This window comes from Actinomadura pelletieri DSM 43383 (assembly GCF_003634705.1).
In the GTDB taxonomy this organism is placed as follows: Bacteria; Actinomycetota; Actinomycetes; order Streptosporangiales; family Streptosporangiaceae; genus Spirillospora; species Spirillospora pelletieri.
Genome location: NZ_RBWU01000002.1, coordinates 851,289 through 966,631 on the forward strand (window position 1 = coordinate 851,289; position 115,343 = coordinate 966,631).

General features: G+C 70.5%; 97 protein-coding genes and 1 tRNA gene (2 of these 98 cut by a window edge). 54 read left to right on the plus strand and 44 right to left on the minus strand.

Translation table 11 applies throughout. The annotated features are described in order from the left end of the window. Nucleotides 1-761: the 5' portion of an aggregation-promoting factor C-terminal-like domain-containing protein gene (locus BZB76_RS10735; protein ID WP_121434116.1), read on the minus strand. 76 nt of this gene lie to the left of the window's left edge; the window shows 761 of its 837 coding nt (coding positions 1-761); the start codon lies at nucleotides 759-761; its stop codon lies off the left edge, out of view. A gap of 173 nt (nucleotides 762-934) precedes the next feature. On the opposite strand from BZB76_RS10735, the gene BZB76_RS10740 reads away from it, so the two are divergent. After that, nucleotides 935-1,426, plus strand: coding sequence for a MarR family winged helix-turn-helix transcriptional regulator (locus BZB76_RS10740; protein ID WP_246006870.1), 492 nt, complete (start codon nucleotides 935-937; stop codon nucleotides 1,424-1,426). Nucleotide 1,427: 1 nt separating this feature from the next. Here BZB76_RS10740 and rpsD read toward each other — a convergent pair whose 3' ends face one another. Next, nucleotides 1,428-2,033, minus strand: coding sequence for a 30S ribosomal protein S4 (gene rpsD / locus BZB76_RS10745; RefSeq protein ID WP_121434117.1), 606 nt, complete (start codon nucleotides 2,031-2,033; stop codon nucleotides 1,428-1,430). A gap of 72 nt (nucleotides 2,034-2,105) precedes the next feature. On the opposite strand from rpsD, the gene BZB76_RS10750 reads away from it, so the two are divergent. Beyond that, nucleotides 2,106-2,951 carry a DUF2470 domain-containing protein gene (locus BZB76_RS10750; RefSeq protein WP_121434118.1) on the plus strand — a complete coding sequence of 282 codons (846 nt, stop codon included), beginning with the start codon at nucleotides 2,106-2,108 and terminating at the stop codon, nucleotides 2,949-2,951. A gap of 323 nt (nucleotides 2,952-3,274) precedes the next feature. Beyond that, nucleotides 3,275-4,453: a trans-sulfuration enzyme family protein gene (locus tag BZB76_RS10755; RefSeq protein WP_121434119.1), complete on the plus strand. Its 1,179-nt coding sequence runs from the start codon at nucleotides 3,275-3,277 to the stop codon at nucleotides 4,451-4,453. Nucleotides 4,454-4,619: 166 nt separating this feature from the next. Here the strand turns inward: BZB76_RS10755 and BZB76_RS10760 are convergent, their stop codons facing one another. Next, a complete protein-coding gene (locus tag BZB76_RS10760) occupies nucleotides 4,620-5,771 on the minus strand; it encodes a DUF5925 domain-containing protein (RefSeq protein WP_121434120.1) in 1,152 nt (383 codons plus the stop codon). Between the two features lie 71 nt (nucleotides 5,772-5,842). Then, complete coding sequence (locus BZB76_RS10765; protein ID WP_121434121.1) at nucleotides 5,843-6,607, minus strand: lysophospholipid acyltransferase family protein; 765 nt, start codon at nucleotides 6,605-6,607, stop codon at nucleotides 5,843-5,845. A 156-nt stretch (nucleotides 6,608-6,763) separates the two neighbouring features. Here BZB76_RS10765 and BZB76_RS10770 point away from each other — a divergent pair, with 156 nt between their 5' ends. Next, nucleotides 6,764-7,624, plus strand: coding sequence for a hypothetical protein (locus tag BZB76_RS10770; RefSeq protein ID WP_121434122.1), 861 nt, complete (start codon nucleotides 6,764-6,766; stop codon nucleotides 7,622-7,624). 146 nt (nucleotides 7,625-7,770) lie between these two features. On the opposite strand, the gene BZB76_RS10775 is transcribed toward BZB76_RS10770, so the two are convergent. Continuing rightward, the gene (locus BZB76_RS10775) at nucleotides 7,771-8,448 is read right to left on the minus strand and encodes a uracil-DNA glycosylase (RefSeq protein ID WP_121434123.1); all 678 of its coding nucleotides are present in this window, start codon (nucleotides 8,446-8,448) and stop codon (nucleotides 7,771-7,773) included. A 253-nt stretch (nucleotides 8,449-8,701) separates the two neighbouring features. Here BZB76_RS10775 and BZB76_RS10780 point away from each other — a divergent pair, with 253 nt between their 5' ends. Then, on the plus strand, nucleotides 8,702-10,147 hold the full coding sequence (locus BZB76_RS10780) for a WS/DGAT/MGAT family O-acyltransferase (protein ID WP_121434124.1): 1,446 nt from the start codon (nucleotides 8,702-8,704) through the stop codon (nucleotides 10,145-10,147). Here BZB76_RS10780 and BZB76_RS10785 read toward each other — a convergent pair. From BZB76_RS10785 to BZB76_RS10810, 6 genes are all read right to left on the minus strand, one after another. Beyond that, entirely contained in the window at nucleotides 10,134-11,129 is a 996-nt protein-coding gene (locus BZB76_RS10785) for a transcriptional regulator (protein WP_121434125.1), read from the minus strand. The two genes, BZB76_RS10780 and BZB76_RS10785, sit on opposite strands and share 14 nt — an antisense overlap. Nucleotides 11,130-11,165: 36 nt before the next feature. After that, the gene (locus BZB76_RS10790; protein WP_121434126.1) at nucleotides 11,166-12,191 is read right to left on the minus strand and encodes a hypothetical protein; all 1,026 of its coding nucleotides are present in this window, start codon (nucleotides 12,189-12,191) and stop codon (nucleotides 11,166-11,168) included. A 91-nt stretch (nucleotides 12,192-12,282) separates the two neighbouring features. Next, on the minus strand, nucleotides 12,283-13,197 hold the full coding sequence (locus BZB76_RS10795) for a NucA/NucB deoxyribonuclease domain-containing protein (RefSeq protein WP_121434127.1): 915 nt from the start codon (nucleotides 13,195-13,197) through the stop codon (nucleotides 12,283-12,285). Nucleotides 13,198-13,514: 317 nt separating this feature from the next. Then, nucleotides 13,515-14,114, minus strand: a complete 600-nt coding sequence (locus BZB76_RS10800; RefSeq protein WP_121434128.1) for a YciI family protein — start codon at nucleotides 14,112-14,114, stop codon at nucleotides 13,515-13,517. A 25-nt stretch (nucleotides 14,115-14,139) separates the two neighbouring features. After that, nucleotides 14,140-14,976, minus strand: coding sequence for a dimethylargininase (gene ddaH / locus BZB76_RS10805; RefSeq protein WP_337959746.1), 837 nt, complete (start codon nucleotides 14,974-14,976; stop codon nucleotides 14,140-14,142). A gap of 137 nt (nucleotides 14,977-15,113) precedes the next feature. Next, complete coding sequence (locus tag BZB76_RS10810) at nucleotides 15,114-15,602, minus strand: ATP-binding protein (RefSeq protein ID WP_121434129.1); 489 nt, start codon at nucleotides 15,600-15,602, stop codon at nucleotides 15,114-15,116. A gap of 143 nt (nucleotides 15,603-15,745) precedes the next feature. Between BZB76_RS10810 and BZB76_RS10815 the strand changes: the two genes are divergently transcribed. The 5 genes from BZB76_RS10815 to BZB76_RS10835 all read left to right on the plus strand — a co-directional run bounded on the left by BZB76_RS10815 (nucleotide 15,746) and on the right by BZB76_RS10835 (nucleotide 20,350). Next, nucleotides 15,746-17,041, plus strand: a complete 1,296-nt coding sequence (locus BZB76_RS10815; protein ID WP_121434130.1) for an XRE family transcriptional regulator — start codon at nucleotides 15,746-15,748, stop codon at nucleotides 17,039-17,041. 154 nt (nucleotides 17,042-17,195) lie between these two features. Further along, entirely contained in the window at nucleotides 17,196-17,285 is a 90-nt protein-coding gene (locus tag BZB76_RS35815) for a hypothetical protein (protein WP_246006871.1), read from the plus strand. A gap of 37 nt (nucleotides 17,286-17,322) precedes the next feature. Beyond that, entirely contained in the window at nucleotides 17,323-18,315 is a 993-nt protein-coding gene (locus tag BZB76_RS10825) for an XRE family transcriptional regulator (protein ID WP_121434132.1), read from the plus strand. Between the two features lie 296 nt (nucleotides 18,316-18,611). Beyond that, nucleotides 18,612-19,916: an XRE family transcriptional regulator gene (locus BZB76_RS10830; RefSeq protein WP_121434133.1), complete on the plus strand. Its 1,305-nt coding sequence runs from the start codon at nucleotides 18,612-18,614 to the stop codon at nucleotides 19,914-19,916. 2 nt (nucleotides 19,917-19,918) lie between these two features. Then, nucleotides 19,919-20,350, plus strand: coding sequence for a hypothetical protein (locus BZB76_RS10835; RefSeq protein WP_147449402.1), 432 nt, complete (start codon nucleotides 19,919-19,921; stop codon nucleotides 20,348-20,350). 26 nt (nucleotides 20,351-20,376) lie between these two features. Here the strand turns inward: BZB76_RS10835 and BZB76_RS10840 are convergent, their stop codons facing one another. Then, on the minus strand, nucleotides 20,377-20,841 hold the full coding sequence (locus BZB76_RS10840) for a MarR family winged helix-turn-helix transcriptional regulator (protein ID WP_121434135.1): 465 nt from the start codon (nucleotides 20,839-20,841) through the stop codon (nucleotides 20,377-20,379). A 66-nt stretch (nucleotides 20,842-20,907) separates the two neighbouring features. On the opposite strand from BZB76_RS10840, the gene BZB76_RS10845 reads away from it, so the two are divergent. From BZB76_RS10845 to BZB76_RS10855, 3 genes are all read left to right on the plus strand, one after another. After that, nucleotides 20,908-21,294, plus strand: coding sequence for a tautomerase family protein (locus tag BZB76_RS10845; protein ID WP_121434136.1), 387 nt, complete (start codon nucleotides 20,908-20,910; stop codon nucleotides 21,292-21,294). Nucleotides 21,295-22,019: 725 nt separating this feature from the next. Further along, the gene (locus BZB76_RS10850; protein ID WP_121434137.1) at nucleotides 22,020-22,262 is read left to right on the plus strand and encodes an excisionase family DNA-binding protein; all 243 of its coding nucleotides are present in this window, start codon (nucleotides 22,020-22,022) and stop codon (nucleotides 22,260-22,262) included. Nucleotides 22,263-22,452: 190 nt separating this feature from the next. After that, nucleotides 22,453-23,205, plus strand: a complete 753-nt coding sequence (locus BZB76_RS10855; RefSeq protein WP_121434138.1) for a class I SAM-dependent methyltransferase — start codon at nucleotides 22,453-22,455, stop codon at nucleotides 23,203-23,205. On the opposite strand, the gene BZB76_RS36355 is transcribed toward BZB76_RS10855, so the two are convergent. After that, the gene (locus tag BZB76_RS36355; RefSeq protein WP_281273864.1) at nucleotides 23,189-24,670 is read right to left on the minus strand and encodes a PucR family transcriptional regulator; all 1,482 of its coding nucleotides are present in this window, start codon (nucleotides 24,668-24,670) and stop codon (nucleotides 23,189-23,191) included. The two genes, BZB76_RS10855 and BZB76_RS36355, sit on opposite strands and share 17 nt — an antisense overlap. A gap of 119 nt (nucleotides 24,671-24,789) precedes the next feature. Here BZB76_RS36355 and BZB76_RS10865 point away from each other — a divergent pair, with 119 nt between their 5' ends. The 3 genes from BZB76_RS10865 to BZB76_RS10875 all read left to right on the plus strand — a co-directional run bounded on the left by BZB76_RS10865 (nucleotide 24,790) and on the right by BZB76_RS10875 (nucleotide 27,775). Then, entirely contained in the window at nucleotides 24,790-26,043 is a 1,254-nt protein-coding gene (locus tag BZB76_RS10865) for an NAD(P)/FAD-dependent oxidoreductase (protein ID WP_121434632.1), read from the plus strand. 94 nt (nucleotides 26,044-26,137) lie between these two features. Continuing rightward, entirely contained in the window at nucleotides 26,138-27,109 is a 972-nt protein-coding gene (locus BZB76_RS10870; RefSeq protein WP_121434140.1) for a DUF2637 domain-containing protein, read from the plus strand. A 57-nt stretch (nucleotides 27,110-27,166) separates the two neighbouring features. Further along, nucleotides 27,167-27,775, plus strand: coding sequence for a hemerythrin domain-containing protein (locus BZB76_RS10875; RefSeq protein ID WP_121434141.1), 609 nt, complete (start codon nucleotides 27,167-27,169; stop codon nucleotides 27,773-27,775). A gap of 74 nt (nucleotides 27,776-27,849) precedes the next feature. Here the strand turns inward: BZB76_RS10875 and lpdA are convergent, their stop codons facing one another. Beyond that, entirely contained in the window at nucleotides 27,850-29,253 is a 1,404-nt protein-coding gene (lpdA, locus tag BZB76_RS10880) for a dihydrolipoyl dehydrogenase (protein WP_121434142.1), read from the minus strand. A gap of 302 nt (nucleotides 29,254-29,555) precedes the next feature. Between lpdA and BZB76_RS10885 the strand changes: the two genes are divergently transcribed. After that, nucleotides 29,556-30,230, plus strand: a complete 675-nt coding sequence (locus BZB76_RS10885) for a hypothetical protein (protein ID WP_121434143.1) — start codon at nucleotides 29,556-29,558, stop codon at nucleotides 30,228-30,230. A gap of 29 nt (nucleotides 30,231-30,259) precedes the next feature. Next, nucleotides 30,260-31,642: an MFS transporter gene (locus tag BZB76_RS10890; protein ID WP_246006872.1), complete on the plus strand. Its 1,383-nt coding sequence runs from the start codon at nucleotides 30,260-30,262 to the stop codon at nucleotides 31,640-31,642. A gap of 6 nt (nucleotides 31,643-31,648) precedes the next feature. Here BZB76_RS10890 and BZB76_RS10895 read toward each other — a convergent pair whose 3' ends face one another. Beyond that, nucleotides 31,649-32,053 carry a hypothetical protein gene (locus tag BZB76_RS10895; RefSeq protein ID WP_121434144.1) on the minus strand — a complete coding sequence of 135 codons (405 nt, stop codon included), beginning with the start codon at nucleotides 32,051-32,053 and terminating at the stop codon, nucleotides 31,649-31,651. A gap of 242 nt (nucleotides 32,054-32,295) precedes the next feature. Between BZB76_RS10895 and BZB76_RS10900 the strand changes: the two genes are divergently transcribed. Genes BZB76_RS10900 through BZB76_RS10910 form a run of 3 tightly spaced genes read left to right on the plus strand, consistent with a single transcriptional unit; the run spans nucleotide 32,296 to nucleotide 36,237 of the window. Beyond that, the gene (locus tag BZB76_RS10900) at nucleotides 32,296-33,723 is read left to right on the plus strand and encodes a family 2B encapsulin nanocompartment shell protein (protein ID WP_246006873.1); all 1,428 of its coding nucleotides are present in this window, start codon (nucleotides 32,296-32,298) and stop codon (nucleotides 33,721-33,723) included. Continuing rightward, nucleotides 33,720-35,108, plus strand: a complete 1,389-nt coding sequence (locus BZB76_RS10905) for a family 2B encapsulin nanocompartment shell protein (protein WP_246006874.1) — start codon at nucleotides 33,720-33,722, stop codon at nucleotides 35,106-35,108. Before BZB76_RS10900 ends, BZB76_RS10905 begins: the two co-directional genes overlap by 4 nt. A gap of 25 nt (nucleotides 35,109-35,133) precedes the next feature. Further along, nucleotides 35,134-36,237, plus strand: a complete 1,104-nt coding sequence (locus tag BZB76_RS10910; RefSeq protein WP_121434145.1) for a family 2 encapsulin nanocompartment cargo protein polyprenyl transferase — start codon at nucleotides 35,134-35,136, stop codon at nucleotides 36,235-36,237. Between the two features lie 517 nt (nucleotides 36,238-36,754). Here BZB76_RS10910 and BZB76_RS10915 read toward each other — a convergent pair. From BZB76_RS10915 to BZB76_RS10930, 4 genes are all read right to left on the minus strand, one after another. Next, a complete protein-coding gene (locus BZB76_RS10915) occupies nucleotides 36,755-37,756 on the minus strand; it encodes an SMP-30/gluconolactonase/LRE family protein (RefSeq protein WP_121434146.1) in 1,002 nt (333 codons plus the stop codon). A 539-nt stretch (nucleotides 37,757-38,295) separates the two neighbouring features. Then, on the minus strand, nucleotides 38,296-39,315 hold the full coding sequence (locus BZB76_RS10920) for an ABC transporter permease (RefSeq protein ID WP_121434147.1): 1,020 nt from the start codon (nucleotides 39,313-39,315) through the stop codon (nucleotides 38,296-38,298). Continuing rightward, nucleotides 39,312-40,862, minus strand: a complete 1,551-nt coding sequence (locus BZB76_RS10925) for a sugar ABC transporter ATP-binding protein (protein ID WP_121434636.1) — start codon at nucleotides 40,860-40,862, stop codon at nucleotides 39,312-39,314. Before BZB76_RS10925 ends, BZB76_RS10920 begins: the two co-directional genes overlap by 4 nt. Then, complete coding sequence (locus tag BZB76_RS10930; RefSeq protein ID WP_121434148.1) at nucleotides 40,859-41,998, minus strand: sugar ABC transporter substrate-binding protein; 1,140 nt, start codon at nucleotides 41,996-41,998, stop codon at nucleotides 40,859-40,861. Before BZB76_RS10930 ends, BZB76_RS10925 begins: the two co-directional genes overlap by 4 nt. 273 nt (nucleotides 41,999-42,271) lie before the next feature. On the opposite strand from BZB76_RS10930, the gene BZB76_RS10935 reads away from it, so the two are divergent. Further along, on the plus strand, nucleotides 42,272-43,117 hold the full coding sequence (locus BZB76_RS10935; RefSeq protein WP_121434637.1) for an IclR family transcriptional regulator domain-containing protein: 846 nt from the start codon (nucleotides 42,272-42,274) through the stop codon (nucleotides 43,115-43,117). Nucleotides 43,118-43,398: 281 nt separating this feature from the next. On the opposite strand, the gene BZB76_RS10940 is transcribed toward BZB76_RS10935, so the two are convergent. Beyond that, on the minus strand, nucleotides 43,399-44,289 hold the full coding sequence (locus tag BZB76_RS10940) for an LLM class flavin-dependent oxidoreductase (RefSeq protein WP_121434149.1): 891 nt from the start codon (nucleotides 44,287-44,289) through the stop codon (nucleotides 43,399-43,401). A gap of 101 nt (nucleotides 44,290-44,390) precedes the next feature. Here BZB76_RS10940 and BZB76_RS34705 point away from each other — a divergent pair, with 101 nt between their 5' ends. The 5 genes from BZB76_RS34705 to BZB76_RS10960 all read left to right on the plus strand — a co-directional run bounded on the left by BZB76_RS34705 (nucleotide 44,391) and on the right by BZB76_RS10960 (nucleotide 48,602). Next, on the plus strand, nucleotides 44,391-44,561 hold the full coding sequence (locus tag BZB76_RS34705) for a hypothetical protein (RefSeq protein WP_170180577.1): 171 nt from the start codon (nucleotides 44,391-44,393) through the stop codon (nucleotides 44,559-44,561). Nucleotides 44,562-44,572: 11 nt separating this feature from the next. Continuing rightward, nucleotides 44,573-45,571: a galactose-1-phosphate uridylyltransferase gene (gene galT, locus BZB76_RS10945; protein WP_121434150.1), complete on the plus strand. Its 999-nt coding sequence runs from the start codon at nucleotides 44,573-44,575 to the stop codon at nucleotides 45,569-45,571. Between the two features lie 67 nt (nucleotides 45,572-45,638). After that, a complete protein-coding gene (locus BZB76_RS34710) occupies nucleotides 45,639-46,544 on the plus strand; it encodes a hypothetical protein (RefSeq protein ID WP_170180578.1) in 906 nt (301 codons plus the stop codon). A 110-nt stretch (nucleotides 46,545-46,654) separates the two neighbouring features. Continuing rightward, the gene (locus BZB76_RS10955) at nucleotides 46,655-47,740 is read left to right on the plus strand and encodes a LacI family DNA-binding transcriptional regulator (RefSeq protein ID WP_121434151.1); all 1,086 of its coding nucleotides are present in this window, start codon (nucleotides 46,655-46,657) and stop codon (nucleotides 47,738-47,740) included. 334 nt (nucleotides 47,741-48,074) lie between these two features. Next, entirely contained in the window at nucleotides 48,075-48,602 is a 528-nt protein-coding gene (locus tag BZB76_RS10960) for an NADAR family protein (protein WP_121434152.1), read from the plus strand. Here the strand turns inward: BZB76_RS10960 and BZB76_RS10965 are convergent. Next, nucleotides 48,592-50,727, minus strand: a complete 2,136-nt coding sequence (locus BZB76_RS10965; RefSeq protein ID WP_121434153.1) for a terpene synthase family protein — start codon at nucleotides 50,725-50,727, stop codon at nucleotides 48,592-48,594. The genes BZB76_RS10960 and BZB76_RS10965 overlap by 11 nt on opposite strands. A 138-nt stretch (nucleotides 50,728-50,865) precedes the next feature. Between BZB76_RS10965 and BZB76_RS10970 the strand changes: the two genes are divergently transcribed. The 8 genes from BZB76_RS10970 to BZB76_RS11005 all read left to right on the plus strand — a co-directional run bounded on the left by BZB76_RS10970 (nucleotide 50,866) and on the right by BZB76_RS11005 (nucleotide 57,506). Next, the gene (locus BZB76_RS10970) at nucleotides 50,866-51,246 is read left to right on the plus strand and encodes a phage holin family protein (RefSeq protein WP_121434154.1); all 381 of its coding nucleotides are present in this window, start codon (nucleotides 50,866-50,868) and stop codon (nucleotides 51,244-51,246) included. 3 nt (nucleotides 51,247-51,249) lie between these two features. Next, nucleotides 51,250-52,143 carry a Cgl0159 family (beta/alpha)8-fold protein gene (locus tag BZB76_RS10975; RefSeq protein ID WP_121434155.1) on the plus strand — a complete coding sequence of 298 codons (894 nt, stop codon included), beginning with the start codon at nucleotides 51,250-51,252 and terminating at the stop codon, nucleotides 52,141-52,143. Between the two features lie 30 nt (nucleotides 52,144-52,173). Then, nucleotides 52,174-52,719, plus strand: coding sequence for a 2Fe-2S iron-sulfur cluster-binding protein (locus tag BZB76_RS10980; RefSeq protein WP_121434156.1), 546 nt, complete (start codon nucleotides 52,174-52,176; stop codon nucleotides 52,717-52,719). Further along, on the plus strand, nucleotides 52,716-53,693 hold the full coding sequence (locus tag BZB76_RS10985) for an FAD binding domain-containing protein (protein WP_121434157.1): 978 nt from the start codon (nucleotides 52,716-52,718) through the stop codon (nucleotides 53,691-53,693). Before BZB76_RS10980 ends, BZB76_RS10985 begins: the two co-directional genes overlap by 4 nt. After that, nucleotides 53,690-55,747, plus strand: a complete 2,058-nt coding sequence (locus BZB76_RS10990; protein WP_121434158.1) for a xanthine dehydrogenase family protein molybdopterin-binding subunit — start codon at nucleotides 53,690-53,692, stop codon at nucleotides 55,745-55,747. Before BZB76_RS10985 ends, BZB76_RS10990 begins: the two co-directional genes overlap by 4 nt. A gap of 103 nt (nucleotides 55,748-55,850) precedes the next feature. Continuing rightward, a complete protein-coding gene (locus tag BZB76_RS10995; protein WP_121434159.1) occupies nucleotides 55,851-56,279 on the plus strand; it encodes an STAS domain-containing protein in 429 nt (142 codons plus the stop codon). A gap of 146 nt (nucleotides 56,280-56,425) precedes the next feature. Next, a complete protein-coding gene (locus BZB76_RS11000) occupies nucleotides 56,426-57,250 on the plus strand; it encodes an acetate uptake transporter family protein (RefSeq protein ID WP_121434160.1) in 825 nt (274 codons plus the stop codon). 70 nt (nucleotides 57,251-57,320) lie between these two features. Continuing rightward, nucleotides 57,321-57,506, plus strand: a complete 186-nt coding sequence (locus BZB76_RS11005) for a hypothetical protein (protein WP_121434161.1) — start codon at nucleotides 57,321-57,323, stop codon at nucleotides 57,504-57,506. A gap of 363 nt (nucleotides 57,507-57,869) precedes the next feature. Here BZB76_RS11005 and BZB76_RS11010 read toward each other — a convergent pair whose 3' ends face one another. Next, nucleotides 57,870-58,463 (minus strand): flavin reductase family protein, encoded by a 594-nt coding sequence (locus BZB76_RS11010; protein WP_121434162.1) that lies wholly within the window; start codon nucleotides 58,461-58,463, stop codon nucleotides 57,870-57,872. 63 nt (nucleotides 58,464-58,526) lie between these two features. Further along, entirely contained in the window at nucleotides 58,527-59,156 is a 630-nt protein-coding gene (locus tag BZB76_RS11015) for a TetR/AcrR family transcriptional regulator (RefSeq protein WP_211342937.1), read from the minus strand. 101 nt (nucleotides 59,157-59,257) lie between these two features. Here BZB76_RS11015 and BZB76_RS11020 point away from each other — a divergent pair, with 101 nt between their 5' ends. Next, a complete protein-coding gene (locus tag BZB76_RS11020; protein WP_121434164.1) occupies nucleotides 59,258-61,483 on the plus strand; it encodes an MMPL family transporter in 2,226 nt (741 codons plus the stop codon). Here BZB76_RS11020 and BZB76_RS11025 read toward each other — a convergent pair. Continuing rightward, nucleotides 61,480-62,400 carry an NADP-dependent oxidoreductase gene (locus BZB76_RS11025; RefSeq protein ID WP_121434165.1) on the minus strand — a complete coding sequence of 307 codons (921 nt, stop codon included), beginning with the start codon at nucleotides 62,398-62,400 and terminating at the stop codon, nucleotides 61,480-61,482. The genes BZB76_RS11020 and BZB76_RS11025 overlap by 4 nt on opposite strands. A gap of 87 nt (nucleotides 62,401-62,487) precedes the next feature. Between BZB76_RS11025 and hsaA the strand changes: the two genes are divergently transcribed. Beyond that, nucleotides 62,488-63,654, plus strand: coding sequence for a 3-hydroxy-9,10-secoandrosta-1,3,5(10)-triene-9,17-dione monooxygenase oxygenase subunit (hsaA, locus tag BZB76_RS11030; protein ID WP_121434166.1), 1,167 nt, complete (start codon nucleotides 62,488-62,490; stop codon nucleotides 63,652-63,654). 17 nt (nucleotides 63,655-63,671) lie between these two features. Here the strand turns inward: hsaA and BZB76_RS11035 are convergent, their stop codons facing one another. Both BZB76_RS11035 and BZB76_RS11040 read right to left on the minus strand, forming a co-directional pair. Next, nucleotides 63,672-64,034 (minus strand): hypothetical protein, encoded by a 363-nt coding sequence (locus BZB76_RS11035; protein ID WP_121434638.1) that lies wholly within the window; start codon nucleotides 64,032-64,034, stop codon nucleotides 63,672-63,674. Beyond that, complete coding sequence (locus BZB76_RS11040) at nucleotides 64,031-72,607, minus strand: SpvB/TcaC N-terminal domain-containing protein (RefSeq protein ID WP_170180579.1); 8,577 nt, start codon at nucleotides 72,605-72,607, stop codon at nucleotides 64,031-64,033. The genes BZB76_RS11035 and BZB76_RS11040 overlap by 4 nt, the downstream gene beginning before the upstream one ends. Nucleotides 72,608-73,394: 787 nt before the next feature. On the opposite strand from BZB76_RS11040, the gene BZB76_RS11045 reads away from it, so the two are divergent. After that, nucleotides 73,395-74,012, plus strand: a complete 618-nt coding sequence (locus tag BZB76_RS11045; RefSeq protein ID WP_246006875.1) for a TetR/AcrR family transcriptional regulator — start codon at nucleotides 73,395-73,397, stop codon at nucleotides 74,010-74,012. Between the two features lie 18 nt (nucleotides 74,013-74,030). On the opposite strand, the gene BZB76_RS11050 is transcribed toward BZB76_RS11045, so the two are convergent. Beyond that, nucleotides 74,031-75,209 (minus strand): beta propeller repeat protein, encoded by a 1,179-nt coding sequence (locus tag BZB76_RS11050; protein ID WP_147449404.1) that lies wholly within the window; start codon nucleotides 75,207-75,209, stop codon nucleotides 74,031-74,033. A gap of 199 nt (nucleotides 75,210-75,408) precedes the next feature. On the opposite strand from BZB76_RS11050, the gene BZB76_RS11055 reads away from it, so the two are divergent. Both BZB76_RS11055 and BZB76_RS11060 read left to right on the plus strand, forming a co-directional pair. Next, nucleotides 75,409-76,041 carry a hypothetical protein gene (locus tag BZB76_RS11055; RefSeq protein ID WP_121434169.1) on the plus strand — a complete coding sequence of 211 codons (633 nt, stop codon included), beginning with the start codon at nucleotides 75,409-75,411 and terminating at the stop codon, nucleotides 76,039-76,041. Nucleotides 76,042-76,294: 253 nt separating this feature from the next. Further along, the gene (locus tag BZB76_RS11060; RefSeq protein ID WP_211342939.1) at nucleotides 76,295-76,951 is read left to right on the plus strand and encodes a DUF4360 domain-containing protein; all 657 of its coding nucleotides are present in this window, start codon (nucleotides 76,295-76,297) and stop codon (nucleotides 76,949-76,951) included. Nucleotides 76,952-76,984: 33 nt separating this feature from the next. On the opposite strand, the gene BZB76_RS11065 is transcribed toward BZB76_RS11060, so the two are convergent. Beyond that, on the minus strand, nucleotides 76,985-77,548 hold the full coding sequence (locus BZB76_RS11065) for a dihydrofolate reductase family protein (RefSeq protein WP_170180580.1): 564 nt from the start codon (nucleotides 77,546-77,548) through the stop codon (nucleotides 76,985-76,987). 109 nt (nucleotides 77,549-77,657) lie between these two features. Between BZB76_RS11065 and BZB76_RS11070 the strand changes: the two genes are divergently transcribed. Beyond that, nucleotides 77,658-78,260 (plus strand): TetR/AcrR family transcriptional regulator, encoded by a 603-nt coding sequence (locus tag BZB76_RS11070; RefSeq protein WP_121434640.1) that lies wholly within the window; start codon nucleotides 77,658-77,660, stop codon nucleotides 78,258-78,260. Nucleotides 78,261-78,275: 15 nt separating this feature from the next. Here the strand turns inward: BZB76_RS11070 and BZB76_RS11075 are convergent, their stop codons facing one another. Continuing rightward, nucleotides 78,276-79,919, minus strand: a complete 1,644-nt coding sequence (locus BZB76_RS11075; RefSeq protein ID WP_121434172.1) for an SEL1-like repeat protein — start codon at nucleotides 79,917-79,919, stop codon at nucleotides 78,276-78,278. 414 nt (nucleotides 79,920-80,333) lie between these two features. Continuing rightward, on the minus strand, nucleotides 80,334-83,720 hold the full coding sequence (locus tag BZB76_RS11080) for a DUF4132 domain-containing protein (RefSeq protein WP_121434173.1): 3,387 nt from the start codon (nucleotides 83,718-83,720) through the stop codon (nucleotides 80,334-80,336). Between the two features lie 418 nt (nucleotides 83,721-84,138). Between BZB76_RS11080 and BZB76_RS11085 the strand changes: the two genes are divergently transcribed. The 3 genes from BZB76_RS11085 (at nucleotide 84,139) to BZB76_RS11095 (ending at nucleotide 88,069) form a co-directional block, all read left to right on the plus strand. Further along, a complete protein-coding gene (locus BZB76_RS11085) occupies nucleotides 84,139-85,725 on the plus strand; it encodes a carboxylesterase/lipase family protein (RefSeq protein WP_246006876.1) in 1,587 nt (528 codons plus the stop codon). Between the two features lie 291 nt (nucleotides 85,726-86,016). Beyond that, nucleotides 86,017-86,454: a LytR/AlgR family response regulator transcription factor gene (locus tag BZB76_RS11090; protein WP_246006877.1), complete on the plus strand. Its 438-nt coding sequence runs from the start codon at nucleotides 86,017-86,019 to the stop codon at nucleotides 86,452-86,454. A 31-nt stretch (nucleotides 86,455-86,485) separates the two neighbouring features. Beyond that, complete coding sequence (locus BZB76_RS11095) at nucleotides 86,486-88,069, plus strand: outer membrane protein assembly factor BamB family protein (RefSeq protein ID WP_121434175.1); 1,584 nt, start codon at nucleotides 86,486-86,488, stop codon at nucleotides 88,067-88,069. 188 nt (nucleotides 88,070-88,257) lie between these two features. Here the strand turns inward: BZB76_RS11095 and BZB76_RS11100 are convergent, their stop codons facing one another. Together BZB76_RS11100 and BZB76_RS34715 are read right to left on the minus strand one after the other, a co-directional pair. Continuing rightward, a complete protein-coding gene (locus BZB76_RS11100) occupies nucleotides 88,258-89,559 on the minus strand; it encodes a phosphodiester glycosidase family protein (protein ID WP_211342940.1) in 1,302 nt (433 codons plus the stop codon). 92 nt (nucleotides 89,560-89,651) lie between these two features. Beyond that, nucleotides 89,652-90,122, minus strand: a complete 471-nt coding sequence (locus BZB76_RS34715; RefSeq protein ID WP_337959749.1) for a DUF5954 family protein — start codon at nucleotides 90,120-90,122, stop codon at nucleotides 89,652-89,654. A 269-nt stretch (nucleotides 90,123-90,391) separates the two neighbouring features. On the opposite strand from BZB76_RS34715, the gene pqqA reads away from it, so the two are divergent. From pqqA to pqqE, 5 genes are read left to right on the plus strand one after another with little or no spacing between them, the layout of a single operon-like run. After that, on the plus strand, nucleotides 90,392-90,514 hold the full coding sequence (gene pqqA / locus BZB76_RS34720) for a pyrroloquinoline quinone precursor peptide PqqA (RefSeq protein WP_170180582.1): 123 nt from the start codon (nucleotides 90,392-90,394) through the stop codon (nucleotides 90,512-90,514). 10 nt (nucleotides 90,515-90,524) lie between these two features. After that, the gene (gene pqqB, locus BZB76_RS11120) at nucleotides 90,525-91,424 is read left to right on the plus strand and encodes a pyrroloquinoline quinone biosynthesis protein PqqB (protein WP_121434179.1); all 900 of its coding nucleotides are present in this window, start codon (nucleotides 90,525-90,527) and stop codon (nucleotides 91,422-91,424) included. After that, on the plus strand, nucleotides 91,421-92,167 hold the full coding sequence (pqqC, locus tag BZB76_RS11125) for a pyrroloquinoline-quinone synthase PqqC (protein ID WP_121434180.1): 747 nt from the start codon (nucleotides 91,421-91,423) through the stop codon (nucleotides 92,165-92,167). Before pqqB ends, pqqC begins: the two co-directional genes overlap by 4 nt. Further along, complete coding sequence (gene pqqD / locus BZB76_RS11130) at nucleotides 92,157-92,423, plus strand: pyrroloquinoline quinone biosynthesis peptide chaperone PqqD (protein ID WP_121434181.1); 267 nt, start codon at nucleotides 92,157-92,159, stop codon at nucleotides 92,421-92,423. Before pqqC ends, pqqD begins: the two co-directional genes overlap by 11 nt. Continuing rightward, on the plus strand, nucleotides 92,420-93,547 hold the full coding sequence (gene pqqE, locus BZB76_RS11135; protein ID WP_121434182.1) for a pyrroloquinoline quinone biosynthesis protein PqqE: 1,128 nt from the start codon (nucleotides 92,420-92,422) through the stop codon (nucleotides 93,545-93,547). Before pqqD ends, pqqE begins: the two co-directional genes overlap by 4 nt. Nucleotides 93,548-93,723: 176 nt before the next feature. Here the strand turns inward: pqqE and BZB76_RS11145 are convergent, their stop codons facing one another. From BZB76_RS11145 to BZB76_RS11155, 3 genes are all read right to left on the minus strand, one after another. Continuing rightward, nucleotides 93,724-94,425 carry a spherulation-specific family 4 protein gene (locus BZB76_RS11145; protein WP_147449405.1) on the minus strand — a complete coding sequence of 234 codons (702 nt, stop codon included), beginning with the start codon at nucleotides 94,423-94,425 and terminating at the stop codon, nucleotides 93,724-93,726. Nucleotides 94,426-94,664: 239 nt separating this feature from the next. Next, entirely contained in the window at nucleotides 94,665-95,285 is a 621-nt protein-coding gene (locus tag BZB76_RS11150; RefSeq protein ID WP_170180583.1) for a LuxR C-terminal-related transcriptional regulator, read from the minus strand. A gap of 653 nt (nucleotides 95,286-95,938) precedes the next feature. Beyond that, nucleotides 95,939-96,011, minus strand: a tRNA-Leu gene (locus BZB76_RS11155). A gap of 430 nt (nucleotides 96,012-96,441) precedes the next feature. On the opposite strand from BZB76_RS11155, the gene BZB76_RS11160 reads away from it, so the two are divergent. After that, nucleotides 96,442-99,021: an AfsR/SARP family transcriptional regulator gene (locus BZB76_RS11160; protein WP_121434185.1), complete on the plus strand. Its 2,580-nt coding sequence runs from the start codon at nucleotides 96,442-96,444 to the stop codon at nucleotides 99,019-99,021. A 176-nt stretch (nucleotides 99,022-99,197) separates the two neighbouring features. On the opposite strand, the gene BZB76_RS11165 is transcribed toward BZB76_RS11160, so the two are convergent. Then, nucleotides 99,198-99,614, minus strand: coding sequence for a cold-shock protein (locus tag BZB76_RS11165; RefSeq protein WP_121434186.1), 417 nt, complete (start codon nucleotides 99,612-99,614; stop codon nucleotides 99,198-99,200). A 311-nt stretch (nucleotides 99,615-99,925) separates the two neighbouring features. On the opposite strand from BZB76_RS11165, the gene BZB76_RS11170 reads away from it, so the two are divergent. The 4 genes from BZB76_RS11170 to BZB76_RS11185 all read left to right on the plus strand — a co-directional run bounded on the left by BZB76_RS11170 (nucleotide 99,926) and on the right by BZB76_RS11185 (nucleotide 103,645). Then, nucleotides 99,926-100,519 (plus strand): lytic polysaccharide monooxygenase auxiliary activity family 9 protein, encoded by a 594-nt coding sequence (locus BZB76_RS11170; protein ID WP_121434187.1) that lies wholly within the window; start codon nucleotides 99,926-99,928, stop codon nucleotides 100,517-100,519. A gap of 229 nt (nucleotides 100,520-100,748) precedes the next feature. Further along, nucleotides 100,749-101,318, plus strand: a complete 570-nt coding sequence (locus BZB76_RS11175; protein ID WP_121434188.1) for a TerD family protein — start codon at nucleotides 100,749-100,751, stop codon at nucleotides 101,316-101,318. Nucleotides 101,319-101,325: 7 nt separating this feature from the next. Continuing rightward, complete coding sequence (locus BZB76_RS11180) at nucleotides 101,326-102,963, plus strand: TerD family protein (RefSeq protein ID WP_121434189.1); 1,638 nt, start codon at nucleotides 101,326-101,328, stop codon at nucleotides 102,961-102,963. Nucleotides 102,964-102,985: 22 nt separating this feature from the next. After that, complete coding sequence (locus tag BZB76_RS11185) at nucleotides 102,986-103,645, plus strand: maleylpyruvate isomerase N-terminal domain-containing protein (protein WP_121434643.1); 660 nt, start codon at nucleotides 102,986-102,988, stop codon at nucleotides 103,643-103,645. Nucleotides 103,646-103,710: 65 nt separating this feature from the next. Here the strand turns inward: BZB76_RS11185 and BZB76_RS11190 are convergent, their stop codons facing one another. From BZB76_RS11190 to BZB76_RS11225, 8 genes are all read right to left on the minus strand, one after another. Then, complete coding sequence (locus BZB76_RS11190; protein ID WP_121434190.1) at nucleotides 103,711-105,333, minus strand: carboxylesterase/lipase family protein; 1,623 nt, start codon at nucleotides 105,331-105,333, stop codon at nucleotides 103,711-103,713. 149 nt (nucleotides 105,334-105,482) lie between these two features. Further along, nucleotides 105,483-107,144: an amidohydrolase gene (locus BZB76_RS11195; protein WP_121434191.1), complete on the minus strand. Its 1,662-nt coding sequence runs from the start codon at nucleotides 107,142-107,144 to the stop codon at nucleotides 105,483-105,485. Between the two features lies 1 nt (nucleotide 107,145). Then, a complete protein-coding gene (locus BZB76_RS11200) occupies nucleotides 107,146-110,166 on the minus strand; it encodes an aminotransferase class III-fold pyridoxal phosphate-dependent enzyme (RefSeq protein ID WP_121434192.1) in 3,021 nt (1,006 codons plus the stop codon). Nucleotides 110,167-110,204: 38 nt separating this feature from the next. Next, the gene (locus BZB76_RS11205) at nucleotides 110,205-111,371 is read right to left on the minus strand and encodes an ABC transporter ATP-binding protein (protein WP_121434193.1); all 1,167 of its coding nucleotides are present in this window, start codon (nucleotides 111,369-111,371) and stop codon (nucleotides 110,205-110,207) included. Next, entirely contained in the window at nucleotides 111,368-112,234 is an 867-nt protein-coding gene (locus BZB76_RS11210) for an ABC transporter permease (protein WP_121434194.1), read from the minus strand. The genes BZB76_RS11205 and BZB76_RS11210 overlap by 4 nt, the downstream gene beginning before the upstream one ends. Next, nucleotides 112,227-113,084 (minus strand): ABC transporter permease, encoded by an 858-nt coding sequence (locus tag BZB76_RS11215; RefSeq protein ID WP_246006878.1) that lies wholly within the window; start codon nucleotides 113,082-113,084, stop codon nucleotides 112,227-112,229. The genes BZB76_RS11210 and BZB76_RS11215 overlap by 8 nt, the downstream gene beginning before the upstream one ends. 37 nt (nucleotides 113,085-113,121) lie before the next feature. After that, nucleotides 113,122-114,186 (minus strand): extracellular solute-binding protein, encoded by a 1,065-nt coding sequence (locus tag BZB76_RS11220; protein WP_170180584.1) that lies wholly within the window; start codon nucleotides 114,184-114,186, stop codon nucleotides 113,122-113,124. Nucleotides 114,187-114,235: 49 nt separating this feature from the next. Further along, nucleotides 114,236-115,343: the 3' portion of an aminotransferase family protein gene (locus BZB76_RS11225; RefSeq protein WP_121434197.1), read on the minus strand. Its footprint extends 233 nt past the window's final position; only the last 1,108 of its 1,341 coding nucleotides appear in the window; the start codon falls outside the window, past its right edge; it ends in the stop codon at nucleotides 114,236-114,238.

Here is a 115,343-nt window from a genome sequence, read left to right on the forward strand (position 1 = left end):
CCCCAGGCGATCTGCGTGGGGGAGCTGGTGCGCCAGTCGGCCCCGGCGCTCGCCATCTTCGTGCCGGGAAGGGCCTGCGGGATGCCGTAGGCGCCACTGGACGGGTTCTCGGCGCGCTCGTTCCAGCCGCTCTCGTGGTTCCACAGCGTCAGCAGCGAGCTCCAGCAGTTCCCCCACCCCTTGAGGGCGTTCATCTTCTTCCCGTATTCCTTGTTCTGCTTGGCGGACGGGTTGGACTTGGCGAGCCGCTCGCGTTCCTGCCGCTCCTTCAGCTCCGCGCGGGCCTTGGCCTCCTTCTCGGCCCGCTTCCGCAGCTCGTCCATCTCGCGCTTGTGCTTTTCGTAGGCGCGTTGCTTGGCGGCGGCGATCACGTCCGCCACGATCGGGTCCATGTCCGTCTTCGCCGTGAGCCTGGTGAGCATCTCGTTGGTCGACAGGTCACCCTCGGCCGCCTTCGGCGGCCTGGTGTCGCCCTCGTCGACGAAACGGCTGATGTCCACCAGCACGACCGCCGCGCCGATCGCGGCGATCGCCACGATCATGATGGTGACGTTGCTGGTCAGCAGGCGCCGCAGCCGCCGCTTCTTCGGCGGCCGGACGTCCGGCTCACCCAGGTCGAACGGGTCGTGCGCCTCGGGGGAGCGCCGCGGCGGGGGTACCTGCTTCGCGTCACGCCCGCGCCGCCCCGATCGGCCGCGTCCGGAACGGCCGTGTCGCGGGGTGGGGTTGGGACGTCTGCGCGTGCCGTGACTCTGTGGCATAGGAGAAGAGTGCCTTATCACCCGGGTGCCGTCCATGCATCGTCGACGCGTCGTCTACGAGCCGGTACGCAAGACCAGGAAAGGACGGTTCATCGGGTGCGGAAGGTACGCGGGGCATCGCGCGTTGTGCGGATGGACGGGACGCGGGACGAATGCGGGGCATCATGACAACCGTGACTGAGCAGGGCGAACGCCAGACCGACCGGACCGTGCCCGACGAGCTGGTCCACGAGTTCGGCGCGCTGCTCGGCGCGTCGTCGGCGCTGGAGCGGATCGCGGGCCGGGAACTGGAGCGCCGCTGCGGCATCCGGCACGCGGTCTTCGAGGTGCTGCTGCGGCTGTCGCGGGCCCGCGAACGCCCGCTCGCGATGGGCGATCTGGCCGGTGAGCTGATCCTGACCAGCGGCGGCATGACGCGGATCATCGACCGGATGGAGGGGGCGGGGCTCGTCCGCCGCGAACCGGCGCCCGGCGACCGCCGTCGCCAGCTGGTGGAGCTGACCGCGGCCGGACACGCGAAGCTGGAGGAGGCGTTGCGCGTCCACGCCGAGACCCTGCGCGAGCATTTCGCCGGGCCGCTGGCCGACGACCAGCGACGCGTTCTGGTGGACGCCCTGCGGACCCTGCACATCACGGCCCGCAAGGAGCTGGGCGCCCTCCACTGAACTACCGCGAGTAGTGCTCGACGACGAGCTGCTCGTCGCAGATGACGGGGATCTCCCGGCGCTCGGGAAGCCTGGTCAACTGGGCGGCGAGGGCGTCGTGGCGGACGTCGAGATAGGCCGGGACGGTCTCGGCGTGGCCACCCGCGGCCGCGATCTGGAAGGCGTCCATGGACCGGCTGCGGGCGGCGATGGTGATGACGTCGCCGGGACGCACCCGGAAGGACGGACGGTCGACGCGCCGCCCGTTCACCAGGACGTGCCGGTGCACGACGAACTGGCGCGCCTGGTAGATCGTGCGGGCGAACCCGGCGCGCAGGACGAGGGCGTCCAGACGGCGCTCGAGGTCGATGATGAGCGCCTCGCCGGTCTTCCCGCCCGCCCTGGCGGCCTTGGCGAACGCGTTGCGCAGCTGCGCCTCGCGGATGTTGTACTGCGCGCGGAGCCGCTGCTTCTCGCGCAGCCGCACCTTGTAGTCGGACTCCTGCTTGCGGGCCCGGCCGTGGACGCCCGGCGGGTAGGGGCGGGCCTCGAAGTACTTCACGGCCTTCGGCGTCAGCGGGATGCCGAGGGCCCGCGAGATCCGCACTTTGGGACGAGGGTTGTTCATCACGCTCCTTGGGAGTTAGGTTGACCTAAGTTAGGCAAGCCTAACCTATGCTTCTCGGTCAAGGAGGTCACGGTGCGGGGAACGGAGATCACGGTGGAGGGCCCCACGGCCGCGGAACGGGCGCGGACCCTCGCCTTCGGCATCGCGGACGGCGTCCTGGTCGCCCCGGGCGTCCCGTACGCGCCCGTCCCGGCGCACACGACCGACCGCGACGGCAGGCCGCTGCTCCTCGTCCAGACCGGGTCGCCGATCGCCACCGCGCTCCGCGCCGCCACCTCGGAGGCGGAGCCCGACATGCCCGCCACGCTGCGGATCTCCGATGTCGCGCCGGTCACGCTGGCCGACCGGGTCCGTGGCCGGGCCTGGCTGCACGGCTGGCTCAGCGAGATCCCGGACGAGGAGCTGCGGGCCGCCGCGATCCGCATCTCGCACGCTCACCCGCGTCCCGAGCTGCTCGACCTCGCCGAGGTCCGCGACGACTCCCCGGAGCGGAACGGTCGGCGGGAATGGACGATCCTCGCCCTGGAGGTCGCGCAGGTCGAGATCGACGACTCCTGGGGGAGCGCCACCCTCGAACCCGAGGAGTACGCGGCCGCCGCACCCGACCCGTTCGTCGCCGTCGAGTCCGGCATCCTCACGCACCTGGACGGCTGCCACCGCGACGAGCTGACGAAACTGCTGCCCGACGCGGTGCTGCCTGAGTGCGCGCTGCCTGACTCCGCGCTGCCCGAGTCAGCGCCGTCCGGCCTGGTCCGGCCGTTGGCGCTTGACCGGTACGGACTGTGGGTACGTTGCCGCGCACCGAAGTCGGAGACGCCCGGCTCGTTCGATCTGCGGCTGCCGTTCGCCGAGCCTGTCAGTGATCTCCACGGTCTGCGGCACGTGTACCGGCGCCTGTTCGCCCGAGCCACCCCGTAGCCGACCCGTAGTACGTGTTTTCACGGATCCCCGCGCGCACGCGCGTTTTGCCGGTGATCTCACGGATGGTGCGGGCCCGTCCCGGCGCGCGATGCTGGTGTCTCCGGCCGAGGGACGCCACCCGTCACTCGTCCGGGCGACCCGGTCGCCGGCTCACCCTCGCGGGGTGGGTGGGTCGGCGTTCGGGAACCGTACCGGGCAACAGGGCGGCGGCGCCCCGGCCGGGCCGGTGGTCCGGCGCCGCGATCGACAGGGGGCGTGGTCCGGGCCACTGGTCGCAATTGGCCGTTTCAACGCCGTGGTTCGCGCAGCAGGCTGGAGTCATGCGCCATCCACAGACCAGAGCCGTCCACCCGCCCGTGACCGAACCGGTCGGCAGCACCCCGATGGGCGTGCCGCTCTACCAGGGTCACCTCTTCTCCTTCGACGCCGCCGACGACCTCGCCGCCGCCTTCAACGGTCCGGTGGACACGTTCTTCTACGCCCGCATGGGCAACCCGACCGTCCGTTCGCTCGAACGGGCCGTCACCGAACTCGAAGGCGGGGCCGGGGCGCTCGCCACCGCCTCCGGGATGGGCGCCATCAGCACCGTCCTGATGGGGCTGCTGCGTTCCGGTGACCACGTCATCGCGCAGTCCGCCCTGTACGGCGGCACGTTCGCGCTGTTCCAGGATCTCGCCGAACGGTGGGGCGTGGACGTCACCTACATTCCCGGCGACGACCCGGCCGAGGTGCGGGACGCGCTCCGTCCCACCACCCGTCTCCTCTACCTGGAGACGGTCGCCAACCCCACCACGCACGTGACGGACCTGCCCGCGTTGACCGAGGCCGTTCGCGGGACGGACGTGCTGACCGTTGTCGACAACACCTTCTCCCCACTGCTCTGCACACCGATCGAGCACGGTGTCGACATCGTCGTCCACTCGACGACGAAGTACCTCAGCGGACACGGCGACGTCATCGGGGGCGTCGCCGTGTTCGCCGACGCGGACGTGCACAGGCGCGTCTGGAGCCACTCCGCCGAACTGGGCGCCGTCGCCGACCCGTTCGCCGCGTGGCTGACCGTGCGGGGTCTGGCCACGATGCCGCTGCGCGTGGCGCGGCAGAGCGAGTCCGCCCTGGACATCGCCCGCCGCCTCGCCGCGCACCCGTCCGTCACCCGCGTCCACTACCCCGGGCTGCCCGACCATCCGCAGCACGAGGTGGCGCGGCGCCTGCTGCCGGACGGGTGCGGCGGCGTCCTCGCGTTCGAGTTGACCGGCGGGCGGGACGCGGGCCGGACGTTCTCCGAGGCCCTGCGGCTCATCGCGCTCGGCCCGTCGCTCGGGAACGTCTCGACCCTCGTGATGCATCCGGCGAGCACGTCCCACCGCATGATGGACGCCGCGTCCCTCGCCGCCGCCGGGATCACCGAGGGAACGGTCCGCCTGTCGGTCGGGCTGGAACACCCGGACGACCTGTGGTCCGACATCGACCAGGCCCTCACCAAGGCGGCGGGCTAGCTGTACCGCCCATGGACGTCGGTGACGGCGACACGGGTGGATGATCTTACTATAGGAAGGACCTCCCGGCGTGGTGTGGAGCTACCACACAGCCACACCACGCCCCGGAGGTCCTTGTGCCCAACCGTAACGCGCCGCTGACCGAGCTGGGCGGGCTGGCGGCGGGCTAGAGGTAGAAGCCGGTCGCCGTGGCCGGGCCCGCCATGTCCTCGGGCCGTTCTTCGCCCCTGCGCAGGGCGGCCAGCTCGGCCAACGTCGCGCCGTCCGCGCCGATCTCGCCGGGCGCCGCGTCCGCGTCGTCCAGCCAGGACACCGCCTCCGTCCGGGTGAGCGGTCCCACCTCGATCTGCGCGAGGCAGCGGCCGGGACGCACCACCGCCGGGTGCAGCATGGCGAGGTCCTCGTTGGTGGTGATGGCGACCAGCACGTCCCGGCCCTGCCCGAGCATCCCGTCGGTGAGGTTCAGCAGCCGTGACAGGCCCTGGCCCGTCGACTGCTTGGCCTCACCGCGGATCAGTTCGTCGCAGTCCTCCAGGATCAGCAGCCGCCAGCGGCGGTTCTCGGCCTCGTCGTCGCCGACCGCGACCTCCATCAGGTAGCTGGGCGTGCCGAACAGCGCCTCCGGGTCGAGGACGCAGTCGGCCTGGCACCAGTCCTTCCAGGCGCGGGCGAGGGCGCGCAGCGCGGTCGTCTTCCCGGTACCGGGCGGGCCGTGCAGGAGCAGCAGCCGTCCCGACACGTCCTCGCCGGTGAGGCCCATCACCTTGTCGAGGGCCTCGGCGACCGGTGCGGTGTAGTTGCGCCGGATGTCGGTCCACGCGTCGGCGGCGATCGTGCGTTCGCTGCGGGTGGGCCCGTGCGTCCCCATGTGCCAGAAGCCCATCTCGACGCTGGTCTCGTCCGCCTTCGGCGGGTCGGTCGCGTCCTTCACCGACGTTTCGAGGACGCTCTCGGCCAGCTCGTCCGACACGGCGGACACGGCGACGTACGCGATGCCGTTCTTCCACCGGTTGGAGAGCAGCGTGTACCCGTCGCCCTCCGCGAGCACGGATTCCTTGTTCTTCTCGTGCGCGACCCGCACGACGCGGGCGTCGTCGGGGCGCAGGGGCGCTTCCGCCTTGACGTACTCCAGCCGCGTCGAACGTGACCACGGCTGCTCACCGGACGCGAACGGACGCAGCGACAGCACGTCCATCACGTCGGCGGGGGAGTTCCTGTCGCTGAGATTGAAGATCACGGGCAGTGTCGAGTCCGGCCCGGGGTCGGTGACGTTCCGCTGGGACTCTATGAGATGCAAAACCTCCTGCGACGTGGTCATACCGAGAATGATCAGCCCCGATGGTGACCGAAGTCCATCGAATTAGCCCGGGAACGCCCGTGTTCCGCCGGTCAGGAGCCGTTCTCGCGGGCGGCCCTGCGCGCCTCGGCCTCCTCCAGGTCGAGCTTCTCGGCCTCCTCGGGAGTGGGCGCCGAGCCGCCCAGGTAGGCGGGCTGCCACCATGTCTCGCCCGGCTTGGGCACGTCGGGATACTCGCGCTGCGCCTTCTCCAGCAGCGTCGACAACTGCGCGTGCAGGTCACGGGTGGCCTGGTCGTAGTCGTCGCCGCGCTTGGGGTACATGGGTTCGCCGACGAGGATCGTCACCGGCACGTTGCGTTGCAGGAGCCTGCGCTTGTGGCCCTTGGTCCACAGCCGCTGCGGCCCCCAGAGCGTGACCGGGATCAGCGGGACCTTGCCGCCCACCGCCATCCGCACCGCGCCGTTCTTGATCTCCTTCACGGTGAACGAGCGGCTGATGGTCGCCTCCGCGAACACCCCGACGATCTCCCCGGCCTTCAACGCCCGTAGCGACGCCGCGTACGAGGAAGCGCCCGCGTCCCGGTCGACGGGGATGTGCCGCATCCCGCGCATCAGCGGCCCGCCGATCCGGCTGTCGAAGATCTCCTTCTTCGCCATGAATCGCACCAGCCGCCCGGACGGGTGCGCGGCGAGGCCCGCGAAGATGAAGTCGAGGTAGCTGATGTGGTTGCTGACGAGAACCGCGCCGCCGGTGCGGGGAATCCGCTCGGCCCCCTCCAGACGAATCTTGAGGTTCAGAGCCTTGAACACGCCTTGGGCCGTCTTGATCACCGGCGGGTACACGATTTCGGGCATGTGAGCACGGTACTTGAGGCGTCCATGATCAGCGAGGTCCGGCCGGGGGTTGGCGATGCCTCCCACAACGGGCCGCATCTCTGAGAAGGTGGGGTTGTGACGTGAGCCGCCGAGGCACCAAGATCGCTCTAGAGGGTGAAAGGGGATGAGCGACTGATGGAACCGTTGGACGCGGCGGCGGACGTGCACGCGCTCATCCGCGATGTGCTTCCCGCCCTGGCCCCCACCGCCTGGTTCGACTCCGGCACCTCCGAGGTGGTGTTGCCGGTCGGCAGGTCGGAGGCGAGGGCCTCCAGTTGGACGGTGCTGGAGCGCTGCGCCCGGGAGCCGCGCTCGGCATGGCCGCGGGTGGTGGACGAGTGGGTCCGCGAGGTCGGTGACCGCGCGTTCCTCGCCGTCGGGGAGATGGAGCTGTTCGGTGACGTCCGGGAGCTGTTGCGGCTGCGCATCGTGCCGAAGCTCGCGCCGCGCGACCGGGAGGGCCTGGTGGTCGTTCCCGCCGGGGACCATTTCGACGCGATGGTGATGATCGAGCATCCCCGTTACGGCGGCCCGCTCACCAAGGCGCGCGCCGGTCTGCTCGGCCTCCACAAGCTCGGCTATGTGATGACGAACACCCACGACCGCGAACTGGCCGATGTCGCCGTCCGCGACCAGCCGCTCCTTCCGGGGCGCAATGTCCGGGTCGTCACCAAGCCCGGCAGCCGCTACGTGTCGGCGCTGCTCAGCGAGGTCGACCAGTTCCTGCCGTGGCCGAACCAGCACGGCGCGCTGGTCGGCGTTCCGTGTCACAGCACGCTGCTGCTCTACCCGATCACCTCGTCGGCGGTCCGGGAGGTGCTGCCGGTCTTCGCGGACGTCGTCCGGGAGATGCACGCCGACGCCGACGACCCCTGCGCGCCCGGCGTCTACTGGAGCCATGGCGCGCGCCGTCTGACGCCGCTGTCGGCGACCGCGGCCCCCTCCGGCGAGTTCGCGACGCTCCTGCACCGCCTCCCCGACGACGAGGTCGGCTAGGGCCTTTCCGCCCTGACCTCAGCCCCCACGCGAACGCGTGACCCGCCCGGCACAGCGAAGCCAAAGGCAAGCGAACCCGGCCGCATCGCGAAGCGATGCGCGTTCGCACCAGGAACGGTCACGCAACGAGCCGTGCCTGCAGTGATTTACGGCAGTTTCCAGTCGACGGGGGCGGCGCCCTGCTGTTCGAGAAGCTGGTTGGCGCGGCTGAAGGGGCGTGAGCCGAAGAAGCCGCGGTCGGCCGACATCGGGCTCGGATGCGCCGACTCGATGCACGGCACGCCGCCGAGCAGCGGCTTGAGGTTGCGGGCGTCGCGGCCCCACAGGATCGCGACGAGCGGGCGACCGCGGGCGGCGAGCGCCCGGATGGCCTGCTCGGTGACCTCTTCCCAGCCCTTGTTGCGGTGCGAGCCGGGCTTGCCGGGCATGACGGTCAGCGACCTGTTGAGCAGGCAGACGCCCTGCTCCGTCCATGGGGTGAGGTCGCCGTTGGACGGTTCGGGGTGGCCGAGGTCGTCGCAGTACTCGCGGAAGATGTTGATGAGGCTGCCGGGCAGCGGCCGGACGTTCGGGGCGACGGAGAAGCTGAGGCCGACCGGGTGGCCGGGCGTCGGGTACGGGTCCTGGCCCATGATGAGGACGCGGACGTCGTCGAACGGCTGGGTGAAGGCCCGCAGGATGTGCGGCCCGGCGGGCAGGTAGCGGCGTCCGGCGGCGACCTCGGCGCGCAGCCAGTCTCCGGCGGCGGCGATCGTTCCGGCGACCGGTGCCAGCGCGGTCGCCCATCCGGCTTCGACGATCTCGGAGAGTGGTCGGCCCGTCATGGGGCACAACCCTAGTGTGATGATCACGGGCTCGTCCCGAGAACGCCCGCTTGTGCGGGCCTTCTGAAGCTTTCGAAGCACATGGGGCCGGAAGAAGCCAAATCTCTTCCAGGCCGCCGGAAAGCTTCCAGATTAAATGCACGAAACGTCCCGTTAAGTCCGGGTTACTTCCTGGCGGGACGCGTTGACCTGCGCCGTCCTGAGCGCATAACACCTGAAGACAGGCACGCAGGACCACCGGACGGAAGAGAGCATGAGCCAGCTGACCACCGTGGACGCCACCTTTCTCAACGCCGAGACCGATACCACCCACGCCCACATCGCCGGGCTGGGCGTCCTCGACGCGTCCGCGTGCCCCGGAGGGCGGCTCACCGTGCCGCTCGTCGCCGCACTCGTCCGCGACCGCGCGCACCTCGCGGCCCGTCCACTGCGGCGGCGTCTCGTCCAGGTTCCGCTGAACCTCGACCACCCCTACTGGGAGGACGATCCCGACTTCGACCCCGAACGGCACATCTTCGAGATCGGTCTGCCCGCCCCCGGCGACGACCGGCAGCTCGCCGACGTCGTCGCCATGCTCCACGAACAGCCCCTGGACCGGTCCCGTCCCCTCTGGGAGATGTTCATCATTCAGGGCCTCGCGGGCGGTCTGACCGCGGTCTACGCGAAGGTCCACCACGCGGCCGTCGACGGCGTTCTGGCCGCCGAGGCGCTCGCCGCCCTCCTGGACCTGTCACCCGAACCCCGCGACCTGCCCGCCGACGACACCGAACCGGCGCGCGCGCCCGACCCGGCCCGGATGGTCCGCACGGGTTTGTGGAGGGCCGCGCTGCATCCCGTCCGCACGGCCGTGTCGGTGGCGCGCGCCGTCCCGTACCTCGACGAGATCCCCGGGATGGCGGCGTTCCCGGGCGCCCGGCTGGTGTCGTCCGTGGTGCAGGGTGCCCTCGGCCGCCGGGCCCTGCCGCCCGCGCCGTCCATGATCGCCCCGCCGACGCCGTTCAACCTGCCCATCGGACGCCGCCGCGCCGTCGCCTGCGGCGAACTGCCCCTGGACACCATCAAGGAGATCAGGCGGGCGCTCGGCGGCAGCGTCAACGACGTCGTGATGGCGCTGTGCGCGACGGCCCTGCGCAAATGGCTCGACAAGCACGGCGACCTGCCGGGGCGTCCGCTCGTCGCGGCCGTTCCGGTGTCGCTCCGGCGCGGTGCCGCCCGTTCCGACACCGGGAACCAGGTCTCCGTGATGATGACGCCGCTGGCCACCGACGTCCCCGACCCGGCGGAACGCTACCTCGCCGTCCGCCGCGACATGGACGCGGCCAAACGCCGGTTCACCGGTTCGTCGGGAAGCTGGGTGCGGGAGATCAGCGCCCTGGCGCCCGCCCCGCTCGCCGCGCCGCTCACCCGCCTCGCGCTCCAGGCCGCGCCGACGATGTCGCTGCGCCCGATCAACCTGATCATCTCGAACGTGCCGGGCCCGCAGTTCCCGCTGTACCTGTGCGGGGCGCGGGTGCTCGCCTACTATCCGATCTCCGTCATCACCGACATCACCGGCGGCCTCAACATCACGGTCTTCTCCTACGACGGCAAGGTCAACGTCGGCATCGTCGCCTGCCGCGACCTCGTTCCCGACCCGTCCGAACTCGTCGACCACCTGGTGGACGCCCTGGACGAGCTGAAGGACCTCAGCCGGGAGTGATCCCGAGCGCGTCCCGGTGCCGCCAGGCCAGCGTCAACGCGGCGGCCCCGGCCGGTTGCATGGGTGGTGGCACCGTCCCGTCGAACGGCGCCATCGACACCGCGCCCTCGTCGTTGACCGCGACAAGCCCCCCGAAGAATTTCTGGAACGTCTCGTCCTCGATGACGACGACCGTGAGCAGGTCGAGCGCGAACGTGAGCGGATCCACCCCGAGCCCCAGGAAGTACGCCCGCAGCCGCCCCTGTTCGCGGGCGGATGTCAACGCCCGGTGGAACGACCACTTCTCCTGAACGAACCCTTCGCCGTAGTTCTCGCCCATGCCGAGCAGCTCTTCCGCGTACTCGCGGACCATGCACGCCCACATGTCGGGACGTTCGCCGTCCAGCGGCTGGAAGACCCCGACCGGCATGACCTGATGCAGCCCACCGGCGTGCGCGACCTTCGCCGGGTCGCGCCAGTGCAGAACGTACGACCCGGACACCGTGACGGTCACGGTCGTGATCGCCGTGAGCGCCGCCCGGCGGGTCAGGTCGCACGGATCGCCGACCCGCCGCCGCAGCGCGTCGCCGCCGCCCGCGAACTCGTGCGCCACGGACTCGCTTACGTTCACGCCGTCGAAGTACCGGGCCGGTCCGAGCCGGAGCACGGGCGGCCGGGCGTCGAGCAGCCGGTAACTCGGCCGGTCCTCGAACACCTTCGGTGGCGCGAGCACGCCCATGGCCTCCGCGTAGGTGCGGTAGCCGTCCGGGAGCCCTTCCGCGGGTTCGGCGACGACGGTCGATGCGGGACGGTCGTCCCACTCCAGACGGACGTCCTCCAACGGCACGGGCGCGGCCGGGATCCACTCCGCGCGGCACAACAAGGCCGTCTCCGCGACCCGCGGAACATCCGGATACAGGCGGCTGGCCGCCTCGCCGAGTGGTCCCCGGGACGCGTTCAGAATCGTCCGCTCGTCCCGCCACCGCCGCTCATCGGACCTCATGACGAACCATCCTGCCGTCCCCGCGACGGGGCGACGTCAATTCCTCCAGGTCTTCTCCGGCCCTTCGGACGCGGCCCAGATCTGGATCAGGTGGCGTTCGGCGTACCGCTGATCGCCGGGGTGATCGGCGAGCCGGTGAGGACGACGCCGTCCCTTCACCGAGACCCGCACCCGGTAGGTCCGGGACTGCCCCTCCTCGGCGGGCAGGTCGACGTAGCCGGGCGGGGACGAGTCGACCTCGCCGAAGTTGCAGCCGACGTCGGGCCCGGTCAGCACCATGCTCACCTCGGCGACCTCGTCCCAGCCGTCGAGGTCGAGTTCCGGTTCCTTGCCGCGGATGTCCAGCACGACCTCGATGATGGCGTCGTCCCGCGCGGTGAAGATCGCCGCCATGTGTCCCGGGGGTTCGGACAGGATGACGCCGTTGCCCTTGCCGGTCACGGCGGCGGCGTGCCGGCCCGTGGTGTAGTCGCTGAGCCAGTACCGACCGGTGGAGGTCTCCACGTAGAAGTCGGTTCGCGGCAACGAGGGGTCGAGTTCCTCCACCGACCGGGGGAGTTCCTTGAGCCAGCGCACCGGCGTCGAGGGCTCCGCCCAGATCTGCATCATGTGCATCTCCACCGGCTCGTCACCCTCGTCGAGCGAGAGGTGTTCCAGTACTGCCGCTTCTCTGCGACCTTTGGCATGCAGGCGTATCCGGTAGTCGCCGGTCGCCCCTGGCAGGTCGAGGCCGAGGTGGCCGTCGGACAGCATGGACTCGACGGACGCGCCCTCCCCGAGCCGCAGGCTGAACTCGATGACCTCCTCCCATAAGTCCAGGTCCGGTTCGGGACGACGCGACCAGCTCTCGACGGTCACCGGCAGGTCGAACCCGTACATTCCGGTGTGGATGCAGGCCATGCGACCGCTGTCGTCGATGGCGACCAAGGGGTCGGCGCCCGGATCGTTGTTGTCGTACAGCGTGTCGACGTTCGGCTCGACCTGGTCGCCCAGCCAGTACTGGTGATGGCTCGGATGTATCAGCCCACTGTGAACGGTCCTGCGGTCGTCCTGCACACCCATGACACACATCCTCTCCCGCGACGCGGCGACCGAAAGCGAAGCAGGCAGGACGCGCCTGCCAGGGGCGGCGGCCCTGCCCGCTTCTAGGGGGTTACATGGCGACGATGAAGGCGTCCCCTCGGGTCTTCGCCGAGGTGGCGTCCAGCACCCGGTGGGCTTTGTAGAAGGCCGTCAACTGTCCGCCCTGGCTGCTGTTCTCGCGCAGGGGCACCCAGCCGTACCCGTTCCCGGCCTTGGCGCCGCCCTGGTTGGTCGCGGCGAAGGCGTACTCGTCACAGCTCGGCTTGTTGTTGCGGTTGCTCAGCGGCATGGGCCAGCCCTTGGGCGCCTTCCAGCCCTTCGGCAGCTTGGCCTTGCCGCAGACCGCGCGCCGGTTGGCGTTCGCGAGGTGGCCGTTGCGGGTCAGCGTCTTGGGGGCGCCTCGTCCCTGCCACCTGCGGATGTTGGGCGCGATGAACTTCAAGGAGCGCATCGAGGTGATGGAGGGGGTGAACCTGGGGAAGACGCAGCCCGCGTTCTGGCCCTTCAGCAGGTTGTCGCACCGGAAGTCGATCGGTGACCGCCATGTGGGCAGGCCGGGGGTGTATCCGGCCTTGACGAGCGTCATCCGGTACGAGGTGCGGGCGGCGTGGACCCGGGCGGTCGCGTCGGTGTAACTGACGCTCCCCGTGATGACGCGGCGCGGCACCAGCGTGCCACCGATCCCCTTCGAACGCGCCTTGCAGCCCGTGCCGCACGACGCCACCACGCCGGCGCGGATTCCGCCCGCCTTGCCGCTGATCCCGTCGGTCCTCAGCGCGAAGCTCTCGGTGAATGTCCGGCTCTTGGTGTTGAGCTTGATCGATTGGGTGATCGTGCCGTAGAGCCGACCGACCTCCTTCCCCTTCTGGAGGACCGTCACCGTGAGCTTGGTGTTCCAGCACAGCGCGGTCCGGTTGTAGAGGTTGCAGGCCGCCAGGGCCGTCGCCCCCGCCGCCGAAGGCGCGGCCGGTGAGGTACTGATCACGATTCTGTTCTGAGCTTCGGGGCCGGTACCGGCCGAGGCCCCGGCCGCGGCAAGCGGCGCCGATAACGCCCCTAACGCACACGCGATGGTGATCTTGCCGAGCCATTGTCGAGTTGACAATTCAACCTCCACGGTTGATCGAAGAAATCACCGCAAAAGGTATCCATGGGGCTGGCTCGACGTTATTGGGGGAAATACGGATTTGGACGGGTATGGCGAGTGCCGCGCCGGGCGCCGAACATCAGGGCAATCTCGGAAACTGACGCACCCCTAGCAGGCGGTACGCGAGAACCTGGAACGATGCAGCCGAGAAAGGCTTACGAGGACGGGCGGCCGCCGAACTGCCAGGGGTGGATTTCGATGTCCTTGTAAGACCCGTTCTTGGTGTGCGGATCGTTCGCCATCATGGCTTCGGCGGCGCTCCGGTCGGGCAGCTCGACGAGAATGGCGTTCCCGGCCCAGTCGGTGCCGTCCTCCGACAGCAACGGGCCGTGGGCGATGAGACGGTCGGCGTAGCCGCCGTCGAGGTATTCGCGGTGCGCCTCGTCCAGCGAATCATCGGCCTTGGACGGCTCGCCATGGGCGATGATCAGAAAGCGCCGATCCCCGGCCTTCTCCCCTTCGAACTCCCACATCGTCCGGCCTAGAACGTTCCGCCAGCGGCGTATCAGCACCTCACCGTAAATACCGGCCTGGTAGTTGGGCTCCTCGAACGCGAACTCGCGCGCCGCCGCCAAGTCGGGCAGATCGACGATGTGCATACTGCCCGTGGTCCGCTCACCGTCCGGCGTCAACGTGGGACCGCGCGCGATCATCTCCTCCGCGTACCGGTCCATGAACGACCAATGCTCCTCGGTCAGTTCAAGACGCAGATCCCACGTTCCCGAACGGTCACGGCAGTAGACGAAGTACTCCACGGGGACGCCTCTTCGCTGAAGATCGTTAGCGGAGTTCCAACGTACAGCACTTCGGCCCGCCGCCCGCCTTCCGAAGCTCCGACATGTCCACCGGGACGGGCTCGTATCCGTGGCGCCGCAACGTCGCCATCAACCCGACGGCCTCGGCGTTGATGACGACATTGCGGCCATCGCACACGGCGTTGAGACCGAGCACCGCCGCATCCTGTTCACCTGCCAGAATGGCCTCCGGGAACAGCCGTTCGAGCACAGCCCGACTCCCCGGCGAAAACGCACCCGGGTAGTACGCGACGTTCCCGCCACCGAGGAGGAACAAGGCCGTGTCCAGGTGATAGAAGCGCGGATCGACCAGACGGAGCGTCACGACAGGCCGCCCGAGGAACTCCTGCGCCTCCTGATGGGCGGCGATTTCCGTCCGGAACCCCGTCCCCGCCAGGATCACGTGATCGAGCGTGAGGAAATCACCCTCACCTTCGTTCGTGTATTCCGCGTCCAGCACCTCGGAGACCCCGTTCTCACGCAGCCACTGGGCATACGCCGGACCTTCGGCATACCGCTCCGGATGCGCGAACCGCGCCCCGTAAGCCCGTCCACCGACGACCAGGGCACCGTTCGCCGCGAACACCATGTCCGGCAGCCCGTCGATCGGGTCGATCAGACTCACCTCATGGCCGAGCGCCAGATAGGCGGCCCGCAGCGCCTCCCACTGTTCGACGGCCTTCCCGGCATCGGCACCCGCCGCGGGATCCATCCACGGGTTGATCGCGTAGGTGACCGCGAAGTGTTCGGGACGGCACATCAGATACCGCCGCCGCAACGCCGTCCGCACGGCACCCGGTTCCGTCACCGGCAGAACGCTCATGCGCATCTCCAGGGGGGCTAGGTTCGACCGCTCGAAAAGCCTAAGAACCCGACACCGGCGATCCAATGCGCGAATCATGCACAGTCCTGCCAGTTCGTTGCGTCTTCAGCCCCCGCACACTCGTTTCATTGCGTCCATCACCGCATCTTCAAGACACGCCTGAAGATGGGCATCTCCCGCCCCTCCAGGACCTGCGTCCACCACACGGTCTTGCCGCCTTCCGGCGCGGGGTGCCAGCCCCACCGGTCCGCGTACCCGGCGACCACGGCCATGCCCCGGTGCCCTTCATCGGTGTCGACCGCCACCAGATGCCGAGGCAACCCGGGCTCCGGGTCGGTCACGTTCACGCGGAGCAGTCCGTCCGTCACGCACACCCGGACCCACACCAGCCCGCCCTGAAGCTCCGCCCGCACATGCCGCACGGCATTGGTGACGACCTCGGAGGTAAGGAGCACGGCCGTGTAGATGTCCCCCTCAACGACCCCCCACGCGGTCAACGTCTCCCGCACGGCCCGCCGAGCGGCCCCCGCCGACCGCTCCTCCAACCGCCACTCGAACGTCCTGGCCCTCCGGCTCGCACGAGCGATGCCGCCGAGCTTCGGCATGATGACCGTACGCATGTCCATGTTCTGACCTCTCGTCTTCTCGGGTTCGAGCGAGCGAAATTCACGCTCCTAACTCAGTGAAACCGTGCGCACACGGACCGGGAAAGGTGACAATGCTGCCCTGGAAGGGATGTCCCACCCCCTGTCGAAGGGCACTGATCCCCATGTCCGACCAGCAGCGTCCCGAATGGGCTGTACGCATCGAGGCCGAACGCCGCTCCCGTGGATGGGGCCCGTTCAAGGCGGCTCGCCGTCTTTATGCCGCAATTGGCGTAGACGATCCCGATATGAGCCAGGTCAAGAACCTCTCCCGCCAGATCAACCGCCACGAGAAAGGCGTAGTCTTCCCTGCCGACTGGGGCTCGGCCTACGCCACGATCTTCGAAATGGACGAGAAGGACCTCTTTGGGGAGGAATCGACCGATCAGCAGGCGGGTACCGTACAAGACAGCCCTATCCCCGACGAAGGGGACGACGTGAAACGCCGCGCCGCACTCCACCTCCTCGCCGCCCTGGGCGCCGGAACGGCGATCCCCCCGGGCGCCCTCGAAGAGATCCTCTCCAACATAGACAGCGTCCTTGATCAAGGCGTTGACGTGGATGAATGGGAACTCGCGGTCCGCGAGTACGGCTTGCTGATCAGCCAGCAGCCGGTGGGCTCGCTGATCAAAGATCTGACCGCCGATATCATCGGTGTCGGGGAACTCATCAAACGAAACCAAGCTCATCGGGCCGACCTCCTACGGATCAGTGCCGGGCTCTCCGCGCTACTGGCCATCGAACTGGGAGACGTCGGTGAGCGCAGAGGTGCCCGCATGGCATGGGGAACGGCCCGCCGGGCCGCCGATGCGTCAGGGGATCGCGACCTCAGGGTGTGGACGCGGGCACGTGAAGTGCAGGAGGGGTTCTGGTACGGCCTGCCTCGCCAGGAGATCACAGCCCGAATAGCCGAAGCCATGAACATCGCCGACGACGTGCCCTGCGGTGGCCTGCCACGGGCTTATTGCGTTCGGGCAACCATGGCCGCCGAGCAGGGAGACAAGGCCACCGCCCGTAGGACGATGGACGACCTCTCCAGGCTGTTCGACCGCCTGCCCGCCACTGTGACAGACGACCCGGCTGTCTTCGGATGGGGCGAATCGCGCCTTCGCTGGAACCAGGCATACATCTACAACCTCATCGGAGATACTCGGGCAAACCGGGCCCTCGACGCCGCCGCCGCCCTCTACCCGCCGGGCACCCTCGGCCCGGTCGCCAACCTCACGATCATCCGCGCGATCGGCGCGATCAACAGCGGCGACGTCGACACGGGCCTCGACCAGACCCGCACGGTTCTTCAGGACATGCCGGTAAGCGCCTGTCGACGACACATGACCCGGCAGATCCTCCACCGCCTCCCCGAGTGGGCGCGCCCCCTGCCGGAGGCCCGCGAACTGCGCGCACTCGCGTCCGCTTCCTGACCCCCGCCGAAGCATCATGGCAGGAGTCGATCTGAACGGTCCCGAGCCGCTCTATCAACAGGTGGCCGCTGAGATAGAGCGGCGCATCAAAGCGGGCGTTTAGCAGCCTGGACGCCGTGTGCCTAGCTCCGCGGCACTTTCCGACGAGTTCGGAGTGTCCCGCCGGACCGCCGTCGAGGCGCTCGGCGTCCTGCGCAAGAAGGGTGTGGTCGGCCGCGGAACCTTCGTCGGAGTCGGCCCATAAGACGGCGGGCACTCAAGACGCCACAGGGAAGGACGACGTGAAGCGACGCACCGCACTCCAACTTCTCGCCGCTCTAGGGGCAGGGACGGCGATCCCCCCGGGCGCCCTCGATGAGATCCTCTCCGGTATCGACGACGTTCTCGATCAGCCCGTCGACGTGGGCGAATGGGAAATCGTCGTACGAGAGTACGGTTTCTTGATCAACCAGCAACCGGTGGGCTCACTGATCAAAGATCTGACCGCCGACATCTTCGGCGTCGGGGAACTCCTCAAACAGAACAAGGCTCATCGAGTCGACCTACTGCGGATCAGTGCGGGGCTCTCCGCGCTACTAGCCATCGAACTTGGGGATGTCGGCGAGCGCAGAGGTGCCCGCATGGCATGGAGGACCGCCCGCCGAGCCGCCGACGCGTCAGGGGATCGCGACCTCAGAGTGTGGACACGGGCACGTGAGGCAGAAGAAGGATTCTGGTACGGCCTGCCACGCCAAGAGATCGCTGCTCGAACAGCAGAGGCCATGCACATCGCCGACGGTGCACCTTGCGGTGGCCTGCCACGGGCCTATTCCGTGCGTGCGAGCGTCGCCGCAGAGCAAGGAGACAAGGCCACCGCCCGCAGAGCGATGGACGACCTCTCCAAGCTGTTCGACCGTCTGCCCGACGCCGTGACAGGCGACCCGGTCACCTTCGGATGGAGCGAAGCACGACTCCGCTGGAACGAGGCATACGTCTACACCCTCATCGAAGACACCCGTGCACACCGGGCCCTCGATGACGCTGTGGACCTTTACCCGCCGGGCACACTTGGCCCGGTCGCCAACCTCATGATCATCCGGGCGATGGGTGTGATCAATAGCGGCGACATCGACACGGGCCTCGACCAGACCCGCGCGATCCTTCAAGACATGCCGATTAGCCCCTGCCGACGACACATGGCCAGGCAGATCCTCCACCGCCTCCCCGAGTGGGCGCGCCCCCTCCCGGAAACCCGCGAACTGCGCGCACTCGCGTCCGCCCCCTCGGGTGTGTGAACGTGACCGTTTCCTTGTGTGACTACGACGCGATGTACGCCGCCAAGCCTGGCGTCTGGAAGGAGAAGGGGCTTCACTGGCACCGGAACTCTGGCCAAAAACGTGCTGAGCGCCCTCCCCGAAGATGCCCGTGCGCTCCCAGCGGCACGGGAACTACGCACACTCACGTCTTCTCCGGTATGAGGAGCGGAATTCACGCTCCTAACTCAGTGAAACCGTGCGCACACGGACCGGGAAAGGTGACAATGCTGCCCTGGAAGGGATGTCCCACCCCCTGTCGAAGGGCACTGATCCCCATGTCCGACCAGCAGCGTCCCGAATGGGCTGTACGCATCGAGGCCGAACGCCGCTCCCGTGGATGGGGCCCGTTCAAGGCGGCTCGCCATCTTTATGCCGCAATTGGCGTAGACGATCCCGATATGAGCCAGGTCAAGAACCTCTCCCGCCAGATCAACCGCCACGAGAAAGGCCTGGTCTTCCCCGCAGACTGGGGCCCGGCCTACGCCACCGCCTTCGAAATGGAGGAGAAGGACCTCTTCGGGGAGGAATCGACCGATCAGCAGGCGGGTACCGTACAAGACAGCCCTATCCCCGACGAAGGGGACGACGTGAAACGACGCGCCGCACTCCAACTCCTCGCCGCCCTGGGCGCCGGAACGGCGATCCCCCTGGGTGCCCTCGAAGAGATCCTCTCCAGCGTCGACAGCGTCCTCGACCAACCGGTCGACGTGGGCGAATGGGAAGGCGCGGTACGCGAGTACGGCTTGCTGCTCAGCCAACAGCCAGCGGGCTCGCAGATCAAAGACCTGACCGCCGACATCATCGGTGTCGGAGAACTCCTCAAACGAGACAAAGCTCATCGGGCCGACCTACTGCGGATCAGCGCCGGTTTGTCCGCGCTACTGGCCATCCAACTCGGGGACATCGGAGAGCGTAGAGGCGCCCGCATGACGTGGGGAACGGCCCGCCGAGCCGCTGATGCTTCAGGGGATCGCGACCTCAGAGTGTGGACACGGACACGTGAGGCGGAGGAGGGGTTCTGGTACGGCGTGCCACGCCAGGAGATCGCCGTCCGAGTAGCCGAAGCCATGCACATAGCCGACGGCGCGGCCTGTGGTGGCCTTCCACGGGCCTATTGCGTCCGAGCAAGCGTCGCTGCAGAGCAAGGAGACAAGACCACCGCCCGTAAGACGATGGACGGCCTCGCCGAGCTGTTCGATCGCCTGCCCGATTCTGTGACAAGTGACCCGGCCATCTTTGGATGGAGCGAATCACGCCTCCGCTGGAACCAGGCGTACATTTACACCCTCATCGAGGACACCCGCGCACACCGGGCCCTCGATGGCGCTGTCGACCTTTACCCGCCGGGCACCCTTGGCCCAGTCGCCAACCTCACAGTCATCCGCGCAATGGGCGCAATCAACAGCGGCGATGTCGACACGGGCCTCGACCAGACCCGGGCGGTCCTCCAAGACCTGCCGGTAAGCGCCTGCCGACGACACATGACCCGGCAGATCCTCCACCGCCTCCCCGAGTGGGCGCGCCCCCTCCCGGAGGCCCGCGAACTGCGTGCACTCGCGTCCGCCCCCTCGGGTGTGTGAACGTGACCGTCCCCCCGTGTGACTACGACGCGTTGTACGCCACCGAGCCCGAGGTCTGGAAGGAGAAGGGGCTTCACTGGCACTGCTACTCATGGCGTGGCAACGGCAAGGACTGGGCGGACGACAAGCTCCGTCACGATGACCAGGCCGACATCACCCCGTCCATGGTGCGGGCATGGCTTGAGAAGAACGCGCGTCTGATCCGCGCCACCTTCTCGACGCCGGAGGAAGCGGCGGCATGGTCCATGGAGCAGTGGGCGCGGGCGCGTAGCGAGGCCCTGACGCCGGTGCCGGAGTGGTACACCGACGAGAGCCAGGCGGCGCGGACCCTCTACGATCTGCGCGCTGGGGCCGACCTCACCAAGGGGCTGTGGGTGAGAGGACCGAGCATCGTGAGTTGGAGCGTTGTCGGGACGTCCGACCGCTGTCACTGAGGTCGTGCAGGGCATCGGCCCGGCGGTTACCTTTCGTCGGCAGGGGATGGGGAGAAGGCCTCTTCGTATCTGAGGAGGGTGTCGACGAAGGTTCGTTGTTCGGCCGGGCTCAGTGGTGTGAGGGCGTGCCGCCAGGCCTGGGCGCCGGGGGACAGCCACTGGGCGATGGCTGGACGGCTTTCGGGGCTGATGTCGACGATGCGTCGGCGGCGGTCGGCGTCGTCCTCCCGCCTTACCAGGACCCCCTTGCGGCTCAGTTCGCTCACGATGAGGCTCACCGTGGTCGGCGCCACGCTCAACATTCTGGCCAGCTCGGAGACGGTGAGCGGACCGTCCAGCAGGAGCAGCGACAGCATCGACAAGTGCCGTGGGGCCAGCTCCAACGACCGCAACTGTTCTGGGACCGGCAGGCGTTTGACCCTGCCGACCAGCCTCGGCATCACCAGGAGCAACTCCCTCACCGCCTCCTCGGTGGGGTCAGCCGTTGACATCGCTTGCGTCCTCCTCTTAGCTTTGTTCTCAAAGCTAATTTGCTTATAAACCTGTTGGAGGATGGTATGCCCCATCTCACCGTGTACGCATTGGAGAGCGACCTGGTCGGACGTGAGGCCGCGCTGATCGAGAAGCTGACCGAGGCGGTCGTCGCCGTCTACGGGGAGTGGGCGCGGAGCGTCGCCGTCGTGCAGCTGATCGGCCTTCCGTCCGGCAGGTGGGGTGTCGGCGGTGTACAGGCGGAGGCGCCCTCGCCGAGCGTGACGTTCGGCATCAAGGAGGGCGCGTTTAGTCGACCCGACGCCGAAGAGATCATCGCCCGTCTCGTCTCCGGAGTCACCGACGCCATCGCCGCCGTCCTCGGTGAACGCGTCCGCAGTGGCGTGACCATCGAATTCGTGGGCACCCGGCCCGGACGCTCGGGTGTCGGTGGAGTCGTCGTCACATCATAATCGACCGGCCGACTTCTCCCTTCGTGCAGAGAAATTGAAAGTGTGATCGAGGGTGTTCGGGGACGTCGCGTAATCGCGGAAGCCGGTGTGGTCGGCACCGCGTACTTGTATGGTCATCCCTCCTTTGAAAGTAGACGGTTCAACTTTATGGGGCCTTCCGATCGGGCGGTGGCGGCTGTGAGCAGCGGCTGATGCGTCGTTCGGAAGCCTGCTTGTTGAACGTGGCTGTCGCTGACGTGCGTCCACGCCGTGACCAGGTGCGGGCGAGTTTCTGTTCCCCTCGAAATCCACATTGAACATCTGACCCTCGGTCCTTGTGGAACGAGGCGTTTTGCTCGCCTATCCTTCTATTGTCGCGGTATCCGCGGCGAGCTTGTGTGACGCCGCATGCATGGCGTGCGGTCTGGTGTTGTGCTGAATGTTGTTGGCGTAGGTCGTCGAGCGTGGATTGGAGAATCGCCGTGCGCAGAATGACGCGAACGTCGCCGGTGTCCCGGTGGAACGTTACGGCGGCTCACCGCGACTCGACCTTCCGGCGCGGCGCCGTCCACGTAGGACGCCAGGCCGTCGACCACGGCCTCATGTACTGACCGCCCCCCGCCCCGGCCCCACCGCGGCCTCTCGCCACCCCGAGGCCCGCGGTGGGGCCGACGCCTTAGGGTGAGGTCGATCCCAATGAACTCGGGAGAGATGGACGCCTTGAAGGAAGGGGCGTATCGGTCATCATGTCCCGTGGCAAGTTGACCACCCAGCAGGCGGCGAACCTGCTGAACGTTTCCCGTCCGTTCTTGATCGGGCTACTGGAGGCGGGAGCGATTCCGAACCGCATGGTGGGTCGGCATCGTCGCATCACCGCGGAGGCCGTCCTGGCGTACAAACGCCGCGATGATCTACGGCGGCGGGAAGTCGCCGATGAACTCGCCGCCCTCGGGCAGGAACTCGACGATGCCGTCCTGGGACGATGTTGATCGTTAGCTACGGTCGGCATTCGTGAAGGGGGCGCGGGGTGGCGGGGTTTGTATTGGTTCATGGGGCTGGGGATGTCGGGTGGTACTGGCATCTGTGGAGGCCCGGGGGTGGGCACTGTGGCGCGTTGAGCCGTCCAACTGAGTTGGCGGACCGTTTTGAGGCGTATGCGGTCGAGCAGGGGTTGGTTTGATGGGCGGCATCGGGTTCGACGATGAGCTGCGGCGGCATAACGAGGTGTTGCGGCGGGTGGCGGGGGTCAGGCCGCGCGACCATGTTCTCGATATCGGGTGTGGGACGGGGCAGACCACCCGGGAGGCCGCGCGGGCGGCGTCGGAGGGGAGTGCGTTCGGGGTCGATGTCTCGGGGGTGGCCGTTGAGCGTGCTCGTGAGGTTGCGCGGAGGGAAGGGATCGGGAACGTCGACTTCGCGTGTGCGGATGCGCAGGTCGACCTGCCGGTGGAGCGGTTCGACCTGGTGATCAGCCGGTTCGGGGTGATGTTCTTCGGGGATCCCGTCGCGGCGTTTGCCAATATCCGGAGAGCGCTGCGTCCGGGCGGGCGGCTGGCGATGATCGTCTGGCGGTCGCGCGAACGCAATGAGTGGGCCGTCGTTGTCCAGCGAGCCCTCGGTGTGTCTGCGGGGTCTGTGCCCGATGCGTTTTCGCTCGGTGAAGCGGAGGTCGTGGAGGGGGTTCTGGGGGCCGCGGGGTTCGTCGATGTCGCGTTGACCGATGTTGAGGAGCCGGTCTACTACGGTCCCAACGTTGACGTGGCGGTGGAGTGGGTTCGTGGGTTCAGCACAACCCGGAGTGTGCTGGACGGGTTGGAGCCTGGGGCTACGGAGGAGGCGGTCGGGCGGCTGCGGGAGACGCTGGGAGCCTACCTGGGGGACGACGGTGTGTGGCTTGGCTCTCGGGCCTGGGTTGTTACCGCTCGTTGTTGAGTGTGGTCAGTTGGAGGCGAAGGGCCAGGCGGGTTTCCCGTGATGTGAGGTCGAGCGGGGTTACCTCGGTCATTCGCTTCAGGCGGTGGCGGAGTGTGTTGGGGTGGACGTCCAGTGCCAGTGCGGTGGCCTTGGTGTCGCCGTAGTGGTCGAGCCAGGCGGCGAGGGTGGGGAGGAACGCCGTCTGGTGTTTCCTGTCGTGAGCCTGGAGGGTGGGGAGAGGGCCGCCGAGCAGGTGGGTGCCGGTGGCCTGGCGGGCTCGTTCGACGGTGACGGTCGGCCAGGCGTCGTCCATGGAGACCAGGCCTAGGGGGAGGCGGCCGGACGACAGCAGGGCGGCCAGTTCGGCGGATTCCGCGCGCGAGCGAGGGAGGTCGGCGAGCGTTGCCGCCGGGCCGCCCACGGCGGCGTACAGGTCTGGGGCGTGGGTGCGGACGCGGGTCACCACGTCGTGGAGCCACGGCATCGAACCGGGGTCCTGGTTCGGTAGGTCGGTGAGGACGGCGAACAGCGTGTCGTCCAGGTCGGTGAGGAGGGGGCGGTGCCAGCCGAAACGGTGGGTGATCGCCTCCCACAGGTCGAGGCGGCGGCGGATGTCGCCGGACTCGCCGCCCAAGGTCACGACACGCCACGGCGGGCGGGCCGGCACGGGCGTCGTCCCGTCCCGGAGGGCGGCGCGGAGCCGGTCGGCTGACACGCGCCTGGCCACGCCGGTCTCCGCGCGCAGGCGCAGCAGGTGCAGGGCGACGACGGACGCCAGGTCGGTGAGGCGGGCGACACGGTCCGGGGGGATCGGTGTCTTCGCCACCGCCCAGATCGAGCCGAGCCACTCGCCTCCGGCGCGCACCGGGACGACCAGCCGGGGGAACATGCCGTCCGGTCCGGCGGGGACCATGATCGGGTCGCTGGAACGCGCCATCCGGCGGAACACCCCGCAGGCCCGGAGGTGGGCGATGACCTGCGGCGGGACGCGGCGTCCGACGATCGTGGAGACCCGGGCCGGGTCGGTGGTGCCCTGGAGGCCCGAGTAGGCGAGGACGCGGGAGCGCGCGTCCTCCAGGGTGACCGGTGCGTCGGCGATCTCGGCGGCGGTGTCGGCGAGCGCGAACAGGTCGTCGCCGGACGGGCCCGGGGGCGCGTAGGCGTGGTCGATGGCGGCGCGCGCCAACCAGATCACATGCGTCCAGGACGTCTCCGGCTGGAGTTCGACGAGCGCCGGGCTCAGGCGGTGGGCGGCGGTGACGGCCTCGTCGGGCAGGGGCGCCTTCAGGACGACCCCGGCGGCCCCGGCGGCGTCGGCCCGTTCGAGGAGGGCCACGGCGTCGGTCGTCCCGGCGCCGAGGACGATCTCGCCGGGGCGTCCGGCGGTCTCCTCGGCGAGGACGACGTCATGCACCTGCGTGTCGCGGCCCGGGGCGACCAACCGGAGCAGGGCGGGGCCCAGCGACTCCACGAAATCCGACACAGTGATCATTGTGCGTTTCACACTATGTGACCCGGTCGGGTTGGGCGAAATGGACGGAGGTGATGAGGGCGGGCGAAGCCATCATCGGAAGTGGCATCGTGGATGAGGAGGGGGATGTCATGGCTACCAGCGCCGATCCGCGCCGAGTCGCCGTGGTGGGCGCGGGCATGGTCGGGCTGTCCACGGCGTGGTTCCTGCAGGAGCGGGGCGCCGACGTCACCGTGTTCGACCGCGCCGACGTGGCGGCGGGCGCGTCCTGGGGCAACGCCGGATGGCTGACGCCGGGGCTGGCGACGCCGCTGCCGGAGCCCGCGGTCCTGTCGTACGGCGTGAAGGCGGTGCTCAGCCCCGCGTCGCCCGTCTACGTCCCGCCGAGCGCGAGCCTGCGGCTGATCAGGTTCCTCGCGGGGTTCGCGCGCAACAGCACGGCGGCCCGGTGGCGGCGGTCCATGGAGTCGCTGGTGCCGATCAACGGGCGGGCGCTGCCGAGCTTCGACGCGCTGGTCGACGGGGGCGTCCAGGCCGAGACGCGCAGCGCCGGATCCTTCATCGCCGCGTACCGGACGGAGCGGGAGCGCCGCTTCCTTCTGGACGAGGTCGAGCACATCCGCGCGGCGGGCCAGGACATCGAGTTCGAGGTCCTCGGCGGCGACGAGGCGCGGCGGTTGGCGCCCGCGCTGTCGGACAAGATCGGCGCGGCGATCCTGCTGCGGGGGCAGCGGTTCATCGACCCAGGACGGTTCGTCCACGCGCTGGCCGACTCCGTCCTCGACCGTGGCGGCAAGATCCGGACGGGCGTGCCCGTCACCGACCTTCGGGACGTGCCGGGCGGTGTCGCGCTGCGCCTGCCGGGCAGTGGTGTCGAGACGTTCGACACCGTCGTGATCGCCAACGGTGTGTGGCTCGGCGGCCTCGCCAGGAGGTTCGGGGTCCGGGCGCTCGTCCAGGCGGGCCGCGGATACAGCTTCAGCGTGCCGATGGAACGCGTTCCGGATGGTCCGATCTACTTCCCCGCCCAGAAGGTGGCGTGCACGCCCCTCGGGGACCGGCTCCGCGTCGCCGGGATGATGGAGTTCCGCGACCCGGAGGCGCCACTCGACCCGCGCCGCATCGACGCGATCGTCGAGGCGGCCCGTCCGCTGCTGCGCGGCGCCGACATGGACGACCGGCGCGACGAGTGGGTCGGGTCGCGTCCCTGCACGCGGGACGGTCTGCCGCTGATCGGCGCGACGCGGTCGCCGAACGTCTTCGTCGGCGGCGGGCACGGCATGTGGGGGATGACCCTCGGGCCCGCCACCGGGAACCTCCTCGCGGAGATGATCACCACTGGGCGCCGTCCGGTGGAGATCGCCCCGTTCGACCCGCTGCGCTGATCGCGGGCGGTCGCGAAAGCCCCTGACCTGGGCGTTTTGAGGGGTTTTGGTTGTTTCGTCCGGACGGGGGCGTCGGCGCGCTACGGTCACGTGCATGACCAGCGAGACGCCGACGGCCGTCGTTCCGCTGACCCGGGCGCAGAAGATCCTCGCCGGGGTCGGTGGCGTGTTCTTCGCCGGGCTCGCCGGACTCGGCGGCTACGGGTCGTTCGCCTCCGTCCGGGACGTGGCCGAACCGTGGTTCGGCGACCAGGCGTGGATCGTCCCGGCCGGGGTCGACCTCGGCATCCTCGCGCTGGTGTCGGTGGCGTTGCTGCTGGAGTGGCTCGCCATGCCGCTGCCCGCGCTGCGGTGGATGGCGATGGCGTTCACCGGCGCGACGGTCTGGTTGAACGTGTCGGCCGCGCACGGGGACGCCACCGGAATGGTGATGCACGCGGCGATGCCCGTGCTGTTCGTGACGTTCATCGAGGCCGTCCGGCATGCGATCCGGCGGCGCGCGGGCATCGCGGCGGGCACCGTCCGGGAGGGGATCCCGGCCACGCGGTGGATGCTGGCGCCGCTGTCCACGTTCCGGCTGTGGCGGCGCATGGTGCTGTGGCAGATCACGTCCTACCCGCAGGCGCTGGTCGCCGAGCAGCGCCGCCGTCACGCCCTGGCCCTGCTGGGCGCGCACTACGGCCGCAAGTGGAAGGCCAAGGCCCCGGCGGACGTGGTCTGGATGCTCCGCGACGGGGTCATGCTCGACCAGGCCCTCGCCCGCGTCACCGAACTCACCGCGCCCGCACCGACCGTCCCGGAACCGCGTGTCCCGGAACCGGCCCCGAAGAAGGCCCCGCGGAAGAAGGCCGGGCCGCAGGCGCCGCGCACGCGGGTGCCCCGCAGTGTCGCCACCGACAACGAGGCGCGGGCGCTCGCCCTCCTCGACGCCGAGCCCGGCATCACCGGCGCCGAACTCGGACGGCGCCTCAACATCAGCGCCCGGCAGGGGCAGCGGCTGCTGAGCCGCCTCGCGCGTCCCGCCCCGGACTCGTCCACGCAACCCTCGACGACCTCGGCGTCCTGACAAGGGTCACGTTTCCTTCGCCTGCTCCGTCAATGGTGTGAACGGAGGGAACCGAACATGCCCAAGCACGACTGGACCTTGATGTACGCGATGCACGACGCGCTGAGGAGGGAACTGGAACATCTCGCGAAGCTCGCCGCCCGCGAGGACGACGACCCCCGCCGCATCCTGGCGGGCGCCCCGGGCTGGGAGTTGTTCACCAGGGCGCTGCACGCCCACCACACCGCCGAGGACGAGACGTTGTGGCCGGTGATGCGCGACGCGCTGGCCGGACGTCCCGACGACCTGGCGCTCCTTGACGCGATGGAGGCCGAGCACGCCGCGATCGACCCGGTCATCGAGGCGATCGACACGGGCACCGAACCGCTCGGCGACCTCGTCATCGCCCTGACCGACGGGCTCACCGCCCATCTCCGGCACGAGGAGGCCAAGGCGCTGCCACTGATGGACGAGGTCGTCACCCCCGAACAACTGGCGCGTTTCGGGCAGGCGCATGCCGCCGGGATCGGCCCCGACGCGCCGCGCATCCTGCCGTGGATGCTGGACGGCGCCGCCCCCGCCACCGTCGCGGCGGCGCTGGCTCCCCTTCCACCGCCCGCCCGCGCCGCCTTCGAGAACGAATGGCGTCCCGCCTACGAGGCCCTCAACAAGTGGAACACCCCGTGAACCGGTGACGACCGAGCCGGAGCCGGACGGGTCCGCCGCGGGGGCGCCGGACCCGTCCGCCGCCCCGCGACCCCTCACATGTTGATCATGTGTCCGGCGAGGCCGTGCACGGCCTCCTTCATCGCCTCGCCCAGCGACGGGTGCGCGTGCACGTTGCGGGCGACCTCGTTGACGGTCAGGTCCCACTGCTGCGCCAGGGTCAGCTCGGGCAGCAGTTCGGTGACCTCCGGGCCGATCATGTGCGCGCCGAGGATCTCGCCGTACTTGGCGTCACTGATCACCTTGACGAACCCGTCGCCCTCGGCGAGCCCGAGCGCCTTCCCGTTGGCGCTGAACGGGAACTTGACGGTCTTGACGTCGAAGCCCTGCTCCTTCGCCTGCGCCTCCGTCCAGCCGAACGAGGCGACCTGCGGCTGGCAGTAGGTCGCGCGGGGGATCATCACGTAGTCGAGTTCCATCGTCTCGGCGTCCGCGATGGTCTCGGCGGCGAGGATGCCCATCGCCTCGGCCGCGTGCGCGAGCATCAGCTTGGCGGTCACGTCCCCGATGGCGTAGATGTGCGGGACGGACGTGCGGCACCGGCCGTCCACGTCGATCGCGCCGCGCTCGGTCAACGCGACGCCGGTCTTGTCGAGCCCGTAGCCCTCCACGTTCGGCTGGAACCCGATCGCCTGGAGGACCTTGTCGGTCTCCAGCACCTGCTGGGCGCCGTCCTTGCCGGTGACCGTGACCTTCACCTTGTCGCCGGAGTCGTCGATGGCGTCCACGCGGGTGGACGTCAGCACCTCGACGCCGAGCTTGCGGTACCGCTTCGCCAGCTCCTTGGACACCTCGGCGTCCTCGTTCGGGACCATCCGGTCGAGGAACTCGACGATCGTCACCTTCACGCCGTAGTTGTGCAGGACGTACGCGAACTCGACGCCGATCGCCCCCGCGCCCGCGATGACGATGCTCTCCGGCAGCTCCGAGCTGAGGATCTGCTCCTCGTAGGTGACGACGCGCTCCGACAGCGACGTGCCCGGCAGCAGCTTGGTGTGCGCGCCCGCCGCGATGATGCAGTTGGCGAACGTCACGGTCTCGCTGGAGCCGTCCGCCTTAGCGACCTGGATGGTGTTCGGGTCGGTGAACGTGCCACGCCCCTCGAAGGACGTGATCTTGTTCTTCTTCATCAGGAACTGGACGCCCTTGACGAGCTTCTCCGACACCTGGCGGCTGCGCTGGTAGGCGACGCCGTAGTCGAACGACACCTGGCCCTCGACGTTGATCCCGAAGGTCTTGCGCTCCTCGGTGAAGATGTGCGCCAGCTCGGCGTTGCGCAGCAGCGCCTTGGAGGGGATGCAGCCGACGTTGAGACAGACCCCGCCCCAGTACTTCTCCTCGATGATCGCCGTCTTCAGCCCGAGCTGCGCCGCCCGGATCGCGGCGACATATCCACCCGGGCCCGCGCCCAGGACCACGACGTCAAAGTGTTCGCTCATATCCATGGACGATATTCGCCGGGGGACGGTGCTCGCATCCCGGCGCGTCCCGGTCCGGGCGGGACACCGGTCACAGGAACGTCCCGCGGCGGTGTTAGGGTTTCGATCGGCCTTCCGCCGGTCAGGACCGCGGGAGGCGAGGCGCCGCCGTCGGGCGGCCCGCCCACATCGCCCGGCCGCCGTGCCGCACAGCCTGCGGAGCCCGGTGGCGCTCCCAACGACGACCGTGCCGTCCGCGAAGATGGAACGCCGTGCGGAGGCCCGGTCGTTGTCACCGTTCCGAGCCGAGTGGAGGAAGACGAGTGCGAATCCCCAAGCGCGTCAACACCGTCCTTGACTGGATGGAGGAGCACAGGCTCGCGCTTGGAGTGGTCGTCCTGCTGGTCGCGATCGCCCTGGTGGCGACGCTCGCCCCGATATCGGTCGGCATCCCGGCCGCCACCTTCATCCTCGGGATCGCGGTCGGCGGGTTCACCGTGCACGTCCGGTCGAGCCGCCGCATCGCCCGCGTCCGCGCCGAGGTCGACAACCTGCTGCGCGAGAACGGGGCGCTGCGGCACCGCAACACCGTCCTCGCCAGCGGCGTCATCACCCGGGAGGCGCAGGAGACGCAGGCGCTGATGTCCATTCCCGAGGACGACCTTCCCCTGCTCGACACGGTGCGCCGCGGGGCGGACGACACGCAGGCCACCGCCACCCTCGACGAGCTGCTGGGCGGCGACCCGGAACGCACCGACGAACTCCCGGACGAACTCCCGGACGAACTCGAACCCGCCGAACTCGAACCCGCCGAAGCCCCGGCCGCGCCCGAGGAGGTCGAGGAGCCCGAGGTTGCTGAGGAGGCCCGGGAGAACGAGCCCGACGGCGAGCCGGTGAAGGACGTGGCGGACGATCCGCAGCGCACCACCGTCCTCCCCACGCTTCCGGACGACGACGCCAGGGGCTCCGGCCGCGCAAGGAAGAAGCGCCGCCGTTAGCTTCGCTGATCTTGGGGCACACCGTGCCCGTGAACAGCCCAACGGACGCGGAACCGGCGGACGAGCAGGACGAAGAGAACGAGCACGGCGAGGCCGACCTTCCGGCCGTCCATCGGGCGGTCATGGCGTCCTCGATCGGGAACTGTGTCGAGTGGTTCGACTTCGGCGTGTTCAGCGCCGGGGTCATGACGGCGATCATCGGCACGGTGTTCTTCCCGGAGGACGCGAGCGGCAGCGCGACGCTGCGCTCCTTCGCGCTGATCGCGGCGGCGTTCCTCGCCCGTCCGTTCGGCGGGCTGTTCTTCGGCCCGATGGGCGACCGCCTCGGCCGCAAACAGGTGCTGGCCACGACCATCATCCTGATGTCGGGCTCCACGTTCGTGATCGGCATCCTGCCCGGCTACGACACGATCGGGATCGCCGCGCCGCTGCTGCTGCTCCTCGTCCGGCTGATCCAGGGCTTCTCCACGGGCGGCGAGTACGGCGGCGCCGCCACGATGATCGCCGAGTACGCGCCCGCGCGCCGTCGCGGGTTCTTCGGCAGCTTCCTCGAACTCGGCACGTTGAGCGGCTACATCCTCGGCGCCGGACTCGTCCTGCTGATGGACCTCGCGCTCAGCGCCGAGGCGATGCGCGACTGGGGTTGGCGCATCCCGTTCCTGCTCGCGCTGCCGCTCGGGCTCGTCGGTCTGTACGTCCGGACGCGCATCGAGGACACGCCCACGTTCCAGCACATGGAAGAGGCGGGTAAGAAGGCACGGTCGCCGCTGAAGGAGACCCTGCAGCATTACTGGCGCGCCATCCTGATGCTGATCGGCATCGTGTTCCTGCTGAACGTCGCCGACTACACGCTGCTGACGTTCATGCCGTCCTACCTCGTCGACTTCCTCGACATGAACGACAGGACGGCCCAGCTCATCACCATCGGGGTGGAGGCGGTGATGATCATGGTGATCGTGCCGCTGGGCGCGCTGTCGGACCGCATCGGTCGCAAACCGCTGCTGATCACCGCGGCGGTCGGGTTCGTGCTGCTGTCATGGCCCGCGTTCGCGCTCATGCAGACCGAACACTTCCTCGGCGTCGCGGCCGGTTACGCGATCATCGGCGGGCTGCTGGTGCTGATCCTGGCGGTGATCGCGGCGACGTTCCCGGCGATGTTCCCGACCAAGGTGCGGTACGGGGCGTTCGCGATCGGCTACAACGTCTCCACGTCCCTGTTCGGCGGGACGGCGGCGGTGCTGGTCGGGTCGCTGATCGACGTGACCGGGTCCAACCACGTCCCGGCGTACTACCTGATGCTGGCCGCGCTGGTGGCGCTCATCCCGATCATCAAGATCCTGGAGACGGCGGGGGTCCCGATCGAGAAGACCGGTGAGCCCGTCGACTCGCGGCCGGTCGAAGCGGTGCGGTGATTCGCCTCACGTGGGCGTCGTCTGCTCGAGCACGGCCTCGCGTAGGGCCTCGCGGGCGGCGTCGAGGACCGTCCAGCCGTCGATCTCCGTGCTGGACTCGAAGTCGGCCCCCTGGGCCAGCGCGATGTCGAGAAGGGCGCGCACGACCCGGGGGCGATGCAGGTTGAGCGCGGTGTCGTCGCCCGCCCGCCAGACGCCGCCGCTGTGCGTGTAGGGGCCGCCGTCCGGGACGATCCGTCCCGGTCCGCCGCGGAACACCACGGTGACGCGGCCGGGGCGTCCCTCCCGGCGGAGCAGGACGACCTCACGGCAGTCGACGAGACGCCGCCCGTCCGTCCGGTGCTGATGCGCGGTCCGCCAGCGGTAGGTGTCGGGGCCGACGAGGAGCCTGCGGTAGCGGCGTCTGCCCACCTCAGTCTCCTGCGGCGGGCACGGGCGACATGGGCCGCATCCTAGCCGGACGCCCAGGTGAAAGGTGCCGTGAATCCATCGCCGGGGTGGGGCTGTCACGTACGGGTGCGACTTGTGTGGCTGCATGGCAAAAAAGTGGTGGACGCGATGCCTCATGCGATCACCCGATTACCGTGGGTAGCGTCACGGTTGGCCGGAGAGGCCGCTCCCTGGCAACCCGCGACGAAATCGGTGGTGTGGACGTGACCGAACAGCAGGAACAGCAACCGCAGGACCAGCAACTGAGCCTCGGTACCGCGGCGGCACGGAACCTGGCGACCACGACCAAGTCCGTCCCCCAGATGCAGGGGATCACGTCGCGGTGGCTGCTGAAACTGCTGCCCTGGGTGCAGGCGTCCGGCGGCGCCTACCGGGTCAACCGGCGGCTGACCTACACGCTCGGCGACGGGCGGGTCACCTTCGTGACCACCGGCGCCGACATCCGTGTCATCCCCCGCGAACTGGGCGAACTCCCACCGCTGCGCGGCTATGACGACGAGCTCACGCTGGACGCCATCGCGGGTCGCTTCACCCAGCAGGAGTACGAGCCCGGTGACGTCGTCGTCGAACGGGGACGTCCCGTCGACCGGGTCGTCCTCATCGCGCACGGCAAGCTGAGCCTGATCGGCGCGGGGGAGTACGGCGCCGACGCCGTCCTCGGCACGCTCGCCAACGGCGACTTCATCGGTGAACAGGCCCTCCTCGGCACGGCCGAGGGAGACGAACCCGCGCACTGGGAGTACACGGTCAAGGCCGTGACCGCCTGCACGATCCTCAGCATGAGCGAGACCGACTTCCAGGAGACGCTCGGCCAGTCCCAGTCGTTGCAGGCGCACCTCGACGAGTACCGGTCCGGTCCGAGCCTCGCGCACAACGAGTACGGCGAGGCCGCGATCGACCTGGCGTCCGGACACGAGGGCGAACCGGTGCTGCCCGGCACGTTCGTCGACTACGAACTCGCGCCGCGCGAGTACGAGTTGAGCGTCGCGCAGACCGTGCTGCGCGTCCACACCCGCGTCGCCGACCTCTACAACGAGCCGATGGACCAGATCGAGCAGCAGCTCAGGCTGACCATCGAGGCGCTGCGCGAACGGCAGGAACACGAGCTGGTCAACAACCGCGACTTCGGGCTTCTGCACAACACCGACCTGTCGCAACGCGTTCACACCCGCACCGGGCCGCCCACCCCCGACGACATGGACGAACTGCTCACCCTCGTCTGGAAGGACCCGGCGTTCTTCCTCGCGCACCCGAAGGCGATCGCCGCGTTCGGCCGCGAATGCAGCGCCCGCGGCGTCTACCCCGACAGCGTCGACGTCGGCGGCAACAAGGTGCCCGCCTGGCGCGGCGTGCCGATCTTCCCGTGCAACAAGATCCCCGTCAGCCGTACCCGGACCAGCTCGATCCTGCTGATGCGGACCGGTGAGGAACGCCAGGGCGTGGTCGGTCTGCACCAGGTGGGGCTGCCGGACGAGTACCAGCCCGGCCTGTCCGTCCGCTACATGGGCATCGACGACAAGGCGCTCATCTCCTATCTGGTCAGCGCCTACTACTCGGCCGCCGTTCTGGTGCCCGACGCGCTCGGCATGCTGGAGTCCGTCGAGATCGCCCACGGCGGTGCCGCCTCGTGACCGAGACGCCACCCGGTACCGAGCACCGGCTGTCCCTTTCCACCAGGGCCGCCCGCAACCTCGCCACCACGACCAAGTCCGTTCCGCAGATGGCGGGCATCACCCCCCGCTGGCTGCTGCGACGGCTGCCGTGGGAGCGGGCCGACGCGGGCACCTACCGCGTCAACCGCAGGCTCACCTACCAGCTCGGCGACGGGCTCGTCAGCTTCGTCAACGACGGCGCCGCGGTCAGGGTCGTCCCGCCGGAACTGGCCGAACTGCCACCGCTGCGCGGCTTCGCCGAGACCACGCTGCTGGACGCGGTCGCCGGACGGTTCGTCCAGCGCGAGTACGAACCCGGTGACACGATCGCCGAGGCGGGCCGTCCCACCGACGCCGTCCACCTGATCGCGCACGGCAAGGTCGAGGTGACCGAACCGGGGGAGTACGGCGCCGCCGCCCGGGTCGACATCCTCGCCGACGGCCGGTTCTTCGGCGACCGGGCCCTGCTCGGCCCGGGCGTCGAATGGCCGAGCACCTACCGGGCGATCACCCCGACGATCGTGCTGACCCTCCCCGGGGAGGCGATCGAGGAGCTGACCGACCGGCACGAGGCGCTGCGCGTCCATCTGCAGCGCTACCGAGCCGCGCCCGTCCCGCCGCAGACCAGGCACGGCGAGGCGGCGATCGAGGTCGCGGCCGGGCACGACGGCGAACCGGTGCTGCCCGGCACGTTCGTCGACTACGAGGCCTCACCACGCGAGTACGAGTTGAGCGTCACGCAGACGCTGCTGCGCGTCCACACCCGCGTCGCCGACCTCTACAACGACCCGATGAACCAGGTCGAGCAGCAGCTCAGACTCACCATCGAGGAGATCTCCGAACGGCAGGAACACGAGCTGATCAACAACCGGAGCTTCGGACTCCTGCACAACGCCGACCTGAGACAGCGCATCCAGACCCGGGGCGGGCCGCCGACCCCCGCCGACATGGACGAACTGCTCGCGCGGCGCCGCAAGACGCGGTTCTTCCTCGCGCACCCGAAGACGATCGCCGCGTTCGGCCGTGAATGCACCCGCCTCGGCCTGTACCCGGCTCCCGTCGAGGTGGACGGCCAACGCACCCAGGCATGGCGCGGCGTTCCGATCCACCCCTGCGACAAGATCCCGATCAGCCCGACCGGGACGAGTTCGATCATCGCGATGCGCACCGGCGTGGACGACCAGGGCGTGATCGGCCTGCATCGCACCGGGATACCGAACGAGGTCCGCTCGGGCCTGTCGGTCCGGTTCACCGGCATCGACGACAAGGCGATCATGTCGTACCTGGTCAGCGCCTACTACTCGGCGGCAGTGCTCGTCCCGGACGCGCTCGGCGTCCTGGAGAACGTGGAGATCGCCCGCTGACATCGGCGGGACAGAAGGGGATCACATGTCCGTCTGGGGACAGGACCCGGCGGTCCTGCGCTGCGACCATCATCCGTCCGACCCCCAGACGGACGGCCCCCGGTCGGTGGACGAGGTTCTCGCCTGGAGCCGCGGCCTCCTCGACCCCGCCCTACGGGACGCGGTCGAGACCCTGCCGCGCACGATGCGCGACATCGCCGCGTTCCACTTCGGCTGGCGCGACATATGCGGGCGGCCCACCTCCGGCACGTCCGGCAAGGCGATCCGTCCCGCGCTCACCCTGCTGGCCGCGCGGGCGGTGGGCGGCGCGGCCGAGACCGCGCTGCCCGCCGCCGTCGCCGTCGAACTCGCCCACAACTTCTCGCTCCTGCACGACGACGTCATGGACGGCGACCTCACCCGCAGGCACCGCCCGACCGCCTGGACCGTCTACGGCACGAGCGCCGCGGTCCTCGCCGGGGACGCGCTGCTCGCCGCCGCGTTCGAGGCCCTCGTCCACGCCCCACTCCACCCCACGGACGGCTCCGCGGCCCTCGCCCGCGCCGTCCGCACCCTCGGCCACGCCGTCACCGACCTCGTCGAGGGACAGAACGTCGACCTCGCCTTCGAGGAACGCGACGACGTGACGCTCGACGAATGCGTCGCCATGGCGAGCGGCAAGACCGGCGCCCTGATCGGCGCCGCCTGCGCGCTCGGCGCCTCCCACGGCGGCGGCACCGCCGTCCAGACCGCCCGCCTCCATGCCTTCGGCGAACGACTCGGCCTGGCCTTCCAGTTGGTGGACGACCTACTCGGCATCTGGGGCGACCCGGCCGTCACCGGCAAGGCCGTCCACGCCGACCTGTACTCCCGCAAGAAGTCCCTGCCCGTCGTCGCGGCCCTCACCTCCGCCACCCCCGCGGCCACCGAACTGGCCGCCCTGTACCTACGCGACGACCCCCTCACCGCCGACGACGCCTCCCGCGCCGCCGCCCTGATCGAAGCCGCCGGAGCCCGCACCTGGGCCACCGGCCACGCCGCCACCCTCGTCACCGACGCATTAGCCGAACTGGACGCCGCCGACCTGACCCCCACCCCCACCACCGAACTCCGCACCCTCGCCCACCACATGACCCACCGCGACCACTGAACTCCCCACCCCACCCACGCCGCAGCCACGCCCCCCGACGGCTCAACGCCAACCAACTCGCCGCAACACCAGGCCGTCCTCCACCTGAACCGACCGACGCACACAACGCCGCCCCCCTTGCCAAGCTCAACACCGCACGACTGCGACGCTGTCCCCACTGCCGGGCCGCTGCGCATCCCCGCCTGCCTCATCGTGCACCGTGACCGCTGAAGTCTTCGCCTCATACGTGACGTGTGTTGTTTTGGAGCCGATGGCTTTGACTGAGCGGCGCTTACCGGCTCGTCGGGTTGGGCGGGCGTCGTCTCCTTAGGGCATGAGCCGATCGGTGTGCGGAGTGCGTGGAAGGCTCAATCTGCGGACGGCCTACGTCAACACTTGCGCATGCCCCGAGCAGGTTCGACCGTCATGTGGGCCGGTTGGGGTGGTCGCGCGGGTCGGGGCGTGCGGGTTTGGTGGGTGCCGTGTCGCAATGGGCTCCGCCGCCCCGGGGGCCGGGGCGGCGGAGCGGTCGATGGGGTCAGAAGCCGCGGACGACGGCTATGGAGAAGGGGAGTTGGGGGGTGCCGGGGCCGGTGGGGCCGCCCTTGTCGAACTGGGAGCGGACCACGTAGAGCTTGCCGTGCTTGCGTAGCAGGGTCGTCGGGGTTTGGAGGGCCTGGTCGGTCAGGCGGCCGGTTGCGCGGGCCGTTCGGCCGTCCGAGCCGATGCGCCAGCGGCCGATGGCGTAGGCGTTGGCGATGGGGTGGGCCACCCACAGGGTGCCGTGGTGCAGTTCCATGCCGTCGCCGGTGGTGATGTCGCCTCCGCTCAGTGCCACCTTCTCGACGTCGCCGGACGGTAGGGCGATGCGGTAGAGGTCGCCGCCGGTCATGTCGACCGTCAGCAGGTAGCGGCCGGACGGTTCGGCGACGATGCCGTTGAGGGTGATCGTGTTGGGCGCGTGCGGTTCCACGACCTCGGACAGGTCGAAGGTGGGTGTCAGTGGCACGTCCCCGCCCTGCTCGTGGGCGTCCGCGAGCTGTTCGGGGGTGATGCGGTAGACCACCGAGCGCCTGCTGCCGGTGATGTAGGCGGTGCCGTCCGGGGTGATGGCCATGTCGTTGACCAGGCGCGGGTTCTGGTCGGTGATGGTGAAACGGGCGTGCAGGCGGCGGGTGGCGATGTCGTACACCGCGACCCCGGTGAGGCGGTCGGCGACCCACAGGCGTCCGGAGCGGTCGACCTCCAGGCCGAGGGCCTGGGAGCGTCCGTCGATGAACGGGGGCAGGAACTGTTCGGCGACCCGTTGACCGGGTTTCATCCTGAAGATGGTGCCGCCCTCGTACGAGCCGACGTACAGGTCGCCGGTGCGGGGGTCGGCGGCGATGCCCTCGGGGTAGACCCGGTCGCCGGGCAGCACGTGGGCGGTGGAGATACGGGCCCGCGACTGGGCGTCGGCCGCCTGTGCGGTGGAGCCGAGGAGCAGTGGTGCGGCGAGGGCCGCGACGACGAGGGAATGTCGCCGAACTGCACGGTACATGATCACCTTCCGTGGGTTGGTCGGATGCCGGCCTTTCCGGCAGGGCGCTGCGGATGGCGGGTCAGGTACGGCGGCGGGTCGGCGGGGTGCGGCCGGGACAGGGCGGTGCCACTTCGAGTGCATGACCGTCCCTCCGTCCTCCGGACGCAACGTCAAGCCCGAGAGGGAAGCCATGTTCCCTGTCGATGTAATATGTCCATTGTTAGATGTCTGACGAAGTATGGCAAGAGTGCACCTCCGTTTCCTGTGTGCGTGGTGGTGGAGGTCCGGCGTCGGTCCGTCGAACACGTGTGCGATGATTGCGGGCGATGGACGCTGATCACAGGCCACTGACCTGCCCTTATGGCCACCTGTTGCGGGTCGGTGCCGTCCGGGTGGGGTGGACGCCCTGCGACTGTCCGCCGGCATGGGCCCGATATAAGGGGCATCGCACGTACCGGTGTGAGGTCTGCCAGGCGGCGGGGTGGCAGACCGTCTCCTACAACCCCGAGCATCTGCCCGCGGACGGTACCGGCGGCCGCCACCCCCGGCGGGACGGGTTAGGACGTGCCGTGCCTGCGGGCCAGAAGCGTCGAGACGGCGACCGCGATGATCAGGGCCGCGCCGTTGAAGACGGCGGGGACCCACTCCGCGGCCCCGGCGAGGGTCAGGCCGCTGACCGACACGGCGACGAACAGGGTGCCGATGACCGCGCCCAGCACGTTGTAGCGGCCCGGGTCGATCGCCGTGGCGCCGAGGAAGACCGCCGCGAGGGCCGGGAACAGGAGGTCGACGCCGCTGTTGACGAGCCCGCCGCCGTTGCGGGCGGTGAGGATCACCCCGGCGACGCCGGCGAGCCCACCGGAGATCACGAGGGCGGCGAAGGTCAGGGCGGTGACCGGAATGCCGACCAGCCGGGCGGCGGAGGCGTTGCCGCCGATCGCGTAGAGGCGCCGTCCGAACGCGGTGTGGGCCAGCGTGAACCAGCAGACGGCGGTCAGGACGGCCACCAGCCAGATCACCCGGGGCAGCCCGAGCCAGGTCAGCGACCCGAAGTCGCGCAGCGGCCGCGGGACGCCGCGGACCAGGTCGACGCCCCGCGTGTACCACTGCACCAGGCCCGGGAGGAGCGTCGCCATGCCGATGGTGATGATGAAGGCGTTCAGCCGCAGCAGGGCGACGAGTACGGCGTTCACCAGACCGACCAGCACGCCTGCCCCTACTCCGCACAGGACCGCGAGTGTCAGCGGGGCGTGGTGGTTCGACATCAGCGCGGCGCAGACGATCGACGACACCAGCGAGGTGGCCGCCACGGAGAAGTCGAACCGGCCGCACGCGAGCGGGAAGACGGCGGCGACGGCGAGCATCGACACCACGGCGATGCTCGCGAGCACCGACTGGACGTTGGCGGTGGAGGTGAAGGCCGCCGAACTCGCGGGCAGGACGCTGAAGAACACGACGACCCCGACGAGCAGGAAGACGAGTCCGTACCGTTCCGCCGTCGCGCCGAGACGCCCGGTTCGTGGGATGTCCGGCGTCGTCGGTTTCCGGGTCGACTCCCGCAGGCGGGTGTCGCTCATGATGCCTCCTGATCCGCGTAGGAGTGTTTGACGATCTCTTGGACGGTGATCTCGGTGCCGGAGAGTTCCGCGACGACCCGTCCGGCCCGCAGGACCACCACCCGGTCGCAGAGGTGGGCCAGTTCCTCGACGTCGGACGAGGCGACGATCACGGCGGTGCCGGACGCGGCGACCGCGCGGACCCGCTCGTAGAGGTCGGCGCGGGTCATCACGTCGACGCCCTGGGTGGGCTCGTCGAGGAGCAGGAGCCGGGGCGCGCGCTGGAGCCAGCGGGCGACGACCGCCTTCTGCTGGTTGCCGCCGGACAGCCGGATCACCGTCTGGTCCGGACCCGTGGTCTTGATCCGCAGTTCCTCGATGGCGCCGGTGGCCGTGGCATGTTCGCGGGAGCGGGAGAGCCGTCCCCAGCGCACGTACCGTGCCAGGGTGGCGACGGTGATGTTCCGGGCGACCGACGCCTCGGGGAACAGGGCGTCGGCGAGGCGGTCCTCGGGGACGAGGGCGACTCCGCGGCGCATGGCCGTTCTGATCGACGGTGCGGGCATCGGTGTGCCGTCGAGCCGCACCGTCCCGGACGTGGGACGGACCGCGCCGAAGATCGTCCTCAGCAGTGTCGAGCGGCCGGAACCGAGCAGCCCGGCCAGGCCGACGATCTCCCCGGCCCGGACCTCCAGGTCGACGCCGCCGATGCGTCCGGCCGACAGCCCGCGCGTTTCGAGTACGGGCACCGGATCCGGGGGCGGCTGCTTCGCCGGGCGGTCCCGGTCGCCGTAGAGGGTGCCGAGGGAACGTCCGGCCATGAGTTCGGCGAGGTGCAGCTTGTCGAGGTCGTCGGTGTCGCGGGTGGCCGCGACCACGCCGTCGCGCAGGACGGTCACCGCGTCGGCCGACGACAGCACCTCGTCGAGCCGGTGACTCACGTACAGGATCGTCTGGCCTTGCCGGGCGCGCCTGGTGAGCCCTTCGAGGAGGATGTCGACCTCGTGGTGGGGGAGGCTGGCCGTCGGTTCGTCCAGGACGAGGACCTGGTCCGGGTCGTCGTCGGCGAGGGCACGGGCGATCGCGACCATCGCGCGGTCCGCGGGACGCAACGTCCGCACGGTCGCCCCGGGATCGACGTCGACCTCGAACCGTTCCAACAGGGCCCGCGTCGTCTCGTGCAGCGTCCGCCACGCGATCCGCCTGCCGCCGCCCAGGGGGAAGCCGCGGGTGAACGCGACGTTCTCCGCGACGGTCATGTCGGGGAGCAGACCCAGGTCCTGGTGGACGAACCGTAGTCCGGCCGCGCGGGCATGGTCCGGGGTGAACCCGGACAGGTCGGTCTCGGCCCGGCCCGGACGGGTGAGCACGCCGCCGTCCGCGCGCTCGATCCCGGCGAGAACCTTGATCAGGGTGGACTTTCCCGAGCCGTTGCCGCCCGCGAGCGCGTGGATGTGGCCCCGGGTGAGCGCGAACGACACGCCCCGCAGCACCGCCGCCGCGCCGTACGACTTGTGCACGTCCGACACCACGAGCGAGGCGGGACGTTCGGACTCCGGGACGGTCATCGGCCCCACGCCCGCCGGTAGGCCGACCGGAAGTCGACCGGCGCCCGGTACGCGCCCGTGGCCGGCAGGTTCGCGGCGGTGTCGACGATCTGGAAGCCCATGCCGGACGGCGCGGCGGGCTCCCCGGCGAAGGTCCGGACGAGCGTGTCGATCGCGGCCCAGCCGTACCAGTCGATCGGCTGGCCGACCGCCGCGCTCTGCCCCTGGTTCTGGCGGATCAGGCCGAGGTTCGGCGGCAGCCCCTCGCCGCCGATGAGCTTCACGTCCGCGCGGCGCGGCGAGCCGGCGACGGCCTGGCCCGCCCCGGCGAGGACGAGCGAGTCGAGCGGCACCGCGACCCAGTTCGCCTTCGGGTTCTTGAGCAGCGCCGATTCGATGATCTGCCGGGTGTTGCCGAAGGTCTGGTGCGTGACCTCGACGGTCTCGACCTCGCAGCCCCCGCACTTCTTGATGCCCCGCTGGAATCCCTCGTGGAGGGCGGCGCCGATGTTGGTGCCCGTGAAGTGCAGTTCGATCACGTTGGCCTTGCCGCCGGAGCGGGCCCGGACCCATTCGGCCCGCGCCTCGCCGATCGCCTGCTGGTAGGCCTCGTTGGTCCGGTACTTCTCCGACGGGACGACCGACGCGGTGAACAGCCGTTCGCCGGTGGCGCTCTCGCCGGTGTCGCAGTCGAAGCCCCAGAAGTCGATCGTGGTGATCTTGGCGGCCTTGGCCTCGTTCAGCGGCTCCTTGACGGCCGCGCAGTCGATCGCCTCGGTGACGATCGCGTCGACCTTCGCCGCGACGCCCTGCCGGACGCACCCGGCGAACGCGCCGCCCGCGTTGAGCCTGCCGTCGCAGATCTGGGCCGTCCAGCCGACCGTCCTGGCGGCCTGCGCGGCGGCCTCGGCTCCGGTCTGGCAGCCGATGGCGCTCTGGCCGCAGGACACGATCCAGACCTTCTTGCCGGGCGCGACCGCCGGGGCCTTCTCCGGCGGGCGTCCGTAGCCGGCGGTCCCGGTCAGCGCCTCAAGGGCCTCGGTCGTGGTGTCCGCGGCGCCGCCGGACGGCGAGTCGTCCGCCGACCCGCAGGCGGCGAGCGCGAGCGCGAGCACGCCGATCGCGGCGATCCCTCGGATGCGGGGTGAGCCTGCCATTCGTACCTCCTGGATGGTTCCGGCTCGCTGACGTGACCCGTCAGCCCAGGCAGTCCGGGAGCGGCCCGGGTCAGCGCGCTGATCCGGGCGGGCGGCCAGGGGACGTGAGCGTTCGCATAGCGGCGGATCGTTCGTAGTGCGGTCGAAGGTAGGTGGCGGCCGTGACCAGTGTCAAGAGTGCGCGTTGTGCGGCTCCGCGCTGCGCGGCGGCCGGTCGTGCCGTACAGTTGTGCGCCATACGGTTGCCGTTGCCGTTCCGATGCAGAGGTGTACATGTCGCGCGAGAAGACCGGCCCCGACTTCGTGGAGGCGCTGGCCCGGGGCCTCGACGTCATCAAGGCGTTCGGCACGCGCCGACGCCCGATGTCGCTGTCGGAGATCGCGAGCGAGACCGGGCTGGCGCGGGCGACGGCACGCCGGATCCTGCTGACCCTGGAACAGCTCGGCTACGTGCGGTCGAGCCCGGCCGGTTACCTGCTCGCCCCGCGCGTCCTCGAACTCGGCGTGGCCTACACGCTCTCGGCCGGGCTGTGGGAGATCGCTCAACCGCATCTGCGGGAGCTGGTCGCGGCGACCGGGCAGGCGGCGTCGGTCGCGCAGCTCGACGGAGCGGACATCATCTACGTGGCGCGCGTCGCGGTGCCCAAGGTCGTCGCCACGGTCATCAACGTGGGGACGCGGTTCCCCGCGCGGAGCACCGCGCTCGGCAAGACACTGCTCTCCGCGTTGGGCCCGGACGACCTCGCCGCCGTGCTCGCGGCGCCGTCCTCGTCCGAGACCCCCGCGTTCCGGGAGCGTCCGATCGGACGTCTGGACGACGATCTACGCGAGATCCGGTCACGGGGCTGGGCGGAGACCGACGAGGAGATGTCCCCGGGCGTGCGCTCGATCGCCGCGCCGATCCGGGACGGCGACGGCACCGTGATCGCCGCGGTGAACGTGAGCGCCCTCGTCGCGGAGGTCACGCACGAGACGATGATCGAGGAGTATCTGCCGCTGCTGCTGGTCGCGGCGAGCGAGATCGGCCGCGACTACGCCCTCCTGCGCGACACGCCCCAGGAACAGGTCACGGCGCGGCCTACGTCCCGTCGTCGCTCCGAACCGACACGGGCGCGCTGACCTCGGCGCGACCCGGCTCAGTACGGCAGGACCCGCCCTGACGGGGTGCGAAGGTCGAGGGTCGAACGCCGGGACCTGCGACCGGTGGGACGTTTGCGGGATCTGATGCGGACTCGGCCTTTCATGATGGTTCTCTCCTGCCGCTCGACGGCACGGGGCCGTTGCCCCGTTCTCCCTGAATTCACCATTTCGCAGGGTTGTGGTCGGCGCATCGTCCGCGGGGGGGACGCCGCATTCACCCCTGCGTCGCAGTTTCGCGCGACCTTGCTACACCTCTCGTGTCAGGCGCCGCGCTCCTGCGCCACCTGCGCGCGGACCGCCGGCGCGATCTCCTCGGCGAAACGCCTGATCTGGGTCTCCGGGTCGCCCTCCGCCCAGAGGATGAAGGTGTCCATCCCGGAGCCGACGGCGAGATCGGTGAGTTCGTCCGTCCACTGGGACACCGGGCCGCGCAGGAACCCTTCGGACGCGCCGTCGGTGATCGTCCCGTTGATGTTGTAGAGCCTGCGGATCTCCGCCGGGTCGCGTCCGGCGGACACGGCGGCCTCGTCGATGCGCGCGTGCAGCTCCGGCAGCCGCTCCGGCCCCGCCCACGGCGTGGACGGGAGCCAACCGTCGGCGGCACGTCCCGTCAGCGCCAGACCGCGCGGGCCGCCGACACCGAGCCACAACTCCATGCGATGCGCCGGGACCGGCCCCGCCTTGGCGCCCTTCAACCGGTAGTGGTCGCCGTCGAAACGAAGGTTCCGTTCCCCGCTCCAGACCTTCCTAATGACGGTGACGGCCTCCTCCAGCGCGTCGGCCGCGTCCCGGCCCGTCCGGCGCGGGCCGCCGAACGCCTCGATCGCGTCCCAGAACGCGCCCGCGCCGAGCCCCAGTTCGGCGCGTCCGCCGCTCAGGACGTCCAGGCTCGCGGCGGCCTTCGCCAGCACCGCCGGCGGACGGAACGGAAGGCTCGCGACATCGGGGAACACCCGGACCCGTGTGGTGACGGCGGCGATCATGCTGAGCAGCGTCCAGGTGTCGACGTACCGGCGCTGGTAGGGATGATCCTGGACGCCGATCAGGTCCAGCCCCGCCCGGTCGGCGGCACGGGCCGTGTCCAGCAGCGGATCGTCCGCGTCGGGGACGAGGAAGTACCCGAACTCAAGTGGTCTGCCATAGTCGCTCATGCCGCCGAGAACCCCGCGCGACCACGCTCTGTTCCCGAGAGCGCATACCGTGGACCGCCACGCTGATCGCCGACCGCCAGGCCGGGGAGCCCGGTGCGGCCGTGGCGGTGCCGCTGGTCGGCCGTCCGGACGCCGAGACCGCCTCGGTGGTGACGGGGATCGCGCAGGTTCACGCGGGCGGTGTCGCGCGGTCGACCGGCGGCGGGTGCTCGGCCAGGGCCCGGCGGTCGATCCCGTGCGCGGAACGCGACCGTCCCGTGCGCCGCCGGTAGCATCCCGGGAGATGCACCGGACACGCGCGCGGCTCTCCGACGGCCGCGAGATCGTCTACTACGACGAGGCACCGGGCCGGGTGCCGGTCGCCGACCCGCGACGCCTTCCGCAGGTCGAGCCGGTGAGCGAGATCCGCCGCGACCCGCTGACCGGCGACCATGTCACGATCACCGCGCACCGCAACACCCGGACGTTCCTGCCGCCCGCCGACCGGTGCCCGCTGTGTCCGGGCGGCCCCGACTCGGAGATCCCGGACCCGTCCTACGACGTCGCGGTCTTCGAGAACCGGTTCCCGTCCTTCGCGGGCGACGGACGTTGCGAGGTCGTGTGCTTCACCGACGACCACTCCGCGTCCATGGCCGACCTTCCCGTCACCCGTTTCCGGACGGTCGTCGACGCCTGGGCCGACCGGACCGCGGAACTGTCCGCGCTCCCGGGCGTCGCGCAGGTGTTCGTGTTCGAGAACCGCGGCGTCGAGATCGGCGTGACCCTGCACCACCCCCACGGACAGATCTATGCGTATCCATTCGTTCCACCCCGAACCGAACGGGTGCTCGCGCGGGCCGCCGCCCGCCCCGGGCTGTTCGGCGATGTGCTGGAGGCCGAACTCGCCGGGCCCCGCGTCGTCCTGTCCGGCGAGCACTGGACGGGATACGTGCCCGCCGCCGCCCGCTGGCCCGTGGAGGTGCACCTGACGCCGCACCGGCACGTCCCCGACCTCCCGGCCCTCGACGGCGCCGAACGCGATGAGCTGGCCGTCCTCTACCGCGACCTGCTCCGCCGCTGCGACGCCCTCTACGGCGCCCCGCTCCCGTACGTGGCGGGCTGGCACCAGGCGCCCGTGGGCGCGGGACGCGATCTCCTCCGCCTTCACCTGGAGCTCTTCTCCGTCCGCCGCGCCCCCGACAAGCTCAAACAGCTGGCGGGATCGGAGTCGGGCATGGGCGCCTGGCTCAACGACGTTCCGCCGGAGGACGCGGCGGCGCGTCTCCGCGAGGTCGTGCTCTGATCACGTCACGGTCTGGTTTTCCTGACTCCGTGGAACGATCTGAGTCGCGTGGCCTAACCTCCGACGCATGCCGGAAAGCGTGCAGGCCTTCCCGCTCGCGGACGGGTCGTTCGACGGCGTCGCCGCCACCTCCGAGGGGCCGCCGCTGGCGTTCGCGTCCCGAACGTCCCACGGCGCGAACACAGGCCAGGTATGGAATCTGACGTCCGGTGCCGTCCATGGCCCGCCGATCCCCGACTTCCCCGCCGGACGCGCCGAGTGGACGTTCGGCGTCCCCGCGTCCTCGCCGATCGTGGCCTGGACGCATCGTGACCGCGTCCATGTCCACGACCTCGGCACGGGCGGGGAAACGGTCCTCGACGGCCAACCCGACCTGCTCGGCCTCGCCGCCCACTCCGGCCGCGGCGCCGTCGTCGCGGTCTTCGGTCCCGCGCGCGACGCCGAGGTCGTCGTCTGGGACGCCGCGACCGGTGACCGGCTGACCGAGTTCACCCTCTGGCTCGGGCACCACACGGCCATCGACCGGTCGATGCTGCACGCCACCCCCGCCTCCGGCCCGGTCGTCGCCCTGGCCGGCGGCGCCGATGTGCTCGTCCTGGACGTGGAACGCGGCGGGGACGCGGTCACGGCCGTCCCGTCCGGGCACGCCGTGATGGCGCCGTCGCCGCACGGCCTCGTCCTCGTCGAGGTCGCCGAGCACGCCCTGCACGTCCGGGGCGTGGACGGCGACCGTCTCGCGGTGCTCGACGTCCCCGAACCCTGCGGGCCGGTCGCGGCCTCCGGCGCGGACCCCCTGCTGGTCGCCGCCGCGCTTCGGGACGACCCCTGCGCGGTGCTGGCCTGGGACGCCGCGGCATCCGCTCCGTCCCACCGCGTCAAGGTCCCGGCACCGGTCATCGACCTGGCCCTCGCCCCGGACGGCACACTCCTCGCCGCCACCGACGAGGGCCTGTTCACCGCCCGGCTGAGTTGACCGGCCCCGGCCGTCCGACACCGTTCGAGAAAACGCTTTCCGGGTACGTTGACGCACGGGTGCGGACTCCATGGAGCGGTGCCGCGCCGGTCGGCGACGAGGGGGCGGGGATGACGGAACCGGCGGACGGGCACCGAGCCGCGACGGCCGGGAGGGAGCGGGCCCGCGACCGTGGCTACGTGACCCTCCAGGACGTGGCGAGGGAGGCCGGGGTCTCGCTCGCCACCGCGTCCCGCGTCCTCAACGGGACCTCCCAGGTCCGCGCCGACCTGCGGAACCGCGTGCTCACCGCGGCCGCCGACCTGAGCTACACCCCGAACGCGCACGCGCAGGCGCTCGCCAGTTCGTCGAGCAAGTCCGTCGGCGTCGTCTGTCACGACGTCAGCGACCCCTACTTCGCCGCCATCGCGGACGGTGTGATGCGCACGGCCGCCGACCACGGCATGCTCGTGATGCTCGCCAGCACGTTCCACGATCCCGTCCGCGAGGTCCGGTACGTGGCGATGCTGCGCGCCCAGCGGGCCCGCGCCATCCTGCTCATCGGCTCCGGCTACGAGGACCGCGACTGGGAGCGGTCGATGTGCGCCGAACTCGACCCCTACCAGCGCACCGGCGGCCGTGTCGCCGTCCTCAGCCGCCATCGCGGCCTCCGGGTCGACGCGGTCCTGCCGCAGAACCGGGAGGGCGCCGCCGCCCTCGCCCGCGCGCTGCTCGACCTCGGGCACCGCGACTTCGGGGTGCTGACGGGCCCGCGCACGCTCACCACGGTCTCCGACCGGCTCGGCGGCTTCCTCGACGCGCTCGCCGAGGCGGGCGTCCGGGTCCCACCGGGACGCATCGTCGAGGCGGCGTTCACCCGTGCCGGCGGATACGCCGCCGCGACCGAGCTGGTCCGGCTCAAAAACCGTCCGACATGCGTGTTCGCGGTGACCGACCTGATGGCGATCGGCGCGCTCGCCGCGTTCCGCGACCACGCGGTGTCCGTGCCCGGCGACGTCTCGCTCGCCGGGTTCGACGACATCCCGATCGTCCGCGACCTGACCCCGTCGCTCACCACCGTCGCCCTGCCGCTGGACGCGATGGGCGAACGCCTCATGGGCCTGGCGCTCCGCGAACCGGCCGCGCGCCGCAGCCGCGTCGAACGGGTCTCCGGCGAGGTCGTCCTGCGCGCCAGCACCGCACCGCCCGCCGCCTGAAACGACAGAACCCGCCCGGAGATCCGGACGGGTTCGGAATCCATGTCGGCCGTGGCCGTCAACGCGTGGCGGTCTCTCTCGCCTCGGTCTCCGTCGGACGCTCGGAGCCGCCGTCCGCCGGCGGCCGCTCCGGCCACGCGACGATCTTGGTGCGACGAGGGTTCGCCAAGGGATTGCTCATCGTTACTGCTGTCCTCCTGTAGGGCGCCTGAGATGGAGAAGATGTTCCGATGACGGGCCCGTTTCCGCAAATGGGTCTAGACCTCATGCCCGACGGCGCGTCCCGGCCGGAAAGCCGCTCGCCGCTGTCGGGCCCTCCTGGCACTCTTTCCCCATGGACGTCGCCGAACTGATCCGCCTTCAGAACGAGGGCACGCCGCTGGAGTTCCTGTTCTTCTGGGGGCACAAGAACATCGACCCGGGCTGTCTCAGCCAGTGGTGGCCCTCGCCCTTCACCGTGGACGGCACCACCTACGCCACCGCCGAGCACTACATGATGGCGGAGAAGGCGCGTCTGTTCGGCGACGAGAAATCCGCCGCCGCCATCGTCGCCTCCTCCGATCCGAGCCAGGCGAAGAAGCTCGGCCGCCGCGTCCGGAACTTCGACGAGCAGACCTGGCGGGACAACCGCCTCGCCATCGTCACCAAGGGCAATGTGGCCAAGTTCTCCCAGGACGACGAACTGCGCGACTACCTTCTCGGCACCCGTGACCGCGTTCTCGTGGAGGCGAGCCCCGTGGACCGCATCTGGGGCATCGGCCTGGGGGTCGACGACCCCCGCGCCGAGCAGGTGTCGGCCTGGCGGGGCCAGAACCTCCTCGGCTTCGCCCTGATGTCGGCCCGCGAGTCCCTCACCCCCTGACCGGGCGGAACGCCGAGGTGCCGAGGCCGGTGGGCCGAGGGACGCGCGGCGGCGCGTCGCGGACGCCGTAGCGGGCGGTCTCGCGGTGCCAGCGCAGGACTCCGGCCATCCAGTCGCGAAGGTCGCCGACGTAGGCGGAGAGGGCGGCGCGGGCGGTGCCGTCCAACGAGAGCCGGTCGGCGAGGGCCGGAAGTTCGTGTTCGGCGAGCCGCTCGAACTGGCGGCGGCGGGACGTGATGAGGTCGTTCACGATGGGCAGGGCCTCGTCAGGGCCGCAGCCGAAGAAGTTCTGCACGGCGAGGACGCCGTTGTTCGGCTCGCCCTCGTGCTCGATCTCCTTCCGGTAGGAGAAGCAGTCGTTCAGGAGGCCGCCGACGTCCATCACGGAGGCGTCGATCTCGCGGAGGGTGCGGCTCTGGAACACCCGCGCGGGGATCGCGCGGGCGCGCTCGACCTTGGCGAGGGTCAACGCCAGTTCCGGGGCGAAGGCGCGGCGGCGCATCTCCAGGTGGTCGACGGGGTCGGGGACGCGCGACTGGAGACGGTTGTTCAGTTCCCAGAGCCGGCTCTCGGTCATGTGCTCGACGGCGGCGCGGAGTACGTGTCGGCCGTCGTCGTCCAGGGGCGTGGCGGTGCGTCGCCACAGGTCGGCGAGGCCCGACTCGACGGCGCTCATCGGGTCGGGCGTCGTACCGCAGCTCATGGGCATGAACGCGGGCAGCCGGGCGTGGAACTGTTTCGCTCCGGCCATGTCGCGGTCGCGGTTGAAGACGTCGAAGTAGTCGTCGACGAAGGCGCCCCAGGCCTGCCACTGTGTCGCGAGGTCGAGGGCCTCGGGATCGGCGTCGGGGGCGGCGGACGCGGCGCAGATCTCGAACGCGAAGCCGGTCACCCGCGCCGCGTCCCACACCGGCTCGGGACGGCGCGGCTGCGGGCCGAACACGCCCATGTCACGGCACCAGGCGACGACGTTCTCGCCGGCGCGTTCACGGTGCGGGTTGACGCGGGTCGGGTACGGGATGTCGAAGTCCGGGAGCAAGGTCGGGCCCACCTTCTGGTACGGGACGTGCGGTTCGCTGATGCGGGCCGATCGGAGCAGCGCGGGCACCCGGGCGGCCGACATGCCCAGCGACTTCTCGTTCATGTAGCGGCTGGAGCGGGTGTGCCATTCGTGGCCGCCGGACTGCCAGTCCTGGAGGGCCTTCACGTAGAGGGTGATCCGCAGGCGCTCGACCGGGTCGAGGGCGTGGTCCTCGAAGAGCTGCGGCAGCTCGGTCACGGCGGTGTTCTCGAACTGGCGGAGCCGGGACGTGAGCAGATCGTTGACGGTGTCGGCGGCGACCTGCGGGACGACGCCCAGGAAACGTTCCATCACCAGGACGGCATTGTTGACCTCCCCTTCCACCTCGGTCTCACGCTGGTAGGAGAAGATGTCGTTCCGCAGATGGACACCGTCGGCGAAGGTCTCCTTGAGGACGCGGAGCGGCCGGGTCCGCACGACGCGTTCGGGGATCTCGACGTTCGCGGCGTGCTCGGCCAGGTCGGCCGACCAGGGCGCGCCGCCGACCTTGCGGCGCATCTCGATGTACTCGACCGGGTTGGGGACGCGTCCGGCGCTGATGTTGGACAGTTCCCACAACGATTCGCGAAGCAGGTTCAGCGTGCTCTCGGAGAAACGGCGCCGCCAGGTGACCGATCTCGCCGGGACGGTCCGCGCCCACAGGTCGGCCAGGCCGCGTTCCACGGCGTTGGTCGGGTCGGGCGGGTCGAGCGTCATGAACAGGGGAAGCCGGTCGAGATACGCCTGCGCGCCCGCCTGGTCGTGGTGCTTCTTGAAGACCTCAAGGAAATGGTCGTCGAAGTAGAACACCCAGACGTACCAGTCGGTGATGAGGTCGAGCTCGGGACCGTCGCAATCGGGATGGGTGTAGGCGCACAGCAGCGCGTAGTTCATCGCTTCGAGCTGGGATTCGTTCCAGATGTCGGGGGTGCCGGGGTCGCGGTGGTCGTCCAGCATCCTCATCTCGCGGGCCCACGCGATGGTGTGGGCCCGCGCCCGCTCCAGATGCGGGTTCAGCCGGGCCGGGTACGGGACGTAGAAGTCGGGCAGCTCGAACGGTTGCATCGACCGGCCTCTCTGTCGGGATCCACGAAGTCCGTCGGGGCCTGGGGGCCGCTCGGCAACTTACAGCACCCATAAAGTTACCGATGGTGACACATTGCTCTCTTGAATCTCTCGCGCGCTTCCGGGTAAAGCGTGGGCATGACGGAGTCGTACGAACCCGCGGAGATCGACGACTCGCTGGAGCAGAACCTCGTGCTCGTCCGGCGGGTGATCGACGCCGCGAACGAGGAGATGGCGGCCAAGGCGCGGCAGCGCCTTCCCGCGCTGCGGTTCGGGGCGGTCGCGGGTGCGTTCGGTGTCATGGCGGCCGCCGCCACGTACCGGATGAACGTGATCCTGCTGGAGAAGAAGCTGCCGCCGGAGCTGGCGTCGTTCGTCGCGGCGGCCGTGTACGGGAGCGGTGCCGGTGCCGCGGCGCTGGCCGCGTCCCGCAAGTGGAAGGGCCTGCCGCCGCCGCTGCCCAGCCAGACGGTGCGCCAGGTCCTGGAGACGATCGCCGACAACGACCGGTCCACCTGACGCATGGGGGACGGCGGCGGGCCCGGGGAGGTGCGGGCCGGCGACCTGACCGGCGTGCGCGCCGCCCGGCCGGAGGCGATCGCCGAAGCGGCGGCGGCCAGGGAACGCCGGGCCGAACCGCCCGGTGGGTCAGGCCCGCTGCTGCTCATCGCGGCGGACCAGCCCGCGCGGGGCACCCTCGGGGTGGGCGGTGACCTGACCGCGATGGCGGACCGGCGCGACCTGCTCGACCGGCTGTGCGTCGCGCTCGACCGGCCCGGCGTGGACGGCGTCATCGGCACCCCCGACGTCTTGGAGGACCTGATGCTGCTCGGCGTCCTGGACGGCCGACTCGCGATCGGGTCGATGAACCGGGGCGGGCTCGCCGGCACGGTGTTCGAGGCCGACGACCGGTTCACCGCCTACGACGCCGCCGCGATCGCCGCGTCGCGCCTCGACGGCGGCAAGATGCTGCTCCGCGTCGACGACACCGACCCGGCGACCGTCCACACCCTGGAGGGCTGCGCGCGGGCCGTGTCGGAGTTGGCGCGGCACCGGCTGACGGCGGTGGTGGAGCCGTTCGTCGCGCACCGCGTCGACGGCCGCGTCCGGAACCTGCTGACGCCTGAGGCGATGATCCGCGCGGTGTCGGTCGCCTCCGGGCTCGGCGTGACATCGGCGTACACGTGGCTGGTCGCGCCGGTCGTGCCGGAGATGGAACGGGTGGTGGCGGCGACGACGCTGCCCGTCCTGGTGTTCGGCGGCGACACCGGCGGGGAGCCGGGGGAGTGGCTGGACGGCTGGCGGCGCGCGCTGCGGATACCGGCGGTGCGGGGAGTCGTCGTCGGTCGCGCGCTGCTCTACCCGCGAGACGGAGACGTGCGAACCGCCGTGGACACGGCCGTCGAGGTGTTGTGATCGACTAGCCATCCCGGGTAGGCCGGAACCATGGAGAATCCGACCACCCCGGTACATGCCGACATCACCCTCGTGGTGAACGGTCAGGAACACCGGCTCAACGTCGACACCCGAGCGTCCCTCCTGGATGTGCTGCGCGAGACGCTCGGGTTGACCGGTTCGAAGAAGGGGTGCGACCACGGGCAGTGCGGCGCCTGCACGATCCTCATCGGTGGACGCCGCGCCAACGGATGCCTCGCGCTGGCCGTCGCGCATGACGGCGCCGACATCGTCACCGTCGAAGGACTCGCGGAAGGCGACCGGCTCAGCCCGATCCAGCAGGCGTTCATCGAACAGGACGCGTTCCAGTGCGGGTACTGCACACCCGGTCAGCTGTGTTCCGCGACGGGGATGCTCGACGAGGTCGCGCGGGGCTGGCCGAGTGTGGTGACCGATGACCTCGGCTCCGACCCCGTCCTGGACGACGACGAGATACGCGAACGGATGAGCGGCAACCTGTGCCGGTGCGGCGCGTACGTCGGCATCGTCGCCGCCGTGAGGCAGGCGGCTCGGGAAAGAGAGGCCGCCGAGGCATGAGACCCTTCACCTACGAGCGCGCCACCAGCGCCGAGGACGCCCTGGCACGCCATGACGGCGAAACGTACTACCTCGGCGGCGGCACCAACCTCGTCGATCTGATGCGGCTCGGCGTCGAGACGCCGGCCCGGCTCGTCGACGTCGCTCACCTCCCGCACGACCGGATCCAGCTCACCCCGGACGGCGGGCTCGTCATCGGCGCGGCCGTGAGCAACAGCGACCTCGCCGCGGACCGGGCGGTGCGCGAGGGGCAGCCCATGCTGGCGCAGGCCGTCCTGGCGGGCGCGTCCGGGCAGATCCGCAACCTCGCGACGGTCGGCGGCAACCTGCTGCAACGCACCCGCTGTTCCTACTTCCAGGACGCCGCCAAGCCGTGCAACAAGCGGAACCCCGGCAGCGGATGCCCGGCGCGGGAGGGCGAGCACCACAACCTGGCGATCCTCGGGCATTCCACGGCGTGCGTGGCGACACATCCGTCCGACATGGCGGTGGCCCTGGCGGCGCTGGACGCGTCGGTGCGCGTCCGGAACCGGGACGGGGAGAGGACCATCCCCATGGACGAGTTCCACCGGCTCCCAGGCGCCGAGCCCGAACGCGACACCGTCCTCGAACCGGGCGACCTCGTCACGGCGGTCGAGGTTCCGCCGCTCGGTATGCCGTCCCGGTACCGCAAGGTCAGGGAACGGGCGTCGTTCGCGTTCGCGCTGGTGTCGATCGCGGCGGCGCTGGACGTGGACGGCGGCATGGTCCGGGACGTCCGGGTGGCGCTGGGCGGTGTGGCGCACAAGCCGTGGCGGGCGCGCCGCGCCGAAGAGGTCCTGCGCGGATCGGCGGCGACACGGGAGTCGTTCCTGCGCGCCGCCGAGGCCGAACTGGAGGCCGCGGCCCCGCTGCGCGACAACGCCTACAAGGTGCCGCTCGCGCGCAACCTGATCGTCCGGACGCTGACCGAGCTGGTGGAGGGGACGGCATGACCGAACGCCTGGAGGGCCGCGAGAAGGTCACGGGGGCGGCGCGCTACGCGTTCGAGTATCCCGTCGAGAACGTCGCGTACGCGGCGGCCGTGCAGGCGGGCGTCGGACGCGGTGAGGTCGTCGCCGTGGACGCCGAGGCCGTGATGGCGCTTCCCGGTGTGCTCGCCGTCCTGTCCCACGAGAACGCGCCGAAACTTCACGATCCCCCGGACGGCGAACTGGCTCTTTTCCAGTCCCGGACGGTCTCCTACCGTGGCCAGTTCGTCGCGATCGTGGTCGGCGAGACGTTTGAAACAGCGCGGGAGGGGGCTCGCCGTCTCCGTGTCGAGTACGCGGCGGAGTCACCGGACGTGCGGCTGCGCACCGACCATCCCGGCCTCTACAAGCCCGACAAGGTGAACCCCACCTTCCCGTCCGACACCGAACAGGGCGAGCCCGTGGACGCGTACGGGAGTTCGGCCGTACGCGTGGACGTCACCTACACGACGCCCGCCGAGCACAACAATCCGATGGAGCCGCACACCACGCTCGCCCAGTGGAACGACGACGGCGGCCTCACCCTGTACGACTCGACGCAGGGGGCGTCGTCCGTCCAGAAGACCATCGCCCGGGTGTTCGGTCTCGACCCGACACGGGTACGCGTCGTGTCCCCGCACGTCGGCGGCGGGTTCGGATCCAAAGGGGCCCCTCGACCGAACGTCGTCGTCGCCGCGATGGCGGCGGGCGCCGTGGGACGTCCCGTCAAGTTCGCGGTTCCCCGCCAGCAGATGTACGCGACGACGGGTTACCGGACACCGACGATCCAGCGCTTCCGCCTCGGCGCCGACGTCGACGGGCGCCTGAACGCCATCCTCCACGACGTGGTGGAGCAGACGTCCACGGTCAAGGAGTTCGCCGAGCAGACCGCGACACCGACCCGCGTCATGTACCAGGCGCCGCACCGGCGCACGTCCCACCGGCTCGTGGCCCTGGACGTCCCGACTCCGTCGTGGATGCGCGCCCCGGGTGAGGCGCCCGGCATGTACGCGTTGGAGTCCGTCATGGACGAACTCGCCATCGCCACCGGCGTCGACCCGATCGAACTGCGCATCCGCAACGAGCCCGACCGGGACCCGGAGAGCGGGCTGCCGTTCAGCTCCCGCAACCTCGTCGCGTGCCTCCAGGAGGGCGCCGAGCGCTTCGGCTGGGCCGAACGCGACCCCACACCTCGGGTTCGCCGGGAGGGGCGCAGGCTCATCGGCACGGGCGTCGCCGCGTCCACCTATCCCGCCTACATGGCCCCCAACCGGGCGACGGCTCGCGCCGAGCCGGACGGGACGTTCACGGTCCGGATCGCCGCCGCCGACATCGGCACCGGCGCCCGCACCACCCTCGCCCTGATCGCCGCGGAGACGTTGAAGGCCGACCTCGCCGACGTGCGGGTGGAGATCGGCGACAGCTCACTGCCGAAGGCGACCGTCGCGGGCGGCTCCTCCGGGACGGCGAGCTGGGGCACCGCGGTCGTCCGCGCCTGCGAGGCCCTGCGCGCCGGACTGAACGGCGGGCTCCCGCCGGGCGGTCTGGAGGCGTCCGCCGACACGGCCGAGGAGGTGAAGGCGCGGGAGGCGTTCTCCCGGCACGCGTTCGGCGCGCAGTTCGCCGAGGTGGAGGTGGACGCCGACACCGGCGAGGTCCGGGTCCGCCGGATGCTCGGCGTCTTCGCCGCCGGGCGGATCATCAACCCGGTGACGGCCCGGTCCCAGTTCATCGGCGGCATGACGATGGGGATCGGGATGGCGCTGATGGAGGAGAGCGTCATCGACCGGGAGTTCGGCGACTACCTCAACCGGGACCTGGCCCAGTACCACGTCCCGTCGTGCGCCGACGTCCGGGACGTCGACGCGATCTGGGTGGACGAGTCGGACCCGCACCTGAACCCGATGGGCGCCAAGGGCATCGGCGAGATCGGCATCGTCGGGGCCGCCGCGGCGGTCGGCAACGCCGTCCATCACGCGACCGGTGTCCGCGTGCGGAGCCTGCCGATCACCCCGGCCGCGCTCGTTCGGCACCTCTGAGGGCATTTCGGCCCGGCGGGGGCCGGATGTCGCCGGCAGATGAGAACCTTGCCTGGACGGGACCGCGCACGGCAGCGGCGCCCCGGTCCGAGGTGAGGAGCGGATGACGGTCTGGCGTACCACCGGCGACGAGGACGGCCTGGAGCCGGGTGACCGCGTGTCACCCGGCCGCGGGCCGCGCTATGACGTCGTCGAACTCGACACGCCGCTGCTGCGCGTCGCGGCCGCGGCGACCGCGCCGCGGCTGCTGCTGAGCGGTGAGGTCGACGTGTCCAACGCGCGGGACGTGACCCGCGCGCTCGGCGCCGCCCGCGACCGCGCGCCCGGCGACGTCCATGTCGACATGGCCGCCGTCGAGTTCGTCGACGTCGCGGGGTTACGGGCCTTCACGCTCGCCGCCTGCGGGCTGCAGGAGAGCGACCGGCTGCTGGTCCTGCACTCCGTGGCCCCGCACATCGAGAGGTTGTTCCACCTGATCGGGTGGTGCGAGATCCCCGGCCTGGAGATCCACTGCCATCCCGCCGGCCGGTAAAGCCGACGTCATGCGCGGCGACGCGTTCGGTAAACGAGGCCATCGCTGCCCGATATGTCGTTTTGTATCCGTTCTGATCCTGTTTGGCCCATCAAGGCACGGTTAGGAGGGGGGTAGGCTCTCCGAATTTTCCAAAGGGGGATCTCATGGCAAGGCGTAGAGAGCGTGCGGAACCGCCGATGTCCGGCGGGCGGACCGCTGCGACGCCGGCCGAGGGCGCCGCGAGCGCGGCCGCCCCGGGCAGAGGCGCCGATGTCCCCGGTGAGCACGCGCTTTGGGAGGAACGGACGCGCATTTCCCTGCAGCCGGTCGCGGCACCGTCCATCCTCGGACTGTTCGGGCTCGCGACCGCGACCATGATGGTCGGCGCCTGGCAGGCGGACTGGTACGGCACGGCCCTGACACCGCTGGCCCTGTGGCCGCTCGTCCTGGTGCTCGGCGGCATCGCCCAGCTCCTGGCGGGGATGTGGGCCTACCGGGCCCGTGACGGGCTCGCCACCGCCGTGCACGGAGTCTGGGGCGCGTTCTGGGTCGGCTGGGGCCTGCTGTTCATGCTGGTCAGCATCGGCGCCTACCCGGCGGCACTGGCCCCGACGTTCGGCAACGTCAACGAGGGCTTCGCGTTCTGGTGGATCGCCATGGCCGTGATCAGCGGGCTGGGCGCGCTGGCCGCGCTCGGCGTGAACCTCGTCATGGCGCTGCTGCTGGCGTGCCTCGCCACGGGCGCGGGCTTCACCGCCGCCGGCTTCTGGGCCCCGTCCAACTGGTCCCTGGACGTCGGCGGCTATCTGTTCGTCGCGGCCGCGGTCCTGGCCCTGTTCGCGGCGGCCGCGATGATGATGGAGCACACCTTCGGGCGCACGATCCTGCCGACCGGCCGGATGCGCTCCGGGGGCAACCTGCCCGGAGGCCGCGGGATGCGACCGCTGGAGTACCGGCACGGCGAACCCGGCGTGAAGATCGGCCAGTGACCGGCGTTTCGCCTTGACATTCCCGTTGCCCTATCCTAGGCCGAGCAATGGCCTCGGAGAGGGAGCGGGAATGTCATCGGCGGTCCGGCGGACGTGGCGACGCCTCGTCCAGACCTACCACCAGCTGTGCGCGCGGGACGACGCCGCGGCGCACGGCTTCACCGTGCCCACCGGGGTCTGGTCCTGCGTGCGCTGCCACCAGCCCCACCTGGAACTGGCCACCCTCCACCACCACCTCCGCACCGAACACTGGTAACAAACCTGGCGGGCGCTCCCCGCGAGGACCCAGGGCCTGTCTCAAGGTCCCCTCAGCCCGCACCCGAACGCGTTACCCGCCCGGCGGAGCGAAGCCGGAGGCAAGCGCAGCCGGGCGGATCGTGAAGCGATGTCGCGTTCGCCCCGGGAACGGTCACGCAGCGAACCGCCAGGCGAGCGAAGTGGGCCGGGCCTGCAATCAACACAACGACCTCAGCCCGCACCCGAACGCGTTACCCGCCCGGCGGAGCGAAGCCGGAGGCAAGCGCAGCCGGGTGGATCGCGAAGCGATGTCGCGTTCGCCCCAGGAACGGTCACGTAGCGAGCCGCCAGGCGAGCGCAGTGGGCCGGGCCTGAAATCAACTCAGCCCCAGCCCCAGCGGTCGCCCACGCCCCACGGGTCGGGGGCGACCGGTCCGTCGGGCTCGCCGACGCCGAACCGGCTGCGGAAGAACACCATGGGACGCCGCCAGACGCCGTCCCGCGTGTCGTGCCGCTCGACCCCCAGAACCCGTCCGATCACGACATCGTGATCCCCGGCCCGGTGCACGTCGTGGACGATGGCGTGCACGCCCAGCAGGACGTCCGGCAGAACCGGGGTGCCCCACGGGGACACCTCCCAGTCCAGCCCCTCGAACTTCGCGCCGTGCCTCGACCCGAACCGTTCGCACAGGTCCCGCTGCTCCTCGGCCAGCACGTTCACGCAGAAACGTCGTGCCGCCCGGATCCGCGGCCACGAACGGCCCCGACGGTCGACGCAGAACAGGATCAGCGGAGGCTCCAGGGACACCGACGCGAACGACTGGCAGGCGAAACCGACCGGTTCCCCGCCGTCGAGCGCCGTGATCACGGTGACGCCGGTGGCGAACTCCGCCATGGCCTTCCGGAACTCCACCGGATCCGGTGCCTCGCCGGGCATGGCCCCGGTTCCGTCGGTGAGCGCTGGCTCGGCTGACATCTGTTCCCCTCGGGGCTGATAGCGGGTCGCCCTTCCTTTCTAACAAGTGACGCCGGGGAGGCGTCAGTCAAGGGGTGCCGCGTTCCCGATGATCGGTTCGAGGTACCGGTGCAGCGCGTGCTTCAGTTCGGTGCGGAGCTTCGCGCGTTCGTCGCCCTCGGCGGCGAGCACGAGCGGCAGCAGTGCCCGGAAAATGTGGACACTGATCTTCGCGGTGCGCGCGCACCGGTCGGCCGGGAGGTCCGGGGCCCGTGCGGCGATGATGGCCTGGACGCGGTCGAAGACCGCCGCGTGCAGCGGGCGCGTCGCCGCCGTCATCGACTCCGGCATGTCGGAGCGGGCGAACAGGGCCTTGAACCCGGGATGGGCGATGTTGAAGTCGATCAGCGGGTCGACGACGCGGTCGAGCAGCGCGTCCAGGGGTAGGCCCACGACGTCGAGGGCGAGCGCCTGCCGCTGGGCCGCGCCGAGGCCCTCGACGTAGCGGGCCGCCAGGGCCGCCGCGACGGCGTCCTTGTTCGAGAAGAACTGGTAGAGCGAGCCGGGCGACACCCCGGCCCGGGCGGCGATCGCGTTGGTCGTGGCCGCCTCGTAGCCGGCTTCGCCGAACACCTGGGCGGCCGCGTCCAGGATCTGTTCCATGCGCTGCCGCCCCCGGGCCTGGCGGCGCGGTGACCGTGGCGTGTCGGTCAAGGAGTTCTCCCCTGGCGGTGGACAAATGCGAGTAATCGCTCGTATTTTGATTTCACGAGTGGATGCTCGTGTTTCGTAGCCTACCGTCGAGGAGACCGTCCATGCCCGGTGACGTCCCCACCGTTCCGCTCATGCGTCGACTCGGGCTGTTCGCGGTCCGGCGGCGACGGTGGGTGCTCGGCATGGGCCTGCTCGTCCTCGTCGTCGCGGGCGTGGTCGGGGCGGGCGCGATGAGCGCGCTCACGCTCGCGCGCTTCGAGTCGCCCGGCTCGGAGTCGGTACGCGCCGACACCGAGCTTCGGCAGCGCCTCGGAACCGGCCACCTCAACATGGTCCTGCTGGTCACGGCGAAGCGGGGCACCGTCGACTCCGCCGAGACGGCCGAGGCCGGGCAGGCGGTCGCCCGGGATCTCGCCGCCGAGCCCGGTGTCTCCCAGGTCTCCTCCTACTGGTCGCGTGGCAGGTCACCGACGCTGCGCGGCGAGGACCTCCGTTCGGCGCTGGCGGTCGCGCATGTGGCGGGTGACGCCACGGCGGCGCGGGAACGGCTCGGGGAGCTGTCGCCCCGCTTCACCCGTGAGGACGCCCGGGTCAAGGTGCGCGTCGGCGGCCAGGAGGAGGTCTTCCGGCAGGTCGGCGAGCAGGCGCGGCAGGACTTCGCCCGCGCCGAACTCCTCATGCTCCCGGTCGTGTTCGTCCTGCTGGTGTTCGCCTTCGGTGGCCCGCTGGCGGCCCTGCTGCCGCTCGGCGTCGGGATCTTCGCGACGCTCGGCACGCTCGCCGCGCTGCGCGGCGTCGCCGCCTTCACCGACGTCTCCACGTTCGCGGCGAACCTGACGCTCGTGATGGGGCTGGGCCTGGGCATCGACTACAGCCTGTTCATCGTCTCCCGGTTCCAGGAGGAACTCGCGGGCGGCGCGCGTCCCCACGAGGCCGCCGCACGGGCCGTCGGACGCGCCGGACGCACCGTCCTGTTCAGCGGGCTCACCGTCGCCGTGTCCCTGCTCGGCCTGCTCGCCTTCCCGTTCCCCTTCCTGCGCTCGTTCGCGTACGCGGGTTTCTTCGTCGTGCTGTTCGGCGTCGTCGGGGCCGTGGTGCTGCTGCCCGCCGCCCTCGCGGTCGTGGGCCCGCGCCTCGCCCGGTCGAGACCGGCCGGGCGGCACCGTCCCGCCTGGGACACGGGGCTGTGGCACGGCGTCGCGGTCCGGGTGATGCGGCGGCCCGTCCTGGTCGGCCTGGCGGTGGTGGCCCTGCTGGTGGCGCTCGGCTCGCCGCTGCTCGGGCTGAGGACCGGCTTCCCCGACGAGCGGGTCCTGCCCGGCTCGGCGTCCGGCCGCCAGGTGCAGGAGGAGATCCGGGACGGCTTCGCCGCCGAGGAGACCGACGCGCTCCGGGTCGTCGTCCCGGCCGGCACCGGGCCGGCGGAGATCGAACGCTACTCCGGCGCGTTGGCACGGGTTCCGGGGGTCGCCCAGGTCGACTCGCCGGCCGGCTCGTTCGTCGACGGTCGCCGTACGGCCGCCCCGGACACCGCGCGCTTCGCCGCCGGCGCCTGGCTGTCGGTCGTCCCCACGCAGGACGCGCTGGAGAAGGATCCGTTCGGCCTGGTCGGCGACGTCCGCGCCGTCCCCGCCCCCGACGGGACGGTGGTCGGCGGCTACCCGGCCGACCTCGCCGACTTCCGTACCGCGCTGGTCGACCGGGTGCCGTTCGTCATCGCGCTGATCCTCGCGGTCAGCTGCCTGCTGATCTTCCTGATGACCGGGAGCGTTCTGGTGCCGCTCAAGGCGGCGGCGCTGAACGTGCTCAGCCTGTCGGTGATGTTCGGGGCGCTGGTCTGGGTCTTCCAGGACGGGAACCTCTCCGGGACGCTCGGATTCACCGCCACCGGAAGCCTGGAGCCCAGCATCCCGATCCTGATGTTCTGCGTCGCGTTCGGGCTGTCCATGGACTACGAGATCTTCATGGTGTCGAGGATCAAGGAGGAGTACGACCGGACCGGCGACAACGCCCGCTCGGTCGCCGTCGGGCTCCAGCGCGGTGCCCCGCTGATCACCACGGCCGCCGCGATCCTCGCGGTGTCGTTCGCCTCGTACGCGACATCGGGCGTGGTGTTCCTCAAGATGCTCGGCATCGGCATGGCCCTGGCGGTGCTGCTCGACGCCACGCTCATCCGGGCGCTGCTCGTCCCGGCCGCGATGCGGCTCGCCGGGCGGGCGAACTGGTGGGCGCCGGGCCCGCTGCGCCGCGTCCACGCACGCCTGGCGGTCACCGAGTCGCCGGCGCCGCCCGTGCCTTCGGCCCGGGAGCCGGTGGCGGCGGACTAGCCGGAGCCCTGGACGGCCAGGACGACCTTGCCCCGGCCGTGGCCGGTGGCGACCTCGCGGTGCGCGTCCGCGGCCCGATCCAGCGGGAACACCCCGCGCACGTGGATCTTCAGGCGTCCCTCGTCGTACAGGCGCGCCGCGTCCGCGACCCGGGACGCCGACCTCTTGTGGGGCGTGATCCGCACGCCGAACTCCGCCGCGCGCTCGTGCTCGACCATCGTGATGATGCGGTTCCTGTCCTCGACCAGCTTGAGGGACACGGCCAGGGCGTCCCCGCCCGCGCCGTCGAGCGCGGCGTCGACCCCGTTCGGCGCGGCGGACCGGACGCGCTCCTCGAGGCCGTCGCCGTAGGCGACGGGGATAGCGCCGATCGACCGGAGGTAGTCGTGGTTGGGTTCGCTCGCCGTGCCGATGACCGTGGCCCCGGCGGCGCGGCCCAGCTGCACGGCGACCGTCCCGACCGCGCCCGCCGCCGCGTGCACCAGCAGCGTGTCGCCCGGCCCGACCGCCATCTCCTCCAACGCGATGTGCGGTGTCATCACCGCGGCGGGAAAGCCGCCCGCCACCTCCCACCCCATGCTCGTGGGCTTGCGCACCAGCGCCGTTTCCGGGACGACGACGTACTCGGCGTAGGCGTTGAGGCGGCAGTAGCCGAGCACCTCCTCGCCCGGTGACACGGCGGTGACGCCGTCGCCGATCTCGTCGACCACGCCCGCGAACTCGTTGCCCGGCACGCGGGGGAGGCCCTCCGGCGTCCCCGGCGGCGTCCATCCCGCCCGGACGGCCAGGTCGAACGGCTGCACCCCGGCCGTCCGCACCCGGACGCGCACCTCCCCGGGCCCGATCTCCGGGACAGGGACGTCCAGGATCCTCAGGACCTCGGGTCCGCCCGGCTCGGTGAATCCCGCCACTCGCATCAGTTGTCCTCCTCCGACCTCGGTCGTTCAGGACGCTAAGACCTCAAGTAATGTCGAGGTCAAGCCGGTCGGAGAGGGGAGCCGTCGATGAGCAACGAGGTCCTGGAGGCCGTACGGGCGCTGCTGCCCGGCATCGCCGAACGCGCCCGTGCCGTGGACGAGAAGGGACGCGTCCCCGTCGAGACCATCCGCGAACTCACCGCCGCGGGCGTGTTCCGGATGCTCCAGCCCACCCGGCACGGCGGCGCCGAGGACGATCCCGTCGCCTTCTACGAGGTCGTCCGCGCCGTCTCCGGCGCGTGCGGCTCCACCGGCTGGGTCGCCGCGATCCTCGGCGTCCACTCCTGGCATCTCGGCCTGTTCCCGGACGAGGCGCAGCGCGAGGTCTGGGGCCCCGGCCCGGACACCCTCGTCGCCTCGTCGTACGCCCCGATCGGACGGCTCACCCCCGTCGACGGCGGCTTCGAGGTGTCCGGCCGCTGGTCGTTCTCGTCCGGTGTCGAGTTCGCCTCCTGGGCCCTGCTCGGCGCCCTCCTCGTCGGGGCCGAGGGGCGTCCCGTCGACTTCATGACGGTCCTCGTCCCCAGGCGCGACTACGAGATCCGCGAGGTGTGGGACTCGATGGGCCTGCGCGGCACCGCCAGCGACGACATCGTCGTCGAGACGGCGTTCGTCCCGTCCCACCGCGCCATGCGCAACATCGAGCAGGCACGGCTGCACATCCCCGGTAGCGAGGTCAACCCCGGCCCCCTCTACCGGATGCCGTTCGGCACCGTCTTCACCAACACGATCACCGCCGCCGTCATCGGCATGGCCGCGGGCTGCCACGACCACTACGTCACCCTGATGCGCGACCGGATCCGCCTCAGCCTCGGCGGCGGTCGCTTCGCCGAGGACCAGTTCGCCCAGGTCGCGGTCGCGCGCGCCGCGTCCGAGATCGACGCCGCGATCCTGCAGACCGACCGGAACATCCGCGAGATCCACGAGTACGCCGCCCGCGACGAGAAGATCCCGATGGAACTCCGCCTCCGCGCCCGCCGCGACCAGGTCCGCGGCACCGAACGCGCCATCGAGGCCATCGACATCCTCTTCAAGACCGCGGGCGGCAACTCCCTGCATCGCGGCAACGTCATCGAACGCGCCTGGCGCGACGCCCACGCGGGCAGTGTCCACGTCGCGAACGACGTGGACCACGCCCTCTCCATGTACGGGCGCGGCGAGTTCGGCCTCGCCGTCGAGGACAACCTCGTCTAGGCGCGCCCGGGCATCCGCTACTCGACCCCTTCCGGCAGAAGCACGGTGGTGATCCGTGCGGTGGCGACCGTGTGAGGTCCTTCGAGCACCAGCAGGGTGGCTCCCGGATGCAGGTGGGGACGCACCGACTCGGGGACGAGGAAGCCGACCAGGCACGTCCATATGTCGTCTTCGAACTCGCCGATCTTCTGCAGCAGAATGCTGAACTGTTCCGCGGAACCCGGCCAGCCGGGTCGAACCTCGTCGTCGCCGCCGAGGACGAACACGGCCGTGGCCATGTAGACCGGCGCCGTGGGTGGTCCTGTACGACGCCCGCCCTGTTCTGCCGGATGCCAGCGGACCACCGCGTCGGCGACGGGTTCCTCGATCTTCTCCATCATGGCCACAGCTCGATTCCGGTCATCCGCTCGTTGATCTGTATGAGTTGGTCGGCATCGGCGTAGTAGGCAGGGCCGATGTTGTCCAGCTTGCCCGGGTGATAGTGCAACTTCTCGGCCAACGACCTGGGGATCCGCGTCGTGACGGTGAGGCCCTGCCCCTTGTTGAGCACTTTGCCCCATTCCTCGGCGTGCTCACCCTGGGTCGCGAACCACTTGCCCTCCATCTGCCCGGGCGCCGTCTCGAACTTCTTCGTGGTGGCGATCGAGTCGAACTCCGGGCCATCGACGTTCCGGAAGATCGGGACGGTCTCCGCCGCGTCGGCGGCTCGCTGTGCGGCCACCGCCGTGGGTACCTTCGGACTCGCCACGAAGCGGGTGTGCAGCTTCGACGCGATTCTGCCCGCCGCATGGCCGACGGGGACCGAGATCGCGCCGGCGACTCCCCCCACGACGGCGCCCGAGACGACGTCCTGACCGGTGACGGCGGCCGACACGGCCCCGCCTGCGGCGCCCGAGACGGCGCCGACGCTCATGGCCTTCGCACCGACCACGGCCGCCCTGGTCAGGCCGGTGGCGGCGACGCTGCCGCCGAGGGTGACCCCGGCGAGCGCACCGGAGACGGCTCCGCCGGCCGCGGCTCCGGCGACGGCGCGCCAGTTGTAGCCCTCGCCCCGCCACCACTGCGCGCCGAGCTCGATGCCGGCCCCGAGCATCGCGCCGGCGACGGCGCCCGCCGCCCCCGCGGCGACATTCACGACCCTGCCGTCGGGGTCGGTGAGCTTGACCGGGTTGTTGTAGGTGTGGGAGTAGGACGAGAGGTTGCGTGAGTTGTAGACGCCGCCGTTCGCCGCGCCGCTGAGATAGCCTTCCGCGGCCGGGTCGGTGGACAGCCAGCCGCCGCTTCTCGGGTCGTAGTAGCGGGCGCCGTAGTAGTAGTGGCCGGTTTCGGGGTCCAGTTCCTTACCGCTGAACTGGTAGGGGTTGCGTTCGCCCAGGTTCTCGCTGATCCACGTTTCTCCGGACGGGAAGAACGCGTTGTGCTCGATGACGCGGCCTTGGGCGTCGGTGCCGAAGCCTGTCGTTCCTAGGTGGTCCTTTTGGTAGAAGAACTGGGCGTCTTCAACGAAGGGACCTTCTTTGACGGTCTTGGTGGCCAGGCGGGCGCCGTCGACGAAGACGTGTTTGAACGAGACGTTGTCGCGCTGGGTGTAGGTCTGGGACGGGTAGACGTGGGTGCGCAGCGACTGCTTGATGACGCGGTTGCCCTGGTCGTCGTAGAGGAACCGGACCGTGGGGGGTTTGCCGGGGGCGTAGCAGCCGTCCGGGTTCTGCGGCATGTCCGGCGCCTGGGTCGAGTCCTGGACGCAGGCGAGGCGGTTGTCCTCGTCCCAGACCATCTGTCGCCGCAGCCGCCCCCACTGGGTGTCGCTGCTGGTCAGGTTGCCGTTGGCGTCGTAGCGGCGGTGCGCGTCGCCGATCCGGGTGGCGGCGTGCGGGCCGGCGCCGAGGTAGGTGTACTGATGCGCGTAGCTGGTGTCGCGTTTGCCCTGGACGTGTCCGGCGCTGGTGACCAGTTCGTGCTGCTGCGTCTTGGACGTCAGGTTGTGGATGGTGTCGTACGACTGGTCGAACCGGTAGCGGTCGGTGAGGTCGGCCGACATGTCGAACTCGCCTCGCGCTGAGGTGAGCCGGTCCAGGTCGTCGTACTCGAAGGTCTGTTTCGTCGGGCCGCCGACCTTGGGCCACACCTGTTGTGGGGTCGGTCTGGTGGTGTCGTTCTCGATGGACGTGACGTTGCCGACGTCGTCGTAGTCGTAGCGCAGGTTCTGGAAGGCGTATCCCTGCGGGATCTTCGCCTCCTGGACGGCGAGCCTGCGGTCGGCGGTGTCGTAGGTGTAGCGGGTGACCGTGCCGTTGCCGAGTTCGGTGAGGGTCCGCTGGCCGAACTCGTCGTAGTGCTGCCGGGCCAGGTAGTGGTAGCGCTGGCCGCGTTTGACGCCGTCCGCCGAGGTGACGCGTCCGCCGCTGTCGTAGCCGTACGACAGGACCTCCCCGTCCGGGAACGTCATCCGGAGCATCCGGTTCCAGCTGTCGTACCGGTAGGACGTGGTGAAGGTGCGCGAGTCGAGATGCCGGACGTCGACCCGGCGGGTCTCCTCGGTGATCTCACCGAGCGGCCCGTACTTGCGGGCGGTGCGTCCCGTCGCGTCGCGGACCTCGACGACACGGCCCGCGCCGTTGTGGCGGGCGCCGGGTTCGCCGTAGGTGTAGCGGACGTCGTTGCCCGTGAACGTCGGATAGCTGATCGCGGTCAGCCGGTTGTGGTCGTAGGTGTAGGCGACGGCCTTGCCGGCGGCGGCGAGGTTCGCGGTGATCTTGCGGACGACATTGCCCGCCGGGTCGTAGACCGTGGTCGTCGTCCCGGAGTCGGGGCCGGTGACCTTCGTGCGGCGGCCGAGGAGGTCGTAGGCGGTGGTGGTGACGTTGCCGTGGTCGTCGGTCGTTCTGGTGAGTCGGCCCAGGCCGTCGTAGGCGTAGCTCGTCCAGATGGGGGCCTGGCCGTCCTCGGCGCCGGGTTCGCGGACGGCGGTCGTCCGGTCGCGGGCGTCGGTGTACGTCCGGGTCTGGTTGCCGTTGGCGTCGGTGGCGACGGTCTCCAGCTGGGTCGTCCCCGACCGGTCCGCACCGAAGCCGTAGGAGGTGGTGGTGACGGTCTGGTCGGGCGCCTGGACGCGGAGCGTCCTGTCCAGCACGTCGTAGGTGCTGGTGGTCGGCCGGACGGTGTCGAACCGGGGGTTGAAGGTGACGTTCGCCGGGCCCTTGGGCTCGCTGGTCGGGTAGTACTGCTCGACGACGCGTCCGAACTCGTCGAACACGGCACGGCCCGACACGGTCATGGCGTCGGAGCCGGAGATCTCCGCGTCCTTCTTGGTCTGGACGGGGCGCCCGGACCCGTCGGTGAAGGTGACGGTGTCGATGGTGTCGGCCTTCACCGAGCCGTCGGCGGCGCGGTCGAGATGGCGCGTGACGGCGTAGGGCACCTCGGCGTCCGGCCGGTACTCGAAGTCGATCGTCGGACGGCCCGCGTCGTGGTCGTGCGGGCCGGTGACGGAGTCGACGCGTCCGATGGCGTCGTAGGTGGTCTTCTGCTCCTGGCCGTTGGCGTCGGTCGCGGTCGTGACCTGCCCGAACCTCAGGTCGTAGGCGGCGCCGGAGCGGAGGCCGAAGCTGTCGACGGTGGACGTGACGTAGGTGCCGGTCGTGTCGTCGTAGGTGTAGGCGCGTTCGTAGCGTTGGCCGCGGTGGTTGGCGGGGGACTTGATGGACGCGATCGTGCCGTTGTCGTTGTAGGTGACATCGGTGACCGCGTCATCACCGGTGCCGGACTTGGCTCGATGGCGGGTGACGTTTCCGGTGTCGCAGTCCACCGTCGATTCGCGGGCGTTGAGCAGCTCTCCGCCGCTGCGCGCCTCCGTCGCCTGGGCGACGCCGACGATATGGGTGTCGGCGCATTCGGTGTAGCGGGTCGTCGTCTCGACGTCGTCGGCGGCTCCCGGCTCACCCCGGTCGACGGTGCGGACGACATTGCCGTACCTGTCGTACGACATCTCGGTCGAGGTGCTCTTGCCGGGTTCGGCGCGGCCCTCGTACCAGCGCTGGTCCGTCCGCACCAGTTCGGCGAAGACCGTGACCGTGTCACCGCGCCCGTCGGTGACGTCTCCGGACCCGACGTCGCGGAGAACGTAGGTCTTGAGGGTCTCGGTGTACAGCGCCCCGGACCCGTCCGCCACGGCCTCCCGTTTCAGCAGGCCGCGCGTGTAGTGGTTCCGGGTGTCGTAGTCGCGGGTGACCGTCCGGTAGACCTCGCCGCCGTCCGTGCGGTCCTGGGCGGTCACCCGGCCGTAGCCGAGGAACTCCCGCTCCCGCCGGTCGTACGCGCCGTTCTCGTAGGTGAAGGTCGTCTTCTGGGCGTCGGGACCGTCGCCCGGCAGCCCGTCGGAGACGGAGACGGACGACATCAGCCGGCGCGACCCCGGTTGGTCGTAGGTGTTGCCGTCACGGGTGTAGTCCAGGTCGATCCGCGACCCCAGCGGCCGGTGCACGCTGCGGAGCAGGTTGGTGCGCCCGGTCTGGTTGGACGCCACCTGCAGTTCGCCGTCCATGCCGGACGCGAGATGGTCGGCCAGCCCGTCGCCGTTGATGTCCCGCAACGTCTGCTGCGTGCGGGAGACGCCGATCGAGGCGTTCGCGCCGGGGTTGACGACGACGCAGCCGACCAGGAAGCACAGGGAGAACCGCGCGTAGGCGCCCGCGCCGAGCGTCGCGCCGCGGTCCTCGTTGACGCCGTCGAGGCTTCCGTTGAACGGGACGGGCGCGGCGAACCCCGTGCCGGTGTTCAGCGCGACCCTGATCGGGTTTCCGGTGAACACCCGGTCGATGAGCCCGTCGCCGTTGACGTCGGCGAGGGAGTTCTTCGTCGAGGAGGAACTCTGCTCGAACGACGCGCCGCCGCCGATGCCGTAGAAGTCGGTGTTGAACCCGATGTTGAGGCCGCTGTTGGTGGTCGTCCCCTCGTTGAGCTTCCCGCCGGGCCAGGGTTCGGGGGCGGCGAAGCGGTAGCCGAGGTTGAGGGCGGCGCGGCCGTCCTCGTGGACGCGGTCGGGCAGCCCGTCGCCGTTGATGTCGAGCAGGTCGTACTCGGCGTCGGACCTGGCGGTGCCGTGGTTGCCGCCGAGTCCGAGCGGCGGCATCTCGTTGCCGGACGAGGAGGTGTTGGACGTGCCCCACGCCGGCGGCGCGGCATGGCCGCGTCCGGTGCTGATGGTCCGTGCCGAGCTGCCCGCGTTGGCGTTGCCCGCCACGTTCTCCGATTTGCGCACCGCCCCGCCGGGCACCCGGCTCCTGGTCGCGCCGAGCACGCCGGTCGGGTCGGTGTACTGGACGCCGCCCGCGCCGACGACGTCGGGGAAGCCGTCGGCGTTCATGTCCAGGTAGTCGAGTTCGCCGGTCGTGGTGCCGTCCGCGACGCTGCCGCCGACGCTGATCACCCCGCCGCCGCCCCCGCCGCTCAGCGAGATCTGCTTCGTCCGGGACATGCGCGGCACGGCGCTGACGTCGTCGAAGTCGTCGGCGGTGGGAAGCCCGATGGTCCGGCCGCCGAACCGGGCGCTCGACACCTCACCGGCCGACACCCACGAGTACTCGCCCGCGTCCCACCGCTCGTACTCGGGGCGTGGGGTGAACGGGACGACGTTCGGCGGCTTGACGCGCGGGTCCTTCTCGAACTCCTCACGGTCCTTCGGCGGGTCGACCTCGCCGGGGAGCTGGCCCCTGATGTCGTCGGTGACGGCGAGGTCGGCCTGCCGGATCGGCCGCCCGGCCCGCTCCTTGTTGCCGTTGTATCCGGCCATGGACCAGCCGCGGTAGGGCCGTCCGAAGACACCCTCCGGCGCAGCGCCGTGCAGGGTGCCGGTGAGCGTCGTGCCGCCGACCGTCACCTCATGGCCGGTGATCTTCCCGGCGAGACCGGCGTCGGCGACCGCGAAGTCGAAGAACAGCTCGTCGCCCGTCTCGACGGGCACCGCCACCTCGGGCGGCTCGGCGCCGAGTTCGACGGTCCTCTTGGCGAGCAGGGCGCCCCGCTTCTTGACCGTGAACACCGCGCCGCCCCGCACACCGGGCGCCGCCGCCAGCCGCGGGACGACCGTCAGCGTCCCGCCCTCCGTCACCGTGTACGGGCGGGGCGGCGCGGTGGCGCTGCTCACCGGATACGTGTCGATGTCGAACGGCGGACGAAGAACCGGATCGAACCGGGCGTCGCGTGCCGCCGGGCTGCGCAGTTCGGCCATCCCCTCGGCCTCGACGTAGTCGGCCACGGGTTGCCAGTCGAGAACGCTCACGTCGATCGGCGAATCGACCTTGAGACGCCAGACCAGCTTCTGCCCCTGGGTGACGGGCACCTCGACGTCCACCGGGGTCGTGCCGGTCGAGTCGGCGGCGACCTTCTTCTCCAGCACCGGCCGCCCGTCCCGGGTGATCAGGATCGTGACGTCGTCGGTCGTGGCGGCCTTCTTGACGAGGTCGCCGGTCAGGTGGAGGGTGCCGTCGGCGGGCGCGGCGACGGTGGACGCGCGCCCGGCGAGGGTGAAGTCGGTGGACGCGGTGTAGGAGTGCAGCGGCAGCCCGTTGGCGTCGGTGACGGGCGCCATCCCCGTGTAGGCGATCTGCGGGTTCCACGCGACGCGGTCGCCGGTTCCGTCGTTCACCGAGCCGACACGGAAGTACAGGCGCTGCCCGCGCTTCACCGGGATCGCGTCCACATCGCCGGGGGTGTGCTCGCCCCGGTCGTCGGCCGCGATCGTCTTCGACCACAGCTCCCGGTCCTCGAACTGGACCGCCACCCGCACCCCGTCCGGTTTGCCGAACTCGGCCGGGTCGTCCTGGCTCGGCAGCAGCCGGACGGCGCCGGTCACGCGTACGACGCCGTCATAGGGCGCCGTCCACCGGCGAAGGCTGTCGACCAGCGGGAACGAGTCGTCGCGCCGGTCGCGGTCGGGACCGTAGTCGGGCAGCAGACCGTTCGGGTCGACCTTGCTGGGGCCGATCGGCACCGGAGTGTCCGCCGCCGAGCCGTACGTCACCGTGCCGTCGGCGCCGACCCGTCCGAACAGCACGCCCCGGCCGTTCACCAGGTCGGCGACGCCGTCGGAGTTGACGTCGGTGAAGTAGCGCCGGGACGTGGAGACGGTGTCGGTGTGGTTGAGCTGCGCCGCCCCGCGGCCGAGGTAGCCCTCCACGCCGATGACGCGGGTGCTGGACGTCTCGTCGAAGAGCCCGGGGAGGTTCCGCAGCGGCGTCCTCGTCTCGGCGAACCGTGGGCTTCCGCCCGGCCGCGACAGGTTCTTGCGGAAGACGTAGCCGTTGCCGCTCCTGAACACCTTGTCCGGCAGGTCGTCGCCGTCCACGTCGATCAGGGCGAGCAGGCCCTCCTGCGAGCCACGCTGATATCCGGTCTTCAGCCCGACCGACCCGTTCTTGGTGGGGCCGAAGCCGTATCCGACGTAAAGGTGTCCGCCGAGACCGGTGGAGGTGTTGCCGTTCAGGGCCCCGGCCTCGCCGGCGCCCGACCTGACGCCGTCCACGACCCCGTTGCGGACGTTGTCGTCGGGCGATTCCCAGTTCACGCGGTTGAAGGCGTCGTATGCGCCGCCCGCGCCGCGGATGTCGTCGAAGTAGTCGAACGTGTGCTTGTTGAACGGCTTTCCGTCCGCGTCGAACTGCTCGATGGACTTCAGCAGCGTCTTGCCGAACGCGCCCTGCTCGTACGCGAAGTCGTACTTGCGGACGAGCGTGTCGTTCAGCCGCACCTCCACCCGTCGCAGCAGATCGGCCGTGACCCGTTTGAACCCGCCCCGGGCGTCGATCGACACGTCCGGTCGCCGCGCCTCGAAAAGCTCACGGTCGCGGACGAACGTCACGGAGTACGGTCCTTCGGAATCTCCGTGACCGGTGTAGGAAATGCGTTTCACGTACAGGTTGCGGCCGTCGACCGCCCCGCCCTGGACTCCGGTGTCGTCCACCCGCACGTGGTGGTAGCGAATCGTGTTGCCGTTGCGGTCGCGCACCTCGCGCAACGCCCAGGAGAAAATGTCGCCGTCGTCGTCGGCGAGGGTCGCGCCCTCACCGCCGTAGAGCCACCGAGACCCGGCTTTGTCGGTGACCTCCCACTCGTACTTCTTGGGCGAGTCGCCCCTACGGACGATGCGCGCGAACCCGCCTTCGACGCGGGGCCGGAACACCTTGTCGCCCTCGCGCGGAACGGGCCGCTGCCGGTGGGCCACCGGTGCCAACTGCTCGCCGCCCATCACGTACGTTTCCGTCTCGCGTTCGGCGTCGTACCGGGGCACGCCCCATCGGGTCTCGACGCCGATGGACGGCACCGTCAGGTTCCACCCCATGCCGAGCCAGCCGCTCGCGTCCGCGGACGAGTAGTTCACCGCCAGTGACGGCTGGAGCCCGGCCCGTCCCTTCGGAAGCTCGATCGGATAGGACAGGCGAGCGGCGCCGTCATGTCCCGCCTCGGGCACCGCGATCTGGTTCACCCCCGTCGCCGGACTGGCCGCCTGAATTCCCGAGAGCCGGTTCGGGTCGAACGACTCGACCGCCGGGCCCTCGGGAGCGACGACCGTGGCGTTCACCATGTCGGTGAAATGGTCGGTGACCGAGACGATGCGGTGTTTCTTCTCGTCCACCGAGACCCGGCGAAGCGCCCGCCAGCATCCGGTCGGCTCGTCGAAGAAGAACGTGTGGACGTCCTGCGCCGTCATCCCCGACGCCTTCAGAACGGCCGGGTCATAGGGCAGCGAAACAGTGATCTCGGCATCGAATCGATGCGGTGATGGAGTGAACCGATAACCGCCCTTGGACAGGTTGTCCATGCCCGTGCCGAGTTCGGGAACCTGCTTTTCGGTCAGCCGCTGGATACCGATCTCGACCGGCTTCGAAACGGCGTCCGGCCCGATCGTCAACTCGGCGCCCGCATGGGCCAGCCGCCGCGGCGCACCGGGCGCCACGCTGGCCCGATACGCGGTGGACGCCGCCGCGGGGGTCGCCTTCGCGTCTCCCCGCAGGCAACCGGTCGACGACGGGGACAATGCCTCCGCGCGCTCCGCGACGGGACCGACACTCGCCGAAAGACCGGACAACAGTAACGCCAACCCGACCACGACAGCCGGCAGCCGACTCCGTCCCAGCGCACGACCCATTTCCACCAGCCCGATCCGTCATCCGGCCCAACGCGAAGGCATTCAGTCATGTGGGCATGCCAAAAACCGCTAACGGCATGCGCGACGTGAAACCGGCCGGTGTCGCCGGTGTTCACAACAATGCAGCGACCTGACTACGATTTGTGACGCGAGTCATTTCCACGATCAAGATGCATGAGGCGTCGGCGCACTGTCCAGAGGAGATCACTTGCTCTTCCTTTTAGAACGCAACAAATGACCGCTTGTGGACGCATGTGTGGTACGAGAACACGGGGTCTGTGTCACACGGCACACTTCCGACGACCGTGCCGACCATTCCGAAAAGGTGAACACTGATCACCGGAAGTAACGCGGTCGGCGCGCACGGTGTCCCCACGGAAGTCGCGCAGTTCGCCGTCTCGGTCAGCCGTGTGACCCTGGGCGAGCACTACTTGATCGGCGTGGTGGGCGCGTCCCCGACCGGTCACGGCGTGACGCCACGGGCCGCCCGCCCCCCTGACTGATGGACGCGGTCAGATGGGCGTGGTCGCGAAAACCTTGGGGTCTCTGGATATTGTTCCGTGCCAAGACCGACAGGACCCTGGGGGAGGGGACCGTGGCGAGGATCGCATCGGCTCGGCCGTCCGCGGAGCCGACCTCACCCGAGCAGCATGACCGCCGCCGGCGCATCCTCCGCGCGGCGGCGCGTATCGGTGCGGAGAAGTCGCTCGAGCGCGTCCAGATGCACGAGGTGGCGAAGGAGGCCGGGGTCGCGATCGGCACTCTGTACCGGTACTTCCCTTCGAAGGTGCATCTGTTCACGGCGCTCCTGGCGGTGCGGGTCGACCGGCTTCGTGAACAGGTCGAGGCGTCCGCCCCTGACGTCGGCGCCGAGGACGCGGTCGCCGACCTGCTGGTGGACGCGAGCCGGTGCCTGATGGAGCAGCCCGTCCTGTCGACGTCGATGCTGCACGCGTCCAGTTCCGCCCATGTCGCGACGGTCGCCGACACCGTTCACATCGACACCACCTTCCGCGACATCCTGCTGCGGACCATCGGGATCGAGGACCCGACCGTCCAGGACGTGACGCTCGTCCGATTACTGGTGCAGTGCTGGTCGGGAGTGCTCCAGTGGAGCCTGAACGGCCGCGCGTCCATGGCCGACGTCGAGGCCGACATTCGCCTGGCCTGCGAACTGCTCCTCGCGTCCCGCTTCAGGACTCCGCACCCGTGATCGCCGGGTGTCGCTGGTTCAGGGGCGGCCTCCGGCGGCGGGCGGGCTGATCGTCACCGGCGCCCAGGTCTGTCCCGCGTCGGACGTGGCGAGCAGGACGCCCTTCCCGTTCATCCCGGCCGGGGCGTACACGACGAAACCGTTCCGATCGGTGGTGAACAGCAGATCTTCCCACCCGGCGCCGCCGTCGAAATTCTCCACGACCGTCGCCCAGGTGACGTCGCCGGTGTTGCGGTAGAGCCAGCTCCCGTCGGACACGGAGGCGACCACGAGAGTGCCGGACGGGGTGGCGGCCAGCGTGGACAGGATGCCCGGTCGTGGCGTGGTCCCGGCGTCCGAGGTGGTTCGCGCGGTGTCGGCGGAGCGGAAGACGTGCTTGGTGGCCTTGGAGAAGCCGGCGTCGCCCACGCACAGCAGCGTGACCCGTCCGCGCGGCATCGGCGCGACGTCCACGAGCGCCTCGGCGTGCTCCTTGTCGCAGGGGGAGGGCCGCGGCGACCAGCGGCGTCCCGAGTCGCTCGCGAAGAACGCGTCGGGTTGTCCGGCCGTGCCGGGCATGGCGATGTAGGCGGTCCTGCGGTGGAGGGCGATGACGACTTCGGCGGCCGTTCCGGTCGGCAGCGTCACGGGGACGCGCCGCCATTCGCCGTGACGCACGTGGGCACGCCACACGGAAGGGGGCCTGTCACACTCGTAGGGCGGGACGCCCAGTTCGCAGGGTGAGACCGCGGCGTAGATGACACCGGCGTCGGCGGCCAGGGACAGGACGCGCCGTCCGTCACCGGGCGTCGGCGCCTCGCGCCAGGTGCGACCGCCGTCGGATGTGGCGTAGAAGGATGGTCCGAACGCCCAGCCGTGCCGGTCGTCCGCGAACCGGATCTTGGTGATGCCTGCCTCCCCGGGCGGGGCGAGGGGCGCCGGGGGCGCGCCGACCGCCGACCAGGTGGCGCCGCCGTCGCGGGTCGTGACTACGGCGGTGCATCGTCCCGCCGGGCACGGGACGGTGCCGAGCACCCAGCCACGCAGAGGGGAGGGCCAGGTGATGGACTGCGCGCGAAAGTCACCGGGAGCCGGGCGTTCGGGCACGCCTCCGTGGGCGCCGCCTTCCGCGTCGGCGGGCACGCCGGTCAGCCCGCCGAGAAGCAGCATCGAAGCACCGACCACCAGGCCGCGTTTCCATGGACGTAAGTCACGCATGGTTCTCCTTGCCGGAGGTCGGATCCCCCCGGGGACGGTTCCCAGAGTGATCGCCTGATTTCGGATCGTTGATATCCCGTTCCGGTGAGACGAAACACGACCGGGGCGGCACGGTTTAATCACGTCGCGCGGCATCCGGCCATGACCATAGAATGCCCTCCTTCTCGTCAATGGTGACGAGTCACTAAAGGGGCGACAAATGGATACTGAGCGTGTCGACGACGTCATTCGCGTCCGGTACGGCAACTATGCCTCGGCGGTGGGCACGCTGCTCTTCCCCGCCGCGGTGGCCTTCATGGTCTTCCAGGGATTGACCTCCTCCGACACGTTCTCGTGGGTGCTGTGGTGGATCGGGACGGTGGGCCTCCTGGTGAGCGGAGCGGTGAGGGACGTTCGGCAGGTGCGAGGCCTGACACTCGACGTGGACGGCATCACCTGGCACCTGGTCGAGTTGTTCATTCCTTGGGCTCAGGTGACCGCGCTGGAGGTCGACAGCGGTGTCAAAGGCTCGGGGAAACCGCACCTGATCGTCCGGACGACCGATCCGGAAGAGGCGCTTCTGGGTCGCCGGGGGCTCGCGCGATTCATCATCTCGGGGAATATCAAGCAGTTCGCGGGACCGATCGCCGTCAAGGCCCACCTGCTCGCGTCTCCGCCCGAAGAGGTCATCGCCGTCGCCGACCGGCTGAGGGAGGCCCCGGCCGCCCCGTCCACGCCCGCCGGGGACGCGCGCCGGACGCGTCGGACCCGGGCCCGCCGAATCGCCGGCTATTGGGACTTCGCCGCCGCTGTCGCGGTGGTCGCCATGGCGCTCTCCGTGCTGACCCGCTGACGGCGAAAAGCACCCTCCCGGGCTCTTCAATGGTAGGGAACCATAGTGGACCGGTCCCTGTTGAAATGTCGGGCTGATTTTCGAGTAACGGCGACCGAGATGTACGGCCGGATGCTTCTGCTCCCTTGAATCATGTTAAAACATGATCATTGACAATGTCTGGAGGCCTGGTTACCGTCTGTCCGGATGTTGGGGGAACGTCCATTGAAAGGCAGACTTCAGGTGCTCGCTCCCATTCGGCAGAGCGCCTGAATTGAAGAAGAGGATCACCATGCGTAAGAGGATCGCGTTCTCCGCCGTTACGCTCGCCCTGGCCGCCGCGGGACCCGTCACCCCGGCCGCCGCCGCGTCATCTCCCGCCAACGGTCCGAAGGACGTCAAGGTCGATATCGCGGCCGTCAACGGCTCCGGATGCAAGCCGGGCTCCGCCGCGGTATCCCTGGCATCCGACAGAGACAGCTTCTCCGTCACCTACAGCGATTACACCGCCCAGGCGGGCGGTTCGACGACGCCGGCGGATGGCCGCAAGACCTGCCGGGTCAACCTGCAGGTCCTCGTCCCCGAGGACTTCACCTACGCGGTCTCCGCGGTCGACTATCGCCTGCGTGCGGACCTCCAGTCCGGCGCCAAGGCCGTCCAGCGGGCGAGCTACTACTTCCAGACCGACTCGGAGACCAAGACCGCCACGCACAACCTCACGGGCCCGTACAACAAGAATTTTGAGGTCAGCGAGAAGATTCCGGAGGATCAGCTCGCTTGGAAGCCGTGCGGCGAAAGGCTGAATTTCAACATCACCACGGAACTGCGGGTCGACAAGGGAACCTCGGACGCGTCGAAGGTCAGCACCATCACCTTGAACTCCGGTAATGGCGCCAAGGTGAACTACCACCTCGCCTGGAAGCCCTGCTGACGATTCCGTCCTGACCGGTAGGCGGGACCCCGCTCACGGCGTCTCTGGTACGAGGTCGTAGGTGTTGAGCAGGGCACCCGAGGCGAACCTCCGTGAGTCGGTGAGGCGGAGATCGTGCCGTCGGTACGTCCCGTCGAACAACGGGGTCCCGCCACCGAGAAGGACGGGATTGACGACGAGCCGCAACTCGTCCAGAACCCCGAGGCGAATGGCGCTGGTCGCGGCCTTGCCACCGGCGAACAGGGCGAGGTCACGCCCGTCCTGCCGCTTCAGGTCCGTCAGCGCGGTCGCCGGGTAGTCGCCGAGCAGGTGGGAGTTGTCCCACTTGGTCTCGCGAAGGGTGCGTGACAGGACGTACTTGGGCAGCTCGTTCATCCGGCGCCGCTGGGTGGCCGAGACCTCGTCCCCGGCGGTCGGCCAGTAGTCGGCGAGCTGCTCGAAGGCGGTCCGGCCGAAGACCATCCCGTCGATGGACTCCAGCAGGGCGTCGATGTGGGCCTGGAACTCCTGGTCGGCGAAGTGCCAGTCGATGTCGCCCGCCCGGTCGGTGATGTAGCCGTCGGCCGACACGTTGATGTGCAGGAACAGCCGCCTCATGGAACCTCCTCCGAACGACGAAGTATTCTTGAACAACCACTCAAGAAGTAGCTGTGGCACAACCCTCACACTTCTTGAACGGCCTGTCAAGAAGTTGTACGCTCCGACCATGCCCCGCACCGGACGACCGCGTTCCTTCGACGACGACCAGGTCATCGCCGGGGCCCTCGAGCTGTTCTGGCGCCGGGGCTACGCGGCCACCTCGCTACGGGACCTCAAGGACGAACTCGGCGTCCTCCCGGGCAGCCTCTACGCCGCCTACGGCGACAAGCACGGCCTGTTCCTGCGCGCACTGGAGCGCTACGTCGACGCCGCCCGGGAGCAGGCGACCGGACTCTCCGGCGACGATGCCGCGCTGCCCCGCATCCGGGCGCTCCTCCTGAGCGTTCTCCAAGCCGCACAGGAAACCCCCGGACGCGGCTGCATGCTCGGCAACACCGCCGCCGAACTGCTCCCCGAGGACGAGACCGCGGGCCGTCTGGTGAACGCCGGCTTCGGCGCCCTGGAATCCGGCCTGGAACAGACCCTGCGGGCCGCGCAGCGATCAGGCGAGGTGCGTCCGGACATCGACTGCGGCGCCCAGGCACGCCTTCTCCTCGCCCTCATGCAGGGACTCCACGTCGTCGCCCGAACCGAACCCGACCCCGACCGCCTCACCGACGCCATAGACGCCGCCCTGGCCCCCCTGACCCACCACCCCGAATCCGACTAGCCTCGATCAGGCGATTCACTCACCCGCCGCGGTCTCCGCGCCGCTGCTGATGGTGCTGATGCGGTCATCGAGGTCGAAGAGAACCGCCAGACGGGACGAGTCCTCCCCCTCCTGGCGTCGCCCCTGAATCCGGGCGGGCGAGTGCTCCACGATCCTCGCGTTGTCGCGGTTCAGAATGGCACTGACCTCCGGGTGCTCTTTCGCCCGTTCGATGGGGCATCGGACGGTGACGCGGTGACCACCGGCGGACTCCACGACGATGACGGCGGGGGATTCGGCGACCTCGAACCCGTGGTGCCGCATGAAACCGCGGACGACACGGAGTTGCTCATGCGGCCAGACCTCGGCCGCCTGCATGAGGAGGCGGGACGCGGCCAGACGATCGAACCGCGCGGTCGGCACACTCGGATCGTCCGTGGCCAGGGCAAGACGGCCCTTGCCCTCGTTGACGGTGACGAAACTGACGCCCTTGGCGCCGATCAGCGTGGCGGCGGCGAGGGCCATGGTGGTCGCGCCCTCGGCGGGATGGTTGAACCGGGAGAAGTCGAGGTGGCCCTTCATCAGCTCGGGGATCTGGTGGCGTTCGCCGAACTCCCGAATGGTGCGCAGCTCCGCCAACGCGGGCGAGTCCTGCTCCCAACTCGGGTTGTCCCACGTCCACAACCACGTCTGGGAAAGGTTCGAGAAGCTGCCCAGGACGGTGAGCCCGCCCAGCGTGCGACCGTCCAGAGTCAGGGTCGCTTCCTGCGGATCCCATTCCACATGGCTCTGCTCGAACGCATCGTTGAACACGTCCTGCTGCTGGATGGACGCCGCCGCGACCTCACTCGCGAACGCCTCGAACGTCGGGCTGTAGAACCTCGGCCCCTCCGAGTACTCGGCCCAGAACCGGGCCTCGCGGTGCCGGCCCGCGTTCGCGTAGATACCGCTGAGCCTGCGTGCGGCCTTCTCGTTGCCGACCTCCAAGACCGCCCTGCGCAACCAGGCGACGCCCTCGTTCACCTTCTGCTGCGACAGATACACGTTCGCGACGGCGTTGGCCGCGTTCGGATGCCGAAGCTCCGCCGCGCGGCGCCATGCCTCGATGCTCTTCTCGGGCTCGTCCCGGTCCCGCCAGACGAAACCGAGGTTGTAGGCGGCGATGGCGTTACCGAGATCGGCCGCCTTCCCGTACCACTCGGCGGCGGCGACGAGATCGCCCTTCCCCCCGTCGTCGTAGATCGCTCCAAGGTTCGAGGCCGCCTTGGCGTCGGAGTCCAGTTCCCAGGCGCGCATGAAACAGTGCTTCGCCTCGTCCACGGCCCCTCGACCGCGCAGCAGCGCACCGAGGTTGAGGTAACCGCCCGCGTCTCCCCCCTCGGCGGCCCGCCGATACCAGCGCTCGGCCTCCTTCAGATCCCCGCGCGTCTCCTCCGCATAACCGACCTCGAAGGCACTCTCCGGCACCCCCTGTTCCGCCCCGCGCCGGTACCACTCCACGGCCCCGGCCTTGTCACCCCCGCCCAGCAACAGCCCGGCCAACTCATGGGCGGCGACCGCGTGCCCCTTCTCGAACGCCTCCCGAAAGCACCGCTCCGCCTCCGCCACATCACCCCCGCGCTGAGCCCGAAGCCCCTGCTCATGCAGATCGATCGCCTCCGGGTGTCCGGCGCCGCTCATGAAGTCCCTCCTCGTGGTTTCCGACCGGTCCTAGGAAAGGACGCAGAGAAACGATCACCGGTTCGTTCACCGGGCCGATCGGTCCGTGGTCGGCTCCGACACGAAGCGGGCCCGCCGGACCGCCGGAGATGACCATCGGTGTGCCGCGGGCCGGCAGCTGCACGGTGGCCCGATCGCGCAAAGAGCGTAGAGCGGCTGCGGAACCTCACGAGCTTGGTCATTACTCCACCGGTAGAACGTGGTCTTGGGAGAGCCGGAGCGGGGGCTTGAAGGGGATGCCCGCGAACCGCGGCGGGCGGACGGCTCGTCGTTGACATTGCGCGGGAGAAGCGGCCGCCGCGGGCCGGTATGCAGGCTGTGCGCGCACGAGCGGGCGCAGCGGCGACCGGGCGCAGCGGCGACCGGGCGCGTCCGTCAGGCCGTTTCCGTTGTCGGGGTGGTCACCCGGGTCAGGTCGGCGAGTGCCTCTGAGATGAGCGCCGGGTTGAGGTCGCCGGGGACGTGCGCGGCGGGTCGTTGATCGGTGTAGCGGTCGGGGTGAACGGCGAAACGGACGTCTTTGAAGGTTTGATCCCTCATCTCGTCGGGCGCGCCGATGGTGATGCCGTAGTCGTAGGTGACGACCAGGTGCAGGTCGGGGGCGACGTGGCGGGAGATCCACCACTCGATGCCCGCGTCCATCGGTCCACCGCGCTCCCAGCCGCGCCGGACGAGGCCGAGAATGTCACCGATCGGGACGCTCCGGCCCTCGAAACGGGTCAGGCGGCCGGTTTCGCGTTCCTTGTCGGTGAGCGCGTGGACGGGCCGTGCGAGCTGGTCGAACGGTTGCAGGATCTCGTAGTCGGCGAACACCCGTGACCATGCCTTCGTCTCGTCGCCTAGGTGGACCGGATGCGCGACGGCGACCCGCGCGGTCTCGGGGAGGGTGACGGTGTCGTCGGCGGCGTCGGCGAACGTGCCGTCCTCGGCGACGCGGAACGCCGGACCGTCCTCGGCCAGCCAGACCAGGCGGCGGACCAGGTGGCCGGTGAGGGGATGGGCGACGAGGAACTCGCGGAACTCGGCCACCGGCCAGTGACGGGTTGTGATCATGGCCGTTTCGAAGCGGGCGAGCCGGTCGGCCGCTACCGTCCGGACGTCCTTCTTGAGGCTCGTGAACCTCTCGTAGGCGGCGGGGGCGAGTTCGGGGTCGTCCTTGGCGCCCGGTTTGGGCAGGGACTTGCGGGGGGTGCCGTCCGCGTCGGCGATCGTCGGCCTGAGCAGCTCGTCGAACCCGATGACGAACCGGCGCGGACCGTAGTCGAGCGTGAGCGTCCCGGACGCGTCCAGCCCGAAGTCGGGGACGAGCCGGTCCGCGAGCTGCTCGGCGGACAGTCCGAGCTCGGCTGCGAGCTCGGAGATCTTCTCCTGCGCCCGGGTCTTGAGGCCGGTGAACTTCACCCGCTGCGAGATCGAATGCAGATGCAGGAGGGCGGTGTCGGTGCCGATCGCCGCGAGGACGTCCAGGCCCGTCACGGCCTTGGCGTGACCGCCGTTCCCCGGCCACGCCCGGATGACCGGGGTGAGGCGGCGGACCGTCTCGTCGTCACCGGTCAACGCCAGCTGGGTGAACGCCCAGTTCTCCTTGGCCGGTGCGCCGCACACCTCCCACCAGCGGAACAGCGCCCAACCGAACTCGGCGAGGGACGCCGGATCGCACAGGTCGCGGACGATCCGCACGCCCGCGTACGCGTCGCCGGGCTTCGACATGGCCAGCATCGTCAGGACGTGCCCGGCCGCCTCGTCCGGGAGAGCCCGCTCGCGGTCGCGCACCAGGATCTGCGGGAGCACGCGCGGGTCCGCCCAGTCGACGACCGGAACGTTCCTCGGCAGGTCGTCGAGGGGGTCGGTGGACAGCAGCGCCTCGATCGCGGCGGCGGCCCGTTCACCGTGCACGCGCGCCGCCGCGACGATCGGCTCCGGGCCGTGCCCGTCGGCGATCAGACGCAGCGCCGCCTCGGCGGCACGGCGGGTCGGGCCCGCCTTGCCGAGCGCGTCCGGAATCAGGCAGGGGGCGGCGGCGGTCCCGTGCCGGCGGAACCAGGCACGGGCCGTCTCCGCCCCGGCCTTGAGCCGGACGAGCCAGTCGGCCATCGTCCGCGCGATCTCGTCGGACAGCAGCGGCAGCGTGTAATGCCCGAAGGCGCCCGGATCGCGGCGAACGACTGCCAGCACGGGGCCGCAGGCGTCCGTCTCGTGACGTGCGACGAGCGGCCCCAGCCACTCGTGCACTTCACGCATTTCGGCGTAGCTGGGCTCCCAATCCCGCACCAGCGGCCGCACCAGATCCACGGGACCCCTCAGGAACAGGGTGGGACGCTCGATCACGTTGAAGGCGTGACCCTGCTCGACCGCCGCGGCCCTCTCGGCGAAATCCACACCCTCCGCCCGCCGGTCCCACAGGTCGGCCTGGGGTGCCGCCCAGCTTTCGCGTTCACCGGGCGCCCAGGTGATCGCGCGGGCGCCGGGCGCGGGCAGATCCTTGATGACGACGGGCGTGGTCTTCGCGCGGGGACGGGTCCACGGCGGCTCGGTCAGCAGGCACGGGACGTCCGTGGTCTGCGGGAGGCGCACGTTCGCGTCGAGGATCTCCTGGATCGCCGCCCGCTGCTCGGCGGGCAGGCCGCGCGCCACCTCCGCGGCGATGCCGGGGTTGGCGCGGACGTGCGCCGACAGCGGCTCGGCGACCGCCGCCCCCGGCAGCAGCCGCATCGCTCGAACCGGGAACCGGCGGGCGGCGGCCATCAGGGCCGCGACGACCTCGGGGCGGTCGATCCGGTCGACGAGGGCCTGGAACGCCTCGTCCCCGGGCAGCGCGACGAAGAACTCCAGAATCGTCCGGAGCTCGTCGGTGGTGTCCAGGTACGGGTTGTCCAGGGCCTCGATCAACAGCGGCACCACGGCGTCGACGCCGACGCCGTCGAGCAGCGTCGCGACGACGTCGCGTCGGCAATCATGGCGGAGCCGCTGGCCGAGCATGGCGGGCTGGTGCGCCCGGCCGAGGGCGCAGAGCGGCAACCACGGGGGCAGCCGGTCGAACGCGATCTCCCCGGGCCGCGCCCACAGGTCCTCGACCCAGTCGTCACGAGTCGGGGCCAGGTAGGCGGCGAGCACCTTCTGGAGCGGGTGGCGGCGGACGCCCGCGATGGAGTCCACGGCCTCGGCGTAGACGTCGTCGGGCGCGGCGGCCAGGCGGGCGCGCAGCCCCCTGCCGCTCGTGCGCGTCAGCCACCAGTCGTGGAGCATCTCGTCGGAGCTCTTGCGGCGGAGCGTCATCGACCGCAGTTCCGCACGGCGCTGCGCGGTGGCCAAGCGGAACGGCAGGCCGGTCTGGTTGATGTTCGCCGGGTTGTCGGCATGGATCCCGGCCCACTCCACGCAGGCGCGGGCGGCGAACGCGACGCCGTGCTCGGCGACCAGGGCGTCGACGAACAGACGGTCGGGCGGCGGAGCGGACCGCTCCTCCATCTCGTTCAGCGGAGCGGTGACGTACGCGACCGCGGCGGCGCCAAGCGGGTCGGGCTCCCCGCGCAGATGGCCACGGGCGGCCTCCGCGATACCGGACTCGGTGCCCGGGAGCCCGAGGACCACGTCGATGTCGTCGCGCACGGCGTCCACGAGGGAACGCACCCGCTCGACGGCGTCCTTGACGAGCGCGGGCGCCGACGGAACGTCCGGCCGGTCCCGCCGCGGGTGCCGGACGCGGCGCCAGGCGTCCGGCATGACGAACGTGTCCTCGTCGACCACCGTGTTGTCGATCATGAGACGACCGTAGGCCAGGCCGCCGACAAACCTCCCGAAAACGGCCCACTCCCCTCGACAGGGAAGTTGGCGGGGTGGGCTTCGTGTCTTTCGATCGGCGGGCACGGTGTACTTCCGCCGGGCGGGGGCTTCCGCCCGGCCGGGGGGCGGTACCGCTTGGCGAGTGGGGGACGCCGCTCGTCGTGGTGGGCGCAGATGTGCCTGTTATGTCGGCTTATGGGGGACTTATCGTCCAGCCGCTGGGGGGACGGGACGGCGGGTCGTGCTGCACGCCCGTCGGGAGCCCGTCGAACTGTAGTCGACGGTGAAGGACACGAGCATGAAAATGCCGAGTTCGAACAGGAGCATGGAAAGTCCGGACGCCTTCGAGTCCGGCGTGAAGAGGCCACGGACGAGAAACAGGAGATGGTTTCTTCCAGTGATCGGCGCCGCGGCGATCGCGTTCACTCCGGTGATGGCCGCCGCCCAGGCCGACACCGGAAACAATGGCGCTGAAAAGGCGCTGGTGTGCGCGGACGGCACGACCGTCCAGACGGACAAGGGCGCGGTCTGCGGCCTGGTCGGCGACGGTGTCCGATCCTGGCTCGGAGTCCCCTACGCGGCCCCGCCCCTGAAGGAGTTGCGCTGGGCGCCGCCGCAGCCGGCCAAGCCGTGGCCCGCGACGCTGGAAGCCACCGCGGCCGGTCCGTCCTGTCCGCAGCCGCGAGGGCTCGGGCCGGGCTCGACCAATGAGGACTGTCTGAAGGTCAATGTCACGGCCCCGGAGAACACCGACGGGAAGCCGCTGCCGGTGATGGTGGAACTGCACGGCGGCGGATTCCGGTTCGGTGCGCCGTCCGACGGCAAGCACCTCGTCAAGAACGGCGGAATCCTGCACGTCGGTGTCTATTACCGGCTCAACATCTTCGGGTACATGGCGCACAAGTCGCTTGGCGCGACGTCCGGCAACTATGCGATCCGTGACCAGCAGGCCGCGTTGCGGTGGGTGCAGACCAACATCGCGAAGTTCGGTGGCGACCCGTCGAACGTGACCATCTACGGCGCGTCCGCGGGCGGGTCGAGCGTGTGCGCCAACAGCATCTCGCCGCTGTCGAAGGGGCTGTTCCACAAGGGCATTCCGCAGAGCGGCGAGTACAACTCGCGGCGTGGCAACGACATCCAGTGGCAGCCGCAGGACTGCGCGGCGAAACTGCCGACGCTGGAAGAGGCGCAGGCCGCCGGTGAGCGGTTCGCGAGGGCCGTCGGCTGCACGAGCGGCGACCAGGCCGCGTGCCTGCGCAACGTGCCCGTGGAACGGCTGCTCCAGCAGACCGGACGGGGCGTCGGCCCGGACGTGGGCACGCAGGCGCCGATCGTCGACGGTCAGGTGCTGCCCATGTCGCCCGCACAGGCGTTCGCCGAAGGAAAAATCAACGACGTCACGCTCATGCACGGCGTCGACCGCGACGAGACTCAGCTTCCGGCCGCGAACACGCCCGCTGAGTACAGGTCCAATATTCAGCAGCAATATGGGGATATAGCCGATCAGGTGATGAAGCTGTATCCGATTGAGCGGTTCCCCGAGCCGTCCGCGTTCATCGCCTACCGGACGATCGTCGCCGACTCCAACTCCGTGTGCCCGGCGTTGATCAACGACAAGCGGATGGCCAAGCACATCAAGGTGTTCGCGTACCAGACCGACAACGCCGACGCGCCACCGATGTTCTTCCTGGACAACACGAAGCCCAACGGCGCATACCACATCAGCGAGAGCATCTTCCTCAGCCCGTTCGGTGATACGCAACTGACGCCCAACCAGGTGTCCTTCGGCAAGCAGCTCACGGCACAGTGGACGGGATTCGCCCGAACCGGCGACCCGACCGTGACCGGAACTCCGCTCTGGACGCCGTTCACCGAGTCCGACCCCGGAGTCATGTCGCTGGTGCCCGCGGGTGACAGCGAGATGACCAGGGAGATCGGAAGGCAGCATCACTGCGACTTCTGGGAGAAGTACATGGCGTTCTGATCAACAAAACCCGGTAATCGGCTGATCCGACACTTCCTTGACCAGGTGGATTGACGTGGAATGCCGCAAATTGTGCGCTACGTGCCAGATATGGGGTGGCCTCTTGAACGCCATCGGCCACGCCGATTCCATGAGCGCATGCGAGCCACAGCGGTTCATTCTCGTGCGGTCCCATTCCAGGACCGAACGCCACCCGATGGCCGAGAACTCCAGGGTCGCCCGACGCCGCGTAACCGATCGTCGCCGCAGAGAAGGAAACCGTCCCGCTCGACCGAGGATGAAGAGCGTCTCGTGGTCGTGGTCGTCGTCAAGGCCGCCGACGCCGACGAACTCATCCCGGTCGGGCTGGGACGGGCCGTCCATTTCATCCGGCGGTCGGATGTGCGTTACGCCGAGGCCCACGGCGACTACGCCCGCCTGTACACCCAGGGCGGCAGCCACCTCGTGCGGGTCTCGCTGGCGGCACTGGAGGAGGCGTGGCGGGACGCCGGGTTCGTTCGCATCCACCGATCCCACCTGGTCTCGCTCGCGCACATCGATGAGATGGTCGTCGAGTCGGGGCGGTGCACGCTCCGGGTCGGCGGCACCCGGCTGACCGTCAGCCGGCGCAACACCGGCGCGCTCCGCGACCGGCTGCTCAGGGGAGTCCTGCCGGGGGCCTCCCGGAGCGCCCGGGGTTCTCGCGGCGCCCGCAATCCCCGCGGCTCCAGGAACGCCCGAAGTTCCTGAGGCCTCCAGCTCCCGAAGGGAACACCCCAACATGCGTGCCAAGAGACGGGCGACCGCCCTGGTCGCCGCCGCCTGCCTGATGGTGGGCGGAGCCGTCGCCTCCGGACCGGCCGCGTCCGGAGCGTCCCCCGCCACCGACTGGCCGACCTGGACCAAGGACCATGTCGGCTCCCGCTTCGCCGCGGAGGAAAGCCAGATCACGCCGGAGAACGTCGGCGGCCTCAAGGTCAAATGGGCCTTCGGGTTCTCGCGCCAGGCGGGCGCCCCGCACAGCCAGCCCGCCGTCGTCGGCGACACCGTCTACTTCGGCGGCCCGGACGGCATCTACCGCGCCGCCGACGCCAAGACCGGCAGGGTCAAGTGGCAGTTCAACCTGAACACGGTCGGCACCGGCTTCACCCAGGTCCGCGACGGCGCCTCCGTCGCCGAGGGCAAGGTCTTCTTCGGTGACACCCGCGGCTACCTGTACGCCGTGAACCAGGCCAACGGACAGCTGGTGTGGGCGGAACGGATCGACGACTACCCCAGCGCCACCGTCACCAGCTCGCCGATCGTGTTCGAGGGACGCGTCTACGTCGGCGTGTCCAGCGGCGAGAACCTCCTCGGCAAGGACCACCCCTGCTGCAAGTTCCGTGGCCACGTCGACGCCCGCGACATCAACACCGGCAAGCTCGACTGGCGCTTCTACACCATGCCCGAGCCGAAGCAGGACGGCACCTGGCCGAACGGCGTGCCGCGCTACGGCCCGGCCGGCGGCGGCGTGTGGAGTTCCCCGGCCATCGACCCGGTCACCAAGACGCTCTACGTCGGCACCGGGCAGAACTACAGCGGAAGCGGCGGGCACTTCGACTCCGTCCTCGCGCTGAACACCGCCACCGGTGAACCCCGCTGGACGCGCAAGATGACCGACGTCGACACCTGGCGCCGGGAATGCACCAGCCCGTCCCCCGAGGACCAGCAGTACTGCCCGAACCTGAAGGACGGCACGGCGCTCGACTTCGACCTCGGCGCCACCCCGAACATCTTCACCGCGGGCGGGAAGCGTCTCATCGGCATCGGCCAGAAGGTCGGCGTCTACCACGTCCTGGACGCGTCCACCGGAGAGATCGTCTGGCAGCGCCAGCTCTCCGAGCCCATGCCGGGCGGCGGACTGAGCGGCATCCAGTGGGGCACCAGCTACGACGGCGAGCGCCTCTACGTGGCGACCTACATGGGGAACCCGGGCACGCTCTACGCCATCGACCCCGCCAACGGCCACATCATCTGGAAGACGCCCAACCCGGAGGACGGCTGCAAGACCGGCGGCGCGGCCCAGTACCCGAACGTCTGCCGGCTCGGCCACTCACCGGCCGTGACGACCTCACCCGGGCTCGTCTGGCTGGGCAGCATGGACGGCAAGTTCCGCGCGTACTCGTCCGAAACCGGCAAGGTCCTGTGGGCGTTCGACACCATCGCCGACTTCCCGACCGTCAACGGCGGTCCGGGACGCGGCGGTGCCATCGCCGGAGGCGGCGGCGCCGTCGTCGCCAACGGGATGGTCTACGTCCTCACCGGTGACACGTTCACCCGGTACCCGACCGACAAGGGCCAGGTCATGCTCGCCTTCGGGCACTGAGTTCGCGATCTGGTCGGGGAGGCTCGCCTTCGGCCTCGCCTCCCCGACCAGGTAACGCGATCACGCGACGGCTGGGGACGCCGAAGTACAGGCCCCAGCCACCCGTTGGCTCGGCCGTGAGTCTCGGGCGGCCGAAAAGCGCGGGCGGGAGCGGTGTCCTCGACACCCTCCCGCCCGCGCCTCTTTGCTCAGTCGTCGACGAAGACGCCGATGCCGTTGGCCACGGCGCGTTCGCTGCCGTCCGAGGGCTCGTTGCGGATGACGGCCTTCCCCTTGGTTCGGGTGACGAACGTGGAGGAGCCGCCGCCGTCCAGGTTCACGGCGCCGTCCGCGCCCGCCTTGTCCATGAGGGACGCCAGTTCCGCGACGGTCAGGCCCGCGCTGCGCTTGGACCGGCCGTCCACCACGACGAGGTAGAGGTGGCGTCCGTCGCGGCTCACACCGGCGGCGGTCCGCGGGGCCGGGCCCTTCGGGTCCAGGTCCTTCAGCGGCTCGCCGTCCCGCAGGATCGGGAAGCCGCCGACGGCGAAGCGGAACCGGGTCGAGCCGGTGAGACCGTAGGAGACCTTCACACGGTCGCCGGGACGCAGCGCGCGCAGCGCGTCCGCCCCCTTCTCCCGCCCGACCAGCACGGTCGTGTCGTCGGGGATGGCGCCCGCACCCACCGTGCCGGACACCTTCGTCACCACGCCCTTCCGGACGGTCACCTCGGCGGTGTTCTTGCTGCACGGGTCGCGCCGGGCCTTGTCGGTCCCGCACACCGCCCGCCTGCGGGACACCGAGCCCCACTCGTCGGTGAACGCTCCCACGCTCCCGACCGGCAGCGCGTACTGGTTGAGGCCGCGCAGCGCGAGGTCCACGCGGGAGCCGCGCGTGTCGTCGGAGCGGACGGCGCCGGTGACGCGCAGCCGTCCGAGCCGTCCGCGGCCTTCGGTGTCGACCCCGATGACGTCCTCGGCGGACGTGCCGGGCGGCAGCGACGGACCGAACCGTTGACCCTTCGGCACCGCGCCCTTGAGCGGATCGCCGTCGGCGACCGCCGGCCCGGACGACGCCCCGGTCGGGGCCACCCCGGCATGGGTCTCGCCGGCGTTGAAGAAGTCGCCGTTCACACCGGCGATCGCGCGTTGCGCGTTGGCCATCGCCGTGATCCGCCGCCGCGCCGCGACGTCCGGCGGACGCAGCAGGTCGACGCTGACGCCCCGGGCCCGCAGGTCCACGTCCAGCAGGTCGCCGATCACGGCGCCGCCGGTCCCGGTCGTCTCGAACGTCCGGTACACCACGCCCGTCGCGAGCCGGCTCGTCGACGTGAACCGCAGCTTCCCGACCGTTCTGGACGGCGCCAGCAGCGCCGTTCTGGCGTCCGGTCGTTCGCCCGATCCGGCTCCGTCCGCGTCCGGCGGGGCCGGGACGTCCGGATGCGCCGGGACGGCCTGCGTCCCCGCCACCATTCCCGCCGTGACGAGGACGACCACGAGTCTTCGCGACATCAGTACCACCTTCCTCACTGATCCCGCTCGCCTTGATCATGACGGGTCGGGCGGTGATAGGGAAGGCGGGTGGCAGAACCGGCCTGGCGGGATCATGCCTCGGCGGCTCCGGTGAGGCCGTGGTGTTCCTCGTCGCAGGGGCGGAGGCCTTCGGGGCCGTCCCGGCCGAGCCGCATCATCCGGGACACGCGGACGGTGCGGAACTCGCGTCCCCGCACGAGGATCCGATGCCCGGACGACACCTTGATCTCCTTGGAGAGGGCCGTCCACTCGGCGAGCGCCCCGGGCCCCGCGGGATCGCCCTGGAACTCGCGCAGCCGGGGCAGTGAACCGGTGAAGTGCCGGGCCGGCCGTTCGCGGGCGTCGCCCGGGTCGTCCCCGCCGGTGATCGGCGACCAGGAGTCGCCGTCGACCTCGACCACGACGAACGTCGGCGGGAGCGGCACGACCCCGGGATGGGTGCGGATCGCGTGGCGTGCCTCGGCGCGCACCTGGTCCGGGACGGTCCCCGGCGCCGGCATGTGGCCGACCAGCGAACTTTCCCCATAACCGGCGGCCCGTATTGCCCCGCATTAATCGGAATTGTGGGGAATGGAATTTCGGTGCGTACGGGAGCGCGCCCTCCCCAGCCCGGTCTCGCCGGGCCGTGCCGTGTCCGGCACAGCCGGTTGTCCCGGTCCGCGAATCTGGCACGGAGTTCATGGACCCTGGCACGGATGGCCCTGGAAGCGTGTTTTGGAGCGCCGTACGGTCAAGGAGAACGGGCTCGGAAAGCGCTTCCCGTAGTCGAAGGCGATCTCCGGGCTCAGCCAAGAGGAAGGAGCACCCCGCTATGGCCGGCTATGCCACGGACGCGGACCGGACCGACGAACGCGCGGACCGCTGGGTCACGCCCGACTACCAGATCGTGGAGACCTCGCTGGAGGTCACGGCCTACTTCACATCTGAGGGCTGACCCGTCCGCGATGCGGATGCTGATACTCGGCACCGCGGCGGGTGGCGGCGTGCCTCAATGGAACTGTGCCTGCGCCGAGTGCGCCGCCGCCCGCTCCGAGCCCTCCCTCCGCAGACGACACGCCTCCCTCGCCGTCGAGTCCGGGCCGGGACGCTGGTACGTGATCAACGCGACGCCCGACATCGGCGAGCAGATCGAGGAGTGCCCGCCCCTGCACCCGGGACCCGCCCGGCGTGCCACCCCGGTCGCCGGGGTGATCCTCACCGACGCCGAACTCGACCACACCCTCGGCATCCCGCGGCTGCGTGAGGCCTCGGGCCTGGAGATCGTCGCGACCGGCACGGTACGCGCCGCGCTGTCCGACGGGCTCCGCCTCGACCGGGTGCTGGCCCCCTACTCCGGCCTGTCCTGGACGCCGCTCCCGGAGAAGGAGCCGGCGGCCCTCGACGGCGGGCCGCTGGAAGTCCAGGGCATCCGGGTGTCGGGCAAACGACCCCGTTACGCCGCCGACCTCGACCCCGACGGGGACGCGTGGGTGGTGGCGCTGCGCGTCCGGGACCGGCGGGACGGCAAGGTCCTCGTCTACGCCCCGGCGCTCGCCGACTGGCCGGACGCGCTGGACCGCGCCCTCCAGGACGCCGACTGCGTCTTCGTCGACGGCACGTTCTGGGACGACGACGAACCGCGCCGCTCCGGATTCACCGAGCGCACGTCCACCCAGATGGGCCACCTCCCGATCACGGGACCGAACGGCACCGCCGAACGGCTGGCCGCGCTGCCCGCCGCCCGGCGCCTCTACACGCATCTGAACAACACCAACCCCCTCGTCCACCCCGACCACGCCGGACACCACAAGCTCGCCGAGGCGGGGATCGAGGTCGCCCAGGACGGAGCTCTGATCGAACTGTGAACACGGTGACGGGCACGGGGACGGGGGTGAGCGCCGCCGAGCTGGAGGGGCGGCTCCGGGCGCTGGGGGAGGAGCGGTACCACCACCGCCACCCCTTCAACCTGCGCATGCACGCGGGTGAGCTGAGCAAGGAGGAACTGCGCCGCTGGGTCCTCAACCGGTTCCACTACCAGCGGCACATCCCGGTCAAGGACGCGCTGATCCTGGCCAGGCTCGGAAGTTCGGATCTGCGGCGCTCCTGGATCCGCCGCGTCCACGACCACGACGGCGCCCCGGACGGCGACGGCACCGACGGCGGCATCGAGCGGTGGCTGCGACTCGGCGAGGCCGTCGGGCTCGACCGGGCGCTGCTGCTGTCCGGCAAGGGCGTGCTGCCCGGCGTCCGGCTGGCCGTGGAGGGCTACGTCAACTTCTGCCGGAACGCGTCCATCCTGGAGGCGGTCGCGTCGTCGCTGACCGAGCTGTTCGCGCCCGACCTGATGGCGACGCGGATCGCCGCGTGGGAACAGCACTACCCGTGGGTGGAACGCGAGGGGCTGCGTTACTTCCAGGTGCGCGTCGGCCAGGGCCGCCGCGACTCGGAGGAGGCGCTGCGGCTCGTCCAGGCGTGGGCGCGGACCCCCGAGGACCGGGAACGCGTGCTCGCCGCGTTCGCCTTCAAGTGCGATCTGCTCTGGTCGCTGCTCGACGCGGTCGAGCACGCCGACGGGCAGGGACGAAGGGGGACGTTCGATGCCGTCTGACCCGTCGTGGCGGCCCGCCCTCGACCGGTCCGTCATGCTGCGGTACGACCGTGTCCGCGACGCCGACCTGCTGCTCATGCCGGAGCGCGCGGTACGGCTCAGTGGCACGGGCGGCCGGATCCTGCGCCTGTGCGACGGCAGCCGCACCGTGGCCGACATCGTCACCGAACTCGGCCGGACCTACCCGGACGCGCCGCTCGCGGACGAGGTGCCCGCTTTCCTCGACCGGATCCGCGCGGAGGGCTGGCTGCGATGATCCCCGCACCGTGGGCGCTGCTCGCGGAGGTCACCCACGCGTGCCCGCTGCACTGCCCGTACTGCTCCAACCCGCTGGAACTCGTCCGCAAGAGCGCCGAGCTGACCGCCGCCGACTGGGCCCGGGTCTTCGGGGAGGCCGCCGAACTCGGCGTCGTCCAGGCGCACGTGTCCGGCGGTGAACCGCTGCTGCGGCCCGACCTCGCCGACATCGTGCGGTCCGCGCACCGCGCCGGGATCTACACCCAGCTCGTCACGAGCGGCGTCGGCCTCACCCCCGACCGGCTCGGCGAACTGCTGGACGTCGGGTTGAACAGCGTCCAGCTCTCCCTCCAGGACGCGCGGCGCCCCGGCTCCAACCTCATCGCCGGACGCGCCTCCTACGGGGACAAGGAGCACGCGGCCGCGGTCATCCGGGACGCGGGCCTGCCGTTCGGGCTGAACGTCGTCCTGCACCGCCACAACCTCGACAACCTTCCGGACATCATCGAGGTCGGGGCGCGCTGGGGAGCGGACCGGATCGAGCTGGCCAACACCCAGTTCTACGGCTGGGCGCTGCTGAACCGCGCCGCGCTGCTCCCCACCCGGGACCAGCTCGAGCGCGCCAAGACCACCGTCGCCGAATGGCGCGCCGCCCACGGCCCGAAGCCCGAACTCGTCTGGGTCATGCCGGACTACTACGAGGGCGTCCCGAAGCCGTGCATGGGCGGCTGGGGCGCGCGTTCGATCACGGTCGGTCCGGACGGCACCGCGCTGCCGTGTCCCGCCGCCTACGCCGTTCCGGACCTCGCGGCGCCGAACGTCCGGGACAGGCCGCTCGCCTGGATCTGGGAGGAATCACCGGCGTTCAACGCCTACCGCGGGACCGACTGGATGACCGGGCCGTGCCGGGAGTGCCCGCGCCGCGAGATCGACTTCGGCGGCTGCCGCTGCCAGGCGCACGCGCTGACCGGCGACGCCGCCCGCACCGACCCGGCCTGCGCGCTGTCACCCGACCACGACCTGGTCCGCGCCGCGACGACGGCCGTGGACGAGGACGGACGAACCGCCGACGCGAACTCGTTCGTCTACCGCCGCCCGGGAGGCACTCGGATCTCGCCCAACGGATCGTCGAGGAACCCCTAGTCGAGGAACCCCTGGTCGAGGAACCCCTGGTCGAGGAACCCCTGGTCGAGGAACCCCTGGTCGAGGAACCCCTGGTCGAGGAACCCCTGGTCGAGGAACCCCTGGTCGAGGAACCCCTGGTCGAGGAACCCCTGGTCGAGGAACCCCTGGTCGAGGTGCCGCGATGTTCGCGGCCCTCACCGGTGCGCGTACACCAGGTTCATCTCGCGGGAGAAGTATCCGGGTAGCCCGGACCACGGGTTCACGCCCGCCCGGTCCGTCACGTAGACGACGCCCGCGTTGCGCCGTCCGGCCCGCGCCAGCGCCCGCGCGAGGACGGCCTGCGGCGCGGCGTACACCAGATGGCAGAACCGCTCGGCGGGCATCTGCGTCGCCCACGCGGGAGCGCGCACGTGCTGGTACGCCGACCACGGCCCCTCGAAGGTGACGAGGAGGTCGGCCAGCTCCGCGTACGCGGAGTCGGGATATGTGCCGTGGTTGAACACGATGTGCTCCGCGCCCCGGCGCCGCACGCCCGCGGCGATGCGCTCGTACCGCACCACATGGCCGGGAACGGACGACACCTCGTCGAGGAACACCATCTGGATGCCGTACCACTTCCGGTACCGCGTCACCTCGTCCTCGATCTCGCGGGCCGGACGGGTGCCGTAGGCGGTGTCGACGTACCCGACCAGCCGCACGCCGGCGTCGGCCATGCGCTGCGCGACGGCCGTGAACGCGCGGTCCCGGACGGATCCGACACCGCTGTCGACGTTGAACACGACCGCACCGAGGCGGGGGTCGGCGACGGTCGTCCAGTCCAGCGCCGTCGGGTGGAAGTACGCGGGGACGGCCACCGACGTGACGCGGCCCTTCACCTCACTGGTCATCCTCAGCATGACGCCTCCGCGCACAGGTGAGCGAGTTCCACCGGGCCTCCCCGGACATGATGTCGACGGCGACCGAATTTCCACACCGTTCACATCGCGGGCAGAAAAATAATGGCCCTGGAACGTGGACTACCTGATCATGCGACAGCGCCGCGAGGCGGGTAAAGGTGGCGGCGGACCCATCTTGGTATGGGCAGGGTCCTAGGACTCCCGCCGCCGCGTATGATTGGCCCCCGCCGGAGACGGGGCTACGATCGGTCCGGCTCTTCGCCGGTTGCCGAATTCAATTCCAGCCAGCGTGCGGCGGCGTGTTCCCGGCCGGCCGCGCCCAGGCGCTTGTAGATCTGGTGGGCGTGGTTCTTCACGGTCTTCTCCGTGATGACCAGCCGCCGCGCGATCTCCCGGTTGGTGAGCCCGGCGGCGATCAGCTCCAGGATCTCGACCTCCCGCGCGGTCAGCCCGGGATCGGGACGCGGCCCGCCGCCGTCGTGCACCCAGCGCACGAGCGCGGTCACCGCGGGACGAGACAGCGATGACTCGCCGCGCGCCGCCGCGACCAGCACGTCCGCTAGCGCCTGTGGCTCGAAGTGGCCGTACACGAGACAGCCGTGGGCGCCCGCGGTCACGGCCTGGACGAGGACGAGCGGGTGCTGTTCGGCCGTCACGACCACGATCCGGGTTCCGGACCGTGCCAGCCTCGCGATCCCGTCGGGCGGCGGCGGAGAGGCCTCCAGCAGCACCACGTCGGGCCGGTGCACCCGCACCCCGACGATCGAACGCTCGACGGTTCCGCTGCCCACCACGTCCACCGAGGGGGCCGCGCCCAGCAGGGACCGAAACCCGATACGCGATACGGGATTGTCGCTCACGACCAACACCCGAACCGCTTTCGACCTCGGTCCCGGCACGGTTCCAGATTTCATTGAAAAATCACTCTTCATGCCACTGGCTCGCAATACTGACGCCGCAGTGGATCCAGCGGGCACGCAACCGGCGACGCCTCCGATGCAAACCGACAGCAGAACATGCGTCAAGAATAAAGGACGATCTTGACCGCAGCAGGCCAGCAGGCCGGCGGAACGGCGGTCGGTGTTATCCGCCGCCGCGAAAACCCTTCGACATTCCCTTTGGAGCGCTCCCGGCGGGCACGACGCCGGGCGTCCGGTGACGCGGCGGTCGCGGGCGGACGCCATTTCCGGCAGTTTCGGGGATCGGCCCGTCGGGGCGGGGAGTCGCGGCGCGGTCGACGGTCCGCCGGCGCCGCGGTGGGATTTCGGTGGTCGCGCGGTGGGTCTTCTCGCGGAAGGCGTATCCGGCGCGGGGTCGCCTCGTTATCCTGGGTGACGAGGGCCCGGGGCGGTGCGGGCCGGCCGCGACGCCGGGAGGACGCCACCCGTCCCACCGGCCCCGTCGGCCGACCTTACCCGAACTATTTTCACCTTTGTTGGCCGCGATGAGGGCGCGATCTGATCATTCGATGACGAGTAATGGTCGTCACCGTGAAGTGCGGGGTGCGTTCCTGTGCCTCCGGTCGGATTCGAACCGACACTTCTACTCTTTTAAGGAGTATGCCTCTGCCGTTGGGCTACGGAGGCAGAGAGCGCGGGGAGGGGTGGACGCGGCCGGTGTCGGCCGGTCCGGGCAGGCGCGTGCGGTGATAATCGGTCCGCGTCGGGGTGTGGGATCCGGGCATGCGGGCTTCGCTCCGTCGCCCGCAGACGCGACCCCGTACGGCTTCCGGCCGGATCCGGCCGTGTGTCGGCCGTCGCGAGACGCCGTCCGTTCAAGCCCCCGCCCCCATTCCCCGTGGTGGCCCGCCGTGCCGAAGCCCCGTAATGACGTTTTGTGGTCAAGATGTGACCATTGCGGGACTCGGCTGATCATCCGTAACAACTAGCTTGCCCTGGAACGCGCATAGGTGCCGTATATTTAACGCATACGGCAGATGTCTTCCTCAACGGTGGGACCGGAACCCGAGTGCGGATGTGCAGGCGACCGCTCTGACAGGACCGGTTAGGGGAGCAGATGGAATTCCGCATCCTGGGACCGCTGCACATCGTCGCCGACGGTCGTCCCGTCGACGTTGGCGGACCGCAGCAGCAGGCGGTGCTCGCCGCGCTCCTGCTGGCCGCCAACCAGGTCGTCCCGATCGACCGGCTGGTGGACGCGGTGTGGTGGACCTCGCCGCCGTCCGCCCGCGCCAACGTCCGCGGCTATATCGCGGCGCTGCGCCGGGCGCTGCGCAACGCGGGCGAACCCGCGGACCGGCTGATCACGCGGTCGCCCGGCTACCTGCTCCGCGTCGAGCCCGGCGAGCTGGACCTCGCGCGGTTCGAGGAGCTGTTCGCCCGGGGCGAGCGGGCGTTCCGCGACGGGCGGGTCGAGGAGGCGGCCCGGGACTTCGCCGAAGCGCTGGACTCTTGCCGGGGACGGCCACTTGAGGCCATGTCGCTGGGCGCCCCGCTGCTCGCCGACGTCGAACGGCTGGAGGAGCGCCGGCTCCTGCTCATGGAGCAGTACACCGACGCGTGCCTGCGGCTCGGACGCTCCGACGCGCTGGTCCCCGACCTGCGCCGCCTCACGGCGCGCCATCCGCTCAGGGAGCGGTTGTGGGAACGGCTGATGCTCGTCCTGTACCGGGCGGGCAGGTCCGCCGACGCGCTCGACGCGTACGCGCGGGTCCGCGAACACCTGGCCGACGAACTCGGCATCGACCCCGGCCCCCGGCTGCGGGCCCTGGAACGCCAGATCATCAGCGGCGACCCGATCTTGGACGACACCGTCCAGAGCACCCCGCCCCCGAACACGCCACCGGGCACGGTGCGGCAGCTCCCCATGGACATCGTCGAGTTCACCGGCCGGGAGGAGGAGCTACGGGCCCTGAACCGGCTCGCCGACGACGCGGGCGGGGACGGCGGCACCGCCCTCACGGCCATCGCCATCGAGGGCATGGCCGGGGTCGGCAAGACCCGTCTCGCCGTCCGCGCCGCGCACCAGATCAGCGCCCGCGGCCGTTTCGGCGCGCTCCAGCTCTGGGCCGACCTGCGCGCCATGGACCCCGACCTGCCCGCCGCCGACCCGGCCGAGGTGCTGGGCGGCTTCCTGCGCCAGCTCAACGTGCCCCCGGCGCAGATCCCGGCGGGGGTGGGCGCCATGGCCGCGCTGTACCGCGACCGGCTGCACGGCGAGCGGGCCCTGGTCATCCTCGACGACGCCACCGACGAGGCCCAGGTGGAGCCGCTGCTCCCGGGCGACCCGACGAGCCTGGTGCTCATCACCAGCAGGCGCAGCCTGGCCGGCCTGGACGGCGTCCACCGGTTCCAGTTGGACGGCTTCGCGCCCCGGGAGTCACGTGACCTGATGGGCCGCATCGCCGGCCACGAACGGGTCACGGCCGACGACGCCGCGACCGCGCGGATCGCCGAGCGGTGCGGGCAACTGCCGATGGCCGTGACCATGGCGGCGCGGCGGCTGCAGACCCGTCCCGCGTGGACACCGGCCGAGTTCGACGGCCGGCTGGCCGACGAGGACCGGCTGCCGGGCGAGCTGGAGTTCCGCAACCGGTCCATCAGCGCGTCGTTCGAGCCGTCCTACCGGGCGCTGACCGACGACCAGAAGCGCATGTTCCGGCTGCTCGGCCTGCATCCCGCCGCCGATTTCACGCCGTCGTCCGCCGCCGCGCTGGCCGACCTGCCCCGGGAGCGGGCGGAGCCGTTGCTGGAGGCGCTGCTGGACGAGAACCTCCTCCGGCAGGCGACACCGGGCCGCTACCGGTTGCACCACCTGCTACGCGTGTACGCCCGAAAGAAGGCGCGCGCGGAGGAAGGGGCCGACCTGTGCGACGCGGCGGTCGGGCGCGTGTGCGCCTGGTATCTCGGCGCCGCACGCTCGGCGGACGAGGTGCTGAACCCGCACGGCCGCCGGATCGAGCCGCCCGCAGGGTCGGGCGGAGAGTCCGGCGGCGGCTCGGTCGCCGCGCCCGCCTTCGGCACCCGGTCCCAGGCACTGGCCTGGCTGGACGCCGAGGCGGACCACTTCGCGGCGGTGGTCAAGGCCGCTTCCGGCCACGGCCACCACCCGGTCGTCTGGCGGCTGTCCGCGCTCCTGCTGCCCGTCTTCCGCTTCCGCCGGAGCCGGGACGAGTGGGTCTCGGTCTACCAGACCGGACTCAGGACGGCGCGGCGGCTCGGTGAGTGGCCCGGCATCGCCGCCATGCTCACCGGCCTGGCGTTGGCCTGCTCCGACGCGCGGTGTTTCGGGGAGGCCGCAGGGCATCATCGCGAGGCGCTGCTCGTCCAGCGCAGGCTCGGTGACTTGGAGGGCCAGGCCCGGAGCCTGAACGGGCTCGCCGCCGCCTACCTCGGTGACCGGCAGCCCCGCCGGGCGGTCGAGTGCCTGGCGGAGTCGGCGAGCGTCCTGCGGCGCCTGCGCGACCCGCTCGGCGGCACCGTCGCGGGGGTGGAGGTGAAGGTCGAGGTGGCCGACGGCGGTCATGTCCGCGTGCGCGAGGCCCTCACACGTCCGGGTACCGGCACGATGGCGGTGGCCGCCCGCTCGACCATGGCCGACCGTCCCGCTCCGGAACTGTGGACCTACGGCCACTGACCGGACGCGTCGCCCGCGAGAAGAGCGGCGTTCCGCGCGGGCATTTCCCGGGAGGTCAACGGCGCCCGGCACCGGCATATCTCGGACCGCGGCGAACGGCCGTATTCAGAAAGTCCGCTGCCGATGGGCCGGTTACGACGTGAATCTCCGACTCGTCGGCGAGTGCGGCCGACCGTTCAGTCGTCGATCCAGCCGTGCTTGTGGGCGACCTCCACGAGACTGCGGCGGACCTTGACGATCTGGGCGCCGGTGAGCTCGGGCACCTCCGCCAGCAGCACGTCGACGATCTCCCGGCTGAACTCCGTGCGCGACAGCACGTCGCACAGCATGTCGTCGGGGCCGTCGCCCGCGGGAGAACGGTCGATCGAGGACGCCGCGCCGTTGGACGGCGGGCTCACCGCCCGGACGGCGAACGCCTTGAGACCGCGCTCGCCCTCGGTCACCTCGAACTCGACGGCAGTACCGGGCCCGAAGGCCGCCTTGTCATCGAGAAGCTCATTGGCGTGGACGAAGACATCCTCGCCACCGCCGTCCGGAACGATGAATCCGTAACCACGGACTTCGTCGAACCGGAGAATCCTGCCTGAACGCACCGCAGACCTCCACACAACCAACAAGACAAACGCTGCTTAACACGCTTCGCAGCGCACAGGCTAGCACACGAACATGACCGGTGACGCTCCGTGATCAGCGACGCCGGACGGCTCCACCGAACCGTGCCCGGACCGCCCGTGCCCGCGCTGTGCACAGCGTGCCAGGAACGTGCCGACCGAACGCGTCGGGGTTGACGGCGCGCCACGAAGGCTTCACCTTACTGAAAGGAAAGTTTCCTTTGAGTTGGTTGCCGGGGCCGGCTCACCCTCGCCTCCAGGTACTTCGGTACCTCCCGCCAAGGAGAAGCAGGATGCCAAGAAAGACCAGCCTCGCCGTGGCCGCGGCCGTGACCGTCGGACTCCCGGTGGTGCTCGCCGTGCCCGCGTGGTCGCACGGCTACACCACCTCACCCCCGAGCCGTAGCTACCTGTGCGGCCAGCACAAGGTCACCAACTGCGGCCAGGTCCAGTGGGACCCGGACGGCGTCGAGGGACCGAAGGGCTTCCCGGCGCGCGGCCCGCGCGACGGGACGATCTGCGCCGGCGCCGACAGCCGCTGGTCGCCGCTCGACGACCAGCGCGGCGGCACCGGCTGGCCCGCCACCAAGGTCACGGCCGGACAGTCCTTCAGCGTCTCGTGGCACTTCACCGCCGCGCACTCCACCACGTCCTTCCGCTACTTCCTCACCAAGGACGGCTGGGACAGCACCAAGCCGCTGACCCGCGACTCCCTCGACCTCACGCCGTTCATCGAGCAGGCCTACCGCGGTCGGCAGCCGTCCGACCGGGACGTCCACACCGGGACGCTTCCGCAGCGGCAGGGCCGGCACATCGTGCTCGGCGTCTGGGACATCGCGGACACCGGTAACGCCTTCTACCAGTGCATCGACGTCGACTTCGGCTGACGTCCGAACTCCGGCGCACCGGCTGAGCGGCGCCGCGAACGCTCAGCCGGTGCGCCGGTCCCGAACCGCGCCGAACCCCTTCATCACGCGGGAAAGAGATGACAACGGGGCCGGTCGGCTGCGAGGCTTTGCACGCACCCCGGACATCTCGCCGGTGGCCGGGTGCTGAAGGCCGGCGCGTTCCGGAGCGGGGCGACGCGGCGAAGGGGACGACAAGGAGGCGACGGCTGTGACCGTCTCGATGGTGAAAGGCCAGCGGATCTCGCTGGAGAAGCCCGGTGGCACGCTCAGCATGGTCCGGATGGGGCTGGGCTGGGACGCGGTGAAGAAGAAGGGCTTCTTCGGCTCCCGGCAGCGGGACATCGACCTCGACGCGTCCTGTGTGCTCTTCGCCGACGGGGCCCTCGCCGACGTCGTGTTCTTCGGCAAGCTCGTCAGCGACGACGGCTCGGTCCGGCACACCGGCGACAACCTGACCGGCGCGGGCGACGGCGACGACGAGTCCGTCATCGTCGACCTCCGGCGGCTGCCCGTGCACGTCACCTCCCTGGTGTTCACCGTCAGCTCCTTCAACGGGCAGACCTTCAACGAGGTGGAGAACGCCTTCTGCCGGGTGGTCAACGAGGCCGACGGCGGGGAGATGGCCCGGTACACGCTGACCGGCGGCGGCGCCCACACCGCGATGGTGATGTCCCGGATCTACCGGCACGGCGACGGCTGGAAGATGAACGCGATCGGAGAACCCTGCCACGGCCGCACCTTCCAGGACATGCTGCCGGTGATCGCCAACCACGCCTGAACCGCCGATGGCCGAACTCTCCCGTGGCGCCAACGCGCCGCTGCCCGCCCGGCGGGTGACCGCCACCGTGTCCTGCGCCGTTCCCGTGGACGTCAGTGCCCTGATCGTCGGCCCGGACCTGCGCGTGCGGTCCGACGCCGACCTGGTGTTCTTCAACGCCCCCGAGGCGCCCGGCGTCCGCTGGGCGGACGGCGGGGGACCCCAGCGCGTGGAGCTGGACCTCGACGCGGTCCCCGCCGCCGCGCACGCGGTGCTGATCGCGGTCAGCCTGGCGGGGGCCGGGACGTTCGGTTCCGCGCCGCCACCGCTGCTGCGCCTCACCGGGGACGACGGCGACCCGCCGACCGAGTTCACCGTCGCGGGTCTGCGCGCGGAGAAGGCCATCATCGGGCTGGAGATCTACCGTCGCGCCGACCGGTGGAAGGTCCGCGCCGTCGGGCAGGGCTACGCCGGCGGGCTGGCCGAGCTGGTCGAGGCGCACGGCGTCCAGGTGGACGACCCGGGCGACGAGCCGGACACCCCGAGCGCCCAGGCCGAACCCGGCACGCCGGAGCCCGCCGCGCCCGCGCCACCACCGGGCCCCGCCGGAGCGTCGCCGCCCACCCCGCCGCAGGCGCCCGACTCCGAGGTCGGCTATCTCGAACGGTGCTGGCTGGTCTGGGAGGACGCGAGCCGTTCGCTCGCGTCGTTCCGCGCGTCCACCGAGCACGCGCTCAACCTCCGCAACGAGGAGATCGCCGGGCGGGCGCCGCGCGGCCGCTTCGACCAGCTCATGGCCGCGGCCGACGCGCGGCTGCGGGCCGACGCCGACCAGCTCCGCGACGAGCTGGCCCGCGTGGAACCACGCGTCACCGCCGAGGTGGCGCCGTTCGACGCGCCGTCCTGGCTCACCTGGCAGCCGGGCGCCGAACCCGCCGAAGGGCTGCTGGCGGGACGGCTGTCCACCGCCGAACTGCCCGACCTGCGGATCCCGCTCGTGCTGCGGCTGCCGTGGCGGCGCGGCGTGTGGATCGCACCGGGCGCGATGCCCGGCGACGCGGCCGCCTACGCCTGGTCGCTCGTCACCCGGTTCCTGGCCGCCGTCCCACCCGGGCTCGCCGGTCTGGAGGTGATCGACACGTCGGGACTGTCTGGCGCGGGCTGGCTGCGGGAGTTCGACCCGGTCACCAGCGTCCGGTTGCTCGGCGGCGGGGTGGCCTCCGGGCCCGCGGCGACCGAACGGCTGCGACGGCTGCTCGACCTCGTCGACCTGCGCCGCATCGGCGGCCCCGACGACGAGGCGGCCAACGGCCCGGCGGACGGCCCGCCGGTGCGGCTGGTGGTGATCCTCGACGCGGGCGCCGCGCTCGACGGCGAGGAGGCGCACCAGATCCTGCGGCTGGTGGAGGACGGGCCGCTCGTCGGCGTCCCGGTGCTGCTGGTCGAGACCGACACGCCCGCCACCGACTCGGTACGGACGATACGGGTCCGGCAGTCCTGCAACAGCCTCCCCTCCAGCGAGGGCACCATCGGCGACTCGTGGGTGGGAACGGACTGGACGCTCACCCCGGACGTCCTCCCCGACGCCGCGGACACCACCAAGCCGCCCGCACTGTTCGCCCACGTCCTCGGCGTCCACGCCCGCGCCCTCGCCTCCTACGATTAACCGGGCGCGTTACCGTGCGGTGGTGGATCATTTTTCGTGTTCGTGGTCGGCGCTGCGCGCGGCGGTCGGTGACCTTGGCGACGCGGACATGGCGCGGCCGTCGGGCTGTGCCGGGTGGCTCGTCCGCGACCTGGTCTGTCATCTCGTCATCGACGCCCAGGACGTCCTGATCACGCTGGTCACGCCCGCCGACACCGAACCGACCGCGGACGCGGTCACCTACTGGGACCTTGTCGAACCCCCGACCGGCGACGACCCGCTGGACGCCCTGATCCCGCGGCTGGCCGCCGCGTACGGGGAGGCGGAGCTGCTCAAGTTCCATCTGGACGATGTCGGGTCCGCCGCCGGGCGCGCCGCCGAACTCGCCGACCCGGACGCGCGCGTCAGCACCCAGGAGAAGGTGTTGACCGTCGGCGACTACCTGTCCGCGTATGTCATGGAGTGGACGCTGCACCACCTCGACCTGGTCGCGCATCTGCCCGCCGGGCGGGTCGTCGGGCCGCCCGCCGAGACCCTCGCGGTCGCGCGCGCCATGCTGGAGCGGATCGCCGGGGCGCCGTTCCCCGCGTCGTTCTCCGACCGTGACGCGCTGCTGGCCGGGACGGGCCGTCGCGCCCCGACCGATGTCGAACTGGCCGAACTCGGTGAACTGGCCGCGAGGCTCCCGCTCGTGCTCGGCTGAGCGAAGGACTTCGCCGGACGCCCCCGCATTGGAGCGCGCGGGAGCGTCCGGCGAATCGGGGAGGGTCAGTCGGCGAACGGTGCGTGCTTGTTCCAGAACTTGCAGTGGTGCGGGCCGGAGATCTCGCTGGTCATCCGGCTGGCGCCGGCGGGCAGCAGCGACATCTGCGCCTCCTTCTGGGAGGTGAACCGCGTCCAGCGTGGGGTGCCTTCGACGTTGGGGTCACCGGTGCGGGCGAAACCCGTCCACTGCGCGGTCAGTTGAGCCTGCATGGCCTTCTGGTTGGGGTCCAGCGGGGGCTGGTTGGGGAACGTGCCGTGGTACAGGTAGCTGAACTCGCCGACGTGGAACGCGCCGGTCGGCCGTGTGGCGTCGATGAACGGCAGCGGCGGCGCGTGCGTGTCGTCAAAGCGGTAGGCGTACACCGGGACGTGCTTGGACAGCCGCCGGTCGTTCAGCAGCGCCGGGCACACGGACGTGGAGTCGGCGAGGATGGTCCGGGACGTGATGTACACGGCGGGGTCCGGGTACTCCGACAGCGGGTAGCGCTTCAGTACCTTCTGCGCGATGTTCCCGTACTGGCTCTGGATCAGGGCCTGGAACTGCTGGGGGGTGTCGGCGGGACGGATCTGCGTCTCGTCCCTCGCCACGCCGTGGATGACGGGGACCTTGTTGAAGTCCCCGCTGTCGAACGCCTTGCCGGGCGACTTGGTCAGGGTCTTGCCGTCGACGATGGGCGCGAGCGTGCCGCTGTCGGGTCCGAGACCGTCGCCCGCCTTGTCCAGCAGCGTCTGCACCGGCACCTGGCGCAGGCACGCGGCGACGTCCGCGGCGCCACCGCAGCCGACCGCCGTGGCGAAGCGCGCACCGGCCTGCTGCGCCTGCTGCTGGGTGGGCAGCTTGGCCGCGCAGTCCTGCGCCTGCCAGGTGGCGTGGACGCCGCGCAGCGAGTTGTACTCGCCGCTCTCGATGATGCCCTTGTGGAACAACCCGCTGGCGGTGGGGGACGCCATGTTCGCGCAGACGCTCGACCCACCGGCGGACGGCCCGAAGATGGTGACGTTGCCGGGGTCGCCGCCGAACTTGCCGATGTTGCGCTTCACCCAGCCGAGCGCGGCCTGCTGGTCCTCGATGCCGTAGTTCCCGGCGTTCGCGCCGAGGGACGCGTGCGACAGGAAGCCGATGATGCCGAGCCGGTACCGCACCTCGACCTGGATGACCTTTCCGGCGGTGGCGAGCCGGGTGCCGTTGGACGGGACCCCGAGCCGGAACCCGCCGCCGTGCAACTGCACCATCACGGGCAACGGACCGTTCCCGGCGTTCTCCGGGACGCGGACGTCCAGCTTCAGGCAGTCCTCGTTGGTGGAGCCGGGCCGGAAGTCGCCGGGCTGCGGGCAGGCGCTGCCGCTCTCGGTCGCCTGCAACGTCGAGGTCCAGCCGGGGTGCGGTGCCGGGGCCTCCCAGCGCAGGTTCCCGACGGGCGACGCGGCGTAGGGGATGCCGAGCCAGTTCTTGATGCCGTCACCGTCGAGGCCGCAGACCGGTCCGCTGTCGGTCTGCACGACGGTGCCGTCGGAGCAGTCGGGCGGGGCGGCCGCCGGTGCCGCCGTCGCCGTATGCGCGGCCGTCAGTCCGGCCGCCGCGATGATGATGGACGCCGCCACCTTCAATGTCGTTTTCAGGGTCATGCTGGGTCTCATTCGGGGGTCCTCCGGTCGAGGCCGTGTGAAAACCTGGCTGCCCTGATCCTCGCACCGTCGTTCGATTCGGCGCCCTATCTGACATGTCTCTGTCGCATATCGAGTTGTTCGCGTCAGGGCCCCGGAGCCCTTGCGTTTCAGGCGGTGTGCACGACCCGCCCGCCCACGACGGTGAGGGTCGGTGTAAGCCGCTGCAACGCCTCGTCGTCGGCCGCGAGAAGGTCGCCGTCGAGAACGACGAGGTCGGCGAGGCTGCCCGGAGAAATGGTGCCCTTGCGGTCCTCGGCGTTCTCCAGAAATGCGCCCGCGGTGGTCCACAGTCGAATTGCCTGTTCGCGGGAAAGGCGCAGGTCGGATGGCACATCGGAGAACGGGCCCGGCGCGGCGCCCGCGAACGTGGCGATGCCGCGCAGCCAGTCGGGAGGGGTGATCGGTGCGTCGGAGCTGTCGGCGACGTGCACGCCCGCGGCGAGCAGCGCGCCCGCCGGGAACGCGCGGGCCCACCGGTCGGCGCCGATCGCCCGGGTCATGGACGCGCCGCTGTACGACTTCATCAGCGAACTGGTGATCACGCTGATGTCGTGTTCGGCGAGCAGCGCGTAGGAGTCCTCCGACAGGAGCGTGCCGTGGATGAGGGCGTGCCGCGCGTCCGGCCACGGGTCGGCCTTGAGCGCGCGGACGATGCCGTCGGCCGCCGCGTCCGCCGCCCGGTCCCCGGTGACGTGCACCTGCACCTGGAGCCGGTTGCGGTGCGCCAGCTCGATCATCCGCAGGAGTTCCTCGTAGCGGGCCTCGTCGTCGTCGCCCGCGGTGATGAGGTGGCCGTGGTCGCCGGACGACGGGTACGGGTCGTGCAGCCACGCCGTGCACTGGGTCGGGACGCCGTCCGCGAACAGTTTGGCGCCGCCGATCCGGAGCCAGTCGTCGCCGAGCCCCGTGGACAGCCCGGCGAAGCCGAGCGCGGTCTCCAGCCGCTCCGACGTGCTCGCGGGGGAGGGCCAGTCCCAGTGCAGCAGCGCGTTCACCCGGACCGTCATCCGGCCGTCCCGGCGCAGCGTCGTGTAGTCGCGCAGCAGCTCCGGCCACACGATCGGGTCGGTGACGCTGGTGATGCCGACCGCGTTGAGCCTGCGCATCGCCGACTCGATCGCGGCGAGCCGCTCCCGCTCGGTGTAGTCCGGGACGTACTGGGTGATGAGTCCCTTCGCGCCTTCGAGGAAGAGGCCGGTGGGCTCCCCGGACGCGTCGCGGACGATCCGTCCGCCCGCCGGGTCCGGGGTGTCGCGGGTGACGCCCGCGATCCGCAGCGCGGCCGTGTTGACCAGCACCGAATGCCGGGACGCGTGGTGCAGGACGGTGGGCCGGTCCGCGGTGACCGCGTCGATGAGGGAGCGGTGCGGGCCGGGGACGTCGGCGTCGAACTCGGGGATGTTCGCCTCCCGCCAGCCCTCCCCGATCAGCCATTCGCTGCCGCCGGGCCCGGCCGGCCCGTCGGCGAGCGCGTCGTTCAGCGCCCGCACCGAGTCGACGCCGTTGAGGTCGACGGAGAACCCGGCCAGCCCGAACATCGCGAGGTGCAGGTGCGCGTCGTTGATGCCGGGCAGTACCGTCCGCCCGGCGAGGTCGACCACCTCGGTGGACGGGCCCGCCAGCGCCCGGATCCGCTCGTCGTCGCCGACCGCCGTGATCCGGTCACCGTTGATCGCGACCGCGCTCGCGACCGTGAACCCGGCGTCGACGGTGACGACCGAACCGCCCGTCAGCACCATGTCCGGGTGTCCAGCGGTGTGTTCAGCCATGTCACCAGCCCGTCGTGAGGATGTCGTCGAGTGTGTCGGTGAAGTCGTCGGCGTCCGCCCGCGTGAACGTGAGCGGCGGCTTGAGCTTGAGGATGTTCCAGTACGGGCCCGTCGGATACACCAGGACGCCCTGGTCCTTGAGCCGCTCGCAGATGATCAGCGTCTCGTCGGAGGCGGGCTCCTTGGTGTCGCGGTCCAGGACGAACTCGACGCCGCTGTAGAAGCCCTGGCCGCGGACGTCGCCGACCAGTTCGTGCCGTTCGCCGAGCCCGGCCAGCCGGTCCCGCAAGTACTGGCCGACGACCAGCGCGTTGTGCTGGAGGCCCTCGTCGTCGACGATGTTCAGCAGTTCGAGGCCGACCGCGCAGGCGACGGGGTTGCCGCCGTAGGTGGAGAAGAACCGCCCGGTCGGGTCGAACGCCCGCGAGATCTCCCGGGTGGTGACGAGCGCCGCGATCGGGAACCCGTTACCCATGGCCTTGCCCATCGTCACGAAGTCGGGGACGACGTCCGGGCCCTGCGTCTGGAAGCCCCAGAACGCCTCGCCGAGCCGTCCGAACCCGACCTGGACCTCGTCGGCGATCGTCAGCACGCCGCGCTCGGCCGCCGCCGCGAAGATCGGCGCGAGATAGCCGGGCGGCAGCACCACCTGCCCGCCGCCCGCCAGCAGCGCCTCGAACAGGTACGCCGCGGGTGGCCGACCCGCTGCGGCCAGCCGGTCGAACTCGTCGATCACGTGCCGGGCGTACTTGGCGCCCGCGTCCGGGTCGTCGTACCCGTACGCGCCGCGGTACCGGTCGGGGACCGGGGTCGGGTGCGTGGTGTCCGGCTTGCCGTAGTGCTTGTACCGGGACGGGCTCACGTCGGACACCACCGAGGTGTAGCCGTGATAGGCGTCGTCGATGATGACCACGTCGTCGCGCTTGGTCAGGTACCGGGACATGCGGAGCGCCAGGTCGTTGGCCTCGCTGCCGGAGTTGACGAAGTAGACGACGTCCAGGCCGTCCGGGAGCGTGGCGGTGAGCCGCTCGGCGTACTCGGTCAGCGAGTCGTACACGAACCTGGTGTTGGTGTTCAGCCTGCCGAGCTGCCGCGCCGCGACGTCGACGAGCCGTGGATGGCTGTGCCCGACCAGGGTCACGTTGTTCAGCGCGTCCAGGTACGAGCGGCCCTGCTCGTCGTAGAACCGGGTGTCGCGGGCGCGGGCCATCGCGATCGGCTGCTCGAAGTACATCGGATGGCTGTCGGGCAGGTGGGCGCGGCGGCCCTGGAGCGACCTGCCGATCACGGGCGTCCACGCGGTGACCGCGTTCTGGGCGCCGAGCAGCGGCGTCGGGTCCGGAAGCAGCCCCTGCCACAGGGCCTGTTCGGAGTCGGTGGCGGCGGCGGGCACGGCCGTCCAGCCGTCGAGCGACGTGACCGCCACCTGGACGCGGACATGCGGCGGCAGGCCCCCACTCGGGGCGATCCGGCCGATGGTCGCTCCCGCCGCGACCTTCTCGCCTTCGGCGGGGGCGCCGCTCAGGCCGGTGTAGAGGGTGCGGAACCGGACGCCCTCGGCGGGCTCGTGCAGCAAGGCGAGGTCGACGCCGGCGATGTTCGCCGCCTCGACCAGGCCGGGCAGCGGTGCGCGGACGGGCGTTCCCGCCCCCGCGAACAGGTCGAGCCCGAGGTGGACGTTGTCCGGCTCGTCCGCGCTGGCGGCCCCGCGGCGGCGGCGCGGCTCCAGGAACCGGGGCTCGCCGTAGCGTCCCACCGCGACGCCGGGACGGCGGCCGATGACGGCGGCTGTCGCGGCCGCGCGCAGCGCGCCGGGTTCGCGGGGATCGACGTCGTCGAAGATCTCGGACGACGCGCCGAGATCGACCGGGGCGAGCGGCCCGTCCACCGGCGGCACCGCGGACGCGGTGTTGGCCGCCAGCCAGGCCGTGACCGCAGGGGCGGCCGGATGCGCGGGCAGCCCGCACGCGTGCCGGACGGCGGCGCGTCCCACCTCGGCCGGGATCGGCGCCAGCGCGCGCACCAGGTCGGCGGCGGCCGCCGACCGGTGCCGGGGATCGCCGTGCCGCCGCTCCGCGTCGAGCCGCGCGGCGGTGACCGCGACCGTCGCGGCCCGCACGGCGACCAGCGGGAAAAGCAGGTCGAGTTCCGCCTCCGTCAGCGGGTGGGCCGCGTGGTAGGCGGCGGCCAGCGTCGCCGCGACGGTCAGCGGGCGGGCGGCCCCGCGCATCACGCTGGACGCCAGCACCGCCAGGTCGGCGATCCGCGCGGTCGGCAGCGCGTCACCGAAGTCGATCACACCGGAGACGCGGCGCCGCCCGCCCTCCCGGTGGACCAGGACGTTGAAGGCGTTGAGGTCGTGATGGACGACCGCCGTCGGCAGTTCGGGCAGCCGCTCGGCCAGCAGCGGCGCGTACCGGTCCCGGATCGTGGTGGCCGCGTCGCGCAGCGCCGGGTCGGTGACGTACCCGAGCGACGCCTCCAGCACGGTGCCCGCGTGCGGGAACTCCCAGTAGTGCGGGGCCGGGGGAGCGGGATGGGAGAACGTCGCCGTGGCCGCGGCCAGCCGTCCGGCCGCCGCGCCGACGTCCGCCAGCAGCTCCGCCGACCGGCTGCCCACCTCGGCGAGCGGGGCACCCGGAACCCAGGTGAGCAGCCGGACGGGGAGTTCGCGTTCCCCGTCCCGCACGGACGTGACGGGCGAGCCCGACACGTCGGCGACGGCGCGGGGCACGACCAGACCCGGGTCCCGTTCGGCGAGATGCGCGAGCAGCGCCGTCTGGAACTCGATCGCCGGGAGATCGGCGGGGTCGCTGACCTTGAGGACGTACTCGGTGCCGGATCCGTCCACGACATGCGTGTTCTGGTCCGTCTCGCCCGCGAGCCGCCTCAGGGACACGGCCTCCAGCCCGTAGCGGTCGCGCAGCACGTCCCGTAGCCGCTCGTCGGAGAGCTCCGGAACACCGGCGGTGATGCGTTCGAAGCGTTCGTCGACGCCCTTGCGCTCGGTCTGGACTGCCATGGGTGAGAGAACCCCCTTGTCGGCGGTGCGGGTACGGGTCAGGTGGTGGCGGCGTCGAGGGTCTCGGCGGGCCGCTCGGCGGTCGGCTCGTCGTCCGGATCGGCCACCACCGACTGGTGCTCCGGATCCCAGCTCACCGTGACCTCCTCGCCGGGCACCGCCGGGAGGTCACGGCCCGCGACGCGCATGGCCGAACCGGTCGTGCCGTCCGCGAACCGCAGCCCCACCTGGTGGTGGTTCCCGACGTAGACGATCTCGGTGACGGTGGCGCGGACCTGGTTGTGACCGGACGGCACGGACCCGGCGTCGGAATGCAGGTCGAGCCGTTCGGGACGGACGACCGCGACGCCGCCGCTGCCGTCGAGCCCGGCGTCCAGCCGCGGCGCCCGGGGCGTGAAGCCGCCGCACCGCAGGACGCCCGCGGAGGCGTCCACGGTCCCGCGGAAGCAGGTGGACTCGCCGAGGAACTGCGCGACGAACAGCGTCTCCGGCCGCTCGTACAGGTCGGACGGCGTGCCGACCTGCTCGATCCGGCCCTCGTTGAACACCGCGATGCGGTCGGACAGGGTGAGCGCCTCATGCTGGTCGTGGGTGACGAAGATGAACGTCATGCCCAGTTCCCGGTGCATGCGGGCGATCTCGCGTTGCAGTTCGTCGCGGAGCTTGCGGTCGAGGGCGCCGAGCGGCTCGTCCATCAGCAGCGCCCGCGGCCGGTACACCACCGCGCGGGCGAGCGCGACGCGCTGCTGCTGCCCGCCCGACAGCTGGCTCGGCAGCCGGTCCGCGTACTCCTCCAGATGGACCAGCCGCAACGCCTCGTCGACCTTGGCGGCGATCTCCGCCTTCGGCATCCGCCGCTGCTGGAGCGGGAACGCGATGTTCTTGGTCACGCTCATGTGCGGGAACAGGGCGTACTGCTGGAACACGACGCCGAGGTTCCGCCTGTGCGGCTTCTGCCGGGAGACGTCCTTCCCGTCGATCTCGATCTTTCCGGCGGACACCGAGACGAACCCGGCGAGCATGGAGAGCATCGTCGTCTTGCCCGAGCCCGACGGGCCCAGCAAGGTGATGAACTCACCCGGCGCGATGTCCAACGAGACGTCGTCCACGGCCGGACGGGACGTCCCCGCGTAGACCTTCGAGACGCCCGCGATCCGGATGCCGTGGCTGTTGCCGTGGCTGTTGCTGTGGTCGGCTTGGCTCATCGTGTGCTCCGCTTGCGGCGAACGAACTGCGGGATCAACAGGACGAAGCTGGTCGCCACCACCATGAGACTGGACGCCGCGGCGATGGTGGGGTCGATCTCCAGCGTGATGGAGTTGTACATCTTGACCGGCAGCGTCGTGATGTCGGGCGACTGGAGGAACAGCGCGATCACGACCTCGTCCAGCGAGTAGACGAACGCGAACGCGAACCCCGACATCACGCCCGGCGCGATCAGCGGCACGGTGATCCGGAGGAAGGTCGTGATGGGGGTGGCGCCGAGCGTCGCGGCGGCGGTGTCCAGGGTCCGGTCGTAGCCGGACAGGCTGGTCAGCATGACCGTCACCACGAACGGCAACGCCATGACGGTGTGCCCGATCACGAACCCGATCGCGGTGCCGGTGAGGTGCCAGCGCAGGAAGACGCCGTAGATCGAGACGGCGACGACGATGCTCGGCACGATCAGCGGGGCCATCACCAGCGAGCGGATCGCGCCCCGGCCAGGGAACCCCGCCCGGTTCAGGCCGAACGCCGCCGCGCCGCCGAGGACGGTCGCGGTCACCGCCACGAGCAGCGCGAGCTGCACCGAGGTCAGCAGCGCCCGCATCCACGCCTCGGAGGTGAAGAACGACTCGTACCAGCGCAGCGACCAGTCCTTCGGCGGGAACGCGAAGGTGGTCCCGCCGGAGAAGCTCATCGGGATCACCACCGCGGTGGGCGCGATCAGCACCAGGCTGGTCAGCGCGACCACGGCCTTCAGACCCCAGCCGAGACCGTCGTCCTTCCCGGCCCGCAGGGCGACGGGCTCCACGGCGGGCTCGGCGGGCACGGCGTCCGGCTCCGTGGCGGGTGCCTCCTTACTCATGGGTCACCGCCTTCTCGGTGGTGGACGAAAGGTTCACGAACCTCGAAACCACGAACAGCGCCAGCAGCGTCACCACGAGCAGCACCGACCCGAGCGCTCCCGCGCCGCCGAAGTCCAGCAGGTCGTTCACCCGGGTGGCGATCAGCTGCGGGATCAGGGACTGCTGCGGCGAACCGAGCAGCGCCGGGGTGACGTAGAACCCGAGCGTCAGGATGAACACGAGGGTGAACCCCGACAGCACCGCCGGCAGCGACAGCGGCAGGTACACCTGGACGAACGCCCGCCACCGCGGCGCCCCGAGGCTGCCGGCCGCGTTCAGCAGGCGCTTGTCGATGCCCTCCATCCCGCTGTACAGCGGCAGGACCATGAACGGCAGCATGACCTGCACCATCGCGACCGTCACCCCGGCGACCGAACCCAGCAGGACCACGCCGTCGATGCCGATGAGGGAGAACGCGTCGTCGATGAGGCCGTCGCGCTGCTCCAGCATGTACCAGGCGAAGTTGCGGGCCATCATGGACGTCCAGAACGGCAGCAGGACCACCACCGTCATCAGGTTCCGGGTGCGCGGGCTCACCCTCGTCATCGCGTAGGCGTAGGGGTAGGCCAGCACCAGCGTGCAGGCGGCCACGATCAGCCCCGTGACGAGCGTGCGTACCAGGATCTTGACCGAGACGCCGTCCTTCAGCAGCTCGGTGTAGTTCTCCAGCCCGGTGGACGGCTCGGTGAGGCTACGCCAGATGATGTTGCCGAGCGGGTAGGCGAAGAACACCAGGAGGAAGGCGGTGGCCGGCAGGATGAACCAGCCGACCAGCCGCCTCCGCGACCTGGGCGCTCGGGCCGTGCTCACCGGCGACGCGGAAACGGTCGATGCGCTCATCGTCCTCTTACCCGGAGAGCCACTGCGTGTAGCGCTTGGTCACCTGGTCGAAGTTCTGCCCCCACCACTGCGCGTCCGCGTGGACGATGCCTCCCCTGCGTTCCGGCGCGTACACGTAGACCTGCTGCTGGAACTGGTCGAGGTTCAGTTGCAGGTCCTTGTTGACCGGCAGCACCGACGCCGACTCCGCGATCTTCTTCGACGGCTCGTCACCGGCCGTGGAGGCGATGAACTTCATCGCCTGCTCCTTGTTCTTCGAGCCCTTCGGGACCACGAAGACGTTCCAGTTGACGATGGACTTGTCCCAGATGCCCTTGTAGGGGGCGCCGGCCTTGAGGCCCTGGTAGGCGCGGACGTTCAGCATCAGGCCCATGTCGAACTGCTGGTCCACCATCATCTGCTGCATCTGCCCGTAGGTCTTGGCGAAGGTGGTGACCGACTTGATCTTGTCGAGCTGCTTGAAGGCCCGATCGAGGTCCAGCGGGTAGAGCTGGTTCGGCTGAACGCCGTCGGCCAGCAGCGCGGCCTCCAGCAGCCCCACCGAGATCTCGGGCGGAACGATCCGCTTCCCGGGGTACTTCTTCACGTCGAAGAAGGCGGCCATCGAGGTGGGCGGGCTGTTGGCGTACTTCTTCGTGTTGTACATGACGAACGTGCTGTAGAAGAAGTTCGGCACGCCACAGTCGTTGACGGTCCCCTGCGGGTACTTCGACTTGTCGATGACCGAGAAGTCGAGCTTCTCGACGTACTTGCCGCAGTACTGCACGGCCACGGCGGGCGTGGTGTCGACGAGGTCCCAGGTCACCTTCTTGGCCTCGACCATCGTGACCATCTTCGCCTCGTCGACGGGGCTGTCGTTGCGGAACTTCACCCCCGAGTCGGCGGTGAAGGGCTTCTGCCATGCCTCCGCCTGCGCGTCCTGGAAGGGCGGGCCGGTGGAGACGTACGTCAGCGTGTCGCCTTCGTCGTCGCTCGCGTTGCCGATACTGCACGCCGTGGCCACCAGGCTCACGGCCAGACCGGCGGCCGCGAATCTCGCGGTCGGGCCCGTCTTACCTATTCTTCGCCCCACGATCTCCTCCTGGAGTGCTGCTACTGGGGTTCTCGCGTGTCCTGCCCCGTCAGGCCGCCGCGACGTGTTCGGTCAGGACGCGGGCGAGCGCGTCCAACTGTTGTTCGTCGATCACCAGCGGTGGTGAGAGGACGATGGTGTTCCCGGAGGCCCGGACGATGACGCCGTCGGCGCGGGCGCGGGCCTGGACCCCGGCGGCCGCGGCGGCGGTGTCCGGGCCGCGGTCCAGTTCGACGCCGAGCATCATGCCGACGCCGCGCACCTCCAGGACGTGGTCCAGCCGTTCGAGCGGCTTGAGCGCGTCGAGCAGGCGGCGACCGAGCCGGTCGGCCCGCGCGAGGAGCCCCTCGCGCTCCAGGATGTCGATGTTGGCCAGCGCGACCGCCGCGCCGACCGGGTGACCGTTGTAGGTGAACCCGTGCAGGAACGCGGCGCCGTCGGCCAGGTCGAGCACGCGTTCTCCGACGAGTACCGCGCCCATGGGGATGTACCCGCTGGACAGGCCCTTAGCGGTGACGATGATGTCCGGTTCGACGTCGTAGCGTTCGCAGCCGAACCAGTGGCCGATGCGACCGAACGCGGTGACGACCTCGTCCAGGATGAGCAGGATGCCGTGGCGGCGGAGGATCTCCTGGACCCGCGGCCAGTAGTCCGGCGGGGGCGGGACCATGCCGCCGACGCCGAGCACCGGTTCCCCGACGAACGCGGCGATCCGGTCCGCGCCGATCCGCTCGATCCGCTCCTCCAGCTCGGCGACCAGGACGTCGGTGACGTCCGCGCCGCGCACGGCGTGGGGCTTGGCGAGGAACTCGATCCCCGGCATGAGCGGCCCGTAGCCCGCGCGCAGCCGGTCGATGCCGGTGGCGGCGAGGGAACCGCCGCCCATCCCGTGGTAACCGGCGGTGCGCGCGAGGATCACGGAGCGTTCGGGCCGGCCCGCGTGGTGGTGGGCGAGGCGGGCCAGCTTGATCGCCGTCTCGTTGCCCTCCGATCCGCCGTTGGTGAAGAACACCCGCCGCATGGTCGGCGGTGCCAGCTCCAGGAGGCGTTCGGCCAGCCTGATCGACGGCTCGTTGGAGTAGTCGCCGAAGGACGAGTAGAACTCCAGCTTGGCGATCTGCCGGGCGGCGGCCTCCGCCAGTTCGGGCCGGCCGTGC

Coding starts and splice junctions, on each gene's coding strand:
- BZB76_RS10845 (WP_121434136.1), top strand. CDS start 20,908: ATGCCCCATCTCACCGTGTACGCATTGGAGAGCGACCTGGTCGGACGT.
- galT (WP_121434150.1), top strand. CDS start 44,573: ATGCACCGGACACGCGCGCGGCTCTCCGACGGCCGCGAGATCGTCTAC.
- BZB76_RS10810 (WP_121434129.1), bottom strand. CDS start 15,602: ATGGACATGCGTACGGTCATCATGCCGAAGCTCGGCGGCATCGCTCGT.
- BZB76_RS10840 (WP_121434135.1), bottom strand. CDS start 20,841: ATGTCAACGGCTGACCCCACCGAGGAGGCGGTGAGGGAGTTGCTCCTG.
- lpdA (WP_121434142.1), bottom strand. CDS start 29,253: ATGAGCGAACACTTTGACGTCGTGGTCCTGGGCGCGGGCCCGGGTGGA.
- BZB76_RS11145 (WP_147449405.1), bottom strand. CDS start 94,425: ATGCTGAGGATGACCAGTGAGGTGAAGGGCCGCGTCACGTCGGTGGCC.
- pqqA (WP_170180582.1), top strand. CDS start 90,392: ATGGCCGGCTATGCCACGGACGCGGACCGGACCGACGAACGCGCGGAC.
- BZB76_RS10815 (WP_121434130.1), top strand. CDS start 15,746: ATGTCCGACCAGCAGCGTCCCGAATGGGCTGTACGCATCGAGGCCGAA.
- rpsD (WP_121434117.1), bottom strand. CDS start 2,033: ATGAACAACCCTCGTCCCAAAGTGCGGATCTCGCGGGCCCTCGGCATC.
- BZB76_RS11020 (WP_121434164.1), top strand. CDS start 59,258: ATGCCCGGTGACGTCCCCACCGTTCCGCTCATGCGTCGACTCGGGCTG.
- BZB76_RS10965 (WP_121434153.1), bottom strand. CDS start 50,727: ATGCAACCGTTCGAGCTGCCCGACTTCTACGTCCCGTACCCGGCCCGG.
- ddaH (WP_337959746.1), bottom strand. CDS start 14,976: ATGAGCGTTCTGCCGGTGACGGAACCGGGTGCCGTGCGGACGGCGTTG.
- BZB76_RS10765 (WP_121434121.1), bottom strand. CDS start 6,607: ATGCCCGAAATCGTGTACCCGCCGGTGATCAAGACGGCCCAAGGCGTG.
- BZB76_RS11200 (WP_121434192.1), bottom strand. CDS start 110,166: ATGGCAGTCCAGACCGAGCGCAAGGGCGTCGACGAACGCTTCGAACGC.
- BZB76_RS10940 (WP_121434149.1), bottom strand. CDS start 44,289: ATGAGCGACTATGGCAGACCACTTGAGTTCGGGTACTTCCTCGTCCCC.
- BZB76_RS10855 (WP_121434138.1), top strand. CDS start 22,453: ATGGGCGGCATCGGGTTCGACGATGAGCTGCGGCGGCATAACGAGGTG.
- pqqB (WP_121434179.1), top strand. CDS start 90,525: ATGCGGATGCTGATACTCGGCACCGCGGCGGGTGGCGGCGTGCCTCAA.
- BZB76_RS10930 (WP_121434148.1), bottom strand. CDS start 41,998: ATGGCAGGCTCACCCCGCATCCGAGGGATCGCCGCGATCGGCGTGCTC.
- BZB76_RS10910 (WP_121434145.1), top strand. CDS start 35,134: ATGTCCGTCTGGGGACAGGACCCGGCGGTCCTGCGCTGCGACCATCAT.
- BZB76_RS11095 (WP_121434175.1), top strand. CDS start 86,486: ATGCGTGCCAAGAGACGGGCGACCGCCCTGGTCGCCGCCGCCTGCCTG.
- BZB76_RS10990 (WP_121434158.1), top strand. CDS start 53,690: ATGACCGAACGCCTGGAGGGCCGCGAGAAGGTCACGGGGGCGGCGCGC.
- BZB76_RS11170 (WP_121434187.1), top strand. CDS start 99,926: ATGCCAAGAAAGACCAGCCTCGCCGTGGCCGCGGCCGTGACCGTCGGA.
- BZB76_RS10920 (WP_121434147.1), bottom strand. CDS start 39,315: ATGAGCGACACCCGCCTGCGGGAGTCGACCCGGAAACCGACGACGCCG.
- BZB76_RS10875 (WP_121434141.1), top strand. CDS start 27,167: ATGCCCAAGCACGACTGGACCTTGATGTACGCGATGCACGACGCGCTG.
- BZB76_RS10980 (WP_121434156.1), top strand. CDS start 52,174: ATGGAGAATCCGACCACCCCGGTACATGCCGACATCACCCTCGTGGTG.
- BZB76_RS11195 (WP_121434191.1), bottom strand. CDS start 107,144: ATGGCTGAACACACCGCTGGACACCCGGACATGGTGCTGACGGGCGGT.
- BZB76_RS10995 (WP_121434159.1), top strand. CDS start 55,851: ATGACGGTCTGGCGTACCACCGGCGACGAGGACGGCCTGGAGCCGGGT.
- BZB76_RS11160 (WP_121434185.1), top strand. CDS start 96,442: ATGGAATTCCGCATCCTGGGACCGCTGCACATCGTCGCCGACGGTCGT.
- BZB76_RS10770 (WP_121434122.1), top strand. CDS start 6,764: ATGGAACCGTTGGACGCGGCGGCGGACGTGCACGCGCTCATCCGCGAT.
- BZB76_RS11100 (WP_211342940.1), bottom strand. CDS start 89,559: ATGTCGCGAAGACTCGTGGTCGTCCTCGTCACGGCGGGAATGGTGGCG.
- BZB76_RS11065 (WP_170180580.1), bottom strand. CDS start 77,548: ATGAGGCGGCTGTTCCTGCACATCAACGTGTCGGCCGACGGCTACATC.
- BZB76_RS11050 (WP_147449404.1), bottom strand. CDS start 75,209: ATGCGTGACTTACGTCCATGGAAACGCGGCCTGGTGGTCGGTGCTTCG.
- pqqE (WP_121434182.1), top strand. CDS start 92,420: ATGATCCCCGCACCGTGGGCGCTGCTCGCGGAGGTCACCCACGCGTGC.
- BZB76_RS10780 (WP_121434124.1), top strand. CDS start 8,702: ATGAGCCAGCTGACCACCGTGGACGCCACCTTTCTCAACGCCGAGACC.
- BZB76_RS11035 (WP_121434638.1), bottom strand. CDS start 64,034: ATGATGGAGAAGATCGAGGAACCCGTCGCCGACGCGGTGGTCCGCTGG.
- BZB76_RS11005 (WP_121434161.1), top strand. CDS start 57,321: ATGTCATCGGCGGTCCGGCGGACGTGGCGACGCCTCGTCCAGACCTAC.
- BZB76_RS10975 (WP_121434155.1), top strand. CDS start 51,250: ATGGGGGACGGCGGCGGGCCCGGGGAGGTGCGGGCCGGCGACCTGACC.
- BZB76_RS11075 (WP_121434172.1), bottom strand. CDS start 79,919: ATGAGCGGCGCCGGACACCCGGAGGCGATCGATCTGCATGAGCAGGGG.
- BZB76_RS11080 (WP_121434173.1), bottom strand. CDS start 83,720: ATGATCGACAACACGGTGGTCGACGAGGACACGTTCGTCATGCCGGAC.
- BZB76_RS11070 (WP_121434640.1), top strand. CDS start 77,658: ATGCCCCGCACCGGACGACCGCGTTCCTTCGACGACGACCAGGTCATC.
- BZB76_RS10755 (WP_121434119.1), top strand. CDS start 3,275: ATGCGCCATCCACAGACCAGAGCCGTCCACCCGCCCGTGACCGAACCG.
- BZB76_RS10970 (WP_121434154.1), top strand. CDS start 50,866: ATGACGGAGTCGTACGAACCCGCGGAGATCGACGACTCGCTGGAGCAG.
- BZB76_RS10785 (WP_121434125.1), bottom strand. CDS start 11,129: ATGAGGTCCGATGAGCGGCGGTGGCGGGACGAGCGGACGATTCTGAAC.
- BZB76_RS10935 (WP_121434637.1), top strand. CDS start 42,272: ATGTCGCGCGAGAAGACCGGCCCCGACTTCGTGGAGGCGCTGGCCCGG.
- BZB76_RS10960 (WP_121434152.1), top strand. CDS start 48,075: ATGGACGTCGCCGAACTGATCCGCCTTCAGAACGAGGGCACGCCGCTG.
- BZB76_RS10985 (WP_121434157.1), top strand. CDS start 52,716: ATGAGACCCTTCACCTACGAGCGCGCCACCAGCGCCGAGGACGCCCTG.
- BZB76_RS10775 (WP_121434123.1), bottom strand. CDS start 8,448: ATGACGGGCCGACCACTCTCCGAGATCGTCGAAGCCGGATGGGCGACC.
- BZB76_RS10850 (WP_121434137.1), top strand. CDS start 22,020: ATGTCCCGTGGCAAGTTGACCACCCAGCAGGCGGCGAACCTGCTGAAC.
- BZB76_RS10955 (WP_121434151.1), top strand. CDS start 46,655: ATGACGGAACCGGCGGACGGGCACCGAGCCGCGACGGCCGGGAGGGAG.
- hsaA (WP_121434166.1), top strand. CDS start 62,488: ATGAGCAACGAGGTCCTGGAGGCCGTACGGGCGCTGCTGCCCGGCATC.
- BZB76_RS10915 (WP_121434146.1), bottom strand. CDS start 37,756: ATGTACCGTGCAGTTCGGCGACATTCCCTCGTCGTCGCGGCCCTCGCC.
- BZB76_RS34710 (WP_170180578.1), top strand. CDS start 45,639: ATGCCGGAAAGCGTGCAGGCCTTCCCGCTCGCGGACGGGTCGTTCGAC.
- BZB76_RS11180 (WP_121434189.1), top strand. CDS start 101,326: ATGGCCGAACTCTCCCGTGGCGCCAACGCGCCGCTGCCCGCCCGGCGG.
- BZB76_RS10865 (WP_121434632.1), top strand. CDS start 24,790: ATGGCTACCAGCGCCGATCCGCGCCGAGTCGCCGTGGTGGGCGCGGGC.
- BZB76_RS11190 (WP_121434190.1), bottom strand. CDS start 105,333: ATGACCCTGAAAACGACATTGAAGGTGGCGGCGTCCATCATCATCGCG.
- BZB76_RS11025 (WP_121434165.1), bottom strand. CDS start 62,400: ATGCGAGTGGCGGGATTCACCGAGCCGGGCGGACCCGAGGTCCTGAGG.
- pqqD (WP_121434181.1), top strand. CDS start 92,157: ATGCCGTCTGACCCGTCGTGGCGGCCCGCCCTCGACCGGTCCGTCATG.
- BZB76_RS11205 (WP_121434193.1), bottom strand. CDS start 111,371: ATGAGCCAAGCCGACCACAGCAACAGCCACGGCAACAGCCACGGCATC.
- BZB76_RS10790 (WP_121434126.1), bottom strand. CDS start 12,191: ATGGGTGTGCAGGACGACCGCAGGACCGTTCACAGTGGGCTGATACAT.
- BZB76_RS11210 (WP_121434194.1), bottom strand. CDS start 112,234: ATGAGTAAGGAGGCACCCGCCACGGAGCCGGACGCCGTGCCCGCCGAG.
- BZB76_RS10760 (WP_121434120.1), bottom strand. CDS start 5,771: ATGACCACGTCGCAGGAGGTTTTGCATCTCATAGAGTCCCAGCGGAAC.
- BZB76_RS11010 (WP_121434162.1), bottom strand. CDS start 58,463: ATGTCAGCCGAGCCAGCGCTCACCGACGGAACCGGGGCCATGCCCGGC.
- BZB76_RS10870 (WP_121434140.1), top strand. CDS start 26,138: ATGACCAGCGAGACGCCGACGGCCGTCGTTCCGCTGACCCGGGCGCAG.
- BZB76_RS11055 (WP_121434169.1), top strand. CDS start 75,409: ATGGATACTGAGCGTGTCGACGACGTCATTCGCGTCCGGTACGGCAAC.
- BZB76_RS10830 (WP_121434133.1), top strand. CDS start 18,612: ATGTCCGACCAGCAGCGTCCCGAATGGGCTGTACGCATCGAGGCCGAA.
- BZB76_RS11000 (WP_121434160.1), top strand. CDS start 56,426: ATGGCAAGGCGTAGAGAGCGTGCGGAACCGCCGATGTCCGGCGGGCGG.
- BZB76_RS10925 (WP_121434636.1), bottom strand. CDS start 40,862: ATGACCGTCCCGGAGTCCGAACGTCCCGCCTCGCTCGTGGTGTCGGAC.